Origin of the sequence: Staphylococcus sp. HMSC072E01 (assembly GCF_001814125.1) — a bacterium.
In the GTDB taxonomy this organism is placed as follows: Bacteria; Bacillota; Bacilli; order Staphylococcales; family Staphylococcaceae; genus Staphylococcus; species Staphylococcus hominis.
The window spans coordinates 374,194-488,977 of record NZ_KV814962.1 but is presented as its reverse complement, the minus strand read 5'-3'; the positions used below and the strand labels follow the sequence as shown (position 1 = coordinate 488,977).

The following is a 114,784-nucleotide window of genomic DNA, read 5'->3' as shown; positions in this document are numbered from 1 at the left end:
CAATGCTTGTACCTAATTTTGTCCAATCTTGGTTTTGTGCTGCGTCTACTGTATTTTTAATTGCTTCTACTAATTTAGTCATTTGAATTTCTCCATTCTTTTTTTATTTTTAAATATTATTACATTAGAATCCTAAGTATTTACCTAGAATGCTTACGCCACTTGATACGATGTCAACAATGCTTGTACCTAATTTTGTCCAATCTTGGTTAATTCCTGCGTCTACTGTATTTTTGATTGCGTCGAATAATTTATCCATGTTTGTTATCTCCTTTGTACTATTTATAATTATCTTTAAATTAGAAGCCTAAATATTTACTCACTAAACCTACACCGTTTTCTACGATACTAACAATACTTGTACCTAATTTTGTCCAATCACCATTAATACCTGCAGTTACTGTATCTTTAATTGCGTTAAATAAACCTTCCATTTCATACACTCCTTAGAAATTAATTGGTAAAATTCTAAAACGATAGGTTACTGTATTGCTTGCTTCGTTTTGTTTAACTATCGTTTTGTTATCTTTACTATAAAGGGTTTATTTAGATACTTGTGACATTTTCCGTAACTTATACTTAAATCATCAAAACTGTATAATTTAAAAATTCATATTTACAGTTAGGAATTCAAATATGTCTATTTCGTCAAAGTTTTTTAGATTATCAAAATTAAATATTTAAAAATATTTAATATATAAATATATGATATAATCCAAAAGTATATATTTTTATTATATTTATTCTAATAATTTAATTAAATGGTGATAAGATGGTGCTGTTAAAAGTAATTATTACGTAAAATATGAATATGAGGATGCATCAATTGAATTAAGAAAAAGCAAACAATAAAAGTTAAAACGTATATTTATATATTCTTTTTTAAATGTTAAATATAATTAATTTAACTTATATATTTTATTTACCATTTTAACATGATCATTTATTTACTTATTCAACAAATAAATATCTACCTTCTGATATTCAAAATCTATAATTAATAAACTTTTATTCCTAATAATAGTGTTTAATGAATACTAAAACACATAACTTAATAGTAATGTCATTTTAATAATTTAACTAATTGAGGAGTACTCATAATGGAAGTAAATCAAAATAAAAAAGAAACTAATGGCTGTTTAAGCTGCCTAGGCTGTTTTGGTATCATCTTTTTAATTTTATTATTGATTGGTGGCTGTTCTGCTATATTTTCAGATGATAATAACAACGATAATACAGATAAAATAAGTGAAGAAAAAAATAAGTCTAAAAAAACTGAAGATACAAATAAAAATAATACTTCAAAAGAAAGTAAGAAAAAATATAATGAGAATGAACAATCTGTATCACAAAATAATAGTATTGAAAAATCTGAAGAAAAAGATAAAGATAATGATGAATCCGACATAGGTACAACGAATAAGATACCTGTAAAATTAAGTTCTACTGTTGATGGTGATACTGCAAAGTTTATCTATAAAGGAAAAACCGAAACATTTAGATTTTTACTTATAGATACACCTGAAACTAAACATCCAAGAATTGGTAAGCAACCATTTGGTCAAGAAGCATCTGATAGAACAGCTGAATTATTAAATAATGCTAAAAATATAGAAATAGAGTTTGACATTGGTCAAAAAGAAGATAAATATAATCGAAAATTAGCATATATATATGTTGATGGGGAAATGTTAAATAATATTTTAGTCAAAGAAGGTTTAGCAAAAATCGCTTATGTTTATCCACCTAATACAAGATATTTAGAAACTCTAGAATCATCTCAAGAACAAGCAAAAGCTGAAAAAATTGGTATATGGAGTCTAGATTCAGCATTTAAAGAGGATAATAAAGAAATGAATACATCTAACAACAATGAAAACAACGCTATTGAAAATCAAGTCGATAACTCTTTACCAAATGATAGTCAATCTAACGATACTGAACAATCAACTAGCAACGTTGAAACTTTCCCTAATTGCACTACATTAAGAAAAGTTCACCCTAATGGTGTTCCTGCCAATCACCCTGCCTATACATCAAAATTTGATAGAGATGGGGATAATTACGCATGTGAAGTTAATTAATCTTTCTATATTTTTTAGTAAGATAATTCTCAATATAAAATAATCATTATAGGAAATTGTAGTGTATATAAATTTGGTTATTGAAACTAGTTACGCTAATTATGTTATTCAATTTGAGTCATTCCGAGTATTTGAATATAAAGATATATGAATATTACATATTAAAGGTGGCGGTGCTATAAATAAGTGGACGATTCACTTTAGAATATGAATGAATATAAAGGGTTAATCTACATATAGGAGAAAAATCATGGAAGAAAAATTTAATAACGAACAAGAAGAAAGACAGTTTAGACAATTTCAGAAATATCAAAAACAGTAAGAAGAAAAGAAAAAGAAAAAACGTAAAAAGGTTGGCTTTGGGGCTGTGGTGGTTGTTTAGTTTTATTAATATTATTAATTATAGGTCTTACATCATGTACTGGAGTCTTTGTCAACGAAGTAGATAAACAAATGAATGAAGATAGTTCAGAAATCAAAGAAGATAAAAATGCTTTTAAAGAACAAACTGCAGCATTAAATTCAGCTAAAAACTACGCAGATGGAATGCATATGTCTAAAGATGTAATTTATAATCAATTAATTTCTAGTTCTGGCGATAAGTTTATAGAAGAAGAAGCACAATATGCAGTGGATCATTTAGACGATTAATTTATGGGGTAGCTTGTCTACCCTTAATTTATAAATAAGGAGAAACATACATGAAAAAGTTTTTAGTTTTAATTTTTAGTAGTGCTTTAATCTTAGGTGCGTGTGGTAACGATGACACATCTAACAAAAATTCTGATACTAAGTCGGAAAGTAAAACCGAAAAGAAATCAGAAGATAATAAATCCAAAGAGGGTAAAAAGTCTAAAGAAGAAAAGAAATTTCAAGAAAATGAAGATAACCAATCTACACAAGAAGATAATTCTACTGAAGAACAAAACACACAAGAAACTGCTACAAGTGAACAAGTTCAATCTCAACAACAAACACAAGAAACTGCAACTCAAAAGCAACAGCAAACACAACAAGCTAATAACGGTCAGCAACAATCTGATAATCATGAACCTACAAAAGAAGAAATATATGAATGGGATAAAGAAAATATTCCTGGAGGAACAGATTATGGTTTGATTGATCCAGAAGATGTAAACGAACAATCTGATAACTCTCAATCTAATGATTCAAATACTAATTAAGATCCAAATAATCCTTACATGAATATGCCAGACCAAGAGTGGAGAAATAACACTGGTGATGGATTATCCTCAGGTGAGAAACAACTTCAATATCAAATCGAACAAGGAGAATATGATGGTAATGATGGTCAACAAATACTTGACGCTTTAGACTATTATCAAGATAAATATGGAAATTAATAACTAGGGTAGTCCACCTACCCTTATTATTTTTTACTTTTTTGAGGTGATTATATGAAAACACGTTGTTATGACGGTAAAAAATGGCAATATGAATTTAAATATGAGGGTAAAAGGTATCGTAAAAAAGGGTTTAGAACAAAAAGAGAAGCTGATGCTGCTGGACTAGAAAGAATGAGTGAATTAAAAAATGGTATCGACTACCAACCTAACTTAACATTGAGCGAATATTTTAAAACGTGGTGTGAAACGTTCAAACTATCCACTGTAAGTCCTAGAACATACAAATCATATGCTTCAGCTATAAAACATATAAGTGAACATAGCATCGGTAAAAAGCCTTTAAAAGATATTTCTAGGTATCACTATCAAAATTTTATAAATGATTTCTCTAAATCTCATTCTAAAGAATCAATCAGAAAATTAAACGGTTATATTAGAACGTCATTAGATGATGCAGTTTATGAAGGTTTAATAACTAAAAACCCTACATTCAAAGTGAATTATAAAGCAAGCAACCCTAACAAAAGTGAAGATAGTAAATTTATTAACCTTGAAGATTACGAGAAATTAAAACAATATCTAAAAACTAAAGATAATGCATCTTCGTTAGTTTTATATATTATGATTTGCACGGGTTGTCGTGTTAGTGGTGCGTTAAATTTAAAGAGAGAGTACCTTAATCAAGTTAAAAATGAAATATATATAGATGAACACAAAACTGACTCATCTCCTAGATATGTAGAAGTAAGCAAAGATGATATGAAATTCATCATACAATCTGTTTCAAAGTTACCAGCAACGATTGACGGTAGTGTTTTTGGTAATTTAACTATTAATGCAGTTAATAAAAGATTAAAAGCATATTGTAATGATCTAGGAATAAAAGAAATAACTTCTCATGCGTTAAGACATACACATTGTTCTTATCTTTTAGCAAAAGGTATTTCTATTTATTACATTTCAAAAAGATTAGGCCATAAAAATATTTCAGTTACAACGGATGTATATTCACATTTATTGGAAGAACAATATAAAGAAGAAAATCAAAAAGCAGTAGAAATAATCAATGCAATGTAGTTGGGGACTCGGGTCCCTAAAAAGTCCCTAAAAATTAATAGACTATGATGTTTAATTAATAGGCAAAATAAAAAGAACGCCGTCATTACAGCGTTCTTAAAATAAAAATGTGCTTAATTAAAAGCTATTAGCGTCCTGGGAGGGATTCGAACCCCCGACCGATGGCTTAGAAGGCCATTGCTCTATCCAGCTGAGCTACCAGGACATTATTTTTTAACACAAGTATTATTATATCTAAAGAAGTTTTATTTAGCAATAGCTTTAATATAAAAAAAGTTTATATTTTCCACTAATTACGTATAATTGCAACTAATCACATACTTTTTTCGTTGCTATTTAGTTAAACTAAATAGCTAAATGTTTGGTACCAAACTTGAAATTAGATAGGACTAGACTATCTTGCATTGTAGTCCTAGCCCTTTAATAGTTAATTAATTTCAAATTCTATTGATTGAATGACTTGATGATCTCTATTTCTAAAATTCAGCGTAGCTTTTTTGCTTTCATCCTCTATAAGTAGTTCTGCGTACGTTTCTTCTATATTACTACGCGATTGTGAAATACTACCGGGATTTATAATATGGACGTCTCCTAATTTTTCATATTTAGCTATATGTGTATGCCCATAAAACGCAAATTGACAACCAAGAGATTGTGCTTTTTCAGCCAAACGCATACGCGTTTGATTTACACCATAAAGATGACCGTGGGTGTATAATGCTTTAACACTGTTCTTTTCAATAATGTCTTCATTTGGAAATTCAGGATAAAAGTCACAATTACCTTTTACACGTTGATACAAGCTCAATTCAGTATCGTTATATTTAAATTCAGAATCTCCTAAATGTAAGCATATATCTGCGTCTTTATGATAGTCGTATAATTCATACAGAATTCCAGATTCTGTATGATTATCACTTACAATTAACCATTTAGACATTTTAGACATTATTTTTCACGCTCCAAATATTCATTTAAAGCTTTAATTGCATTTCCACGATGACTCACATCGCTTTTTTCTTCTGTAGTTAATTCAGCCATTGTTTTGTTTTTTTCTGGAAGATAAAAAATAGGATCATACCCGAATCCATAATCACCTTTACGTTCTGTTGTAATTTCTCCAGATACAGTTCCTTTGAATATATGTGTTGGTTCATTTGGCGCACTCATACTAATCACACATACAAATTGTGCCTTTCTATTTGTCTTACCTTCTAACTTTTTAAGTACTTTATCAATATTTGACTCATCATTTTTCTCAAGACCAGCATAACGTGCAGAATATACACCAGGCTCACCATTTAGAGCATATACTTCTAAACCACTATCATCGGCAATCACTCTTTTATTGAGTGCTTTAGCTGCCGCTTCAGATTTTAATCGTGCATTTTCTTCAAAGGTAGTACCTGTTTCTTCAACATCAAAGTCTTTTATAATTTCTGAAATGCCAATAACATTATCATTTGGAAAAATAGTTTTAAAATCATTTATTTTACCTTTGTTGTTAGAAGCTATAACAATGTCTGCCACTTAAATCTTCCTTTCAATTCTGTTTTAAATTTAATCTACTTTTATACGTTCAACTTCTACATCTAATTTTAACCATTGAGAAATGATATGTTTAATATGAACCGTATCACCTGTTGCAAAAAATCGATGTTTTGGATGTTGCGTATAGCTTGCATGTTCATTACTAAACGTAAGTAATGCACTTACTTCACGTGCAGTTTCAAGCCCAGAAGAAATAACTTTTTTATTTCCACCAAAATAATCATTAATAGGTTTATATAATAATGGATAATGCGTACAGCCTAAAATAACAGTATCGGCATCTGTGTTACGCCAATGTTTTAAAGTCTGATGTATTACAATACTAGTTATTGTAGGGTCATCATAACGCATTTGTTCAACGAGGGGTACGAAACCTGGACATGCTACCCCATATACTTCGACATTTGGGTTTATTCTTTTAATATGATGGCGGTAAGCTTCTGATTTAATCGTGCCCTCAGTACCTAAAATTAAAACTTTTTGATTTTTTGTAGTCATAATAGCGGTTCTAGCACCAGGTTCAATGACTCCAATAACTGGAATTGGTAATAACTGCTGTAAATGTTCTAACGCCACTGCAGTTGCAGTATTACAAGCAATGACTAACATTTTTATATCAAATTCCATCAGTTTATTAGCAAGTTGCGTCGTAAAAGTTTTTACTTCTTCTCCAGGTCTTGGACCGTATGGACACCTTGCGATATCGCCTAAATAATATATTGTCTCATTAGGAAGTTGTCGCATAATTTCTTTAGCTACAGTTAGTCCTCCCACTCCAGAGTCTATGACACCAATGGGTTTATTCATTTACATTCATCCTTATAATACATAATACGTTTATTTTACCATAGACAAACCTAATCATTCATTAATTGATATTTTTGCTCATTTTCATTTTACTAAATAAACATTTATATACGTATTGAATTCCCTATTAATAAAAACCAGCAAAGTTTTTACTTTGCTGGCAAATATGTCATATTTAATTTACTTGATGATCAGAACCAAAGAATGATTTAAACATATGGAACGATGTTTCACGGTTCATTGCTGCAATTGACGTTGTTAATGGGATACCTTTTGGACATGCATTAACACAGTTTTGAGAGTTACCACATTCTTGTAAACCACCTTCACCCATTAAAGCATTCAGTCGTTCATCTTTAGTCATTGAACCAGTTGGATGTAGATCAAATAAACGTACTTGTGAAATAGCTTGCGCACCAATAAATTTATTATTACGTGTTACATTAGGACACACTTCTAAACATACACCACATGTCATACATTTTGATAATTCATATGCTGTTTGACGTTTCTTTTCTGGAATACGTGGACCTGGGCCTAAATCATAAGTACCATCAATTGGAATCCAAGCCTTCATACGTTTTAAGTTATCAAACATTCTTGTACGATCAACCTGTAAATCACGAATGACTGGGAATGTACTCATAGGTTCCAAACGAATCGGCTGTTCTAATTGATCAACAATGGCTGAGCAGGCTTGACGTGCACGACCATTAATAACCATTGAACAAGCACCACATACTTCTTCTAAGCAGTTCATATCCCATACTACTGGCGTTGTTTTTTCTCCTTTACTATTAACAGGGTTGCGTCTTATTTCCATTAAACAAGCAATCACGTTTAAATTCTCTTTATAAGGAATTTCAAATGTTTCTTCATACGCTTTTGCTTCTTGATTATCTTGACGTTTAATAATCAATTTAACTGTTTTTTGCGTGTGTTTTTCTTTTTTATGTGTTGTTTCTTGATTATGTTGTTCATCTGTATGACGTAATTCTTCTGGAGTGTCTTTTACTGATTGATTGTTAGCCATCATTTTTTACCTCCTTTAGATTTACTAGTATAGTCACGTTTACGTGGTGGGATTAAACTGATATCGACAGGTTCATATGTGAATTTAGGTGCTTCATATTCACTTTGATATTCAGCTAAAGTTGTTTTTAACCATTCATCGTCATTACGATCTGGGAATTCTGGTTTATAATGTGCTCCCCGAGATTCATTTCGGTTATACGCACCAATTGTTATGACACGTGCTAGTTGCAACATGTTCCATAATTGACGTGTAAAGAATACAGCTTGGTTACTCCAAGTTTGTGTATCTTCCATATCAATATTTTGATAACGTTCCATTAACTCAACAATTTTTTTATCCGTTTCTAATAATTTGTCATTTTCACGTACTACTGTAACGTTTGCTGTCATAATTTCGCCTAATTCACGGTGAAGTTTATAAGCATTTTCAGTACCACGCATATTAAGTAATTCGTCGAAACGTTTTTGTTCTTCATCTACACGATTTTGGTAAATACTGTCATCTAACTCAGTATATGATGTTTCGATATTTTCAACGTATTTAATTGCATTTGGACCTGCTACTGTACCGCCGTAAATCGCTGATAATAACGAGTTAGCACCTAAACGGTTACCGCCATGTTGAGAGAAATCACATTCTCCTGCAGCAAATAACCCTTTAATAGTTGTCATTTGATCATAATCTACATATAATCCACCCATTGAATAATGTACTGCTGGGAATATTTTCATAGGTACTTTACGTGGATCATCACCAGTGAATTTTTCATAAATCTCAATAATACCACCTAATTTAACATCTAATTCATGTGGATCTTTATGAGATAAATCAAGATACACCATATTTTCACCATTAATACCTAATTTTTGATTGATACATACATCAAAGATTTCACGTGTTGCAATATCACGTGGTACTAAGTTACCATAATCAGGATACTTTTCTTCTAAGAAGTACCATGGTTTTCCATCTTTATAAGTCCAAATTCGACCACCTTCACCACGTGCTGATTCACTCATTAAACGTAATTTATCATCACCAGGAATTGCCGTAGGATGTATTTGAATAAATTCTCCATTTGCATATTTAGCGCCTTGTTGATACACGATAGATGCAGCTGATCCAGTATTAATCATTGAATTCGTTGTTTTACCAAAAATAATACCCGGACCACCTGAAGCCATAATAACAGCATCAGAACCGAAAGATTTAATTTCAGAAGTAGTTAAATTTTGAGCAACAATACCCCTTGCTGCATTTTCATTATCTTTAACTAATCCTAAAAATTCCCATCCTTCATACTTAGTAACTAAACCATCAACTTCAAAAGAACGAACTTGTTCATCTAAAGCGTAAAGTAATTGTTGTCCTGTAGTTGCACCAGCATATGCTGTTCTATGATGAAGTGTACCTCCGAAACGTCTAAAGTCTAACAATCCTTCATTTGTTCTATTAAACATAACGCCCATACGATCTAATAAATGGATAATTTTTGGTGCAGCTTCAGTCATTGCTTTGACTGGTGGTTGGTTCGCTAAAAAATCTCCCCCGTATACTGTATCGTCAAAATGAATCCATGGTGAATCTCCTTCACCTTTAGTATTTACCGCACCATTAATACCACCTTGGGCACATACAGAGTGCGAACGTTTAACAGGTACAATTGAGAATAAGTCCACATGTGCACCTTGTTCTGCAGCTTTAATTGTTGACATCAGCCCCGCGAGGCCACCTCCGACAACAATAATTTTTTTCTCTGCCATAGAATTGTCACTCCCCTAAAATATATCTGAAACTAACCTATTAATTCTTTTTATAACTATGCTTTTATTACTTTCATTTTTTATGCAAAAGCTAAAATTGCAGTCACACCTATGTATGACAGAATTAAGAAAATAATTAATGAAACCCATGTGAAAATACGTTGTGATTTTTTAGATTGTAAAAATCCCCATGTTACTAAGAATGACCAAATACCATTAGAAAAATGGAAAATGACAGCAATAACACAAATAATGTACACGATAACCCAAATTGGATTTTGTAACGTTTGATGCATCATGTCATAACTGATTTCTTTACCAAAGAAAAGTTTTTGTAAACGTGTTTGCCATAGGTGTACAAAGATGAATACGAAAGCAATAATTCCTGTTAACCTTTGTAACGCAAACATCCAGTTTCTAAATAATGAATAATGGCCGATATTTTCTTTAGCAGTAAAAGCAATATGAATACCATATAATCCATGATATAAAATTGGAATGTAAATCAAAATAAGTTCAGCTACTAATAAAAATGGTAAAGATTCCATAAAGCCTGCAGCCTTATTAAAAGCCTCAGCTCCTTGAGTCGCTTGGTGGTTAATCATTAAATGAACAATTAAAAACGCACCAATCGGAATAATCCCTAGTAGTGAATGAAGACGTCTAAGATAAAATTCATTTTTAGACTTAGCCAAAAGAAGTCCCCCCTGTTATAAAACATAATAAATTTAAATAGCTTCTTTTTAAGATAGTACTATAAACGCATTTACTATTTTATTTAGTACTTGTATGTATAAAAATATAATAGTTATAATGATTGTAAATTTTCTGAAAATTAAACAAATCAAACATCTACTTTTTATTAGATTGAGTATTATTATTTTTCATAACTACAAGTATGACTTAAAAAAGTAAATATAATTAAAAACAAGATGAATAAATGAGATATACAAGTATTACATGATAATCGTGTAACTACTATAAAATGATAATATTTCTCACTTAGAAAACGCTTCCATACTTTCTTAAAAAAATAAGCTTTTTGTTAACTATATTGTAACATTCTTTCTATATGTATGGGGTATGAAATTCAAAGTCATACCCCTTTTTTTAAATTAATCTTCTTTTAAAGCGTATTGTAGATTTTCAGCTACCCTTTTAGGTAATCCTGCAGCTTTTAAATCTTCTATACTAGCTTCTTTCATTTTTTTAATGGAACCAAATGTTCTTAATAATTTTGTTTTTCGTTTACTTCCTATACCCTCTACTGTATCAAGAACAGATTGTAATCCAGTTTTTTGTCGGGTTTGACGATGGAATGTTATCGCAAAACGATGTACTTCATCTTGGATTCTATGGAGCAAATAAAAGGCTTGACTATTTTTCTTTAGAGGTACAACCTCAGCATTTGCACCGTACAATAATTCAGATGTTTGGTGTTTATCATTTTTTCTTAATCCAGCAACAGGAATGTCTAAACCTAGTTCATTTTCTAGTACATCTATGACACCAGACATATGTCCTTTACCACCATCAACGATAATAAGATCTGGTAATGGAAGACCTTCATTAAGTACACGCGTATAACGACGGCGTACAACTTCTCTCATCGACTTATAATCATCAGGACCTTTCACAGTCTTAATTTTGTATTTACGATATCCTTTTTTATCCGGTTTACCATCCACAAATGTTACCATTGCCGAAACAGGATCAACACCTTGGATATTTGAGTTATCAAATGCTTCAATTCTTATCGGTGTTTGAATGCCCATTCTTTCACCAAGTTCTTCAATAGCTTTTATCGTTCTAGATTCGTCTTTAGCGATTAATTGAAATTTATTTTCTAGTGCAACTTCAGCATTATGATTAGCTAAATCAACCATTTCTTTCTTTGTTCCACGCGCAGGTTGAACAATTCTTGTATCAACTACAGAGTGAATGATATCTTTATCTAAATTTTTCGGTACATGTACTTCTTTAGGTAAAATATGTTGATTTAAGCTATAGAATTGTCCAATGAATGTATAAAATTCTTCTTCTTCTGTTTGTTGTAGAGGAATCATTGTTGCATCACGTTGAATCATATTTCCTTGTCTAATAAAGAATACTTGAATACACATCCAACCTTTAGAAACGCTATATCCAAAAACATCTCTAATTGTATTATCTGAAGACATAATTTTTTGTTTTTTAGTTAAATTATGAATATGTTGAATTAAATCTCTATATTCTTTAGCACGTTCAAAATCTAACTTCTCACTAGCATCTAGCATGCGTGTTTCAAGATTATGAAGAATTGTTTTATCTTCTCCATTTAAAAAGTCAGTAATTTCACGCGTCATTTGTGCATATTTTTGTTGATCTACATCATACACACATGGTCCCATACACTGACCGATATGATAATATAGACACAATTTATCAGGCATATTATCACATTTTCTAAAAGGATAAATACGATCTAATAATTTTTTAGTTTCCTGTGCTGAATATGCATTAGGATAAGGTCCGAAATATTTTCCTGTACCTTTTTTTACAGTACGAGTCACAAGTAAACGTGGATGTTTTTCTTTAGTAATCTTTATAAAAGGATAACTTTTATCATCTTTTAATAAAATATTGTAGCGAGGTTGATATTGTTTAATCAAATTCAACTCAAGTAATAATGATTCTGTCTCACTTGAAGTTACAATAAATTCGAAGTTGCGAATTTCACTAACAAGACGTGTAGTTTTTGCATCATGTGCACCAGTAAAATAAGAACGTAGTCGATTTCGTAATCGTTTTGCTTTACCTACATAAATAATTTGGTCATTTCGATCTTTCATTAAATAACAGCCTGGTTCAAATGGGACGACACTTAATTTATCTCTAATTTTTTCTTCGTAGTCGGTCATCCGTCTCCTCCTTTCCATTAACTTGACGTTCACATAAAAAAGACGGAGCGATTACATAACATGTAATGCCCCATTCTTTTATAATTGTACTAAATATTATAGATGTTTATCTAAAACTTCTGCTAAGTTTTCTTTAGGTTGGAAACCTACTACTTTATCTACTGCTTCTCCATCTTTAAATACGATTAAAGTTGGGATGCTCATTACTTCATATTTAGCAGCAGTAGATGGATTTTCATCTACATCTAATTTTAAGATGTCTGCTTTACCATCATAGTCTCCAGCTAATTCTTCTAACACAGGGGCGATCATTTTACAAGGTCCACACCAAGTTGCCCAAAAATCTACTAATTTAACACCTGATTGAATGTTTTCATCAAAATTTGAATCTGTAACTTTTACGATTGCCATAATTGCCAATCCTCCTTAAATATTAAATGATGAGCAAATTATAACAGACTTTCCATATATCTGCATTGCTCTTGCTCATCTTTATCACTATTTATTAATCTTGTCATAAACTTGTGTTAAGATTAAACCCTTGCTTTATTGTACGTCAAATTTAAAAAAATCAACATTCTAGTTTTATATTATTTAAGTTCTGCTACTGTAACACCAAATCCGCCTTCACTTGGCATTCCACCACGAAAAGATTGAACACTTTTATGTTTTTTTAAATGATTTTGAACTGCTTTTTGAAGTGCACCTGTACCTTTACCATGAATAATATAAACCTGTTCATAGTTACTTAATACAGCTTGGTCAATATATTGATCTAAAGCTCCAACCGCTTCTTCATAACGATAGCCTCTTAAGTCTAATTCTGTTTTAATAGTTTGACGATTTTGGCGTGTCACCATTTTAGTTGGTTTTTCTTTTTTCTTTTTCGTTTTTTCTAAATCTTCAATAGGTAATTTCATTTTGATAATACCCATTTGAACTACAGCTTCATTTTCTCCGCTTAATTCTAATACTTCGCCTTTTTGTCCATAAGATAATACTTTAACTTCATCGCCAACATGAATATCATCCCATTTTTGTTTTTTTACATTTTGTTTTAAGGATTTAGCTTCATATTGATCTTCTAAATGTTTTTTCTTATCAATTAGTTCGTGTTCTTTAACGTCGGCTCCTTTTTTATCTCGCATTTCTCTTAAATCTTTTAGAATGTCATCTGCTTCTTTTGTAGCTGATTTAATGCGTTGATTTGCTTTATCTTTAGCTTCATCCATTAATTTTTGTTCATAATTTTTATATTGTTGATACTGACGTTCCAAATCATCATGCGTTGTTCGTGCTTCTCTTAATAATTTTTCAAGCTCAATACGTTGTTCATCCACACGTTTAGAATTTTTCTCTAATGACTCTATCATTGAATTAATTTCTTGTTCGTCTGTACCAATCATTGTTTTAGCTTTATTAATGATGTTTAATCCTAACCCTAATTTTTTGGAAATATCAAAGGCATTGGAACGTCCAGGAACACCCATTAATAATTTGTAAGTCGGGCTTAACGTATTCACATCAAACTCAACACTCGCATTCATAACGCCTTCCCGATTATAACTATAAGCTTTAAGCTCTGGATAATGTGTCGTTGCCATAACTAGCGAACCAATACCTCTCACATGATCGAGAATACTCATAGCTAAGGCAGCACCTTCACTTGGATCGGTTCCAGCACCTAATTCATCAAATAAAACAAGACTATTTTTATCTGTTTCTTTTAAAATTTCTACAATATTTTTCATATGTGATGAAAACGTAGATAGTGATTGTTCAATCGATTGTTCATCACCTATATCACAGTATACGTTTTCAAATACACTCAATTGACTGCCATCTAATGTAGGAATGAGTAACCCGGATTGAGCCATCACAATGATAAGTCCCAACGTTTTTAAAGTGACAGTTTTACCACCTGTGTTAGGTCCCGTAATAATAACCGTTTCAATATCATCAATAAATTCAATTGTATTTGCTACGACTGTATCTTTATTCAATAAAGGATGATAAGCATTAGGTAAATAAACCGTTCTTTCCTTATAAAAAGTAGGTTTTGTCCCTTTAATTGATCGTGCATAACGCGCTTTAGCTGTTAAGAAATCAATTTGACCCATAACTGACTCTGCCACTAAACAATTATTATCATCAGCAGCTACTAAACCTGTTAATTCTGTTAATATACGTTCACGTTCTACTGCTTCATCATTTCTTAATCGACTAATTTGATTATTCATTTCAACAATGGAAGAGGGCTCAATATAAAGGGTTTGTCCAGAAGCTGATTGATCATGCACAATCCCTTTAAAATCTTGTCGATATTCTGCTTTTACTGGTATCACATTGCGATCATTTCGCACTGTAATAATGGCATCTGAAAGTTTCTTTTGATTAGCTTGACTTTTAACAATACGATCTAAATTTTGTCTAATACGTTGAGTCGTACTTGATATTTTGCTTCGAATACCTTGCAATTCATAACTTGCATTATCATATAAATCATAAGCATCACATTTTTCATTTATTTCTTGATATAAATCAGTAAGTACAGGTAGTTGATTCATTCTTTCATTTAAAATTGGATACTTTACGACGCCTTCATCTTCTTCAAGCAGTTGATTATAAAATGTTTTAAATTGATTTTGTACTTGTATCAACCGCTTAATTACATTTAATTCGGTAACATTAAGCACACCACCAATTTTAGCACGGTGAATTAATGGTGATACTTTTGATAAACCACTTAAACTAGGTAAACGATGTTTATTATAAATTTGTGATATTTCATCTGTCTCATTCATTTGAAATTCTACAGTTTCAAAATCAGTTGCTGGAGACATTTTAGACACTTTTTCACGTCCTAAATCACTTATCGTTTCAGAAGCTACAAATGATTTGATTTTATCAAACTCTAAGACGTCTAATGTTTTTTGTCTCATACAATCCCTCTATTTCTGTAATTTAATATTATTATTAATAAAGTTTTTAAAAGCGTCACGCGTCATTGTATTAATTACTCTATCTTTATTTACAAATCCTTTTTGCGCAGTAGCTACGCCATATTTCATAAAATCAAGATGATCCACATGATGGGCATCTGTATTAATTGTTAATTTAATATTTGGATATTTTTTAACAGTGGCAGCATTTAAATCTAATCGTTTTGGGTTAGCATTAATTTCCATTACCGTTTGTGTTTCTTCGGCAAGTTGCATCAACTGTTCTATATTAGGTTGATACCCTTCACGTCGCTCAATAATACGACCAGTTGGATGGGCAATATGTCTAACATAAGGATTACGACATGCATGTTCTAGGCGCTTCATAATCTCTTCTTCAGATTGATTGAAACCTTGATGAATAGCTGCAATAACATAGTCAAGTTGCGATAGTATATCATCCTCATAATCTAATGATCCATCAGGTAAAATATCCATTTCTGTACCTGAGTAAATATCTATTTCTGTGTATTCTTCATTCAAATTTTTTATTTCTTCATTTTGACGTAATAGTCGTTCAACTTGTAATCCATGAGCAACTTTTAAACTCTTTGAATGATCCGTAATGACCATGTATTCATAGCCTTTTTTAATGTTTGCTTCAATCATTTCTCGTATAGAGAAAGCGCCGTCACTATACGTTGTATGCATATGAAGATCACCTTTAATATCATCTAATGTAATGATTGAGTTTAAATCACGATCAAACTCGCTGCCATCTTCACGTATTGCCGGAGCAATCCAATGTCTACCGAAGTGTTGGTAAATTTCAGCTTCACTTTGGAATTGGAGTAACGTTCCATCTTGTTGTTCGATACCATACTCACTTACTTTTTCATTTTGTGCTTTAGCAAGTTGTCTAATGCGAATGTTATGATCTTTGGAACCTGTAAAGTGCTGTAAGGTATGATAAAAGGCTTCTGGTTCAACAAGTCTAAAATCTACACCAATTGTTTCATCATCATATTCCAATTCAAGCGACACTTTCGTTTCTCCAACTGCGACTTCTTTCACTTTATTTGGAATATTTAAAAGTTGTTGTTGTACATGAAGAGGGTGTCGTGTACTAATAATATAGTCTAAATCTTTACTTACTTCTTTATAACGACGGAAACTACCTGCTTCAGAATAATGTTCAACTTCTTCTAATTGTTCTAGATAAGTCATAATATCTTTATTTAAATGTCGCATCAAATCAATAGGATAATGATCTTTTTTAGCTCCTAGTGCTTTTACTGCTTCAAGTATGTTTTGTTCTGTTTTTTTAGCAAATCCACTTAATTCACTAACTTTTCCCGCTTCACAAGCTTCTTGAAGACTTTCTTTATCTGTAATATTTAACTCTTTATATAACTTTGCAATTTTTTTACTACCTAAACCTTGAATTTTCATTAAAGAAATTAATCCTTCAGGAACTAAACGTTGCAATTCTTTTAAAGTTGATGAGGTCCCAGTTTCTCGATATTCGCTAATGACCTCTCCTACCCCTTTTCCAATTCCTTTTAATTCAGTAACATCTTTTATTTCATCTAAAGAGCGTTCATCTATTTCAAGACTTTGTGCTGCTTTGCGATAAGCAGACACTTTAAACGTATTTTCTCCATTCAATTCCATATATATAGCAATTTTTTCTAGTAGTTGAATTACATCTTTCTTTGTCATTACATTCACTCCATAAAAAGAGACCAGGAGGTTTATATCCATCACCTAGTCCTGACCTTTTATCTTTTTTATTTATAAATTTAGTATATAAGATGATAAAAACGGCATCTTAAATAGAATAATATGGCTTAAATAACCGTGTTTTAAACTTTCTTGAATCCATTCATTAGGATATAAAGATACTAAATATAAAACAAGTTGCAGTACAATCACACTTGCAATACTACCTAATACGCTTCCCAATATTCGACTTGTAACATGAATATTATGATATGACACTATATTATCAAAAGTTACAATAATAAGATATAAAAGCAACTTACTTATAAAAGCAATACATAAAAATGCCACAATAGTATCAAAACGTTTTTGTACATCATGGTATTGAAATGCGAAGTGCGTGTCAAAAGCAACTGTTTTAGGAAATGGAACAAAAACAATCATTTGTTTTGATATATATTGGTAAAAACGATGCGCAATGAATAGTGAGACAAGTGTAGACGACAAATGAAGACTATTCAGCCAAAGGCCTCTTCTAAAACCAATTATCATATACATCAAAATAATAAGTATCATTACTAAATCTATAGTCATTTAGCTATCCTGATGTTTTAATTCATAAATCATTTGTTTTAATATTTCGTTTTCTTCTTCCAATTTCACTTTTTCGTCCATGATATTCACTGCAGTTAAAATTGCTTTTCTTGTTGTATCTAATCCTGCTGATTTACGTCCTAATAATCTTAGCTGTTCATCTACTAAATGTGCTACATAACGTATGTGTTCAGGATCATCGTCACCGATAATCGTAAAATTTTGATCATTGATCGATACATTAATACGATTTTTAAATTCTACCATTGTATTAACTCCTGACTTTTGATAATATTTTAAATTTCTTTGACTAATGTTTTGTTGAGTGAATAAGTAGATTATTATTATTATACATGAGTGTCTCTTATTTGTAATTATAGATTTAAATACTATTGATTTATACCACTAAACCTACGTTCTTATCTTCATTATGTTAAAGTATATCTATTAGAATTTTAAAAGAGAGGTTTAAACAAGTTATGGGAAATGTAGTACATAAATTAACTAATCAAGATATTGAGCAACTGATGAACCAAATTAACTTTAGTACATCCAATTTACCTAATGGGATGAAAGCAAGAACCAAATATCATGACACTGTCATTAGTATTTACAATTCTGGTAAAGTTATGTTTCAAGGAAAACGTGCTGAACATATAGCTCGTCAATTTTGTACTACTGATTCTGGAACTAATTCAAAATCTTCAAAGGCAGATGGTTTCCATAATATAACATATGATGATTATAATTGTATTGGTAGTGATGAAGCAGGAAGTGGCGATTATTTTGGTCCATTAACGGTTTGTGCTGCTTATGTATCTAAAGAGCATATAGATATTTTAAGAACGCTAGGCGTAGATGATTCGAAAAAATTAACAGACACTAAAATTATAGAACTTGCAGAACAACTGATTACCTTTATTCCTCATTCATTACTTATATTAAACAATACTAAATATAATGAAAGACAAGCACTAGGTTGGTCTCAAGTAAAAATGAAAGCAGTCCTTCATAATGAAGCGATAAAAAATGTAACTAACAAGATAGATACTAAAGCATTAGACTACATTGTCATTGACCAATTTGCAGAACGTAACGTCTACAAGCGTTATGCTCTAAGCGACTTACCTTTTCCAAATCAAACAAAATTTGAAACAAAGGGAGAATCTAAATCACTTGCTATTGCAGCAGCAAGTATCATTTCTCGCTATGCTTTTATTAAGCACATGAATTCAATATCAAAAATGATGCATTTTGATATTCCGAAAGGCGCGAGTCATAAAGTAGATTTAATTGCTGCTCAAATTATTGAAAAATATAATATTAGTAAGTTAGATTCTATTTCAAAAAAACATTTTAAAAATCGTGATAAAGCATGGACATTGGTTAATAAAAAGTATCAATAAAGAACATTTTAGAATGCTATAAGATAGCACTACGACGATGTCTGAATTCATCAAATTCAGTATCGAGAATTGTTTCAACACTATTATTTACATATCGTGACACATCATTTGTGGGAACAAGTGCTGAAGTTTCTATCGATAAAGTAAGTTGAGTCATGCTAGAACTTTATATATAAGGTACCTCGTTAATTTAGTTTAGTGAAGTTTATTAAATTATACGAAAGGACCTTATTTTTTAAAAGTATTTCAATGTAAAACTGTATATAAAAAGGATTTTAGCGAGACTCGACTCTTGAGGGAATACGATACGTTAAAGACTACAGACTAGATCTGTCCCCTAATAAAGAGAGTCAACTATACAAAGCATTGTAAATAATGAAACCAGTAAATGACTTTATAATAAACTCATTTACTGGCTATTTTTTAGGATATATGTCCCAATCTCTTCGTTATTTTATTATCGAATTGTAGCGCCTTTAGCTTTTAATGCTTCTAAAATTTTATCATGCACTTTAGAAACACGTTCATCTGTAAGTGTATTTTCAGTATCTAAATAATTTAAACGAATGGCTACTGATTTTTTACCTTCTTCCAAGTGTTCACCTTCATACACATCAAATACAAGTGTATTTTTTAGAATGTCTTCACCATTCTCATGAATAATATCTAATAATTCTGATGAAGGCATGTCACGGCTTACTTCCATAGCGATATCTCTTGACACACCAGGGAATTTTGGAATTGGTTCATAATTAATGTAACCTACAGCTACTTGCATCATTGCATCATAATCTAATTCAAATACATATGTGCGTTTAAGATCATTTTCAGCTGCTAATTGAGGATGTAATTCTCCTACAAATCCTATCTCTTTACCTTCTAATGAAACAATCGCAGTTCTGCCTGGATGAAGGCCTTTAATTTCGCCAGCTTTATAAGTGAAATCTAAATTTAATTTTTCAGCAATTCGATTGACTACACCTTTAGCAATAAAGAAATCAATCTCTTCTTTTTTACCTTGCCAAGTATTAACTACATATTCTCCAGTTAGAATACCACTTAAATATTCTATTTCATCCGGTAATTCATCTTTGCCGTTACCAAAGAACACACGTCCAATTTCATATAATCTTACATTTTTATTTTTACGTGCTACGTTATAAGCTGTTGCTTCGATTAAATGTGGTAATAAGCTTTGACGTAATGTAGAATGCGCTTCACTCATTGGCATAAGTAGACTAATTGTAGAACGTTCTTGTAATGCAAAATCTTTGGCATGGTCTTTAGACACAAGTGAATATGTGATGGCTTGATTTAATCCTGCACCTTCGAGTGTTTCTTTTACTGTACGCGTTTTATATTGACGATCTGTCAATTTTCCACTAGTTACATCATCGAACACTGGTAAAGTTGAAGGAATATTATCATAACCGTATATTCTTGCTATTTCTTCAATTAAATCTTCCTTAATTGAAATATCTTTACGACGTGAAGGTACATATACTGTTAAAGTATCGGCATTTTGAATCGTTTTAAATCCTAATTGTTCGAAAATAGCTTTAATCTCATCATTTGATAAATTAAAACCAATTGTTTGATTTACTTTTTCGGCAGTAATATCAATTGGCGTAACAAGTGAACCTAAATCCCCTTGTGCCACTCTATCTTTTAATACTTCGCTAGAAGCATAATGTTCAAGTAAATAACAAGCTCTATCGACTGCTTCATTGACAAATTCTGTTGCAATACCTTTTTCAAAGCGACTTGAAGACTCACTACGTAAATTCAAACGACGTGATGTGTGACGAATAGATACAGGGTCAAAAATCGCACCTTCTACTACGACATTCATTGTTTGATCAGTCACTTCTGAAAAATCTCCACCCATAACACCAGCTAATGCAATAGGTTCTTTACCATTTGTAATAACGATATCTGTATCAATAAGAGTTCTTTCAGTATCGTCTAATGTTATCATTGTTTCATTTTCATTCGCTTGACGTACAACAATATCTTTAGAACCCATATGATCTTGATCAAACATATGAAGTGGTTGACCATATTCGAGTAATACATAGTTAGAAATATCAACTACATTATTAATTGGACGGATACCAGCTTTAATTAAACGTGCTTGCATCCAAATAGGTGATGGTGCAATTCTCACATTTTTAACAACTCTTGCACTGTAATAAGGGACTTTTTCAGGGTTATCAACTGTCACTGATAACTCATCTGTTGCGGAAGTTTCAGTTTCGTTAAGCGTTGTGTTTGGTTTAGTTATTTCAGCTTGATATAACGCTGCAACTTCATATGCAGTTCCCACCATACTTAAAGCGTCTGCACGGTTAGGTGTTAAATCAAATTCCATAATTTGATCATTAAGATATAATGCGTCTAGTGCATCAGTTCCTGGTGTCACTTCATTAGGAAATACGAAAATTCCATTTTCATAATCTTTTGGTACAACATTACTTGAGACACCAATTTCTTGTAAGGAACAAATCATACCTTCCGAACGTTCTCCGCGTAATTTGGCACGTTTTATTTTAATCCCTCCAGGTAAACGTCCACCTACTTTAGCTACAATCACATATTGATTTTCATCAACATTAGGTGCTCCACAAACAATTTGAACCAGTTCTTCTTCACCTATATCAACTTGACAGATATTCAATTTATCTGCATCTGGATGTTTTTCTTTAGATGTTACATATCCTACTACTAAATTTTTAATATCTTTTGAGTAATCTATAATATCTGCTACTTCAATACCTGTACGTGTAATACGCTCAGCTAAGTCTTTAGCAGGTACACCAGCATCTACGTAATCTTTTAACCATTCATTTGAAATCAACATTATGCTTCACCTCTATCTTCTACAGCTTTAAATTGATTAAGGAATCTCACATCATTTGTATAGAAATGACGAATGTCTTCGATTCCGTATTTTAACATTGCTATACGATCTGGCCCCATACCAAATGCAAAGCCAGAATATTCATTTGAATCAAAACCGGCCATTTCTAGAACATTAGGATGTACCATACCTGCACCTAAGATTTCAATCCATCCAGTATGTTTACATACATTACATCCTTTACCTTTACATTTGAAACAAGAGACATCTACTTCCACTGATGGCTCTGTGAATGGGAAATAACTTGGTCGTAATCGAATCTCACGATCAGCCCCAAATAATTTTTTAGCTACTAACTCTAACGTTCCTTTCAAATCACTCATTTTAATATGTTTATCTACTACTAAACCTTCAATTTGTGTAAATTGATGACTATGTGTAGCATCATCTGAATCTCGTCGATACACTTTCCCAGGACAAATAATTTTTACTGGTCCTTGACCGTGACGTTTTTCCATTGTACGTGCTTGCACTGGAGACGTGTGCGTACGCATCAAAATCTCATCTGTAATATAAAAACTATCTTGCATATCTCGGGCTGGATGTGATTTAGGAAGATTTAAAGCTTCAAAATTATAATAATCTTGTTCTACTTCGTATCCGTCAACAATTTCATATCCTAATCCTAGGAATAAATCTTCAATTTCTTCAACTGTTCTAGTTAATGGATGTTTTGAGCCAATATTAATTTGACGACTAGGTAATGTAACATCAATTGTTTCCTCAGCAAGTTGTTGGTTTAACTTTTCATTTTTTAATAATTCTTGTTTTTCTTCAAGTTCATTTTGAATTGCTTGTCTTAATTCATTTACTTTTTGTCCATAAGCTGGCTTTTCTTCATTTGGTAAATCTTTCATATTTTTCATTAAACCACTTACAGAGCCTTTTTTTCCTAGATACTTTACTTTGACATCTTGTAAAGCACGTTCATCTTGCGCTTCATTAATGTCTACTAAAGCTTGTTGTCTTAATTCTGTCATTGAATCATTTTGAGTCATGACTTACACCTCATACTTTCTATTTATCATAAAATTTGCTTTATTAAATTAAAAAAAGACTTTCATCCCTAAATAACTGGGACGAAAGCCTTCCGTGGTACCACCCAAATTTATGCTTAAGCATACACTTGTTAGCATTGTTAACGAAGATGCACTCCGACTTAAATTTCTTTAAGTAACCAAAAAGGTGAAAAAAACTAATGTAAATTGAAGTAAGTTTCAGTCACGCTTACTTTCCCTGTGCAATTAATCATTTAGTTTACGTCTTTTTATCGGTTTATATTTATCTTTAATAAACATATCATTTTAATTTTGTATACAATTAAGTATAGTCGATTTTAAATCAAAAGGTCAACCTTTCAAATGATAAAGCAAAATACTTCCAGCAATCGCCACGTTTAAACTTTCCGCTTTGCCGTATATAGGTATAATAAGATTTTGCGAGGTATGTGCTAATAATTCTTTATTAACACCTTCTCCTTCATTACCAAGTAATAAGGCAAATGTGTCTTGCGATTCGATGTTTTTATAAGACACAGCATTTTCTAAGGCTGTACCATATACTGGGCCATCAAATTGTTCAATAAATTTATTTAATTCTGTTGTGACAATAGGAATGTGAAATACACTTCCTTGACTTGCTCTCATTACTTTGTCTTGGTATGCATCTGCTGTACCTTTTTCCATTACAACCATATCTATACCCGCAGCATCTGCTGTACGAATTAACGTGCCTAAGTTACCAGGATCTTGTATACGATCAAGTAATAACACTTGTTTCGCTTTTGAGATATCATGTTTAGGTTTTTCAATAACTGCAAAAAAACCTTGTGGTGTAATAGTCCCTGATAATGATTCAGCCACTTTCATATTAATTTCGTAAGCTTCTTTTGCATACTCTAAAAGTCTAGAATCTGTTCTTTCAGGCTCAATTACAAATAATTGTTTAATCATTATATTACTTTTAAATGCTTCATCAATTAAATGTATCCCTTCGATGAGAGCTAATCCTGTTTTATCGCGTTCTTTTTTCTTTTTAAGTTTATTTGCTAATTTAATTTTATTATTTTGTGTTGAAGTAATTTGTTCCATAATAGTCTCTCCAAATTATTTTTGATAGCAATGGTATAAATTGAGATAATATAAAAAAAGAGTGGGATAGAATTCATAATGAATTCGTATTCCACCTTTTTCAAATAGATATAAATTATTTAGAAACGACTTCTTCACCATTGTAAGAACCACAGTTTTTACATACGCGGTGAGATAATTTGTACTCGCCACAGTTTGGGCATTCAGTCATACCAGGTACTGAAATTTTGAAATGAGTACGACGTTTATTTTTTCTAGTTTTAGACGTTCTTCTTTTTGGTACTGCCATGATATATCCTCCTTAATATTAAAACACATAATCTCAAGTATTCGGTCATTTAATTATTATACTATAAATTAAATTAACCTGCTATTACTCTTTATCATATAATTGTTGTAATTTTTGAAGCCTAGGATCAACTTGGCGTGTTTGGGAATCGTCGTTATCTTTAGAATGTTCAAGCTCAAGCGCTTGTTCTTCATCAATAACTTCCCAACCGTTACCTTCTGTAAGCATTTGATCACTATTCTCAGAAAATGCACGCATTGGCTTCTCAATAATAACCAATTCTTTAGCAATATCTCGGATATTAATCATACCATCTGTAGCAAGATGATAATGTTCATCTTCATCTACTTCTTCTTCGGTATAACTATTATAACCTTCTAAATCAAATATTTCGGAAGTTCTGACATCAAGTGGCACATCTACAGGCACTAATGTACGAGCACAAGGCATAGTATACGTACCAGTAACATGCATATCTGCTATCACTTCATTTGATTTTATGGTTAATTCACCTTCGATATTTACTTCTGATAAATCAATCAGACCTAAAGGTTCTATTAAATCGTCAAAGTTCGCCTTTTCATTAAATTCAAAAGGTTTACCTTGATATTTTCTCAATTGCGTTATTGACCATTTCATATGGCTTCACCTCTAACAAACACAAAATTTATTTTAACTTTACTATTATAAGTTGTCAAGATTTTTTCTTAACATCTTATTATCTGTTACAATACTAATAATGAATACTGAAAGGACGAATTGCAAATGAAAAGTGTTGGATTGATTACAGAGTATAATCCATTTCATAACGGTCATGCTTATCATGCGCAACAAGCTAAAACACGGTCCGATGCAGAGATCTCTATTGCAATCATGAGTGGTAACTTCGTTATGAGAGGTGAACCTGCTATTTATAACAAATTTCTACGTACACAAATGGCACTTTCCAATGTCGATTTAGTTGTTGAGTTACCTCTTATCGCTAGTCTTTCTTCAAGTGATTATTTTGCACAGATAGCTGTTCAAGTTGCTCGTTATCTAGATGTTGACACTATTGCTTTTGGAAGTGAAACACCTGATATAACTCGCCTTAAAAATGCTGCAAATGAAATAATCAATTTAGAACATAGTTCAACTTTTAATCAAAAAGTAAAAGAAGGTAGTAATTATGCAAAAATTATAAATGATTTAATTAGCGATAATACTTTACTAAAAATGCCTAATAATATTTTAGCAATCACTTACTTAAAAGCTATACAACAATTTGCACCTCACATGAAAGGACTTGCTATCCAACGTGTGCATGCTCATCATCATGATGCGACAATTGAAACATCATCCTTTGCAAGTGGTTCTGCAATTAGGCAGTCGTTAATCACTCAAGAAACTCAGTGGACTACAGTTGTTCCCTCTTCAATTCAATCACTGTATACAACACCTCATTTAACTAAAGAGGATACATTTAGCTTGATTAAATATCATATCTTAAGTCATTCAATTCATGAAATGGCTCATATATACACTATCTCTGAAGGACTAGAACATCGATTAAAAAAATATATTAATCAAGCCACTTCTTTTGAATCCTTTATGTCTTTACTGAAGACAAAACGCTTTACCTATACTCATTTACAACGCATACTTATGCAAATTCTTTTAAATGTAAAAAAAGAAGATTCTATTCAATCCATTTCAGCTGTAAGAATTTTAGGAATGAATCGTCACGGACAAAGTTATCTCAAACAATTAAAAACCAAATTTCCAGAACGTCAATTCATCACTAATATTAATAAAACATCTGCTCATTTTTTTAAAAATGAAATTAAAGCTACCGATATTTATAACTTATTATCAGGTCAACAGAAAAATGATTTTAATACACCTGTAATTAGATTAAATAATTGAATTAAAGCGTATGGAACATTTCATTTCTGTTCTATACGCTAATTTTTTAATCTTCAAATTTTTCTTTTAATGCTCTTTCAACATGACTAGGTACGAAATCTGAAATATCTGCCTTATATTGAGCCACTTCTTTCACAACACTTGAACTAATAAATGAATAGTTTGTACTTGTCATCATATACATTGTTTCAACATTACTATTTAATTTTTTATTCATTGAAGTTAAGCGTAATTCATATTCAAAATCACTCACTGCTCTTAAGCCACGAATAATTGTTTTAGCGCCTATTTTATCGCAAAAATCGACAAGTAATCCATTAAAATTATGTACTTTCACATTTGGCAAATGTTTTACAGATTCACGTATTAATTCCATACGTTCTTCAATAGAAAATGTACCTGCTTTACTACTATTTTTTAATATACATACATGAAGTTCATCAAATCGATCAGAACTTCTTTCGATAATATCTAAATGTCCATAAGTAATAGGATCAAAGCTACCTGGAATGACTGCTTTTGTCTTAGTCATTGTGTTCTCCTTTTTTTAATAACAAAGTATCTGTTAAACCGTAATGATATTGCTTAATTACTTCAAAATCATATGTATTGATTTTTTCTTGATTACTAAACTCACAAATGATAATACCATGTTCTTTTAATAAATTAAACTTAGAAATTTGGTCTAGAGCCTTATCTATTAGCCCTTTATTATAAGGAGGGTCTAAAAAAATAAAATCAAATTGAATGTCTCTTTTATTGATAGCCTTTAACGCTCTATCTGCATTATTTTTATATACTTCAGATTGTTCCTCTAAATTTAATTGTTTCAAGTTAGCTTGGATCACTTTAACTGCTTTAAAGTTTTGGTCTACAAATATAACTTTATCCATACCTCTAGAAAGTGCTTCAATTCCTAAAGCACCACTACCAGCAAATAAGTCTAAACCTAAGCCGTATACTTCATGTAAACTGTTAAAAATACCTTCTTTAACTTTATCCATTGTTGGACGTGTATTGCGTCCTTCTAAACTCTCTAGTGGTTTACTTTTATGTTTTCCAGCAATGACTCTCATTTTGACTTACACTTCCATTTCATTCATTTATTTACTATAATTTGTTTTGAAAAAGGAGAATTAAATATTTATGAAACAATCATTTATTATTTTAGGAGAAGGACTTACAGATTTATTCGAATTTCTTACTCTTATTGAATATAATCATGCAAGAATAGACAAGGTTGTCTATTTCCATACACCACAGTCAGACAAACAATTATCGTCAGTCGCAATTATTATGAATCCTACGACCGGTAAACAATTTCAAGCCATGTATATGATGTTAAACGCTTTAAAATATCCCTACCCAAGTAGTAATAAAAAATTTGAGATGATTAATGAACAAGCTCAATCGTATGATATTCCTATTGTCGGCATTGATGTTCAACCGCCAAATGCATTTCATACGAATGATTTATATTTTAAATATTTAATTAGCGTACTTCGTTTACAAAATTGGATCCCACCGATGCAATAACAATTTTTAAATACATCTTAAAGCATTTCATGCTTTTCTTTATCATATGTTTTTTTCAAGTTTTTATAGGGGGATCCATCAATATGTAAGACATATTTTAATTTCATTAATTTCTGGAGAATATCGTCTACTTCATGTTCATTAACATACATTACTACATACTTTCGAGGTTTATTAGTATAAACAATATGTCCATATTTACGTATCTGTCTTTCATGTTTAATATGCTTTAAGTAAATAATTAAGCTAACTCTTGGAATCAATTCCATATTATTTCACTCACTCCATTTATTATGCATAATTACTATACCATGACTAATAATTTTATAAAATACATTCAATATCTCAATACTTAACTTTCAAAAAATATTGATTTAATTATTAATTTTAAATGAACTTTAGGAGGTTCTACCTTGAAACACATTAAGAAGAATTTTTTTAATTTGGGTATCACTAGTATGGGTATACTAAGCAGTTTATTACTTTTAAAAAGAAATCAAAAGCCTAACATGCTTAAAGACATACCTTACTTTTTTAATGGACCAGCACCTTATATTTTTGCACATAGAGGTGGAATGTCAGTTCGACCAGAACAAACACAATTAGCTTTCGATAATGCTGTTGATTATGGTTTAGATGGCTTTGAAACAGATGTGAGACTAACTAAAGATGAAGAATTGATTGTTTTTCACGACGCTACAGTCGACCGTACTACTAATGGTTCAGGAAAAGTATGTGATTACACACTAAAAGAATTAAAAAAATTAGATGCAGGATTTCATTTTACTGATATCAATGGTCGACATATTTACAGAGGTCATCAACAAGCTAGAATTTTAACTTTCGATGAACTTTTAGAAATGTACCCTAGCAAATATATCAATGTAGATTTAAAAGATGCTCCAAGTAGTTATGAAGGATCTATTGCGCCTAAAAAAATGTATGATATTATAAAGCATCATCATGCTGAGAAACGTGTACTTGTAACGAGTTTTCATAAAGAACAAAATGAACGTTTTAGAGCAATAAGCAATGGAGAAATCGCTACTGGCGCAAGTCAACATGAAGTGACTGAAGGCGTGATTAAGTTTATTTTAGGACTAGGCTATCATTATCATCCTCAAGCTGACACATTTCAAATGCCTATAAAATTCAAAGGTATCCCATTATCATCAACTCATTTTATTCAATGGCTTAACTTATTAAATATTGTGCCAGGTTATTATGGCATCAATAGTGTTGACTTAATGTATGATTTGTATCAAAAAGGTGTTCACACCATTGTTACTGACCGTCCTGATTTAGGTAAACAATTTAAATCACTACTAAAACAGCATACCTTAAGTTAAATACATTTATTCTATATATTATATAAAATTAAACTATATGCATAAAAGAATCTGAGACATACATCATCATTGTCTCAGATTCTTTTAATATATTAATCATCAATAACTAAAATAAAAATATACTTATATCTAATTTTGCAACTCAATCTCTGATTTACTAGATTTTTATTCTTAATTATAAACTACAATTACATGTGCCTCCTGAGGCGCAACCTTTAGAATCTGTTTTAAAAAATGGATTACCCACTTCAATCTTTACATTTTCTGACACAGATAATGCGATTTTAGTCAACACTTCATCTATTAAATTTTGTAATTGTACTTCTTTAGATTTGTAATCCATTACATTAGGCAACATTTCATAAGCTCGCTTACGTCGACGTGTATCTAACATGACATTTTGATAATCTGGGTGATATCTACCAAAGCGCATCACTTCACCATAACGTTCTTTTGATTTTAAAAAAGCTTGATACAATAAATGTGCTTCATCATCTTGTTTAAGTTTTTTTTGAGCTTCTCTATAATTAAAATACACTTTTGATTGTACAATCATGTCTGATAAATCTTCAATTTCATCTAAAATTGATAATGTTTCCTCTGTATACATTATCGGTCACCTCACAACCTATTTTTGTACAAAAATAAGTGAATAATAATTTCTCATTACTTCTCCACCCATTTCATTATACTTTTTATTTAACATTCTTGAACGATGTATATCCGAATTCATCCAACTATGAATTAATGTAGGCACATCATTGAAATCATAACCCACATTTTGACTTGTAGCTATAAAATCAATATTTTCGTTATCAAGTTGGCTCTTAAGTGCACCTTCTGTAAATTCAACATCTTCTGTACCAGTTGCTTCATATAAGTTTACTGAAGCAATGTGTGATATGTCTGAATTTACTTTCAATGGTGGAATATGTTTTAAATCTCTCATTTGATTAGTAATTTCATAGAGTGTTATCAATTGATTTGGGTTTTGTTCATATGGTAATGAATTTTTATTATTTCTGTCATTATTAAATTTATCATCTGATATATCTTCTTCATCTGTTAATTGATACGGTTTTATAAATGCTAATAGTTCTTTATCTAGATATCGAATACCCATAATTCGATTTGATTGTTGATCTACATAAACTTGAGCATAAATATTACCATATTTAATTAGAGTTTGAGTTTTAATATCTTCATCTGATAACTCAAAATTATATTGTTTTCCATTCACTTTAAAAGAGGGATCAGGATTAATACTAGTTTTTTCAAATATATGTGAAGCATTTTCATTGATTTTTAATGATTCGGTTTGAGCTTTTTCTCCAGTAGCATAAACAGATTTAATTTCATCATGTTTTGTAGTGACAATATAATATTGTTGCTTTCTCTTAAATATATAATCAGTATATCCGCCTTTAACAGGGTATGTACGATTTGCTTGTCCATATTTATTTGTAAGATAATTAATATCTTTACCTATCCAAGTACCTATCCCATTTTTGGGAGCAGGATTTTCAGTCTGTTTTTTCACGGAATGTGATTCTTGATTTGAATGACTTATTTTATTGTTGTTATTAGGATTTTCAAGGACATCAAATTTTAATCTTGGTGAGTAAAATAAATAAATTAGAAATGTAATTAAAAATACGATTCCTAAAACTTTAATTACTAACTTAGTCATTACTCCCCCACCTCTTTAGAATTACATATATTGTACAAAATAACTATTTTAACAATCAAGCCATTCATTTTTTCTAAACTCCAAATTTATTAATTAAACTACATTATATCTATTTACAAATAAAATAAACAATTAATATTAAGACATAGCTTATACTAAACAATTTTATCATATCAATATAGAATCCACTGTTGTTATTTCATGATAAAAATGGAAGTGAATCAGAATTCATTTTGAATTCGTCGTCCTCCTTAACAATTTGATCATCGACTACCCAAATATTAAAAATACCTGAGACAACACATTATGTCCCAGGCTATTCTTTAAAATTATTCAATATTGTTATAAACCTAGTGTGGCTTTAATCAACGATGTAGTTTCTCCACCTGGATAAATTACATATAATAATAAGTATACTGCCACACCTGTAATGCCAGTAAAGAACCATATAATTGAAGCGATAGGTCCGATTCTTCTATGCCATTTAAATTTATCTTTAAATGCAGTAATAATTTGAACTAATCCTAATACGCCACCAATCGTAGCAAGATTAACGTGGAAGATTAAGAATATCTTATAATATGTTCTAACAGAATCTGGACCACCAAAATCTGTATTACCTATAAATATCGTTCGAATTGAGTAAATAATAAAAAACGTTAATGCGAAAAATGCTGCTCCTAACATAACTTTTTTGTGAGTATTAACATGACGATGAGCAATTTGCCACCATCCTATCGCTACTAAAATAGCACTAATTACGTTACAGCTTGTACTAATAGTTGGTAGAATTGGTAAACTCATATATTCCATCCTTATTTAACTTAGATATTTTAAATCATTTTTATTAAAGAGATGACAACAACTAATGCAAAGAATACTACTAGATAATTTAGTGAATAGATAAACATTTTTGTTGCCCACTTAGTTTGATCGGTATTTTTCTTAAATGTTGTTAAACCTATAAAAATCCATCCAAAATTTAATAAAGTTGCTAATACAACAAACGTAGTGCCTAAACTAGATAATAGGAAAGGTAATGGTAATAATAATACTAACCAAATAAACATACTTATTCTTGTACGTTTAAAACCTTTTACTGAAGGTAACATAGGAATATTTGCTAATGAGTATTCATCACTACGTTTAATAGCTAGGGCATAGAAATGAATAGGTTGCCAACAAAAGACAACTAAAAATAAAGCAAAAGCTACAAGACTGATTTGTCCATCAATAGCTGTCCATCCAATTAAAGGTGGTACAGCGCCTGGAAAACTTCCTACTACTGTATTCCAAGTCGTATGTCTTTTAGACCAGATTGAATAATATGATACATATCCTACTATACCAAAAAGTCCTAAAACACCTGATGGCACATTTAATAAGAATAGACATGCTTCTCCTACTAACATCATACCAAAACTTAACATCAATAAATGTTTATCAGAAATTCTATCGTTTACTGTTGGTCTACTTTGTTTACTTGGCATAATTTTATCAATATCTTGATCATAATAATTATTTAATGCACAAGCACCACCCATAATTAATGTCGAACCTATCAACATTAATAGGATTTGAGGTATTGACGATAGGAAGGAATGATTTGTCATTACAATAGCTAACCAAGCGCCTGCAAAAGCAGGAATTAAGTTACCCTGTACCAAGCCCATTTTAATAATTTGTTGTAGTTCTTTAAAAGACACTCTACTTGACGGCTGTGATAAAGTGTGTTCTTTACTCATGGTTCCCCTCCTTAAAATTTTCATATAGTATTATGATATAATAATTACTTATAAAAGGCTAGGTTATATTTATTTAAATTGTGACACTTTAACGACTTTCTGTTTCACTAATTTTTTGTCTTTAATTATTGTAGTATAATAGTTGTAATATTTATAATTATATCTTTTATATTAAAATCAGAGCATAAATGGATATCATATTACAAAATATTTTAAATTAATGGCGGGGTGTTTAAACTTGTTTAACAAACGAAACCTTAAATGGTTATCAATCGTAGCAACAATTATTATGGCAATGGTACAACTTGGGGGCGCCTTAGTAACTAAGACGGGCTCTGAAGATGGCTGTGGTGCTTCATGGCCTTTATGTCACGGCGCTTTATTACCTCAGAATTTGCCAATTGCTACAATCATTGAATTGAGTCACCGAGCTGTATCAGGTTTATCATTAATTGTTGTGTTATGGTTGGCCATCACAGCTTGGAAAAATATAGGATACATTAAAGAGGTTAAACCTTTAGCAATTATTAGTGTTGCTTTTCTATTAATTCAAGCCTTGATTGGTGCAGCAGCTGTTATTTGGCAACAAAATTCTTATGTCTTAGCTTTACATTTTGGGATTTCATTAATTAGTTTTTCTTCTGTATTCGTATTAATGCTTATTATTTTTGAAGTGGATAAAAAATATGAGGCTGATGAATTATTTATAAAAAAACCATTGCGCGATCTTACTTGGATTATGACGGGCGTGGTTTATGTCACTATTTATACTGGTGCTTTGGTTCGCCATGCTAAAGCAAGTTTAGCATATGGAAGCTGGCCATTACCGTTTAATGATTTAGTACCCCATACTGAGCAAGATTGGGTACAATTTGCACATCGCGGTATGGCATTTATCACTTTTTGTTGGATTATGATCACATTTATTCATGCCATCAAAAATTATTCTGAGAACCGTACAATTAGATATGGTTATACTGCCGCATTTATTTTAATTATTTTACAAGTGATTACGGGCGCATTGTCTGTAATGACACATGTTAATTTAATTGTTGCATTGCTACACGCACTTTGTATTACTATACTTTTTGGCTTAATCGCTTACTTTATTTTACTCATGCTTCGTTCAATTAGAAGTGAAAATTCAAAAATTAAATAAAGTAAAGTTTTAAAAGACACGTTAGAGTTATTGTAGAACATATAATCTCTAACGTGTTTTTTATGCAAAAAAAGCATAAGATAGAATGTCATTTAACTTTCTATCTTATGCTTTTAAACTTTTTAATATCTACTCAGATTTTTCAATTTCGATTAATAAATCTCCCGTTGCAATAGCATCACCATTTCCAACAGTAACTTTTTTAATCACTCCATTAAACGGAGCTTGAATTGTTGTTTCCATTTTCATTGCTTCGGTAATTAATAGTGGTTGATTTACTTTAACCTCATCACCTACTGAAACTTTAACTTCAGTCACACTTCCTGGCATTTGAGCACCTATATGATTTGGATTTGTTTTATCTGCTTTAGGTTTTACATTCGCATTTGTTTTTATGTTTTCATCTTTAATCGTAATACGACGTGCTTGACCATTCATCACGTAATAAATTGTTCGGTTACCATTTTCATCTGCTTCGCTAATTGTTTCAAGTTTAATAATTAAACGTTTTCCGTTTTCAATTTCAATCTCTACAGTCTCCCCGTTACGCATACCAAAGAAGAATGTCGGTGTATCAAGTAATGATAAGTTACCATATTGTTGTCTAGTTTGAATAAATTGATCAAATACTTTTGGATAAAGTACATAACTTATAATATCTTGCTCAGTCACTTCACCATAATTTTTATCTTGTAATTGTTCTCGTATCTCATCAAAATCTACTGGTTTTAAATATTCTCCTGGACGTTCAGTTAGCGGTTGTTGACCCTTTAAAATAATATCTTGTAATTGTTTATTAAAGCCATTTACTGGTTGACCAATCTCACCTTTAAAGTATGACACTACTGATTCAGGAAAATCTAATTTATAACCTTGTTCAATGATCGATTGTTCATCTAAATCATTTTGTACCATATATAACGCCATATCTCCTACCACTTTTGAAGATGGTGTCACTTTAACGATATCTCCAAACAAGAAATTAACACGACGATACATATCTTTGACCTCATTAAAACGTTCACCAAGACCTAAACTTTTAGCTTGTTGACTTAAATTAGAGTATTGACCACCTGGCATTTCATGTTGATAAATTTCTGTATTAGGTGACTTAATATCACTTTCAAAGTCAACGTAGTATGGACGAACAGTACTCCAATAGTGACTTAATTCTTCTAAACCTTGAATATCTGTACGCATATTTCGTTTAAATCCATCTAATGCATAATATAAAGAGTTCACACTTGGTTGACTTGTTAAGCCACTCATCGATGCAATAGCTGTATCGATAATATCTACACCAGCATCGATGGCTTGTTTGTAGATTAATAAACCATTTCCACTTGTATCATGTGTATGTAGATGTATTGGTAAATTAACTGCAGCTTTTAATTCTCCAACCAGTTCATATGCTGCTCTAGGTTTTAATAAGCCAGCCATATCTTTAATTGCTAAAATATGGAAACCTTCACGTTCTAATTCTTTAGCTAATTTAACATAGTAATCTAAAGTGAACACATTTGAACGTTCTGGGTTTAAAATATCACCTGTGTAACAAATAGTACCCTCCGAAATTTTACCTGCTTTTTGTACCGCTTCATTTGCCACTTTCATTTGATCTACCCAGTTTAATGAGTCGAAAATACGGAAAACATCTACACCTGCTTCAGCACTTTCATCTACAAATTTTTGAATTACATTATCAGGATAATTCTTATAACCCACAGCATTTGAAGCTCTTAATAACATTTGGAATAATACATTTGGAATCGCTTTTCTAAGTTTTTCTAAACGCTCCCAAGGATTTTCTTTTAAGAAGTTGTATGCTACATCAAAAGTAGCGCCCCCCCACATTTCTAAAGAAAAACTATCTTTAAATACTTCAGCAGTTTTAGAAGCTATATTTAACATATCTTTTGTACGTACACGCGTAGCAAGTAAAGATTGGTGCGCATCACGGAATGTCGTATCAGTAATTAAAACATCATCTTGTGCTTTAACCCAATCTGCAACTCCACTAGGCCCTTTTTCATCTAGTAATTGTTTTGTACCATATAGATTTTGAATTTTCTTTTTTGAAACTTGCGGAATCGAAGTTGACTCATAGTCTGGCTTCGTACGTTTTTCGACATTCGGAAAACCATTAATGGTTACATTCCCAATGTATTCTAATGTTTTAGTACCACGGTCTAATGTAGGTGCAATATCGAATAATTCCGGTGTTTCTTCAATAAATTTTGTTGTATAATCTCCACTTCGGAATTTTTCATTACGCATGACGTTAACTAAAAATGGGATATTTGTTTTCACACCACGAATACGCATTTCTCGTAAAGAGCGTTCCATTTTTTCTTCAGCTTGTTTAAAAGTAATGGCATGAGTAGATAATTTCACTAATAGTGAGTCATAGTAAGGTGAAATTTCAGCGCCTTGGAAGCCATCTCCTGCGTCTAAACGTACACCAAAACCACCACTTGAACGATAAGCAATAATCGTACCAGAATCTGGCATAAAATCATTTGTAGGATCTTCAGTAGTGATACGACATTGAATAGCATAACCAAGTGTTTGGATTTCTTCTTGAGGAGGTAAAGCGATACGTTCGTCAAATAGACTTGCTCCATCTGCCACTAAAATTTGAGTTTTAACTATATCAATTCCTGTAATCATTTCTGTAATCGTATGCTCTACCTGAACACGCGGATTAACTTCAATGAAAAAGAATTCATCCCCAGATACTAAAAATTCCACTGTTCCAGCATTAACATATTTGATATTTTTCATTAATTGTAATGCAGATTGACAAATACGTTCTCTTAATTCATCAGGTAAACCTACAGATGGTGCTACCTCAACTACTTTTTGATGACGACGTTGTACAGAACAATCACGCTCATATAGATGAACAATATTACCATATTCATCGCCAATAACTTGAACTTCAATATGTTTTGGATTATCGATGTATCTTTCGATATATACTTCACTATTACCAAATGATTTTTGTGCTTCAGATTTCGCACGATGAAACGCATCTTCTAATTCACTTTCTTCGCGAACAATACGCATACCTTTCCCACCACCACCACTTGTGGCTTTAATCATCAGAGGGAACCCTGCTTCTTTAGCAAATGCCTTTGCTGCATCAAAATTTTCAATTGGTCCATCTGTTCCTGGTATAACTGGTAAATTTGCTTTAACTGCAGTTGTTCTTGCTTTTACTTTATCACCAAACATATCTAAATGGTCTAGGTGCGGGCCAATAAATGTTATGCCTTCTTCATTACAACGTCTTGCAAATTCTTCATTTTCACTTAAAAAGCCATAACCTGGATGTATTGCATCTACATTCGCACGTTTTGCTACTTCAATAATGCGTTCAATATTTAAATAACTTTCGGCGGGTCCTAAATCTTTTCCCACTAAATATGATTCATCGGCTTTATATCTATGTAATGAATTTTTGTCTTCATTTGAATAAATTGCTACTGTTTGAATATTTAATTCCGTTGCTGCTCTAAAGATTCTAATTGCAATTTCACCACGATTGGCTACTAATAATTTTTTTATATAATTCAAAGAAGAAACACCCCTTTATATTTTGAAAATTCTAACTAATTAGATAATAAAATTTTATCTTAAAATAAATGAGAAAGCTATTACTTTTTTACATACAATTTATAAAATGAAAATATAGTAAATAGGTTAGCTTACTCACTATTTTAAAATGTAATCATTAATATTTATTATACTTAATAACTTTATATTATCATTTATAGTTTGAAGACGCTACTCTAGACTAGTAATCCTTTAACTTGTCACATAAATGTAAAAAGAGTGGAAGCAAATTTTTTAATTCTCGCTTCCACTCTCACTAATATTAGCTACATATTTACATCTATAATTAAGTGATTTTAATATTGTCTAGGAATATCCACTTTTGATTTTTGATTTTTTATTGCTCTTTTTTCTTCAACTTTAATTTGTCTTGCTACTAACAATAATAATCCCATAGCAATACTTAAACTGATCATTGACGAACCGCCAAAACTTATAAATGGAAGAGGAACCCCTGTAAGAGGAATTGTAGCTGATATACCTCCTAAATTTACGAACGTTTGACTACCAATATAACTCGCTACACCAACACATATTAATTTATAAAAATATGAAGATGTTTTAGTGGCCAATATAAATGCACGGAATACAATAAAAAATAATAATCCTATTACTAATAAGGCACCGACCAGTCCTAATTCCTCACAAATTACTGCGAAAATAAAATCTGTATGCGCTTCTGGAAGATAGCCAAGTTTCATGATTCCATTACCTAATCCTCGACCAAATAATCCTCCATTTCCAATTGCCATTAATGAATTGGATAAATGATATCCAGTCCCTGAAGAAGAACTAAAAGGATCGTAAATTGTACTAAAACGTGCCTTTAAATATTCTGGCATCATTCCGGTAAAAATAAAGAACCCAGCAATAAGAATAAATGCAAGAATAATATATAATATAGGCCCTTTTACTATTTTCTTAACACCTATACCTACGAATAAAAACATGGATAATATAATAATTAATATTAATAATGTTTGTCCAATATCTCCTTGTAAAAGTACTAAACCTAAACACAGGATAATTAAAATAATTGGCCCTTTGATAATTCTTAAATTACCTCTTATCTGCGATAATTTTTTACTTAATACATAAGAAATATAAAGAATTAAAGCAATTTTTAGCAACTCTGAAGCTTGTAGATTCATAAATCCTAAGTTTATCCAACTTTTTGAACCATTGATATTTTTACCTACCAATAATGTTAAAATTAAAAGGCCAAAGATGATAATCATAATCCACTGTTGAATTTTTGATTGTTTAAAAACTTTTATATTCATCATAAATGAAATAAAAAAGACAATAATGAAACTCATGATAACATAAATTAATTGTCTGTTATAAAAATATGTACCTGAAACCTCAACGCCACCTGTTAATGTCCCTTTAGTAGCTGCCACCATACTGGCACTGTAAACCATCACTAAACCTATAAAACACAAAATAACATATGAAATTAATAATGGATAATCGATAAACTTAGAGGTTCTACCTATGTATCGAAATATATTTTTTAAATTATTCATAAAAAAGATCATCCAATTCTAAAAATTTAAACTATATATGCTCATTAAAACGATTTATCAAATTAAATTCTGTCTAAACTATTATATACTTTGTAATTATTAATTAACAAACATAAACGTAAAAAATAAAATAAAAGGACTGAAAATATTATTTACATAACATTTCAGTCACTATCATAAATTTATTACATATATTAATTCTTGCTCATTATAACACTTTCATATTAAAAGCATTAGACTTAGAGTTATACGTTTGTGAATGCTTCATGCAATTTAGATAATTCTTTTTCTAAACGAAGCATTAAACTTTTACCTTCTTCTTTATCAACTAAACCAAGTTTCACAGCAAAGTCTACTTCTTTTTGTAAACCAAACATTTGTGTGTCGAGAACCTCTTCATATAGTGGGCAAGATGGCATAGTTAAATTATCCATTTGAACCTTAATTAAATGCAAGATTCGGTCAGCATCTTGATTTAATTGCTCATAAGCTTCACTATTTATGTTCATTTGCTTCGGCATCACATTCTCCCCCTATCATTAAATATCTTCATATCAGAAGTTTATCCTACTACCTTTTAAAAAGCAAGTTTATTCAATAAACCCTTCAATCTAACTATGATAAAATAATAGTTAGATTGAAACTAGGGAGTGGGCAAGATGATTCAAATTAAAGGAGATGTCAAATTTCCTATTACTTTAGATAGTACAACATGGATTTTTGATGATAGAAAAGTAAAAATAGAGGATATTGAAAACGGTATTTTTGAAGGAACTAAACCTATTAAATTTGAAGATAACCGCGAATGGAATAGAGCGATTTTAGAAGGACAAACCAATCCTCCTACTTTAAACTCTGAAATTAAGTATCGTAAACGTGCTGTATTAGAAGATTCATTTGCAATAAATATGACACCATTTTTTAAAAATGCAGAGCCTTTAGAAAGTGCAACTACAATTAAACTTTCAAATGATACATCTTCAATTGAAATCCCATTAGAATTATTACCTTATCTTTTTTTCCAATTTGCTAAAGATGGTAAGAGATTGTACGATGATAATTCAGTAGATAGCTTTGTTTATAACCCCGAGGAGAACGCCTATTCATATAACTTTAAATATGTAACTCGTATTGAGGTGATTTAAGTTGCGAGAAGTACAATGTATTATTTGTGATACTAAGGTCTTAATTGATGAACGTACAGTTGAAGCTAAACGTCTACGTAATAATCCAATTAAAACATTCATGTGTAGTGACTGTAAAAGTCGATTAGACACACCTAGACAACGACCAAATGAAAATCGTAAATTTAATCTCCATTTTCCAAATGAAAACTTATAGTATACTTTTCAATAATAAAAAGACGCAACATCAAATTTGATGTTGCGTCTTTTTATTAGTTTTATTGATCTTGCATCATTTGTTTTACACGTTTCGCTTCTTTTTCACGTGCAGCTTTATTTAATATTTTTTTTCTTAAACGGATGCTTTGAGGCGTTACTTCAACCAATTCATCATCATTAATATATTCTAATGCTTCTTCTAACGTTAAAATTCTTGGACGATTCATTGTTTGAGTTTGATCTTTTGTTGCTGAACGTACGTTAGTTTGATGTTTAGCTTTAGTAATATTAACTGTTAAGTCATTTTCACGATTATGTTCTCCTACAATCATGCCTTCATAAACTTCAGTACCTGGTTCCATGAAGTTTACACCTCTGTCCTCTAGACCAATGATGGCATAAGCTGTTGCTTGTCCTTGATCCATTGAAATTAATGCACCATTACGACGACCACCAATTTGTGCTTTAACACGAGGTCTAAATTCTTCAAATGTATGATTAATAATGCCATAACCACGTGTCATAGACATAAATTCAGTTGTGTATCCAATCATACCACGTGCAGGTACCATAAAGATTAAACGTGTTAATCCATTATCAGTTGTTAACATGTCTAACATTTCACCTTTACGCGCACCAAGTGATTCAATCACTGCTCCAGCATTTTCAGATGGAACTTCACATTGAACACGTTCAAATGGTTCACTTAATACACCATCAATTTCGCGTAAAATAACTTGAGGTTTAGAAACTTGAAGTTCAAATCCTTCACGTCTCATATTCTCAATTAAAATAGATAAGTGCAACTCTCCACGGCCAGCTACAACCCACGTATCTGGAGAATCTGTTGGTGTAACTTTTAAAGATACATCTGTTTCAAGCTGTTGATCTAAACGTTCTTGGATTTGACGAGCAGTTACAAAATCACCTTCACGACCAGCAAATGGTGAATTATTTACTTTAAATGTCATTTCAAGTGTAGGTTCATCAATACGCAATACTGGTAACGCTTCTTGATGATCATGTGGTGTAACTGTTTCACCTACGTTGATATCTTCCATCCCTGATACAGCAATTAAATCTCCCGCTTGTGCTTCTTCAATTTCTTCACGTTTTAAACCAAAGAAACCAAAGATTTTTGTTACACGGAAGTTTTTCACTGTGCCATCTAATTTAATAAGCGATACGTTATCTCCAACACGCATTTTACCTCTAAATACACGGCCAATACCAATACGACCAACGTAATCATTATAGTCTAATAATGCTACTTGGAATTGTAGTGGTTCATCACTGTTATCAATTGGAGCAGGCACATAATCAAGAATTGTTTCATATAAAGACTGCATGTTTTCATCTTGTTTTTCAGAGTCAACACTCGCTGTTCCATTTACAGCTGATGCATAAACAACTGGGAAATCAAGTTGTTCATCATTTGCTTCAAGTTCAATAAATAAATCTAATACTTCATCTACTACTGCTTCTGGTCTAGCAGAAGGTTTATCAATTTTATTAACTACTACAACAGGTTTTAAATTTTGTTCTAATGCTTTTTTTAGTACGAAACGTGTTTGTGGCATAGTACCTTCATAGGCATCTACAACAAGTACAACACCATCTACCATTTTCATAATACGTTCAACTTCACCACCAAAGTCAGCATGTCCTGGTGTATCTAAGATATTAATTCTTGTACCTTTATAATTTATCGCAGTATTTTTAGCAAGAATTGTAATACCACGTTCTCTTTCTAAGTCATTAGAGTCCATTGCTCTTTCATCAACATGCTCATTTTCTCTGAAGATTCCAGATTGTTTAAGTAATTCGTCAACTAGTGTTGTTTTACCATGGTCGACGTGAGCAATAATTGCAATATTACGAACATCTTCTCTTCTATTAGTCATTTTATAATATCCTTTCTTGAGTAAATTCCCACTTTTAATTGCAACTTTTTTATTATATCATAATATTAACAAAAGATAACTAAAAGGTGGGGATGGGGATGGAAAAACCAAAATCTAAAGGTATATTCTGGATACTTTCTATTGTAGCAGTTATATTTTTAGTGCTCTTTAGTTTTAGCGTGGGTGCTGGAAGTATTCCAATGATGATTTTAACATTTATACTTTTCATTGCAACGTTTGGCGCCGGATTTACGCTTAAGAAAAAGTATCGTGAAAACAATTGGCTATAATCAACCATTAAATTATATAAAGCTTGAGATATTTTTGTCTCAAGCTTTTTTTATTGAAATCAGATTTTTTATTTTTTAAAGCGTTGATGTAATTCTATTAAAGTAGCTGTATTAGGTGCTAAATAATTTTCTAATATTTCTTTATGAATATTTGAATTTCCTACTAGTACTGAATTCGCACCTGAAATATTTAATGGTTCACCTAATAAGTTGCTAGCTACGCCTCCAACTTCATTTAATACAATAAGACCACCAGCAAAGTCCCAAGGCTGTAATCTAGGTGTGATATAAGCAGCCAATTGTCCTTTAGCTACACTTATAATTTCTAAAGCTGCACTACCATATGCTCTACAACTTCTTGCATCATTTACTATATCTTGAAATATAGGGCCCATTTTAGGTTTGGTTACCCAATTTGGATTGATACCAATTAAGCTTTTCTTTAGGGTAGTAGATTCAATCGTAGATAATGGATGTTTATTTTCAAATGCACCCTCACCTACCTTGGCATGATATAAAACATCTTTCATTACATCATATACAAAGCCAGCGTATGGTTTACCATTTCGGTAGATACCAATTGAGATAGCAAAATTTTCTTTTTGATGTACAAAGTTTAATGTGCCATCAATTGGATCCACTACCCATACGACACCTTCAACATGAGTTAAATCATGACCATGTCCTTCTTCTCCAATAACACGATGTTCTGGATAACTATGGGTAATTGCATCATATATATAATTTTCAGTAGCTTTATCAACATTGGTAACTAAGTCATTCGGATTTGATTTTGTTTCAATATTTAATTCTTCCTTCATCATTATTCTAACTTTATTTCCTGCTTCTAAAACTAAACCTTTAGCAAAATCATATAGCGACATACTATCATCTCCTGTTGCTTACTATTATACATCAAATCAATTTTATAATTGTTATACATCATTTTATACCTTCATCACTATATATGAAACTCTTATGAAGAGTTTATAAGCATAAAAATAGGTCGCCAATAAAGGAAACCTATCAAATCCATGATATAAAAGACTAAAAACATTTAACATATACGAATAAACATGTACATTCATCTTATGATTATGGAATACAAATAAGTAAAAGGTCATTAAGTTAATTTTAAATGTAAAATCGGGTAATCTCTACTTTGGTTGTCTTTTTGAGATGCACTCTATGCTTTAAAACCATTTTTAATATAAAATTTCAATGCATGTTGGTTATCTTTATTAACATCTACATATTGGATTTTATCTTCTTGAATCAGTGACTGAAGTATAATTGTACCGTAACTTTTATTAAAATCTTCAGGATCTATAAACAACATTTCCAAATTTTTAGTATTGTATTATAGTCTTTTTCTTTTACTTTTATTAATCTCATGACACTCTCCTAACCACGAGGGGTAAAATCCTAAAAATTAAATGACTAACATCTAGGTACTGACTCTACCTTATTAGTTTAAATTAACTATCTATATTGTATATTACTATTCTATCATTATCACTTTGAAATATATGCTACAATAAACTCAACATACTATTAAAATAGGAGGAAGATCAATGACACAATACACATTTACACCTAAAGATTTTAAAGCATTTGACGTTGAGGGTTTAGATGAACGAATGGAAGCTTTAAATAAATATATTAGACCTCAATTACATCAGTTAGGCGATTATTTTAGTGAGTATTTCACTTCTCAAACTGGAGAAACATTTTATGCACATGTTGCTAAACATGCGCGTAGAAGTGTTAATCCTCCTATAGATACCTGGGTCGCTTTTGCACCTAATAAACGTGGTTATAAAATGTTACCCCACTTCCAAATTGGCCTTTTTAGGGATCAATTATTTATCATGTATGGAATAATGCATGAAGGAAAAAATAAAGAAGAACGTGTTAAAGTTTTTGACAAACATTTTAATGCATTAAAACAACTTCCAAATGATTATCAAATTAGTTTAAATCACATGAAAAAAGATAAACAATATATCAAAGATTTAAGTGATACTGATTTACATCAAGCTATTGATCGTGTTAAAAATGTGAAAAAAGGAGAATTTTTTATAGCACGTACTTTAGCCCCTAGTGATGAACGATTAAAATCAGATGAAACATTTTTAGCTTTTATTAAAGAAACATTTGATGAATTCTTAAAATTATATGAATAAATACTATTCTTCGGCCTGGGACTTTACTAGAAGTCTCAGGTGTTTTTTATTTTATTGGTAATCACTCACTGTCTTGAAGATCCATCTAAATTCAGTAATATTCTTTTTTACAACATTTTTAGGTTGACCTAAAAATATATTTAGGTTAATATAATTAAAAAGATTTTAGGAGTTTATGAATGAATCATATGAGTAATAAAAAACAACGTAGCTTAGACGAAATTAATAATACAGTAGACTTTAATAGTAATAAAAGTGCAAGCCAAAAATTTTTAGCTTTTTTAGGTCCAGGATTATTAGTAGCGGTGGGATATATGGATCCAGGTAACTGGATTACATCTATGCAAGGCGGAGCACAATTTGGCTATATTCTTCTTTTTATTATTTTAGTTTCTAGTTTAGCTGCAATGCTTTTGCAAAGCATGACAGTTAGATTAGGTATTGCTACAGAGATGGATTTAGCACAAATGACACGTCATTATTTAAATCGCCCGTTAGCAATTATATTTTGGATAATAGCAGAACTAGCTATTATCGCTACAGATATTGCTGAAATTATCGGAAGTGCAATAGCTCTAGACTTATTGTTTAATATTCCTTTAATTATAGGTGCACTTATAACTGTTTTAGATGTTTTTCTTTTACTTTTTATTATGAAATTTGGCTTCAGAAAAATCGAAGCGATTGTCGGAACATTAATTTTTACTGTTCTAATTATTTTCTTATTCGAAGTATTTATTTCATCACCTAAAGTGATTAATATTCTTAACGGGTTTATTCCTCATAAGGATATCGTTACAAATCATAGTGTACTGTATATTGCTTTAGGGATTATTGGTGCTACAATTATGCCTCACAATCTCTATTTACATTCTTCGATTGTACAATCACGTAAATATGATAGAACTAATGAGAACGATAAGGCACAAGCAATTAAATATGCAACAATTGATTCTAATATACAATTAAGCATCGCTTTTATAGTAAATTGCTTGTTACTTATATTAGGTGCTGCACTATTTTATGGTGTTAATGCTGATAAATTAGGAGGATTTTATGATTTATATCATGCCCTTAAAACTCAGCCGCTTCTAGGGTCAGTACTTGGCAGTATAATGAGTACATTATTCGCTATTGCACTACTTGCATCTGGACAAAATTCTACAATCACTGGAACACTCTCAGGTCAAATTGTTATGGAAGGATTTTTAAGATTATCAATTCCAAATTGGTTAAGACGATTAATAACTAGAGGTTTAGCTGTCATTCCTGTTATAATTTGTTTAATTGTATTTAAAGGTAATGAAAATAAAATGGAACAACTTTTAGTACTTTCTCAAGTATTTTTAAGTATCGCTTTACCGTTTTCACTCATTCCTTTACAACTTGCAACAAGCAATAAAAAATTAATGGGCCCTTTTTATAATAAAAACTGGATTAACTTTTGTTCTTGGAGTTTAATTATTATTCTAAGCCTACTTAATGTTTATTTAATTATCGAAACATTTAAAGAATTTTTTGCATAAAATAAAACTATTGTTAAGGTATTGAACATGATATCTTAACAATAGTTTTTCTCTGTATTCTTTTAATTCATTATAACTTCCATAATATCATTGCAAACCACACTATATTAAACTTTCATATCAATGTCATAATATGAATAGTATAGATTTAATTTTTAATAATTAATGACCTAACTATGTTATATAATGTAGATTTTACAAATACTCCAATAGAACTGATTATTGCGACTATATCATTTTAATTATGTATGCATTTATTTTAATTGATATCCTTCTATTATTAAATACTTATCCAATTTTATTTTTATTGACGATAAATAAACTCCCAAGCAATTTAATTCAAATTGCTTGGGAGTTACACGTAAAACTAATAACCTTCAATTATTCCTGATCAACCGAGTGTTTCTCTTTGTTTTCTTCTTTATTTAAAATTTGTTTGCGTTCTTCATAATTCATTCGACGTTGATTAACAGCACTTGGCTGATTCTTTCTTTTTTCTTTCATACGTTGATTATAAGCTTTACGTTTTTCTTTTTTCTTAGCACGTAATTCCGCTTTTTCTCTTTTACGTTGTGCTTTTTGTTCTTTCTTATCAATATATAAGTCTTTTTCTACATTATTTTCATCATCATTAACTTCATTCGGCATACTATTTTTTGATTTATATTTATACTTTCTTTGTCTTGAAAGCACGCCAGAAGTATCATCATTTGAAGATTGTTGATATTCACTTGTTACAGCACGTTTAGGATATTGATTATATTTATCTTCCTCAATATCATCATTAAAATCTTGCTCATCATTATTTTGAGTAATATGATTATAATCTTCATAATCATGTTCTCTTTCATTATAATCACTTGAAGGTTTACGACGAATACGACGTTCTGATTTTTTAGTCTTACGAGGTGATTCTATGTACTCTTTTTCATCATTATATTGAGTAGGTTCTTCTTCATAATAATATCTATCATCATAATCATCTCTTTGATTATAATAAGGGGGATAATCGTAAGTAGAACCATATGCTGGAACTGTTTCTATTTTACTTCTTCTTGCAAACATCATAATCGCTGTAATGAAGAAGAAGATTGGAATAATTAATGTAATAAATAATAACACTAAAGGTAAAGTAATAATGGAAGCAATTAAAAATAATATTCCAGATAAAATTCTAATATTCATAGAAATTAAAGCTAAAAATGAAATTAATAAACAAATGATAAAGTACACGATAATTGCCCAAATTCCATTTTGTAACCATATAACAAATTGAGTCGTATTTAGACTATTGTTAACTAGTATTTGTTGTATTAATTGATTATTATTCATGGAATTTTCAAGATTTTGAATTGATGTATCATTACTGAATGATACGAGTGCAATAAACATTGTAATAACCGTTAATATTAATAAGAAAATCCAACTAATCCAACCTAAAAGTTTCTCAGTTAAACGGCTCACAGGTCGTTTGATTTGTGTGTATCGTTCTCCTGACATTTATTACAACTCCTTAATTGACTTGTCAAATTATTATATCTAATTTATAGGAAAATAACTACTAATTATCACTTATTTTAACGACATTTTAAAATTCAAGAAACTTTCGTTATATTCTCCTAATGTTTTCTCTCCTAAATCTTTATAAACTTCTAATCGTTTTTGTTCTTTTTGAGTTGGATAAAAACGGTGATCATTTTTTATGTTATTAGGTAATAAATTTCTAGCCGCCTTATTCGGAGTAGCATACCCAACCCATTCTGTATTTTGTTTATTATTTTTAGCATCTAATAAAAAGTTAATAAATTGATATGCGCCTTCTTTATTTTGAGCAGTTTTAGGAATAACCATGTTATCAAACCATACATTCGAACCTTCTTTAGGAACCACATAATCATAAGTATCTCCCTCTTGAACAAGTGGTGCTGCTACACCACTCCATACTACAGCAATATGGCCTTCATTTTGTTGAAGCATCATAGTAATTTCATCGCCTACTACCCCTCTAACTTGAGGGGTAAGAGATTGTAAGTCTTGTTCTGCTTGCTTAATATGAACAGGATTGGAATCATTTAAACTATAACCCAATTTATTTAAAGCTAATCCTATAATTTCTCTAGCCCCGTCAACAAGTAATATGTCATTTTTGTATTTAGACTGATATAAATTGTTCCAACTATCAAATTGTTCATTAGGATACGCTTTTTTATTGTATAGAATACCTACCGTTCCAAAAAAATATGGTATTGAATAGTTATTTTGTGGATCATAAGCCATATTCATATAATCAGAATCCAAATTTTTAATATTGGGTATTTTCTGATGATCTAAAGGTTCTAATAAATGTTCTCTTTTTAATTTTTGAACAGTATATTCACTTGGAAATGCAACATCATAATGTGTACCACCATTTTTAATTTTTGCTTCCATGGCTTCATTTGAATCAAACGTTTCATAAACAACTTGTATACCTGTCTCTTTTTCAAATTTCTTTATTAAATCGGGATCAATGTATTCCCCCCAGTTATATACATAAACTTTTTTACCAGTTTTTGTATGATCTTGAGAATTAAACCAATGACTTATTCCTAAACATATCAATCCTACTACAATGGCACCGATAATTAACTGAAAAAATTGTTTCATTCTATTGCACCTCTTTTAGCACTTCTACGTTTTAATATATTTTGAAGTGCATAGTATCCAATAATACCTAGCACAATAGCTAAAAATAAGATTGTTGAAATAGCATTTATTTCCATACTGATACCTTTTCGAGCCATGGCATACACCTCTACTGATAAGACACTAAATCCATTACCTGTCACAAAAAAACTTACAGTAAAATCATCTAGGGAATAGGTAAGTGCCATAAAAAAGCCACCAATAATAGCAGGCATTAAGTTTGGTAAAAGTATACGTCTGAGTACTTGAGATTCTGTAGCGCCTAAATCACGAGCTGCATTTAACATATTATGATTCATTTCATATAGCTGTGGTAGCACAAGAATGACTACTATAGGTATACAGAATGCAATATGCGATGCTAATACTGTTCCAAATCCTAATCCTAATCCAAATATATGTCCTAAAGCTGTGAACATAATTAAAAATGAGGCACCTATGACAACATCAGATGAAATCATTAGTACATTATTTAATGTAAGTAATGTCAATTTAAACTTCTTATTTCGCAAATAATAAATTGATATTGCTCCAAATGTTCCTATAATAGTAGATACTGCTGCGGATAGCAATGCAACTGCTATTGTATTGAATATTACAGACATTAAATGATCATCTTGAAATAAAGCTTGATAATGTTCTAATGTAAAATGTTCAAAATGTACCATATTTCCAGCTGAATTAAACGAATAAAACATTAAGAAAAAAATAGGAAGGTATAATACAACAAGTAATATTCCTATATAAAGTTTTCCGTACCATTTCATTTAATTCACCCTCTTCCATTTGTTTCTTTAGATTTAGTAATAATTAAGATAAAGGCCATAAATACAATTAAAAAGATAGCTATTGACGAACCCATTCCGTAGTTTTGAATAACTAAAAATTGTTCCTCAATAGACGTACCAATATTAATCACTTTATTTCCAGCTATCAATCTAGTAATCATAAATAATGATAGTGCTGGTATAAATGTAACTTGAACACCTGTCATCACACCTTCTTTAGTCAAAGGAAGTATGACTTTACGAAAAGTAGTAAATGTATTTGCACCTAAATCACTTGAAGCTTGTAATAAATTATTAGGAATTGATTTCATGCTATTAAAAATAGGCAAAATCATAAATGGTATATAAATATAACTTGCAACAAGTAAAAACGCACCTGATGTAAACAACAAATTTAGTGGACCAATATGCATTATACCTAACATTTTATTAATCATACCTTCGTGACTTAAAATTCCAATAAAAGTATACGTTTTTAACAATAAATTAATCCATGTGGGTATGATTAATATAAGTAACCAAATATTTTGGAATTTTGAAGATCTAATAAAATAGGCTGCAGGATAACTTATAATTAGTGTAATGATTGTTATAAGTGTCGCATAAAAAATAGAATCCCACATCATTTTTAAATATTTCATTGAAAAAACTTGTCGATAATTTGTAAAACTAAAGTGACCATTTATATCGATAAATGAAAAATATACAAGTAATAGCACAGGAATAATAATAAAAATAATCATCCATAATAAATATGGAATGATGAGAAATTTATTTAAATTACGCATGTTCAATATCCTCATAACTTTCAATACGTTTATCAAATTCTTCTTCAGTTTCTCCAGGAACCATAATATGAATAGCTTCAGGTTCAAAAAACAAACCTACCTGACTTCCTATTGTTGTCTTTTTAGTAGATTGGATAACCCATTCATACCCTTTCTCATCAATACAACAAATTTCGTAATGTACACCTCTAAAAAGCATTGAATCGACAGTTGCAGTGAATAAACCTTGTGTCGATTCAACTAAAGAAATATCCTCTGGACGAATCACTACTTCAATTTTTTTCCCAGATGGAATCCGAGCATCAACACATTCAAAATCCTGACCATATATATTCACTACAAAATCTTTAACCATTGTGCCATCAACAATATTAGATTCTCCAATAAAATCAGCCACGAATCGATTCACTGGTTCATCATAAATATCTGTTGGTGTACCAAATTGTTGTATTTCACCATCTTTCATCACAAAAATATAATCACTAAGTGCCAATGCTTCTTCTTGATCATGAGTAACAAAAATAAAAGTGATGCCTAATCTTTTTTGTAACTCACGAAGTTCATATTGCATTTCAGTACGTAATTTTAAATCTAGTGCCGAAAGAGATTCATCTAATAATAAAATTTCAGGTTTATTTACAATAGCTCTGGCAATAGCGACTCTTTGTTTTTGTCCCCCACTCATTTCATCAATATGACGTTGTTCATAACCTGTTAACTTAACAAGTTTTAATGCTTCTTTAACTTCTTTATCAATCTCTTGTTTAGAAAACTTTTTTAGTCTTAAACCAAAAGCAATATTCTCATATACATTTAAATGAGGAAATAAAGCATAATCTTGAAATACTGTATTTACTCTACGTTTATTTGCAGGTAATTTTTCGATAGACTGATTTTTATAAATAATTTGACCTTCATTAGGTTGTTCAAATCCTGCAATAAGTTTTAAAATCGTAGTTTTACCACATCCTGAGGGACCGAGCAACGTATAAAAATATCCCGATTCAATATCTAAGTTCATATTATTTAATATTGTTGTATCATCAAATTTCTTAGTAACTTTTTTAAAAGATAATAGTGACTCCAATCCATTTCCTCCTTTATAAGTATGATGCTGTTGCTACAATTAGAATTTTAACTTCATTTTCTGAATGATTATGTAATTGATGTAATTCATTTGCTCTAAAATAAAATACATCTCCCTCATAAGCTTGATAGCGCTCTTTACCTAACGTAAGTGTTACACATCCTTCTAAACAATAAATAAAGGTATCAGATTCAGAAGGTTCAAAAGATTTGTACGATGATCTAGGCTTAATTGTTATTATAAGAGGTTCCATTTCATTTTCATTTGAACTAGGTACAACCCAATTTAAAATATATCCTCTGTCATATTCATCATAAATAGTCCGTTCACTTTTTTTATACAATACTTTTTCTTTCGCTTTTTCCTTAAAAAAATCACTTGGTGTAGTACCTAATACTTCTAATATACTTAAAAATGTTTCCATACTTGGAGACGCATATTCACTTTCAATTTGTGATATATATCCTTTTGATAAATCAGTTCGTTCCGCTAACTCTTCTTGAGTAAGATTTTTTTGACGTCTTAAATTTTTTAATTTATATCCAATTTGCATAACTAACCACCTAAAAAAAGCTGTATCTTGTTTACTATTATCAAACATTTTGTTTAATGCTTAATAAAAATAACAAAATACAGCTTTAAATTCAATAGGTATATTAAAAAATTAAGATTAAATTAGAGATCTTAATTTTTACTAAAATTTTCTTGATCAGGATGTTTTTTAACTTCTTGGATTACTTTATAGCTATTATAGCCACTTTTTTCTTCAAATTCTTTAAAAATTTGTTTTTCTTCAGCTTTACCTGGCACAATTTGTTTAAATTTTTTATATTGTTTCATTAGTTCAGTACCTATTATAGATTTTTCATAATAGTTTTCAATTTGATTAAAAAATTTAATAACATCAACCATTTCCTCATTAGACCAATCTAAATCGAGTGGATATTGATATTCCATAATTACCCTCCAAAATATAAATTTATTTCTATAAAAAAAGGTGGAACTAGATTCCTTATAAAATCATAGTCCCACCGTAAATGGTTATTTCAATTATTTCAATTAAATATGTCGATTTAATTCTCAATTATTTCAAAAGGAAATTACATAGTATGGATTGGTAATCCAATAGCTTTTTCAGCAACTTCCATAGTCATTTCACCTAATGTTGGGTGAGCATGAACAGTTAATGCGATATCTTCAGCATTCATGCCTGCTTCGATAGCTAAACCTAATTCAGAAATAATATCAGAAGCACCATTACCTGCTACTTGAGCACCAATAACTGTGTCATCTTCTTTTAATGTAATTAATTTAACGAAACCAGTTGTATCGTCTAATGATAAAGCACGTCCGTTAGCAGCATAAGGGAATTTAGATGCTTTGAAATCTAAACCTTCTTCTTTAGCTTGAGCTTCAGTATAGCCAACTTGAGCTAATTCTGGTTCAGTGAAGCATACAGCAGGCATACCAATGTAATCAACTTCTGATGCTTGACCTGAGATTACTTCTGCAGCTACTTTACCTTCATAACTTGCTTTGTGTGCAAGTGGTAAACCAGGTACGATATCACCAATGGCGTAGATGTTTTTAATAGAAGTACGACTTTGTTTGTCTACTTCTAATAATCCACGATCAGCAAATTTAAGACCTAATTCTTCTAAGCCTAATTCGTCTGTATTTGGACGACGACCTACAGTTACTAATACATAATCAGCTTCAATTGTTTTTTCTTCACCTTTAGCTTCGTAAGTAACTTTAACACCGTTTTCAGTTTCTTCAGCGTTTTTAGCCATAGCTTCAGTGATAATTTCAACGCCTTTTTCTTTCATACCTTTTTTAACAGGTTGAACCATTTGTTTTTCGAAACCGCCAAGAATTTCTTTAGCACCTTCTAAAATTGTAACTTCAGAACCGAAGTTAGCAAAGGCAGTACCAAGTTCTGAACCAATATAACCGCCACCGACAACTACTAATTTACCAGGAACTTCTTGTAAGTTTAAAGCGCCTGTTGAATCGATAACGCGTTTACCAAATTCAAAATTAGGAATTTCAATTGGTCTTGAACCAGTTGCAATAATAGCATTTTTGAAGTTATACGTTTGAGCACTTTTCTCATCCATAACACGTAAACTATTTTCATCTACGAAATAAGCTTCACCACGAACGATGTCAACTTTATTACCTTTTAATAAACCTTCAACACCGCCAGTTAATTTATTAACAACTGATTGTTTAAATTCTTGAACTTTATCAAATTTAAGTGATACGCTTTCAGCAATAATCCCTAAATTTTCAGAGTGTTGAGCTTCTACGAAACGATGAGAAGCATGTAATAACGCTTTCGATGGAATACATCCAACGTTTAAGCACACACCACCTAAGTCACCTTTTTCAACAATAGTAACTTTTTGTCCTAATTGAGCTGCACGAATTGCAGCAACATATCCACCAGGACCTGCTCCGATTACAATAGTATCTGTTTCAATTGGGAAATCTCCAACTACCATGTTTTACCCCTCCATTAATAATAATTCTGGATTATTTAATAAGCGTTTGATATGATTCATAGCATTTTGACCAGTTGCACCATCAATTTGTCTGTGGTCAAAGCTTAATGATAATGCTAATACTGGAGCTGCTACAATTTCACCATCTTTAACAATAGGTTTTTGAGCAATACGTCCAATACCTAAAATAGCTACTTCTGGGTGATTGATAACTGGAGTGAACCATTGTCCACCAGCTGAACCGATGTTACTAATTGTACATGTAGCACCGCTCATTTCTTGAGATGTTAATTTACCATCACGAGCTTTAACAGCTAATTCATTGATTTCATCTGAGATTTGGAAAATAGATTTACGATCTGCATTTTTAACTACAGGTACTAATAAACCTCTTTCAGTATCTGCAGCGATACCGATATTCCAGTAATGTTTGTGTACAATTTCACCAGCTTCTTCATTAAATGACGTATTCAGTGCTGGGTATTTTTTAAGTGCAGAAACAAGCGCTTTAACAACATATGGTAAGAATGTTAATTTAATACCTTGTTCAGCTGCAACTTCTTTGAATTTTTTACGGTGATCCCATAAGTCTTGAACATCAATTTCATCCATTAATGTTACGTGTGGAGCAGTGTGTTTTGAGTTAACCATTGCTTTAGCAATTGCTTTACGCATAGCAGGGATTTTTTCTGTAGTTTCAGGGAAGTCTCCTTCAGGTACTGATTGAGTTTGAACTGCAGAAGTATCTTCTGATGTTGAAGCAGCTGCACTTTCATTTGAAGCTGTTGCTGCTTGAGCACCGCCACCATTTAAGTGGTTATCGATGTCTTCTCTAGTAATACGTCCATTTTTACCTGAACCAGAAACTGCTTTAATGTTCACGCCTTTTTCACGTGCATATTTACGTACAGATGGCATTGCTTTAATTCGTCTGTTTTCGTCTACTTTTTCATCTTGTGATGTTGAAGCTGCTGGAGTTTCTTCAGTTTTAGCTTCTTCTTTTGCAGGTTCTTCTTCTTTAGATGAAGCATCGTCATCATCATGACCTTTAAATTGCATTTCTTCTGCATCTGGTGCGTCAATTTTAACAATGACATCACCTACAACTGCTACAGTGCCTTCTTCAACTACTACTTCTTCAATTGTACCGCTTACAGGAGATGGGATTTCTACTACAGATTTATCATTTTGAACCTCTGCTAATACGTCATCCTCTTCAATTGTATCTCCGGCTGAAACAAACCACTTAACGATTTCACCTTCGTGGATACCTTCACCAATGTCGGGTAGTCTAAATTCAAATGCCACGTTCTTATCCTCCTAAGATTTAAATATTTATTATTTAAATAAATTTATAACATAGAGGAAGGACAGAATAATATGTCGTGTCTGTTAACACTTTATCATTTTGTCCTACGTCTCTAGTTTACAATTAATTATATATACATAAAATAAATAGAAAATACTTATTTTAAATATATAGATTCATATATAGCTTACTGTTTTGTATATACTATTAGAATTCTAAAGTAGCTTTAGCTTGTTCAATAATATCATTTTTATTTGGTAACCAAACGTTTTCAGCTTGAGTAAATGGATATACAGTATCAGCAGCAGCAACACGTGCAATTGGAGCTTCTAATGAAAGAATAGCACGTTCAGCTAATTCAGCTGCTACAGTAGCACCAACACCAGCTTGACGTTGAGCTTCTTGAACAACTACTGCACGACCAGTTTTTTCAACTGATGCAACTAATGTATCAATATCGATTGGTTGAACTGTACGTAAATCGATAACTTCTACAGAGTAACCTTCTTTTTCAAGTTCTTCTGCAGCTTTTTCAGATTCTTGTACCATTGCACCGTATGCAATTAATGTAATGTCATTACCTTCTTTTTTGACATTTGCTTTACCAATTTCAATTGTATATTCTTCTTCAGGAACTTCTTCACGGAATGAACGATATAATTTCATGTGCTCTAAATATACAACTGGATCGTTTGATCTGATTGATGAAAGTAATAAACCTTTAGCATCATAAGGACCAGATGGAATAACTACTTTAATACCTGGTGATTGAGCTAAAATACCTTCTAAGTTATCTGCGTGTAATTCTGGAGTGTGTACCCCACCACCAAATGGTGTACGAATTGTTACAGGAGCAGTTTTAGAACCACCTGAACGGAAACGCGTACGAGCAATTTGACCAGCAACTTCATCAAACACTTCAAATACGAATCCTAAGAATTGAATTTCCATTACAGGACGGAAACCTTCTACAGTTAAACCAAGAGCTAAACCACCAATACCAGATTCAGCTAATGGTGTGTCGAATACACGGTCTTCACCGAATTCTTTTTGTAAACCTTCAGTAACACGGAATACACCGCCGTTAACACCAACGTCTTCACCGAAAATTAAAACGTTTTCGTCATTTTGCAATTCAGTTTTAAGCGCATTGTTAATCGCTTGAACCATTGTCATTTGTGCCATGGCTTATTTCGACTCCTTCTCTTTGTAAATTTCATATTGTTCAGCTAAATTTTGAGGCATATCTTCATACATGATATCCATTAAATCAAGAACAGTTTGTTTTGGAGTATTGTCAGCCTCTTTAATTGCTTTCTTGATGTCGTCTTTAGCACGTTCAATAACTTCGTTTTCTTTCTCTTCGCTCCATAATCCTTTATTTTCTAAGAATTTTCTGAAACGAACTAACGGGTCTTTTTTCTCCCACTCTGCATCTTCATCTGAAGTTCTGTAACGAGTTGGATCATCTCCAGCCATTGTATGTGGACCATAACGATAAGTCATAGTTTCGATTAATGTTGGACCTTCACCATTAATTGCGCGATCACGAGCTTCTTTAGTAGCTTGATATACAGCTAATGCATCCATACCATCAACTTGGATACCAGGGATACCTACTGCAATTGCTTTTTGAGCTAATGTAGTAGCAGCTGTTTGTTTACTACGTGGAGTAGAAATAGCATAGTTATTGTTTTGGATAACAAAGATTGCTGGTGCTTTATAAGCAGAAGCAAAGTTAATACCTTCGTAGAAATCACCTTGTGAAGAACCACCATCACCAGTGTAAGTGATAGCAACTGCTTTTTTACCACGTTTTTTAATACCGAATGCCACACCAGCTGTTTGGATATATTGTGCACCGATAATGATTTGTGGACTGAATGCGTTTACGCCTTCAGGGAATTGGTTACCTTTAAAGTGACCTCTTGAGAATAAGAAAGCATCAGTTAACGGTAAACCGTGCCAAATAAGTTGTGGTACATCACGGTAACCAGGTAAAATGAAGTCTTCTTTTTCTAAAGCATATTGAGAAGCTAATTGAGATGCTTCTTGTCCTGCTGTTGGAGCATAGAAACCTAAACGACCTTGTCTATTTAAAGAAATAGAACGTTGGTCAAGAATACGTGTCCACACCATTCTTTCCATTAATTCTACTAATTGTTCATCAGTTAAATCAGGTACTAAGTCTTCATTTACGACATTACCATCTACGTCCAAAATTTGAACCATTTCAAATTTCGACTGAGTATCATTTAATACTTTTACTGCATCGAATTGGGCTTGTAACTTAGGAGCCATTCAATTCACCATACCTTTCCCATATAATAGAAATTCATTTTATCCACTCATAGTGTACCACAATTATTTTAGACTGTTAAACATTTTCATAAAGTTCTGTATTACTAAAAAAAGATACAGTCTGAGAAACTGTATCAATGTAACAATTAACACTGTATTAGTGATGTTAAGAGATTAAATGATCGACGTCTTGTTTTTCTTTATTAACTGTATTCATTGCCTTAGCATAAGCCTGGAATTTTTTCTTAAAGTTTTCTTGAGCTTTATTAAGCGCATTGTTTTTTTCGTCTACTTGAGATTGCGTTACTCCATCTTGTTTGACTAATTCAAATAAATCTTTTTCTTTACTTAATACATTTCTATAAGCCTTAGCATAGTCGTCATGTGTTTTATATTTGTTTTTTATAGCATCATCAAGTTGTTTAACTTCTTTTCTTTTATTATCATTTTTAATATCGTTAATATGAGAATCGCCTTTTTTAAATTGTTTTTCGGAATTTTTTAAAATTGAAACTTCCTTATCAAAGGTTTTTTCTCGTTTATCAATATTATCAAGTACATCGTCAGCTGCTTTACTACGTGTATTACTGTCATTACTATTTGCTTTTTTATACAAACCTTGTTTCTTTTCTTCAAGTGAATTTAGTTTTTTACTAACCTCATTTATAGATTGTTCTTTATCAAATGCTTTTTGAACATTATCGTCATAAGCTTTTACCTCTTTTTTATCAGTTGTACAACCAGCTAATAAAAGTGTAGAGGCAGCTGCAACAACTATGGTTTTACGTAATTTCATTAATGTCATTCCTCCTCATAGTGTTTCGATTGTAATATTATATAAAGATAGTTTATAAATCAAATGAAACTATATAATGTACGTAAATGTATATTATCTGTTATATTTTATATTATATAAGGAAGGTGTATAACATGTTAACAATGAAAGATATTATTAGAGATGGACATCCTACGTTACGCGAAAAAGCAAAAGACGTGAATTTACCTCTTTCTGAAGAAGACAAAAATACTTTGCGTGATATGCGTGAATTTTTAATTAATAGTCAAGATGATGAAATTGCTAAAAAATATGGTCTACGCTCTGGAGTAGGTTTAGCTGCACCACAAATTAATATTTCAAAAAAAATGATAGCTGTGTATTTACCTGACGATGGGGAAGGTAAATCTTACGACTATATGTTGGTCAATCCTAAAGTAATTAGTCATAGTGTTCAACACGCTTATTTACCTACTGGTGAGGGTTGTTTAAGTGTAGATGAAAATATACCTGGTTTAGTTCATCGTCATTATAGAACAACAATTAAAGCTTATGATATTGATGGTAATGAAGTTAAATTACGTTTAAAAGGTTATCCAGCAATTGTATTTCAACATGAAATTGATCATTTAAATGGTATTATGTTCTACGATTATATCGATAAAGATCATCCTCTTACTCCATTACCAGACTCAGTTGAAGTCTAATATTCAAGCCTAATGCATTTTTACATTATTGTAATAAATGTGTTAGGTTTTTCTTTTTTTATTCAATTTCCTCCTACTTTTACTACATATAAACTGCTTTATTTATTCTGATACATAAGGTAAAATAAAAATTAACTGAAATCATAGTAAATTACTATCTTTCAAAAAATGAACGACATGTATGATTTGCCTTTAAGCACAGTAAAATAAATATTATTTTATATTAAAAATTTAAAATGCCTGTTATGTAGCATTCACGTTAGATGTGAAAATAAATAAACATGTATATTTTATTTATTTTCTACTTGTGCTCATAAGACAATAAATAAACATTTATTTAGGAGGAAATATATATCATGGCAGTATTTAAAGTATTTTTTCAACATAATAAAGACGAAGTAATTGTTCGTGAGAACACAAATACAATTTATGTTGAAGGTGAAACTGAAGAACAAGTAAGACGTTATTTAAAAGATCGCAATTATAATATCGAATTTATTACTAAATTAGAGGGCGCACATTTAGAATATGAAAAAGAACATTCTGATCACTTTAATGTGGAGAACGCTCAATAATGAAACAATTACATTCTAATGAAGTAGGTGTATATGCTCTAGGCGGCTTAGGTGAGGTTGGTAAAAACACTTATGCTGTGGAGTATAAAGATGAAATTGTTATCATCGATGCTGGAATTAAGTTCCCTGATGATAATTTATTAGGTATAGACTACGTTATTCCTGATTATACCTACTTAGAACAAAATCAAGATAAAATTGTTGGTTTATTTATTACTCATGGACATGAAGACCATATAGGTGGTGTGCCCTACCTATTAAAGCAAATTAATGTGCCTATTTATGGTGGCCCTTTAGCTTTAGGTTTAATACGCAATAAATTAGAAGAACACAATTTACTGCGTAATGCTAGTTTAAATGAAATTACAGAAGATAGTGTTATAAAATCTAAACATTTTGAAATTTCTTTTTACTTAACTACGCATAGTATCCCAGAAGCATATGGTGTTGTTGTTGACACACCTGAAGGTAAAATTGTCCATACTGGTGACTTCAAATTTGATTTTACACCTGTTGGTGCGCCTGCTAATATCGCCAAAATGGCAGAGCTTGGTAAAGAAGGCGTATTATGCTTGTTATCTGACTCTACGAATGCGCTAGTTCCTGATTTCACATTAAGTGAACGTGAAGTTGGACAAAATGTAGATAAAATTTTCCGTAACTGTAAAGGTCGTATTATTTTCGCAACCTTTGCATCAAACATCTATCGTGTCCAACAAGCGGTGGAAGCAGCAATTAAATATAATCGTAAAATTGTAACTTTTGGCCGTTCAATGGAAAATAATATTAAGATTGGTATGGAGCTGGGTTATATCAAAGCACCCCCAGAAACATTTGTTGAGCCTAACAAAATTAATAATATTCCTAAACACGAGTTACTTATTTTATGCACTGGCTCTCAAGGTGAACCAATGGCTGCACTTTCACGTATCGCTAATGGTACACACAAACAAATTAAAATTATACCTGATGATACTGTAGTATTCAGTTCTTCTCCTATTCCAGGGAATACTAAAAGTATCAATCGTACAATTAACGCATTATATAAAGCTGGTGCTGATGTTATTCACAGTAAGATTTCTAACATTCATACATCAGGACATGGTTCCCAAGGCGACCAGCAGTTAATGCTTCGTTTAATTCAACCTAAATACTTCTTACCTATTCATGGTGAATATCGTATGCTAAAAGCTCATGGTCAAACAGGTATTGATTGTGGTGTTAAAGAAGAAAATATCTTTATTTTTGATATTGGTGATGTTTTAGCTTTAACACACGATTCTGCGCGTAAAGCTGGTCGAATTCCATCTGGTAATGTATTAGTTGATGGAAGTGGCATCGGTGATATTGGTAATGTTGTCATTCGGGATCGTAAATTATTATCTGAAGAAGGATTGGTTATTGTTGTAGTAAGTATTGATTTTAATACAAATAAACTTCTTTCAGGTCCAGATATTATTTCACGTGGTTTTGTTTACATGCGTGAATCTGGCCAATTAATTTATGATGCACAACGAAAAATTAAAACGGATGTTATTTCAAAACTAAATTCAAATGATGATAGTCAATGGCATCAAATTAAATCTTCAATCATTGAAACGTTACAGCCGTATTTATATGAAAAAACAGCTCGTCGTCCAATGATTTTACCAGTAATTATGAAAGTAAATGAAGAATAAAAACACACGGTATTTCTTAAGAAATACCGTGTGTTTTACTATCTTACTATTTTTTTCTCAAAACGATTTAAATCATTATCGTGGCCGATCATTATCATAATATCTCCAATTTCAATATTCATGTTTGGATCTGGTGATACAATGATTTCTCGTCCTCTTTTTATTGCAATAATATTAATACCGAATTGTGCTCGAATATCTAAATCTCTGATTGTTTGACCAGTCAATTTTTCACTTACTTTTAACTCTACTAATGAATGCTCATCTGCGAGTTCAAGGTAGTCTAGTACACTTGCACTTGCTACATTATGTGCAATACGACGACCCATATCTCTTTCCGGATGTACTACAGTATCAGCACCAATTTTATTCAAAATCTTTGCATGATAATCGTTTTGTGCTTTGGCCGTAACTTTTTTAACACCTAATTCTTTCAATATTAAAGTTGTTAATGTACTAGATTGAATATTCTCACCTATTGCCACAATGACATGGTCAAAATTTCGTATACCTAAACTTTTCATTACCGCTTCATCTGTAGTGTCAGCTACAACAGCATGTGTTGCAATTTCACTATATTCATTTACTCGAGCTTCATCTCTATCAATAGCCATAACATCCATATCTAAAGCATTTAGCTCTCTTACAATACTTCCTCCAAAACGACCTAATCCTATCACTACATACTCTTTCTCCATGACTTCTGGAACTCCTATCTAAAAAATAAGAGCTAAAATGATAAGTTCATTTATATACTAGAAACTTATTCAAAGTTCTATAAATATAAATTACTCTCATTTTAGCTCCTCTCTTAATTTAAATTACTTTTTACCTTCCACATATTGTTTATCGAAAACGAATAATCTCAATAACAATATTAACGATGGAAGTAATAAAAGTAAACCTAAAATAAAGACGATTGTTAATGCTAAGCCCATTGATGAGTTTACACCTGAATCTGAAATTTTAATATATGGATAAAGAATATAAGGTAACTTACTCATACCGTATCCGTAAAAAGCGAAAGCCATTTGTAAAATTACCATAATAAATGCTAAACCATGATACTTTTTAATCATATTTAAAATTCCTGCAATTAAGAAGAAAATAAAACTAATTGCAAACATCCACCAATAATGCGTAATTGCATTATAAAAGTGATTAGAGTTTTGTATTCTTAATGATAAGAATACAAATAATGAAATAATAATCATCGGTGGACCCCAGAACATAAACCATTGACGCATAAATTTATAAGCTACTTTATCTTTTGCTTTAGAAGCATAATATGTTAAAAATCCTGATGATATATATAATACACTTACAATTGCTAAAAATACAACTGACCATGCGAAAGGACTTAATAGTAACTGTACCCAATCCAAATCAAAATGATTGCCTTGTTCATTAATGTATCCACCTTCTGAGATAGTCAATACAGTTGCGAGTGCTGCGGGTATTAAAAGTCCAGTAATACCATATAAAAATATCCAGGGCAGTTTATTATCTTGTCCATAATGTTCAAAAGCATAAAAACTACTTCTAATAGAAATAAGAATTAAAGCGATTGAACCAGGAACTAATAACACTGTCCCTAAATAAAGAGCTGAATCTGGGAAAAATCCTACAAAACCTACAAAGAAAAATACAAAAAATACATTTGTTACTTCCCATACAGGATTTAAATATCTTTCTATAAGATGATTAATCTTTTTTTCTTCTCCCGTTAATTTTGTATGCAAAGTTAAAAATCCAGCACCAAAATCAATAGACGCTACGATAATATAAAAAAATAGGAAAGTCCATAATACTGTAATACCTATGCCAGTATAATCCATTATTCTTGACCTCCAATCACTTTATCAATATCCTCGCGAGCTGGTTTATTTCTAAACATTCTCAATAATACATAGGCAGATGTAAAGAGAAGTACAAAATAAAGTAAACCGAATAGAATTGTTACTAACGTAATTCCTCCTGCCTGTGTAGCAGCTTGGCTAACACGCATGTAACCTCTAACAATCCATGGTTGACGTCCCATTTCAGTTAAGAACCAACCAAACTCTATAGCAAGCATTGAAGCAGGTCCTGTTAAAAGTACTGCATAAAGCATTACTTTTTTAGTTATAATAGGACGTAGTTTTTTTATCATTAATGCTAATATGAAAATGCCTGATACGATAAAACAAAAGATTCCCATCGATACCATTAAATCAAAGAAATAATGAACGATTAATGGAGGTAAATCATTTTTAGGAAATTCATTTAAACCTTTTACTTTAGTATTAATATTATTATCAGCTAAAAAGCTCAGTAATCCAGGAATTTTTATGGCTCCTGAAACTTCTTGTGTTTTTTCATTTAAGACACCAAAAAATACTAAATCTGCTTTAGAATGTGTATCAAAATGCCACTCGTAGGCGGCTAATTTTTCTGGTTGTACTTTATGAAGAAACTTAGCAGACAAATCTCCAGCTAACATTGATAATAATGTTTGAATAAATCCAAGAATCATAGTCATTTTTAACGCTTTTTTATGATATGGCGCATCTTCACTATATTTATTTTTCAATAATTTAAATGCAGCGATTGCTGCCAAAATAAACGCCATCGTCATACCAGCTGTTGCAACAACATGAAATGCTCTAACTAAAAATGAAGAATTGAACATTGCTTCAAATGGTTGAACATTAACCATTTTGCCTTTTTTCATTTCAAAACCTGCTGGAGTATTCATAAATGAGTTCACTGAAGTAATAAAGAACGCTGAGAATGAACCACCAATAATAACAGGTAAACTAATTAAAAAATGTATCCATTGATTTTTAAAACGATTCCATGTATATAGATAAATACTTAAAAAGATTGCTTCAAAGAAGAAAGCAAATGTTTCCATAAAAAGAGGAAGCGCGATAACATGGCCACCCATTTTCATAAACGTAGGCCAAACAAGTGAAAGTTGTAATCCAATAATTGTTCCAGTTACAACTCCAACTGCAACTGTAATCGTATACCCTTTTGACCAACGTTTTGCTAATGCTATATATTTAGGATCTTTCTTTTTGATCCCTAAAAACTCTGCGATTGCAAACATTAATGGCATTCCTACTCCAATAGTAGCAAAAATAATATGAACGCCTAATGTCATCCCTGTCAAAAAACGACTAATTTCGACAGAATTCATACTTAACCACCTTTTCTATAATTTAAAATTAAAGCCTATAGATTTAAATTATATACCTAAACATTAGTAACTAAAATTTTTTTGTTTACTTTTTAATAGAGAATTTAAATGGAATTCACATAAAATTCACAATTTGCATTTTTTAATTACCTTATATATAGTAAGAAAAGTATAATTAAAAGGAGAATATGATTTATGTCTAAAATAATTATCTATACACAAGATGATTGTCCACCTTGTAATTTTTTAAAAAATTATTTAACGGAACATCATATTAATTTTATTGAAAAAAATATTAAGTATCCTTCTTATCGTAAGGAAATGTTAGAATATGATGCATTCTCTACACCATTTATCTTATTAAATGAGGAGCCTATGTATCAGGTAGATTTAGAAAAAATTAACAAAATATTTGATATCCAACTGTAGTATATAAAAAAAGAACCTGAGACATCATAAGTTGTCTCAGGTATTTTTAATATTATTTAGAAATGTGATGAACAAGTTCTTTAACTTCATCTTGTGTTGCACAATTAATGGCACGATTTGCTAATTCCGTCATTTCGTTTTTACTTAAACCATTAATTTGTCTTCTAGCTTTAAGAATAGAAGTTGCACTCATAGAGAATTCATCTAATCCTAAACCTAATAATAATGGAATTGCTGTTTCATCGCCAGCCATTTCACCACACATACCAGTCCATTTACCTTCTTTATGAGAAGCTTCAATAACCTGTTTAACTAAACGTAAAATTGCTGGATTATATGGTTGATATAAATATGAAACACGTTCAGACATACGATCAGCTGCCATAGTATATTGAATTAAGTCATTAGTTCCTATACTAAAGAAATCTACTTCTTTAGCAAAGATATCAGCTAACGCAGCAGTAGAAGGAATCTCTACCATGATACCTACTTCGATATCCTCAGCAACTTCTTGTCCTTCGCTAGTTAATTTATCTTTTTCTTCTAAAAGAATAGCTTTAGCATCTCTAAACTCTTTAATAGTAGCTACCATTGGGAACATAATATTTAATTTACCATAAGCAGATGCGCGTAATAACGCACGTAATTGTGTTCTGAAGATATCTTGTTGATCTAAGCACAAACGAATTGCACGATAACCTAAGAATGGATTCATTTCTTTAGGTAAATTTAAATATGGTAATTCTTTATCTCCACCAATATCTAAAGTACGTACAACAACGCGTTTATCTTTCATAGTTTCTAAAACTTTTTTATACGCTTCAAATTGTTCGTCTTCAGTTGGCATTTCATCTCTACCCATATATAAAAATTCTGTTCTATAAAGACCAATTCCTTCAGCGCCATTTTCCATAACACCATATAAATCATCAGGTGTACCAATATTAGCAGCTAATTCTGCATGTTCACCGTCAACAGTTACAGTTTCAGCATCACGAAGTTTTTGTAATTCTTTTTTATCTTCAAAGAAACGCTCACGTTTATTTTGATAAGCAATGAGTTCATCTTCAGTTGGATCTATGATAACGTCACCAGTAATACCGTCAACAATAACCATATCTCCTTGTTTTACTTCATGAGTAATCGATTTAGTACCCACCACGGCTGCAATTTCTAATGAACGACTCATAATTGCAGAATGACTTGTACGTCCACCAATATTTGTAACAAAACCTTGAACAAACTCTTTGTTTAATTGTGCAGTATCAGATGGTGTTAAATCATTTCCTATAATAACTACACTTTCGTCAATCATACTAGGATTTGGTAAGTCCACGCCTAAAAGATGAGCAAGTACACGCTTAGAAACGTCACGAATATCTGCTGCACGTTCTTTCATATACTCATTATCCATAGATTCAAAAATAGTAATGAATTGAGTCGTAACTTCATTTAATGCTTCTGGAGCATTTACTTTCTCATTCGCAATTTTATCTTCAATTGGCTGAATTAATTCTGGATCATCAAGTACAAGTAAATGTGCATCAAAAATAGCAGCTTTATCTGCACCTAATGATTTTTCAGCATTATTTCTAATTTTTGTTAATTCAATTTTGGAAGCTTCTAAAGCGTTTCTGAACTTTTTAATTTCAGCATCAGTATCAGTAATTTTCTCATTCGTAAATGATAAATCAGGTTCTACTAGTAAATATGCTTTGGCAATTGCAACTCCATCAGAAGCTGCAATACCTTTAATTAATTTAGACATAATTACTCTGTTAAACCTTCTTTTGATAAAACTTCACTGATAGCTTGAATTGCATCTTGTTCATCGCTTCCATCAGCATAGATAGTGATTTCAGCATCTTTACCTACACCTAAACTCATAACGCCCATAATTGATTTTAAATTTACTTTTTTACCGTTATATTCTAATTGAATATCTGAATCAAATTTAGATGCAGTTTGCACTAACATTGTAGCTGGGCGTGCATGAATTCCAGTTTCGTCAACAATTACATATGATTTTTGTTCCATAATCTATTTCTCCTCCGTAAGTTAGAAAATTAATTTTCTTATTATCTAACATAAAAATTTATACCCTAACACTACCAAAATATATAACTGAATTCAATTCTTATATAATTGAATTATTATAGAAAAATACACTTATATTAATAAAGTAGCAATCATTATATAAGTATAGCGTTATGTTAGTCAATTTTCTAATGTTATATATAAATTTCTTCCCTTTTATTATACTACATTTTTAAAAAATTAAATAATATCACGTAAAACTTTTTCACATTTTTCTATATGATCTTGACCTAATTTATTCATAAAGTAGTAACTAATTGAAGCTGAAACAGCTTGTCCCACTATTGGGAACCATTTTGTTTGTTTTGCTGCTGTACGCTTAGCAACATCTCTAATAATTAATTTCAAAGCACCACTAGTTACTTTTTCACCAATCATTGAACTACCTTGAATTGCTGCTGCTGATAAAATACGTTCTTTAACATCTTCACCAAGAGAATTGACTTGTTTTTGATCAAGGCCGTAAATTTTATTAATATCTTCAATAATATCTTTCATCAATTTGATATCTACACCAAAGTCTAATCCTGGAATTGGCACAACACTCATTCCTGAAGATAATAAAGATTTTTTCTTAACGACTGCTTTAGCTTTTTCTCTACGTTGTGCAATTTCTTCTTCGTTTTTAGGTAAGATATCTTTTTCGTTAATTTCTTCTATATCTAAGACTTTTTTACCAACTTTATCAGTAACTCCATTTGTAATTTTATGAATAATCCCCATTTACTAACTCACCTTTCGTTTTTCATAATATTTTCAACATACATTTAATACCCTATTTCAGTACTTTAATGCTTAATATTTATGAATACAGCTTTTAAATATTTAGAAGGTTTATAATGTGGATGTGTTTTAAAGTCTTTTGGTAATCCCATGACTTCTTCTATTTCATATTCTACGTTAGCTTGTTCCAATGTTTTCTTAATTACATTTTTAAATGCTTTTAAAGAAAAAGCACTTGAATTTGTACATAGCAGCAATGTACCATCTGGTGCTAAAACATCTAAAGCACCATTAATTAAATCATCATAATTTTTTTGTACTGAAAAAGTTTTCTTTTTATTACGTGCAAAACTAGGCGGATCAATAACTATTGTGTCATATTGTTTTCCATGACGTGCTGCATAATTATAAAAATCAAATGTATCCATAACATAGATATATTGACTTTTAGGATCTACACCATTTAACCCAAAATTTTCTTCGGTTAATGTACGAGAACGATTAGCTAAATCTACACTTGTTGTAACTTTAGCATTTTTAGATGCTACTACTGAAAACGCGCCCGTATAACTAAATAGATTTAAAACACTTCTATTTTCAGCAAAATAATCACGTAATTTTTTACGAACTTCTTTTTGATCTAAAAATATTCCTGTCATCAATCCATCGTTTAAATCAACATTGTAAAATGTAAAATTTTCTTCAATAACTATTGGAAATTCTGGAGTTTTTCCAAGTACATGTCCCCCTGTATACTCCGTATCTTTAAAGCGCATTTTTTCAAAAACAGATTCAAATTTAAATACTTTTTTTATTGCTTCAATAATTATATAACGAAACTTGTAAATTCCTTTTGAATACCATTGAATAAGTAAATGTCCATTATAATTATCAATAGTTAAGCCTCCAACGCCATCTCCCTCAGCATTAAATAGTCTAAAAGCATTAGTTCCTTCTATATTGTAGTAATACTCTCTTTCTTCTAGCGCTTTTTTAAATAAATTTTCAAAGAAAGTAATATTGATATCTTCTTCTTGGCTATATGTGATTACCCATCCTAAGCCTTTATGTTGACGTCCTACATAAGCTGTTGCTATGTATTGGTTATTTTCAGTAACTATATTAAACAAGTCACCTTCTTTTAAATGATCATGTTGAAAAATATCTTCTTCTTCAACTAAAGGATATTGATTTAAATATTTAGTTTCTTTGCCTTTATTTAAAGTTGCTATTTTCATTTTAATTTCTCCTATTTTAATTTTTTTAACGAATCTGTTGTGATTTACTCTACTATTTTAACAAATTTAAAATTCTTCACCTAAATATTAAATTAAAAAAAGAAGTGGAACAATGAATTCAAAAATGAATTCTATTCCACTCCCTTACTCAGATTATGGTTTTTCTTTTAATTGCAACGAAAATGCTATAATTACAGGTATTAACATAATAATTAATGTAGGTGTTATAAATATTGAAAGTAATAGACCATGAATCATTATATTAATAAATTCAGTAAGCAATTTGAAAAATAGAATACTAATCATAAACAACTGTAAATAGTAAAATTTGCCTCTTAAAAAATGAGTAAATGTCGTAGCAATGTAAATGATAATAATAAAGAGTAATATTAACAATGTAATCCATTCAATCACGTATTGAGTTTGTGATAATTCCCATTCTCCAGATACAAATAGAGCATTTCTGTTATTAAATTCTATAAATGTAAATAAGAATAAGATAAACCCACAGAAAATTTCCACATATGCTGGTTTAATCCATTTAGGACGTCTCATCCACTTAGGAATATCATCTTCTTCTATATCTACAATATTTTTAAATTTACTTTTAAATTTATCGCGTTTAGATCTAATTTTATCTAAATCTACACTTCTTCTTGTCTTATGTGCATATTCTGATGTTTTATCTTGAAGTTGTTTAAAATGAACTTTTGATTGAGTCGAAACGTTTCCTTTTTGAGTTCTTGATAATTTAGGCTCTTCTTCCCCTAATTCTTCTTTTGTTAAAGGTAACGCACGGCGTAAGAATAAGAAATTCCAAATTGCCGCTTGAGCTAATAACCACATAATGATGAAGAATGTATTTACACTTAAAATATCAATAGGCTCAATCTCATTTGCATCGATTTTGCCATACAATGACATTTGAGTAATCAAGTAACTTATTCCATATGAAATAATAATCCATAGATAATGAACTTTTCTATTTTCTTGATACAATTCATCTTTATAGACGATATATCCTGTATGAATCACAAATGGAATAATGAATATGATTGCCCAAAAACCATATACTTGAGTCATCAATGTAATTGTAATGAGGAAGTATAAAATACCAATGACTAAAAAGAAAATTGAGATGTCGTAATCGTATTTGGTTGTTCTAAATAACGTATATCCAATCAATATGACTAGAATACCAAATAGAATAATTATGACTGCACTTACAACTGGAAAGTTGCCTATGAATCTACTCATCACTCTAATTATTTCACTAAAAAATGCATTAAGAAAGTCCCATATATTATGTATTTTTAAATCAATTTTATCTTTATCTTTTAGTTTATGAATTAAAGGCAAATTGATTAAGATAATGAGACCTGTGAAGAGTGAAACGATACCGATCAAGTAACTATAGATAATCTCGGCGTGTTTCTTAAGAAAAGACATACAGTTCACCTCAAAATTAATTATATATGAACTTTCTATTCTTGTCTTTAATAAAAAATAAAATACTTCTCTAGACTGAGATTAAGTTTATCCTTTTATTAATTGGGTATATTAATTTTGTAAAGTAATTTATGAAAAAGGAGAGTTGTCCTATGACACATGAAGATGCAAAAAAAGCAAAAGAATATGAAGAAAAATTAAAAGAACAAAAAGAAGAAAAAACTGATGATATTGAACAAACTAAACAAGACGTTCAAAATACATTAGACTAATTTTCTTATTTATGTCATCATTAATAGTAATTAATGAATAAGCCTGAGACATACAAGTTGTCTCAGGTATTTTTAATATACTGGCTATCGATGGCTGAGTTGGAAATAAATCTATCCTACTTACATTCATTATTTTTAGAACTAATTACATTTTAATTATTAAGTATGTAAACTGTTTAATTATAATTTATTTTTAATTAAATATAGATTAAAAGCATCTTGACATCTACTATTAAAAGTCATACATTTAAAATAAATAAAATATAAATGCACTAGGGGTGTATAGCACTGAGATGAGGCTTAACCTCAAACCCTTTGAACCTGATCTAGTTAAATACTAGCGTAGGAAAGTGTTAACTTAAATAAATCATGTTTTTAATAATCAATAACATTTTTATTTAAATTTACGCACAACTTTTCTACGAAGGGTTGTGCGTTTTTTTAGGAGGAACTATTTTATGTCTAAAGGTTTAAAGCTTTCAGAAATTCTAGTTACTGTGCTAATTGCTGTTATTTTTGCAATCATTTATAACTTATGGTGGTTGCCATATAATTTAGCTCAAGTAGCTGGTATACATCTAGAACAACTTACATACGGTATTTGGTTTATGGCTGCTATTGTAGCTTACTTAATTATTCCTAAACCAGGTATTGCATTAATTGCTGAATTTGCTGCTGGTGCAGGTGAAACTATTGTTATGGGGAAATTTGATATTCCTACTATAGTATATGCAATTTTACAAGGTCTAGCATGTGAAGTTGTGTTTGCTATCTTTAAATACAAATCACGTTCTTTAATGGTAGCAATGTTAGCTGGTTTAGTAACAGCATTAGTATCTTTCCCTGTAGATTATTTTTATGGCTATCTAAACGAAGTTGCGGGTTGGAACTTACTACTTTTCATCATTTTCCGTGCTATTAGTGGTATTGTACTGTCTGGTATACTCTCTTATTTAATTGTAAAAGCCTTAGATCAAACTGGAGTAACTAAATTATTCCGTCCTGCCTCTCAAAAAGATTACGACAACTTATAAGGGGAAATGATTGTGTTAAAAGTCAAAAATTTACGTCTAAAATATCCAAATGGCGATCGAAAAATTTTCGATAATCTAAATATAGAAATTAAAGATAAAGAAAAAGTGCTTTTACTAGGTCCTTCAGGATCTGGTAAAAGCACATTGCTTAATGTACTTAGTGGTATTGTTCCTAATCTTATAGAATTACCGATGAAATATGATGAACTAGACATTGATCCTAATTCGGGGGTTATTTTTCAAGACCCAGATACACAATTTTGTATGCCAAAAGTTTACGAAGAATTAGCTTTCGTCTTAGAAAATCAACAAGTGCCAAGAGAAGACATGGATGAACAAATTAAAAAAGCACTTGCGTCTGTAGATTTAGATGTGGATAATTCAACTTTCGTAAATAATTTAAGTGGTGGCATGAAACAAAAGCTTGCTATCGTCGAAACGATTTTACAGAAAGCTGATACACTCTTTTTAGATGAACCTACAGCTATGTTAGATGTACAAGCAACTGCTGACTTATGGCAACGACTCATTCAATTATGGACTGATCAAACGGTATTAATTGTAGAACATAAAGTGGAACATATTTGGCATCATGTAGATCGAGTCATATTAATGAACTATGATGGAGAAATTATAGCTGATAATACACCTGAATACATACTCAAACATTGTGAATCGTTACTTACTGAATTTGGCGTATGGCACCCTCATGCATGGGATTATGCACCTATACGAACAGATTTAACGCCACAGACTTCTAAAACACTTTTTAAATTTCAAAACGGACAAATAATTCGCAGTAAAAATACACTATTTGAAGTTTCAGAACTAAATATTCATCCTGGAGAATGGATTACAATTACTGGAAAAAATGGAGCTGGCAAAACTACTTTACTTGAATCTATGATGCAATTAGTGAAATACAACGGTACAATGTTTTATGAGAACCGATTACTGAAGAAAATTAAAGATGCTGCTCAAAATATGTACCTTGTATACCAAAATCCTGAACTTCAGTTTATTACTAATTCAGTTTATGACGAAATTAATATTCATTATAATCATCTTGATAAAGCAAAATCGAAAGAAGAAACTGAACATCTTTTGAAACTTTTACATTTAGAAAAAGTTAAACATCATCATCCTTTTGAAATATCTACAGGTCAGAAACGCCGATTGAGCGTAGCAACTGCTTTAAGTTCAAAAGCTGAAATTGTTTTATTAGATGAACCAACATTTGGACTTGATAGTCATAATACATTTCAATTGATTAAGCTGTTTGAAGAACGTGTAAAACAAGGACAAACTATCGTAATGGTGACGCATGACCCTGAAATTATTCATCGTTATCCAACACGTCGACTTGTCGTAGAAAATCATAAGCTTTTAGAAATGGCAGGTGAATCAAATGTTTGAACGTTGGAAAAAGCGTCATACACTTGTAGATGATGTAAATATTATTACGAAATTAATTCTTGGAGTTTTATTATTTATTTTTATCATTTTTGTGCATAATTTTGATTATATGATTTATATTACTTTATTGATGTTTATATTTTTATTATCTTTTAATGGTACAGCTTTTAAAGTCATTGCTGCATTTTTATCAGCAACCATTCTCTTTGCCTTGCTATCATCATTATTCATGATTTTATATGGTGATGGTACACATATGTTATTTGAATGGGGAATTATTCATATTAGTACTGAGAGCATTGTAAGAGGTCTTCACTTATCTTTAAGAACAATTACAGTTTCAATGTTCGGTGTGTTAATTGCATTAACATCACAAATTGTAATGATTTTCTATAGTTTAATGCAACATTTAAAAGTAAAACCTAAAATCGCCTATGCATTTATGGCTGCTATTCGTATGGTACCACTTATTTTCACATCATTTATCCAATTAAGACGTTCTTTAAAAATGCGTTACCAAATGATTGATGCTTCCAATTATCGTGGATTTAAACGTATAAAACACTTACTTATTCCAGTCTTAAGCCAAAACATACGTCGTGCACATCAATTATCAGTAGCTATGGAATCAAAAGGATTTAAAGATGGTCCTCGGACTTATTATTATAAAGCACCTTTCTCATACAAAGATATTCTTTTTGTTGGTATGACAATTGCTTTACTTATTATTGCTTTTTATTTATCTCAATATTTTCCAATCACTGGTATTAAAGATGCTCGTGTTTCAGAAATGTTAGAATAATATATATAACATAAAACAAACTAAAGTAAAGATTGAGTTCAAAGATAAAAACAGTTTCAAAAACACAGTAAATTAATTTTGCTAGTATATTAAGTACTAACATTATAAAATACCCATAGATGAATATCATCTATGGGTTATTATTTTTAGTTTATTTGAGCGCTTTGTTTCCAATATCTTTACGATAAAATAGTTGATCACTCTTAATTTTTTCTACATTTCCATAAGCATCTTTCTGTGCCTGTTGAATAGTTTTTCCTTTTCCAATGGATAATACAACTCGTCCGCCAGATGTAAGAAATGTATCATTTTCTTTTTTCAAACCACTAACGAAATAATGGTTATTTAATTCAAAGCCTGAAACCTCTGCACCTTTCTTATATGACCCAGGATAGCCTTTCGAAGCAAGCATTACCCCTACCACATAATCGTCAATCCATTGGAAACGAATAGGTTCTTTACGGTCTAAAGCAACGATTTGTGCCATCAAGTCACTTTCTAGACGACTTAATAATACTTGCGCTTCTGGATCACCAAATCGTGCATTAAATTCAATAACTTTAGGACCTTCCTTAGTTAAAATTGCGCCTATATAAAGTAAACCAAAATAGTCATAACCCTCTTCTTTTAACGCTCTAGCAATTGGTTGAGCAATATCTTTGTTTGTACGCTCTAAAACGTCATTTGAAATATGAGGAACAGGACAATAAGCGCCCATCCCACCAGTATTAGGACCTTCGTCATTATCATAGGCACGTTTATGATCTTGAGCAATACAGTCAAAAGGAACTGCATAATCACCATTAATGAATGTCATTAATGAGAATTCTTCTCCTTCAAGAAATTGTTCAAAGACAACTTTTCCATCTTCTTGTGGATATAGCACTTCTACCGCTTCAATTGCTTCATCTCGTGTATTAGCAATAATGACGCCTTTACCAGCAGCTAACCCATCCTTTTTGACTACAATAGGTAATTCGCATTCATTTACATAATTAAGTGCCTCAGTTTTATTGTCTATTTCTTTATAATCAGCAGTTGGAATATCATATTTTTCCATTAACCTTTTAGCAAAAGATTTAGAACCTTCAATTTGGGCTGCTTCTTTGTTAGGACCAAAAACTTTAACATGATTGTCTCTCAATTTATTAGATAAACCATCTATCAATGGTTGTTCTGGACCAATAATCACCCATTCTATGTGATGTTGGTGGACAAATTGTAAAATAGCCTCATGATCAGTTTCAGCAATTTCAGTGTGTACTTCGGCTAAATGAGTCATTGCATCATTTCCAGGAATAGCATAAAGTTTTTCAATAAGTGGCGACTGATGTAATTTTGATACTAATGCATGTTCACGACCGCCTGCACCTATAACTAAAACATTCATTTCTTTTCTCCCTCTATTCTCTCAATTATTTTAAATTAGTGTTTAAAATGACGCATACCAGTAGTAACCATAGCAATACCATGTTTGTTAGCCATATCAATCGAATCTTGGTCTTTAATTGAACCGCCTGGTTGAATAATAGCTTTAATACCATGTTTTGCAGCAAGTTCAACAGTATCATCCATTGGGAAGAATCCATCAGAAATCATTACTACATTGTCATTTATTTCAATTGCGCGCTCTAAAGCAATCTTAGCTGCACCTACTCTATTCATTTGTCCTGCACCAATTCCAACTGTCTGTTTATTATTACTTAAAATGATCGCATTACTTTTCACTGATGGAATAACTTTCCACCCTAAAAGCATTGCCTCCCACTGAGCATCGGTAGGTTCAACGTCTGTAACAACTTTCATTTCCTCTTTAGACACTTCATAATTATCTTTATCTTGAACCAAATATCCACCTGAGACTGAAACAAATTCTTCTTCACGATTATCAATTGTCATATCAATTTCTAATAAACGAATATTTTTCTTTTGAGTTAAAATATCTAAAGCTTCTTTATCAAATTTTGGTGCAATAACAACTTCTAAGAAAATAGAATGTAACGTTTCGGCTAAATCTTTGGTAACTGTTCTATTTAGTGCAATAATCCCCCCAAAGATAGACTGATTATCTGCATCATACGCATTTTTAAATGCGGTTTCAATATCAGTGCCAATACCTACACCACATGGATTCATGTGTTTAACTGCAACGGCAGCTGGTTCTTTAAATTTTTTCACTAATGCTAATGCTGAATCTGCATCTTTAATATTATTAAAACTCAATGCCTTACCATGCAATTGTTTAGCACCAGCAATAGTATGTTTACTATTAGAAGTACGAACAAAACGTGCTGATTGTTGAGGATTCTCACCATATCTTAATTCTTCACTATCTCCTTTGAAGAAACTTACAATTGCATGATCATATTCATTTGTATGTTCAAATACTTTAATCATTAATGACTTACGGTATGATTCATCGAGTCGATGTTCCTTAATTCGTTGAATGACTTCATTATAATCAGATGGATGGACAATAGTTGTTACATGTTTAAAATTTTTGGCTGCAGCACGTAACATGGTCGGACCACCAATATCGATATGTTCAATTGCATCATCTTCAGTTACATCTGGATTAGCTACAGTTTGTTGGAAAGGATATAAGTTGACCACAACCATATCAATTAAATCAATGTGTTGTTCTGATAATTGTTCTAAATGTTCAGGTTTATTACGATCTGCTAAAATACCACCGTGTACTGCTGGATGTAACGTTTTTACGCGACCATCCATAATTTCAGGGAATTGCGTCAACTCTGAGACAGATTTAACAGTTACATTTGCTTCTTCTAAAGCACGTTTTGTACCGCCCGTTGAATATAATTCATAATCTAATTGCGTTAATGATTTAGCAAATTCCACGACTCCACTTTTATTTGAAACACTAATAATTGCTTTTTTCATGATTAACTATGCTCCTTATTTAATAACTTTAGCTATTACACTTGGATAAAGTTCATATTCTAATTGTTTCACACGTTCTTCTAACGCTTCTTTTGTATCGTCCGGGTTTATATCACATTTTCGTTGTTCAATTATTTCTCCCGTATCCATTCCACTATCTACATAGTGAACTGTTGAACCTGTTTCCTTATCGCCACTATTAAATGCTTGACCAATTGCATCTTTCCCCTTGTACTTTGGTAATAATGAAGGGTGAATATTCAATATTTTACCTTCATAAGCATTTAATAAGTCCGGTCCCACTAATCTCATATAACCGGCTAAGATAATCCACTCCACCTCTTCGCTATGAAGAAGTTGAATTAATTTTTGTTCATATTCTCCTTTGTTTTCAAAGTTTTTAGGTTCATTAATATGAACCATCACTTTCAACTGTTTTGCACGCTCAATGCAATAAGCATCGTGATGATCTGTATACAAAGAAGTAATTTCTATATTATTAAGCTGCCCCTTATCAACTTTAGATACAATATTTTCGAAGTTACTTCCTGATCCAGAGGCAAATATAGCCACCTTAGTCATATCTATACCCCCTCAAGATAAATCGGTGCATCATTACTTTTAACAATTTCCCCTATTTGATATGCAGCAATATCTTGTTCTTTTAAGACATCAAGTGTTTTAGATACATCTTCTTTATTTACAATGACAGTATAGCCTATGCCCATATTAAAAACGTTATACATTTCACTCGTTTCAATGTCAGCTTGTTGTTGTAACCATTCAAATACTTTTGGTGTTGGGAAGGATTGTGTATCAATTTTAGCTGCTAACCCTTTAGGTAAGCCTCTAGGTATATTTTCATAAAATCCTCCACCAGTAATATGATTCATGCCTTTGATTTTAACTTTTTCTTTTAAAGTTAAAATAGGTTTCACATACAATTGAGTCGGAGCTAAAAATGTATCAAGATAAGTACTTCCATCAAATGAATCATTCAAATTAATTCCAGCTTCTTCAATTAACTTTCTCACTAAACTATATCCATTAGAATGAATACCATTAGAAGCTAAACCAATGATAATTTGTCCCTCTTCTACTTCAGATCCATCAATATATTCATCTTTTTCGACTGCTCCTACAGCAAAACCTGCTAAGTCATATTCTCCTTCGTGATACATCTCACCCATTTCGGCTGTTTCCCCACCAATAAGAGCAGTATGAGTAGCTTCACAACCATCACTCACACCTTTTACAATTTGCTCTATCACTTCCGGAACAACTTTATTTGTTGCTATATAATCTAAAAAATATAGTGGTTCTGCGCCCGTTGTAAGAATATCATTTACACACATGGCAACTGCATCAATACCAATCGTGTCATGCTTATTATGGTCAATGGCAAGCTTTAATTTTGTTCCTACGCCATCTGTACCAGAGACTAATACTGGCGTTTTCATATTAAGTTGGGATAAATCAAAAGTCGCACCAAACCCACCTAATCCACCAAGTACTTCTTTACGCATTGTACGTTGAACATGACTAGACATTCTTTCTACCGCTTCATAACCTGCATGAATATCAACACCTGATTGTTCATAAGCTTTAGACATGTATATTTCCCTCTCTATCAAAATAATGTTTATGATTATCAATATATTCTTTTTGACGTGTACTTAAATTATTTAAATAGTTTTCTTCATAGTCAAATAGACCTGCTGGATAATCTCCTGTAAAACTTTCTACACATAACCCACTATAAGGTGCATCAAAATCTAATCCAATTGATTCGATAAGACCCTCAACACTTAAATATGCAAGAGAATCTGCGCCAATATACTCACAAATTTCTTCTGGAGATTTATTAGCAGAAATCAATTCAGCAGTCGTAGATACATCAATTCCATAAAAGCTAGGGAACATAAATTCTGGAGAAGCTATACGTACATGTATTTTATTTGCTCCAGCATCTTTAAGCATTCTGACAATACGTTTACTTGTTGTTCCTCTTACAATAGAATCATCAACTAAAATAATGTCTTTACCTTCTACAATATCTTTCACTGCCGATAGCTTAACGCGCACCCCTTGTTCACGTAATTCTTGTGTAGGTTGAATAAAAGTTCGTGCGACATATTGGTTTTTTACAAGCCCCATTTCATAAGGTAATTGAATCTCTTCAGCATAGCCACTAGCTGCAGATAATGATGAGTTTGGAACACCGATAACCATATCTGCTTGAGCCGGACTTTCTTGAGCTAATTTTTTACCAGAAATTTTACGAACTGCATGCACATTTTTTCCAGCAATGGTTGAATCTGGACGCGCAAAGTAAATATATTCCATTGCTGAAATCGCTGTGTTAGTGTGACTTGTATATGATTTTACTTCAATACCATTATGATTAATGACAACATACTCTCCAGCATGAATATCTTGAACATATTCTGCTCCTAGCACATCTATGGCACATGTTTCACTAGCCAAAATGTATGTTCCATCTTGCATCTTACCAACTACTAGAGGACGAATCGCATTTGGATCAACAGCACCATACAAAGCGTCTTTAGTCAATATTGCGAAAGTAAATCCGCCTTTAATTTGTCGTAAGCTTTCTTTTAGTGCCTCTTCAAATGTAGGAGCTTTACTACGACGAATTAAATGCATAATCACTTCAGTATCAGAAGATGAATGAAAAATGGCGCCATGTGTTTCAAGGTATTGTCTTAAAGTTTGTGCATTAATTAAATTACCATTATGACAAATTGCGACACTCATATCGTAGAAATGATATAAAAATGGTTGAATGTTTTCGATACCTTTATTTCCTGATGTCGCATAACGAACATGTCCAATAGCATGGTTGCCATCTTTTAGTTTATTAAGTTGTGGTTCTTTAATGGCTTCAGTAAGTAAACCTAAACCACGTTCACCCTTTAGAGTATCTTCATCAGAAACTACAATCCCTGCACCTTCTTGCCCTCTATGTTGTAAACTATGCAATCCCATGTAAGTTAACTGAGCTGCTTCTGAATGATTCCAAATGCCAAAGACACCGCATTCTTCGTTTAATCCACTGTAGTTAAACATTCTGAAATAGCTCCTTCCCAAATTGCTTTAATATCTGAGACTTTTTCTGTAATTGTAGATGTAGTATTAGATACTTTAAATTCATCAACATCTGTTAATTCACCAATTTTAATAGCTCCATCGACATCAAGTGTTTGTCCTTCTTTGACTGCAACGACATAACGTCCTTGTGTTTCACTAAATAATTGTGCATCAGAGAGTTCTACTTTTGCTTCTAATCCTAAGTTATAATAAGCACTTATTTTAGCAAGCGTAATAAGTAAACCACCTTTACCTACAGTTTGTACATGAGAAGCAATTCCATTTCTAATAGATGTTTTTATTGCTTCGCCTTTTGCCACTTCATCACCTAAATCAATTTCTTCATACTCATGATTGACTTTACTATATAAAAGTTTTTCAATTTGACTTCCACCAAAGTCATTTCTTGTTTCCCCTACAAGATATAATGTATGTCCTGTTTCTGGATGAAAATCATTTAAATATTGAATATCTTCAATGAGTCCTACCATTCCTACTACTGGTGTAGGGAAAATAGAAGTTCCTCTAGTTTCGTTATATAAAGAAACGTTTCCTGATACTACTGGTGTTTTTAATACGTCACAAGCTTCTGCCATCCCTTTTGTAGAATCAATCAATTGTTGGTAAATGTCTTTCTTTTCTGGAGAACCATAATTTAAACAGTCTGTCATAGCTAATGGTGTTGCGCCTACAGCAATTAAATTTCTATAAGCTTCTGCCACAACCATTTTTCCACCTTCGTAAGGTTGATTAAATACATATCGAGCTTCACCATCAATGGTTGAAACAATAGCTTTATTTGTTCCTTCAACTCTTACTACAGATGATTGTAGTCCAGGTTTAATAATGGTATTAGCACCTACTTGTTGATCGTATTGCTCATATAAATAATGTTTTGAAGCAATTGTTGGATGCTTTAATAATTTCTTAAATACATCTTGTACATTGATCTCACTATAATCATTTTTTGAGGTATTATATTCTTTTTCTTCACCTTCTAAAATATAGACAGGTGCTTCATCAGCTAGTGCATCAACAGGAATATCTGCATATACCTCATCTTCGTATTTAAGAACGAAGCGGTCAGTATTCGTTACTTCACCAATTACTGCACTATCAAGTTCATGTTTATCAAATAAGTCCAAGAATTTTTGTTCTGTTCCCTTTTCAACAACAAGTAACATTCTTTCTTGGGTTTCAGATAACATCATTTCATATGGTGAGATTCCTGGTTCACGTGTTGGGACTTGATCTAAGTGCAGTACTAATCCACTACCGCCTTTAGCAGCCATTTCTGATGAAGAAGAGGTAAGACCTGCTGCTCCCATATCTTGGATACCTACAAGTTCATCAAAAGTGATTGCTTCAAGTGTGGCTTCCATTAATTTTTTACCTACAAAAGGGTCACCAATTTGTACTGAAGGTCGTTTACTTTCACTTTCTTCAGTTAATTCTTCAGATGCAAATGTGGCACCATGAATACCATCGCGTCCAGTTTTAAGGCCTACATAAATGACTGAATTTCCTTCACCTTTAGCAGTACCTTTTTGTACCATATCATGATCGATAACACCTACACACATTGCATTGACAAGTGGATTTCCATCGTAACGTTCATCGAATTCGATTTCTCCTGCTGTAGTTGGTATACCAATACAATTACCGTAACCACCAATACCACGGACAACACCTTTTAATAAACGTTGATTTTGTTTTACTGATAATTCACCGAATCGCAAACTATTTAGTAGGTTAATGGGTCTTGCTCCAATCGATACAATATCTCTGATGATACCTCCTACACCCGTAGCTGCACCTTGATAAGGTTCGATTGCTGAAGGATGATTGTGAGATTCTACTTTGAAAACCACCGCTTGATTATCACCAATATCTACAACTCCAGCACCTTCGCCTGGTCCCATAAGAACATGCTCACCAGTTGTCGGGAATTGCTTTAAGAAAGGTTTAGAATGTTTATAAGAGCAATGTTCACTCCACATGACTGAGAAAATACCTACTTCTGTAAAGTTAGGCTCTCTTCCTAAAATTTCACGTACCTTATTATATTCTTCATCACTTAAACCCATGTCTTGATATAGTTTTTCAAGTTTAATTTCTTCAATACTAGGTTCGATAAACTTAGACATTTTGTTCCCTCCAACTATTTACCATTGCTTCGAATAATTTGACACCACTGTCTGTACCAAGAAGTGTTTCAAGTGCTCTTTCAGGATGAGGCATCATTCCACATACATTGCCTGCTTTATTTACAATACCTGCAATATGTTCATGAGACCCATTCGGGTTATCTTCATATGTTAAAATAATTTGATTATTTTCAACTAATTTATTGTACATATCATCTGTACAATAATAATGTCCTTCTCCATGTGCTACAGGATAAACAACAATTTCATTTTCTCCATATAAATTAGTAAAAGGAGTTTGATTATTAACAATTTTCAGTTTTTCATTTCTGCTAATAAATAGATGTGAATCATTATGTAATAAGGCGCCGGGTAATAGTCCTATCTCAGTTAAAATCTGGAATCCATTACATACACCTAAAACGGGCTTACCTTCACTGGCAAAACGTTTCACTTCGCTAATAATTGGAGCGACACTTGCCATAGCCCCCGAACGTAAATAGTCACCAAATGAAAAACCACCTGGAATTAATACCCCGTCAAAACCTTTTAAAGATGTTTCACGATAATCTACATATTCAGCTTCTGCACCTATTTTAATAGCTGCATTATACATATCTCTATCACAGTTAGATCCTGGAAAAACGAGAACTGCAAATTTCATATTATGCATTCTCCTTTTCATCAACAATTTTATAACTATATTCTTCAATAACCGTATTAGCAAATAACTTTTCGCTTAATGTCGTAATAATATTATTTACTGCTTCCTCTGTAGCTTCATCAACAGTCATATATAATACTTTACCTACTCTAATGTCATTAACTTGTTTATAACCTAAGTCATGCACAGCGCGATTTAATGCTTGACCTTGTGTATCTAATACCTGTGGTTGTAATGTAATGTGAAGTTCAATTGTTTTCATTATTTTAGTTCCTCCAATTTATCCAAAAATGTTTGATACGTATCTATTAAAGAACCAGTATCGTTTCTATATACATCTTTATCGAAATTCGTATCTGAGTATTTATCCCAAATACGACAAGTATCTGGTGAAATTTCATCCGCTAATAAAATATCACCATTTTCTGTTTTTCCAAATTCAACTTTAAAATCTACTAATCTTAAATCCATTTCATTCATTAATTGAATTAATACTTTATTAATATTTTTAGCCATATCTTTTAATGTTTTAATTTCCTCATCATTAGCAATATGAAGTAATTTGACATGATCATCAGTAATCAAAGGATCATTTAAATCGTCATTTTTATAAAAGAACTCTACAAGTGGTTCATCAAATACTTGGCCTTTTTCAAAACCTAAACGTTTCGTAATAGAACCTGTTGCGATATTTCTTACAACTACTTCTAATGGTATAATCTTTACTTCTTTAACTAATTGCTCAGTTTCAGAAAGCTGTTTAATAAAATGACTTTCAATACCATGTTTATTTAAATATTCAAAAATAATTGAAGTAATTCGATTATTTAAACGTCCCTTCCCTTGCATCTTATCCTTTTTAGCGCCGTTACCTGCTGTGACTTCATCTTTGTATTCAACTCTCAACTGATGTACTGTTTCTGTTGAAAATACTCTTTTCGCTTTACCTTCATAACGTAATGACATTGATTATTCTCTCCCTTTAAATTGTTTCAACATTTCATTTTCAGTTTCATTAACATTATTTGTAAGAATGGTCATATGTCCCATTTTTCTATCTGGTTTTCGTTCTGTTTTTCCATAGATGTGGACATGCCATTCAGGATGATCTCCAAATTTATCTTCTAATAAGTCTAAATCGCGTCCTAATAAATTCATCATCACTGCTGGTTTTAAAATTTCTATCTCTTGAGGTAAATCTTGACCAGTTACTGCTAAAATGTGTGTATCAAATTGAGAATAATCACATGCTTCAATCGTATAATGTCCAGAGTTATGTGGTCTCGGTGCAATCTCATTTACATATAAGTGATTTGATTTATCAATAAAGAATTCCACGGTAAAAGTACCAACAAAGTGAACTTTTTCAATTATTTTATTTACTTCTTTTCTCGCTTCTTGTTCTTTATCGCATCTAGCTGGAATAATAGTTTTAAATAGTATTTGATTACGATGCTCATTTTCTTGTAGTGGGAAATAAGCAATTTGATTTTGATTACCAATCGTTACAGTTAAAGATACTTCTCGATCGAGATCTAAAAATTTTTCTGCCACACATTCATGTTTTGAAACAAGCACTTTAGCTTCTTCAATATTGGAATCATTTTTCACTAAAATTTGCCCTTTACCATCATATCCACCAAAACGTGTTTTTACGATAAATGGATAACTTAATGTTTCAATTGCTTGATTCAAATCTTTTTCATCTTTTAAAGATACATAAGGAACAATTTTTGTACCTGCAGATTCTAATGTTTGTTTTTCAGTTAAACGATCTTGTAATAATTCAATTGCTTGATAACTTTGGGGGATGTTAAATTGTTGAGTTAGTTGCTTAAGCTGTTGAGCAGATATATTTTCAAATTCATAAGTAATCACATCTGATTGTTGACCCAATTTATTTAAGGCTTCTTCATCATCATACTCTGCTGTGATAAAAACATCTGCTACTGATTTACATGGACTATCTGGATTAGGATCTAAACACGCTACATTAAAACCCATTTTTTGGGCAGATTGTGCCATCATCTTACCTAATTGTCCTCCACCAATAATACCAATCGTTGCTCCGAACTTTAATCTATTGAAGTTCATCTTGCATTTCGCCTACCTTATCTACTAAAGATTGTTCATATTGTTCAAGATGTTTACGAACTGAGTCATTTCCAATACTTAAAATTCTCGCTGCTAAAATACCAGCATTTTTAGCTCCAGATTTACCGATTGCCGTTGTAGCAACAGGAATTCCACCGGGCATTTGAACAATAGATAATAGTGAATCTATTCCTTTTAAACTTTTAGATTCAATAGGTACACCGATAACAGGTAACGTTGTCATTGAAGCAACCATTCCAGGTAAATGTGCTGCACCACCAGCGCCAGCAATAATAACATCATAACCATTTGTACGTGCTTCACTTGCAAAATCAAACATTAATTTTGGCGTACGATGTGCTGACACTACTTTCTTTTCATATGGTATTTCAAATTGTTCTAACATTGCACAACTTTCTTGCATAATCTTCCAGTCTGAGGAACTACCCATAATGACTGCTACTTTCACTTTGTACACCCTTTCAAAGTTTAAAATATAAATCTTATTAGTTGTATATTACACGTATAGCATACCAAGTATAAAATTTAATTTCAATCAAAAATCGAACTTTATTCGTGTTTTTTAACTTAATTTACGTTTTTCAGTTAAAATTTGACGTTTTTATACCTTTAAAGTTAATCTATAGACAGATATTTAATAAACAAGGAGGAATTTTTTGTGGTTGCAAAAATTTTAGATGGGAAACATATTGCAAAAGATTATAGACAAGGGTTGCAAGACCAAGTTCAAACTTTAAAAGGAAAGGGATATACACCAAAATTATCCGTTATTTTAGTTGGGAATGATGGCGCAAGTCAAAGCTATGTTAATTCTAAAAAGAAAGCTGCTGAAAAAATAGGGATGATATCTGAAATTATCCATTTAGCTGAAGATACTTCTGAAGAAGACGTATTAAAAGAACTAGATCGTTTAAATAATGATGATTCGGTAAGTGGCATTTTAGTCCAAGTACCCCTACCTAAACAGGTTAGCGAACAAAAAATTTTAGAGGCAATTAATCCAGAAAAAGACGTTGATGGTTTCCATCCATCAAACATTGGTAAATTATACATTGATGAACAGACGTTTGTCCCTTGTACGCCATTAGGAATTATGGAAATTTTAAAACATGCAGATATTGATTTAGAAGGTAAAAATGCTGTCGTAATTGGCCGAAGTCACATTGTAGGTCAACCTGTATCTAAGTTATTATTACAAGCAAATGCGACAGTAACGATCTTACATTCACGTACTAAAGATATGCATAGTCATTTAAAAAATGCAGATGTAATCGTCAGTGCAGTAGGTAAACCTGGATTAGTTACTAAAGACGATGTAAAAGAAGGCGCAGTGATTGTGGATGTAGGTAATACTCCTGATGAAAATGGTAAATTAAAAGGTGATGTGGAATTTGAAGAAGTAAAAGAAATTGCGGGTGCTATTACTCCAGTACCAGGCGGTGTAGGTCCTTTAACCATTACTATGGTTTTAAATAATACATTATTAGCTGAAAAAATGCGTAGAGGCATTGAATAATTTAAATTCAAGCGTTTATTATAAAAAAAGAGAGCGACATAATTTCACATTAATTATGCCGCTCTCTTTTTTCAATAATATATTACATTTATACTGACACACTTAATTTTGGAACAAATGTTTCATAATGAATATGTTCTTGGTTTACGCCTATTTCTTTTAATACTTCAATCACTGATTGAATAAATTTAGCACTTCCACAAACATATACTTCACTATCATTATTCACATAATTTTCAAGCGTTTCTTTAGTTAAATAACCTTTAGCTTGTCTATCATATAACTCATATTTCGCTTTGTCGTAGCGTTTTGAAATATCTCTTAAATGAGAAGTGAATGGTGTATCATTAACGTCTCCAGTTACTTGAATAAACTGTGCATGACTTCCATTTTCAGCTACTTCATCAAACATTGAAACAAGTGGTGTGACACCAATACCCGCACCAATAAACAATTGTGGTTGTTCTTGATTAACCACACCAAATGGACCTACTGGAGCTGATAAGTTAATATCATTTCCTTCTTTTAATTCATCATGTAAAATAGTTGAAACTTCACCTTCATGGTCTGTAGATACATCACGTTTGACAGCAAAAGTTAAATGATTGTTATCACCACTAACAATTGAATAGTGACGTTTTGCACGATAAGGCATTTTTTCACTGCTTACATCAACTGTAATATATTCTCCTGGTGTAAATTGACTTAAATCATATTGATCTGATACTACCGTAAAGGCTTTAATATCAGATGAAAGTTGGTCAATTTTTTCAATTTTAAATGGTTGGAAACCTTCCCATAACATTTTACTATAAATATCTTTTTCAACTTGAATAAATACATCAGCAATTTCTTGATATGCTTTTTTCCAAGTTTGAATAATAGGATGACTATCTTCTAATCCTAAAACAGCTTTAATTGCTTCAATTAAGTTTTCTCCTACGATATCGTATCCAGCTGGTGGTACTTGTAACGCACAATGTTTATATGCAATTTCTTTAACAACTGGCAAAATATTTTCTAAATGCTCAATATTAACTGCAGCTGCTAATACACTTTGAGCTAAAGCAGTAGATTGGAAACCTTTTTGTTGGTTAGTTTGGTTAAACATATTTTTTAACTCTGGATGTTGTTGGAACATTCTATTGTAAAAATAAGAAGTAATCTCTGTTCCTCTTTCTTGTAATACTGGAACAGTTTCTTTTACAATTCCTTTTTCTTGTTCTGTTAACATTCAAATCCACTCCTACTTAAAATAATATGTGTAAAATATATTTATTTACCACAAATATATTTTAGTACGATATTTATTATAATGTAATATAAATTCTTTTAAATTCACAGAACTTTCATTTTACATAAATTTAATATTTATTTATCTTAAGTTCATTTAAATTTAATCTTGAATAAGCTATATTAAGACTATAGTATGATGTTAAAAATCAGAAATTAAAGTATAGTTAAATTATTCAAATAACTTATTACATTCGGAGGTTAACGTAATGAATAAACTCATACAATCTCTTTCAGCTCTCGGTGTCTCCGCTACTCTTGTGACACCCAATTTAAGTGCAGAAGCTACTTCAAATCATACTCCACAGCTTAAAGGAGTAAATGATATTGTTATTGAAAAAGGTCAAGATTATAATGTATTAAATGGAATTAGCGCCTACGATAAAGAAGATGGCGATTTAACACATAAAATTACAGTTGATGGTCATGTAGATACGTCAAAAGTAGGTACATATGAAGTAAGATATAATGTCATCGACTCAGAGGGAGCCGAAGAATCATCAACACGTTACATAAAAGTTAAATAAATGTGTCAATTTTCTGAAAAAGACGAGATAAACATCTTGTCTTTTTTATTTAATTTCTATTGTAAACGCTAGAATTGATAATGTTTCTCAAATGTAATGAATAATTTTCTATTTTTGACATTTTTCACAGAATAGACACATAATTTTAACAAACCTTACATTCCCCGTCATTCCTATTGTTACTAGTTTTTTCCTATTTATTATTGTAATTTTTTTCTAATAAGGTCTTGTAAATATCGCGTAATGAACTAAAATTAATGGTAAGCCCTACATTTGTAGTATTAGGAGGTCAAAAAAGTGTCAAAATTTAAGTCGTTGCTTCTTATGTTTGGCACACTAATTTTACTTAGTGGTTGTTCAAACTTAGAAGTGTTTAATGCAAAAGGGCCAGTAGCAAGTAGTCAGAAGTTCTTGATTATTTACTCAATCATCTTCATGCTTGTTATTGTTGCTGTTGTACTTACTATGTTCGCTGTTTTTATTTTCAAGTATAGTTACAATAAAAATGACGAATCTGGTAAGATGCACCACAATTCTTTAATTGAAACAATTTGGTTTGTGGTACCAATCTTAATCGTAATTGCTTTAGCTATTCCAACAGTTAAAACATTATACGATTACGAGAAACCACCTGAAAGTAAAGAAGACCCAATAGTTGTCTATGCAGTTAGTGCCGGATATAAATGGTTCTTTGCTTATCCAGAACAAAAGGTTGAAACAGTGAATACATTAACTATTCCTAAAAACCGTCCAGTTGTATTTAAATTACAAGCTATGGATACAATGACTAGTTTCTGGATTCCTCAATTAGGTGGTCAAAAATATGCCATGACTGGCATGACAATGAATTGGACTTTAAAAGCCGATCAAACTGGTACATTCAGAGGACGTAACTCTAACTTTAATGGTGAAGGTTTCTCTCGCCAAACATTTAAAGTTCACTCTGTAGACCAAAAAGATTTCGATGCTTGGGTTAAAGATGCTAAAAGTAAAAAAACTATTAGCCAAGATGAGTTTGATAAACAACTCTTACCAAGTACTCCAAATAAAGAATTAACATTTAATGGTACTCACATGGCATTCGTCGATCCTGCAGCTGATCCAGAGTATATCTTCTATGCATATAAACGTTACAATTATACTCAAAAAGATCCTAACTTCGTTGCTGAAAAAGATCTTTATAAAGATGTAACAGATAAACCTCAAAAACCAGCTCGTAAGGTAACAGTTACTAATGTCAACTATCCTCGTCATGGTATGAAGCCAATGATTTTAGGCAACAATGACCCTTACGATAGTGAGTTTAAAGATGAAGAAACTCACAACGCTAAGGAAATGGAAAAAATCAATAAAGGAGCTAAAGACGAGAATGCGTCTAAAGCAGATAATGATCATGGAGGTGAACATTAATGAATTTTCCATGGGATCAATTACTCGTTAAAGGTAACTGGATGATTACAATGGCACAAATCGGCGCGCCATTCCTAATTATTGGTTTAATTGCGGTAATTACTTATTTCAAGTTATGGAAATATCTATACAAAGAATGGTTCACATCCGTAGACCATAAAAAAATCGGTTTAATGTACTTAATTAGTGCAGTATTAATGTTCGTTCGTGGTGGTATTGATGCGTTATTACTTCGTACTCAATTAGCTATTCCTGATAATACTTTCTTGGAATCAAATCACTATAATGAAATTTTTAGTACGCACGGCGTTATTATGATTATCTTTATGGCTATGCCATTCATTTTTGGATTATGGAATGTTGTTGTTCCATTACAAATTGGGGCTCGTGATGTGGCATTCCCTGTAATGAACAACATCAGTTTCTGGTTATTCTTTGTTGGTATGATTTTATTTAACCTATCATTTATCGTAGGTGGATCACCAGCAGCTGGTTGGACAAACTATGCTCCACTAGCAGGAGAATTTAGTCCTGGTCCAGGAGTTAACTACTACTTAGTAGCAATTCAAATTTCAGGTATCGGTACTTTAATGACAGGTATTAACTTCTTTGTAACAATACTTAGATGTAAAACGCCTACTATGAAATTTATGCAAATGCCTATGTTTACTGTAACTACTTTTATTACGACATTAATCATAATTTTAGCATTCCCAGTATTCACAGTTGTTCTTGCTTTAATGACAGCTGATAGAGTATTCGGAACTCATTTCTTTACAGTAGCAGATGGCGGTATGCCAATGTTATGGGCAAACTTCTTCTGGGTATGGGGGCACCCTGAAGTTTATATTGTTATCTTGCCTGCATTTGGTATTTTTTCAGAAATTATTCCAACATTTGCTCGTAAACGTTTATTCGGTCACCAAAGTATGGTGTGGGCAACTGCTGGTATCGCGTTCTTAAGTTTCTTAGTTTGGGTTCACCATTTCTTCACAATGGGTAATGGTGCTTTAATTAACTCATTCTTCTCAATCTCAACGATGTTAATCGGTGTACCTACCGGAGTTAAATTATTTAACTGGTTATTAACATTATATAAAGGACGTATTACTTTTGAATCACCAATGTTATTCTCATTAGCCTTTATCCCTAACTTCTTATTAGGTGGGGTTACTGGTGTAATGTTAGCAATGGCATCAGCTGACTATCAATATCACAACACTTATTTCTTAATAGCGCATTTCCACTATACATTGGTTACCGGTGTAGTATTTGCCTGCCTAGCTGGCTTAATCTTCTGGTATCCTAAGATGATGGGTTATAAATTAAATGAAAAATTAAATAAATGGGCATTCTGGTTATTCATGATTGGATTTAACGTATGTTTCTTACCACAATTCATTCTTGGATTAGACGGTATGCCACGTCGTTTATACACTTATATGCCATCTGATGGTTGGTGGTTATTAAACTTCATTTCAACTATCGGTGCATTAATGATGGCAGTCGGCTTCCTATTCTTAGTAGTAAGCATTATCTACAGCCACATTAAATCTCCACGTGAAGCAACTGGAGATAACTGGGATGGTTTAGGTCGTACTTTAGAGTGGTCAACAGCTTCAGCTATTCCACCTAAATACAACTTCGCAATCACTCCAGATTGGAATGACTATGATACATTTGTTGATATGAAAGAACATGGTCGTCATTTCTTAGACAACCATAACTACAAAGACATTCATATGCCTAATAACACGCATACTGGTGTATTTATGGGTATATTCATGTTAGTTGGTGGTTTCTTCTTAATCTTCCAATCTATCATTCCATTCCTAATTTGTGTAGCTGGTATCTTCGGAACTATGATTTATCAAAGTTTTGTACAAGATCACGGTTATCATATTCCAGCTTCTGAAGTTGCTGAAAACGAAGCACGTTTAAGAGAAGCACGTATTAAAGAAAGGGAGGCTGTAGGTCATGAGTCATGATACAAACACTATTGATTCACGTACGCATGAAGGTCAATTGAATAAGCTTGGCTTCTGGATTTTCCTTACAGCCGAATTTGCATTATTCGGTACCCTATTTGCAACGTTATTAACGTTGCAACATGGGGGCAGTTACGGTGGTAAAATGACAACTGAATTGTTTGAATTACCACTTGTCCTAATTATGACATTTGCCTTATTAATCAGTTCTTATACTTGTGGTATTGCAATTTACTACTTACGTAAAGAAGAAAAAGGCAAAATGATGTTTTGGATGATTTTAACAGTAATCCTTGGCTTAATATTTGTCGGATTCGAAATTTATGAATTTGCACATTATGCTTCTGAAGGTGTAACACCTAAAGTTGGCTCTTATTGGTCAAGTTTCTTCATCTTATTAGGTACACATGGTGCCCATGTTTCGTTAGGTATCGTTTGGATTATTTGTTTATTAATCCAAGTTGCAACACGTGGATTAAATAAATTTAATGCTCCAAAATTATTTATAGTAAGTTTATACTGGCACTTCTTAGATGTTGTATGGATCTTCATCTTTACTGCCGTATATATGATAGGGATGGTGTATAGCGGATGAATACAATCGTAAAACATACAGTTGGCTTTATTGCTTCAATCGTTTTAACGTTATTAGCAGTTTTTGTAACTCTATACACAAACATGACATTCCATGCTAAAACAACAATTATCTTTGGTTTTGCTTTCATTCAAGCTGCATTACAATTATTAATGTTCATGCACTTAACTGAAGGTAAAGATGGACGTGTACAATCTGCCAAAGTTATATTTGCGATTATTATTACTTTAATCACAGTTATTGGTACTTATTGGGTTATGCAAGGTGGCCATTCTAGTCACTTATAATTCAATTTCTACCTTACTTAAAAAGAAAGCCTGTACGAGTTTTTTAACTTGTACAGGCTTTTTGTTTTGTTTATATTAATGACTTCTTTGTGTATGATAGATATAAGAAAAAGTAAAAATCTTTGGAGGGGTATTCATGTCATTACCTATTATTATTGATACTGATCCAGGTATAGATGATGCAGCAGCAATCGCTCTTGCATTATCTCATACAAAATTTGATGTCAAAATGATTTCTACTGTAAATGGAAATGTAGGTGTTGAGAAAACCACAGCGAATGCTTTAAAATTAAAAGCCTTTTTCAATAGTGAGGTCCCTATACATAGAGGAGCTTCTCAACCATTAATAAGTGAAATACAAGATGCTAGTCATATTCATGGAGAAAGTGGTATGGATGGCTATCAATTCCCTACAATTTCTACTTCAGATTTAGCATCTTCTCATGCTATAGAAGCTATGAATGAGATATTAAGTCATTCTAATGAACCTATTACTCTTGTAACTTTAGGCCCTTTAACAAATATAGCACTACTTTTTAATACGTATCCTGAATGCAAAAACTATGTTAAAGAAATTATTATGATGGGGGGTAGTACTGGAAGAGGTAATGTTACTCCCCTTGCTGAATTTAATATTTATTGTGATCCTGAAGCAGCCCATATCGTTTTTAATGCTGGTTTGCCTTTAACGATGATTGGATTAGATTTAGCGCGTCAATCATTATTTACTCATTCTTATTTAGACACTCTTAAAGATGAAAACAAAACGACACAAATGTTGTATCATATTTTCCAACATTATCGTGGTGAAGATTTTAAAGAAGGAATAAAATTATATGATGCATTTACGATCCTTTATTTACTTGATCCTAAGAGTTACGAAATTAAAGAAGCAGATGTGCAAATTGAATTACAAGGAGCACTAACTCGTGGTGCTACTGTAGTTGATTTTGAATCTTCCTATCCTAATTGTTCCGTAGTCGTATCAAGCATAAATGAACATTATAAAACAATATTTTTAAATACTTTAAAAAATTAAAGGTCGAAACAATTAATGTTCCGACCTTTAATTTTACTCTTATTGATAATAAGAGTGTTGATTTAGTATTTTATGATAAATATATGAGATTCGCTTTTCATTTGTTACTTTAGAATTATCACCTATATTTGAAGCAAGTACGATGACATAATGTTGATTGAAATAGACAGTAAATATTTGTCCATAGAACACACCATTAATTCTGTTATATTGCGGTGTAACATAAAATCCATATCGATAAGATTCAGGATATGCTGTTGTTCCTAATTGCTGAGTCAGTGGTATTGACACTGATTCACTAAAAATATTATTATTTTTAAAATTATTTACTAAATGAGCCATATCATATGTTGTCATATATAAATTACCCGCTCCATAATATTGATCTAATATATTTGGTTTCATAGCAGTTAATTTACCGTCAATCATTTTATATCCAGTAGCCATATGTTTTTTATATGGTTTTTCATTAAAAAAAGCACTATGTTGTAAACTAAATGGTTGTGCTAAATCATCATAATAATTTGCAGCATAGGATTTATGTGTAACTACTTCTATTACTTGAGCAAGCACTAAGTAATTAGCATCATTATATAAGTGTTTATGATAAAATTTTTCATCAATTCCCCTTGCTTGTATTGCATGTACTGCACTATCAAGACTTTTAGTTTTAGGAGAAGCTTCAAATTTATATAGTCCACTTCTATGTAACATTAGATCTTTTAAAGTTATATTTTTTGTCGTTTTAAACCAAGGTAAATATTTAGTGACAGGATCATTTATATTCACTTTATTTTCATTTTCTAATTTTTTTAGAATTAATCCAGTTGTAAATTTCTGTGCGGAACCAATTAAATACATTGTATTTGGTGAGTTTTTAGTTTTATGCTGAAAATTTTGATAACCGTATCCTTTATTCAACTTTAATTTATCATTTTCAAGAACTGTAACTGCCCCATTAAAATGAATTGCTTTTAAATATTCATCAATATTTTTGATATGTGGTTCTTCGACTTCAATTGTCTTTAAATGTGGCACTTTCGATACATGATAATCTCTTTTTTGTAAATACGTTTTATTATCATTTACTTTGTTATATTCTGTATCTTTATGATTTGTTTTATATACTTTCATTAAGAATATGATGAATAATGTTACTAAGATGATTAAAACTATGGTTAATGTTATTATTTCTATTCTTTTTTTCATTTGCTGCCTCATTACAATTTAATAAAAATAATTAACTCTACACTATTTTATTAAATTATTATTCTTTCAATAAATTATATTATATATTATTTTCACTAAAATATCATCTTTAATATATCTTACTCCGACTATTTTTTCCATCATTCTTTAGCCCGATAAAGTAAGTTTTCAAGCCTGCTTCATTGTAAATAAAAGTTTTTAAACATTATCTTTTTATATTAAAATTAAGTTGTAATTTTAGCCAATTAGTAATACAATTTATGGCTATGGGAGTAATAATTATTATTCTTTTATATTAAAATGGTATGATTAAATTATTATCTTATTTTTTTAATAAATACGTATAGGAGCACATAATTATGAATCGTTTTTTAAAATATTTTATGATGCTATTAACATTATTACTTATTGTTGTTCCTGTCATTTTTATTGTCAATTTATATCATCATTCTGAGAATGCTTTGCAATCTTCATATAATAAATCTGATGCAAAACGTCATTCTACTTTAAGAAATAGCAAAATGAATCCTTCTAAAAACGCTATCTCAATATTGTTTCTTGGGATAGACGATAATGAAGGTAGACGTAAAAATGGTCAAACAACTGAACATTCAAGAACTGATTCAATGATTTTAGCAACACTTAATCCCAATAAACAGCAAATCCGTTTATTAAGTATTCCTCGTGATACAATCAGTTATATTCCTAAAGTAGGTTATTACGATAAAATCACACACGCACATGCCTATGGAGGTCCTATTGCTGCTATGGATACTGTTGAAGCCACACTTAATATCCCTGTCGACTATTATGTTCGAATTAATATGGATGCCTTTGTTCAAGCGGTAGATAAATTAGGTGGTATTTATTACGATGTACCTTATGATTTAGATGAACCTAACACAGATGATACTGGAAGAATCAAGGTTAAAAAAGGGTATCACAAATTAAATGGTGATGAAGCTTTGGCTGTAGCACGCACGCGTCATCACGATTCAGATTTAAAACGTGGCGAGAGACAAATGGATTTAATCAAAATTTTATTTCAGAAAGCAAAAAATTTAGATTCATATGACAGACTAGATGAACTCGTTCAAATAGTAGGTGAAAATGCTAAACATAACCTAACAACAGAAGAAATTAAATCTATAGCTTCAATTTATTTATCTGATAATATAGACTTTAAAAAGTCTCAACTTAAAGGTGACAATGATTATTTAAATGGTATCTACTATTATAATCCTAGCATTAAGAGTATATTAAAATATTCAAATTTATTGCGTTCTGATTTAGGACTATCTAAAATAACAGATAAGAATGATTTATTGGATGAAAGAGTCATTAATTATTATGGCAATCTAGTACCGTTAACACCTATTGATTCGTTTCTTTTAGAAAATAATCAAAAAGATACCACAACAGATGAAAACTCTATTCAGAGTAATGATACTAACCCTTCTACGCAATCACAATCAGAACAAAATCCATCTGATAGTACTATGGATCAACAAAATCAAATGAGTAATCAAGTCAATAGCAACAATTCAGACAACTCAAACGACTTCAACAATCAAAATGAAATAAATCAATTATATTAATTTGAGAGGAGTACGTAGAATGTCACGCAAAACATATGAAAAAATTGCTAATATTAACGGCATGTTTAACGTATTAGAACAACAAATTATTCATAATCAAGACATGGCTTTATTCAGAAGTGAATTCTTTTATGTTAATCATGAACATCGTGAAAACTATGAGGCATTATTAGTATACTATGGTGAGAATTCAGTGAATCCAATTGTAAATGGCGCTTGTTACATTGTTGCTTTACCTGAAATTTTTAATAAAGTAGATGTATTTGAATCTGATTTACCCTTTTCTTGGGTATATGATGAAAATGGAATTACGGAAACAATGCAAAGCATTAGTATTCCTTTGCAATATTTAATTGCAGCCGCTTTAGAGGTTACAGACGTCAATCTTTTTAGGCCTTCAGGTTTCACTATGGGGATGAATAACTGGAACATCGCACAATTAAGGATCTTTTGGCAATATTGCGCAATTGTTCGCCAAGAAGCATTATAATTTATTACTCCTTTTTACTTTTTAGTAAAAGGAGTTTTTCTTTTTCTATATCTAAATAATATAAAATGATTGAATTTATTTAATTTAAGAAAGTAGGTAAATGTCACATGTTTAAAGAAGTAATTAATCAATCTATGCTTTCTGATTGTTTTGAAATTAGAAAGTCAGTTTTTGTAGAAGAGCAAGGGATTCCATTAGAAAGCGAATTAGATATATTTGAAAATACTTCTACTCATATTATTGGATATTACAACGATCATCCATTTGCTTGTGCACGATTTCGTCCATATGAAGATGGTATAAAAGTAGAACGTGTAGCAATTTTAAAACCTTATCGCAATAAAGGGTTCGGTAAAACATTAATGAACACGATTGAAAGTATTGCAAAACGAAAACATCATCATAAACTTATTTTAAACGCACAACTACAAGTTAAACCATTCTATGAAAAACTAGGTTATATTAGTATTGGTCTTCCTTTTCAAGAAGAAAATATTGCTCATATTAAAATGTATAAAATAATTTAAATGATATTTTTCGATACTTAAATTTCAATGACAACAGCTAGATATTTATAAGAACAAAATTAAATTTAGTTTACAAATGAGTTAAAAATAATTACTCTTACTTTTCTTGACGTTATAATAAAAAAGTAAATTAAAAAAGGAGCAACTATTATGTCGAAAAAATTTAGCTTTAAATTCCCATCAATGATCGCCCTTACTTTATTTGGTGCAGCATTTACTACACATCATGCTGAAGCCTCTGAAAACAAACAAAACGCTGCTAATAATGTAATCGATGATCAACAAAATATTGAAAATGCCAATGTAGCTAAACATCAAGTCAGTAATGCAGCACAAAATATTTCTGGCGTGCAAACTTACCAAGACCCTACATTAGTAAAATCAAATACTACTGATAATACATATAATACATACACATATGATGCAAAATTAGATAACTTAAATCAATCAGCGTCATCTCAAAATAACTCAACGCGTTCTAATACTAATGATACAGTTAAAAACAGTGATACAATATCAAATTATCAATCTGATAATACAAAACATAATAATAATGAAGTAGCTACTACCTCTACTACTTCAACTGATTCAACTAAATTAGTTACATCAGAAGATTCTAATCATAATTTAAATTCAAATCATGTAACTACTGAAACACCATCAACTCATAATGAAAGTGCTCAGGTTTCAAATACACAAAAGTTAAATACAGATGAGCCTAAAACAACATTAAATAACGTAGAAAGTCAAAACAATAGCATATCAAAAGCGCAATTAAGCACTACTGTCGTTAATAATCAGCAACAAAAAGTAGAAGATAATGCTACAACGACAAATAATGACAATAATAAAGTATCATTATCTTCTACTACAGAAAGTGACAGTACGTCTAAAAATTTATCAAATACATCAAATAACACTACAGTTAACAATGAAGATACTACTCTTAAAAAGAATAATACTCAAACTTCACCAATGCATAATACTTTAAAAGTACGTGCATACAGTACAGCTTTAAATAACACTCATGTTAATAATAAAGCTACAACTTCAACTCAATCAAATGATGCATCTGTCTCTGACTCTACATCATCAGTTCATAAAGGTATTGGTGGAAAAGGTGGTCCAGCTACAGTAAGTACATATTCAACTACGTCTTCACTACCAAAATATGTACCGCAAGTTAAATCTTCAATTAATAATTATATTCGCACAAATAATTTGAAAGCGCCTTCGATTGAAGAACATTATACATCTTACTTCCCTAAATATGGATATCGAAATGGAGTTGGAAAACCTGAAGGCATCGTCGTGCATGATACTGCAAATGACAATTCAACGATTGAAGGCGAAATTAATTATATGAGAAATAATTATACAAATGCGTTTGTACATGCATTTGTAGATGGAAACCGTATTATTGAAACTGCTCCTACTGATTATTTATCTTGGGGAGCTGGACCATATGGAAATAATCGTTTTATTAATGTTGAAATAGTTCATACACATGATTATGCTTCATTCGCACGTTCAATGAATAACTATGCAGATTACGCTGCTACACAATTACAATATTATGGATTAAAACCAGATAGTGCTGAATATGATGCTAAAGGAACAGTATGGACTCATTATGCTATTAGTCGTTATCTTGGAGGTACAGATCACGCTGATCCACATGCCTACTTGAGTAATCATAATTATAGTTATGATGAATTATATGATTTAATTAACGAAAAATATTTAATTAAAATGGGCAAAGTTGCACCATGGGGTACAACATCTACAAATAATTCAACTCCTACTACTAAACCAAGTATAAATAATAAAAAATTAACAGTAACATCTAATAATGGCTTAGCTCAAATTAAATCAGATAATAGTGGTCTTTATACTACTGTATATGATTCTAAGGGAAAAACGACGAATCAGGTTCATAATACTTTAGCAGTTACAAAATCTGCACAGCTTGGTAAAGACAAATATTACCTAGTATCCGATTATAATAGTGGAAAATTATATGGATGGGTTAAACAAAATGAAACGATTTATAATACTATTACTCCTAAAGCGAAAGTAAATAAATCTTACACTATTAAACCTGGAACGACACTATACACTGTTCCATGGGGTAATTATAATCAAATTGCTGGAACAGTATCTAAATCAAATCAATCGCCATTTAAAGCGAGTGCATCACAACAAGTAGGTAAATCAACATATGTATATGGTTCAGTAAATGGTTTAACTGGTTGGGTAAGTAAATATTATTTAAATGATATTCAAAACAAAGCGGATACAACTAATGTACTTAATGTTTCTCAATTAAATAATACTTTAGGACAAGTAGCTAAAAAAAATAATGGTGCTTACACAACAGTATATGACTCATCTGGAAAAATAAATCCTTCTATTAACGGTAATACTTATCGTGTAACTAAAAAAGCGACATTAAATAACAAAAACTTTTATTTGATTTCTGACTTTAATGGTAATCAATCACACGGTTGGATTCCTTCATCAGAAATTAATATTCAAACTACAATACCTATAAATGATGGTATTAAAAATTACAATATCAAAGGAAATAGTAATATATATGAAACACCTTGGGGCAGTTCGTCTCAAATTAAAGCAACAGTTCCTTCAAAGGGAGATGTTCTAAAATCGATAGACGCTTTAAAAGTAGGCTCAAATACGTATCTTCACGGTGTTATCAATAATGTTTGGGGCTGGATTTTATCAGACGATGTTCAAACTGTAAAAACGAGTCAAAAAACAAGTAGTGTTCAAACTGTTTCAAAAATTGCTCAAGTAAATTCAACCAATGATGGTATACGTTCAAGTATTTACGATGCAAGTGGTAAGCATGCAAAACAATATGCTAACAAAACATATGTTGTAACTAAAGAAAAAAAATTAGATGATCATACATATGTTTTATTATCTAGTACTTCTGGAAATACCCCATTAGGTTGGTATAATGTTAAAGACTTAAATATTAAAAATTTAGATGAAGAACAAAAAGTGAAAGGTACTTATACTGTCAACCAAAATAATAATGGCTTATATACGATTGCTTGGGGCACTAATCAACAACGATTAGATAAAAACAACATTGCTAATCAAACTTTCAAAGCTTCTAAATCGACAATTGTTGATGGTAAAACGTATTTATACGGTACAGTTAATAATCAAACAGGTTGGATTGCATTAAAAGATTTAACAGACGCTTCATCTTTTGATACAACAGAAGACTATAACGATGATTTAGTTATAACTAATGGTAATAGTTTTTACTATGACGACCCTACTTCAGCTAAAGCGTACTCACTCAAGCCATTTAATGAACAAATTTTTCAAGTTACAAAACGAAAAGTAGTAAATGGTATCACTTGGTATTATGGTAAATTAAGTAATGGTAAATCAGTATGGATTAAGAAAAGCGATTTACAACAACAATTAGTTAAACTATCTAAAAACTATAGAACACTTGATGAGGTCACTAAAATTCAACAAAATGTTTACGGTGCACCACCCCAAGTTCAACGTAATAATAGCGGTTGGTCAAATGCAACGTATAGTGAAATTAAAAATGCGATGAACGCGAAAACACTTGCAAAACATCCAGCTTTAAAATATCAATTTTTACGTTTAGATCGTCCACAATTATTATCTGTAGATCGTTTAAATCGTTTACTTAAAGGTAAGGGAATGTTAGAAAACCAAGGTCAAGCATTTGCTAATGCTGCAAAATTGACAGGTGTTAATGAAATTTACTTAATTGCTCATGCCTTACTTGAAACGGGTAATGGCCAATCTAAACTTGCTAAAGGTGCAAATTTGGTTAATAATCAAGTCGTTTCTAATTCCCCTATTAAATATTATAATGTATATGGTATTGGAGCTTATGATTATGCACCACTTGTAAATGGAATTAAATACGCAAAACAATCTGGCTGGAATAGTATTTCTAAAGCTATTATTGATGGAGCTAAATTTATTGCTCAAGATTATATTAAATCTGGTCAAAATACACTTTATAAAATGCGTTGGAATCCTGATCAACCTGGTACACATCAATATGCTACTGATATTAATTGGGCAAATTTGAATGCTAAAAGTTTAAAATACTTATATGATCAAATTAATTCAGTTGGTAAATATTTTGAAATACCAGTATTTAATCAATAATAATACTTGGGAGTGAAACTGAATTCAGTTTCAATTCAGTTATCGCCTGCCCATACGTAAAAGAATCTGAGACACTTATTTCTGTCTCAGATTCTTTTTTGCTCTAAATTTTATATTTAATACAAACACCCATCTTATTGTGCTATGTTATAAAAAACAATAAGATGGGTGCTATGTTAGATATAAAGATGACGACTATTAAGTTTATTTAAAAGATGATTCAAATTATTAATTTCCTCTTCTGTTAAACATTGACATCTCGCTTCGATTAATTCACATCTTGCTATATTGATTTGTTTAATTAAATCTCTAGCTTCAGTTGTTAAACATAAATCCTTACAACGTAAATCTTCATGTGACTGTTGACTTGTAATATAACCTTTATGAACTAATTTCTTTATCCAACGAGATACAATGGATTGCTCTCTACTAATTTTCATTGTTAAATCATATTGTGATAATCGATCATAGTTATAAAGAATTCTTAATAATTCCAGTTGGTCATTTGTTATATCAGTCCGTTGGCCAAAGCGTCTATTTACTAAATTAAGATCATTATTTGTTAGGGTAATAAGTTTTTCTAGTTGATTATACATAGCTGTTCTACTCCACTCTAGTAATTGTTTATATTATAAAGTTAATTTTATAATTAGACAATACTATTCAATAAATTGACTAAATTCATTTTAATAATATGGTATTATCTATTCATTATACACGATTTCTAATTTTTCTATTTAAATTAAGAGAAAGTGAGATTTTATTAATTAAATATTATAAATAAAAATATGATATGATAATTATATTCTATTTCAAAGTAATGAGGTCATAATACTTTGAATGATTATATTTAGAGGTGTAAATATGAAATTAACTTTAAATTCAAATTCTAAGTTTTTAAGAGCGCCAAGTATCCGACAGTTTTCAAGTCGAATAAAAAATATTGACGACTGCGTTAATTTAACTATTGGCCAACCTGATTTTCCAATGCCTGATGTGGTTAAGCAAGCATATATTAATGCAATAAGCGAAGATAAAACAAGTTATTCACATAACAAAGGTCTTACTGAAACGCGTCAAGCGATTAGTCAATATTTTAAACGTAGATATGGATTTCTTTATAGCGAAGAAGAAATTATTGTTACAAATGGTGCAAGTGAAGCGTTAGATACATCGCTAAGAAGTATAATCGAACCTGGAGATGAAATTTTAATCCCTGGTCCTATTTATGCTGGATATATCCCATTAGTTGAAACTTTAGGTGGTAAACCTATTTATATTGATACCACACATTCTGACTTTAAGGTCACACCTGAGCTAATTGAAGCTTACTTTACTGATCAAACTAAAGCAATTTTATTAAATTATCCTACTAATCCAACTGGTGTTATATTAGAGCGCTCAGAAGTTGAAGCCCTTGTACATTATTTAAAAACTAAAGAAATATTTATTATCAGTGATGAAATCTACGCTGAAAATACGTTTACAGGAACACATACTTCTTTTGCAGAATATGAAGAGATACGTGATCAACTATTACTCATTGGTGGCTTAAGTAAATCGCATTCAGCTACAGGCATCCGTATCGGTTTTTTAATCGGTCCTGAATATTTAATTGAAAAATTAACTTTCATGCATGCATATAATTGTATTTGTGCTAATGTTCCTGCTCAAATTGCTTGTATCGCTGCATTAAATGAGGGTTTAGAAGCACCAAAATATATGAACGAAGCTTATATTGAACGACGTGATTATTTAAAAGCTAAATTGTTATCGCTAGGATTCGAACTTGAAGCTCAACCTGAAGGTGCATTTTATATTTTCCCAAGTATTAAACGATTTACTAATAATGATTTTGACTTTTGTGTCAATGTACTGGAAGAAGCACATGTTGCGATGGTTCCAGGATCTTCTTTCACAGACATAGGAAAAGGTTATATTCGTATTTCTTATGCTTATGAAATGAACGTCTTAAAAGAAGGTATGCTCCGTTTAGAATTATATTTAAAAGAACACTATCCTAATGTGTTAGATCATTAAAAAAACGCAAGATTGACTAAGTCAATGTTGCGTTTTTTTATTACTATTGTTTATGGGAATTTAGGGAATTGATCAAAATCAGGATCGCGTTTTTCTTTAAATGCGTCACGACCTTCTTTTGCTTCATCAGTAGTGTAATACAGTAATGTAGCATCTCCAGCCATTTGTTGTAAACCAGCTAAACCATCTGTATCTGCATTCATTGCAGCTTTTAAGAAACGTAATGCTGTTGGTGAATGTTTCATAATATCTTTACACCAAGCAACTGTTTCATCTTCTACTTTATCTAAAGGTACTACAGTATTAACTAAGCCCATTTCTAATGCCTCTTGAGCATTGTATTGACGACATAAGTACCAAATTTCACGTGCTTTTTTGTGGCCTACGATACGAGCTAAGTATCCTGAACCATAACCAGCATCAAATGACCCTACTTTAGGTCCAGTTTGACCAAAGATTGCATTATCTGCAGCAATTGTTAAGTCACATACTACATTTAATACGTTACCTCCACCAATTGCATAACCTCTAACCATTGCAATAACTGGTTTAGGAATGACACGAATTAAACGTTGTAAATCCAATACATTTAAACGAGGAATTTGGTCTTCACCAACATAACCACCATGTCCACGTTTCTTTTGATCTCCGCCTGAACAAAACGCTTTATCGCCTTCACCTGTTAAGATAATAACAGAAACATTTTGATCATCACGTGCTCTAGTAAATGCATCAATCATTTCAGCTACTGTTTTAGGTGTAAATGCATTACGTACTTCTGGACGGTTAATTGTTACTTTTGCAATTCCTTCGAAGAATTCATATTTAATTTCATCATATTCTTTTAGTGTTTCCCACTGTCTAGTCATTTTGCTCCTCCTTTAAAAAACCTAATACTATTGTATCAAATTCCGCTTCATCTTCCACATGAATTGTATGACCTACATTTTTAAAAATATGAATTTGATAGTTTTTAATTTCTTGTGCCATTTTTTTAGCAGTATTAACGAATTTTTCATCTAATTCTCCTGCTAGAATAAAACAATCACTTTTTATATACTTAATATCTCCCCATAAATTAGGCATATGTCCAGTCCCATAATCTCTTAAAGCTTTCGCTAACTTATTAGGATTCTGCGCAAGTCGCATACGACGCATTGACTGTTTTTTATTATCATCTAATAGATATTGTGTTTGAAATAAAGGGAGTTTTTCCCAATCATTTACAAATACTTCAATTCCAGCTATTTCTAATACACGTCCACGTGCTTGATCGATAGCCTGTCTTTCTTTACGTAAGGCTTCGTCAGCAATGCCTGGTGATGTACTTTCTAATATTAATTGTTTGATTTCATATTGACCATGTATTGCATAGTAGAGTGCTACGCGCCCACCCATTGAATAGCCTAATAAACTAAATTTATATTTCTCAAATTGAGATAAAACTCGATTTATTTGTTCTGTTATATACGGAAAGTCCCAAATTTGATCTGTAGGTGAGTCATCTTTGCCATGTCCAGGTAAATCAATAGTTAAAATATTACATTGAGTACGAAACGCCTCTATATGATTCATATAAGTTTGACTATCACTAATAAAACCATGAAGTAAAATTAATAATTGATTGCTTGGATGATCAGATTTATAAAAATTATAATGTAACATTTAAGATCTCACTCAATTTCTTATATAAAAGTTGATGTTGTTCTAAGTTATCTTCACGATTTGTAAGAATTTCGTATATATATGAATTCATAGTTGAAAAGGATACTTGAGAAAAATCGGTAATATTATCTAAACGTTTAAATGAAAAGTCATATAACATGGCAGTGTACTCAAAATTTAGTCCAGTTGGTGTACCAAATAGACGTTCAAAGTATTGCTCTGCTGCTGTTTTTTGAGGTAAATAAGAAAATATACCGCCACCATCGTTGTTAAGTATAACAACATTAATATGAATATCGTTTAATTTAGCCATTAATAATCCATTCATATCATGATAAAAAGCTAAATCTCCAATCAGTAATGTCACCCTTTTATGTACTGCCATACCTAAAGCAGTAGAAATAACGCCATCAATACCATTTGCACCTCGATTAGCATACACTTCTACTTCACTATCAAATAATAAATTATCTACATCACGAATAGGCATACTATTACTTACAAATAATGCATCATCTTTAGTGAGTTTTTGAATCAGTGTACTTACAAATGCTGATTCATCGGTCGCTTGAGATATATGTTGAGTGATTGCTTTACGAGATTGTGCTTCTATAGACTGCCAACGTTCAATCCAATCCTTACGGTTTACTGTTGGTTCATTCACTAAACTTCTGAAGAAATCATTTGCTGATATTTCATATGAGATGTGTGGCGGTGTTGGAAATACATCAATTTTATCATTATTTTGAACTAATATTTGAAATGCATTTGTGCGTGTAAGCCATTGATTTAATTTTTTAGAAATAACTGGTTTACCTACACGTATAATAAAATCAGCATCAATATTTAAATGAGAACGGTATAATAAATCATATGTTGTAATAACATTAGGATGGTTAAACTTACGTAATTGACTAAGTGGATCTGCAAGAATTGGTAAGTCATGAATTGTAGCGTAAGTTAAAATTTGATCGACTGCTTGGTGCTGCATGTCCCCTACAATAATCAGGCCTTTCTTATCTTTTAATACATTTTTTATATCTTGTATATCTATATTTTTTTGATAATGAGGCAATATTTTATGCTCAGATTTTAAATTCTCAGTCATTTCAAGATCTGGTGTTAACGGTTCTCTAAATGGCAAATTAAAATGTATTGGACCACGATGTGGGCCATATAAATATTGACTTGCAATTTGCATTTGATAATTAATAGTATTCAGCATTTCTTGACTGCCATCAGCTACAGGCATATCAAATTGGAAGTTAATATAATTTGCAAACATATTGACTTGGTTAATCGCTTGTGGTGCACCTACACTTCTAAGTTCATGTGGACGGTCGCTAGTCAATACTATAAGCGGTATACGGCTGATTTGACTTTCAGCTATAGCTGGCGTGTAATTAGCAGCCGCTGTTCCAGAAGTACATAAAATCGCAACTGGGCGTTCGCTCCCTTTAATTAATCCTAAGGCAAAAAAAGCTGCGCTACGTTCATCAGGATGTATCCAAGTTTTAATATTTGGATGCGCTTCAAATGCAATCGCTAAAGGAGTCGAACGTGAACCCGGACTAATAACGACTTCTCGCACACCATAGGCATATAACTCTGATGCAAATGTATAAACTTGTTTAGTTAAAGCTTCTTTATGATTCATTCTTATTCACTACTCCTAAAGCATTCATCATTGGTGAAAATTTCACCGACGTTTCTTCAACTTCACTTTCAGCATTAGAATCTTTTACAATACCACAACCTGCAAACAAAGTAGTTTGATTTTGTTTAATTAACATAGAACGAATAGCCACAATAAATTCACAATCATCATCTACGTCAATATATCCAACTGGAGACCCATATAATCCTCGTGTACCAAATTCATTTTTTTCAATATAGTCAACTGCTTCTTTCTTAGGATAACCCCCTAAGGCAGGTGTAGGATGCAACTCATCAATTAAACTAATATACGAATGATTCAATAATGTTCCTTTTATTTCAGTATACAAATGATACATATGATCGTTTTTTAAAATATTAGGTTTTTGATTGTACTCTACATTTTCTACATAAGGCTTAATATCATTTAAAATGCTTCTAACGACAAATTGATGTTCACCTAGATTTTTACTGTCTTGTAAAAATGCTTGAATATTTTTTTCATCTTTTTCAGCATCTTGTGTTCGAGGAATTGTTCCTGCTACAGCCTTCGTAGATAATACACCGTCCTCAACTTTTAATAATTGTTCTGGTGTTTGAGAAAAGAATACAGATTGGTTAGACTCTAGGATAAATAAGTAACTATTTTTCTCATTGTTTAACGCACGATTAAGTACATAAGGAATACTAATTGGCTTATCAAACTTAATTAAGCGACGTCTCGCAAGTACTACTTTTTTATCTTTATCAAGTTGTTCAATCGTATGACTTACAAGATCTTTCCATTCATCAACATAAATATCTTCCATGCGTGTTACATTGCCTAAAGCTGTCTCTCGTTCTGTCGTATCAACTTGAGCATTTTCGAAATAATTAATTATTTGATTTAATTTTTCCATTTCAAATTGGGCTTTTTCAACTGTATATGTCAAAATGGTTTGATTGTTAACTGAAGAAATAAGTACTTCAGGTACCACAAAATGATTAATCCCAAATTCACGCCACTCATCATCAGATTTATGATTTGAAAATTGGAATCCCCCTACTATTTTAAGGTGATGCTTTTGCGTATTAACATGAATTAGTTCTACATCATTTTTAAATTTTTCCCATTCCCGAAAGACAGATTGTTTATTTTCAAAGTTATTCTTAAACCTTTGAATTGCATGATAGCCGAAAAATGAAGACATATTATCGTTTAATCGCAAATAAAATCGATCTCCAGCTTGTTTTTCAGTTAAATTAAATAATTCACTTGGTGTTAAAGATTTATTTAACACGACTTCAACAGAAACCCAGTTTTTATTGCTTTCATATATAGATTCCAAAATTTTGTCTTCCATTAGGTTAGCAGCCATTCATTTCACTTCTTTCATTATCTTTTTTTTACTCATTAAAATATTGTAACATTTTTCGTTATTCATCGTATTATAATTGCTTAATCAATTTAGAGAAATATTTCACGTTGATTGACCTTTCTTACCTATTCCTTTAAAATACATATGTTAAAACTTTATATTATAAGAGGTAGATGACATTATGGTAGATCAATATCAACAATATTCAACTGTTAGAAAATATTGGCATTTAATGAGACCTCATACTTTAACCGCGTCTATTGTCCCTGTATTAGTAGGAACAGCGACAGCTAAACTTTTCTTACTGGGCAGTCAAGATCATATTAAATTCAGCCTATTTTTAGCAATGTTAATCGCATGTCTTTTAATTCAAGCAGCGACTAATATGTTTAATGAATATTATGATTTTAAAAAAGGATTAGACGATCATACATCTGTAGGTATCGGTGGCGCGATTGTTCGAAATGGTATGAGTCCAAAACTTGTCATGAATCTAGCAATTGCTTTTTATATTATTGCCGCTTTACTTGGTATATATCTAGCTGCTAATAGTTCATTTTGGATTATTCCAGTTGGTATTGTATGTATGGCAATTGGTTATTTATATACTGGTGGACCTATTCCTATTTCATGGACGCCATTTGGTGAATTATTCTCCGGATTATTTATGGGTATGATTATCATTTTACTTGCATTCTTTATTCAAACAGGCAATGTCAATGGTTTTGTTGTTTGGATTAGCTTACCTATTGTCATTACAATCGGGTTAATTAATATGGCTAATAACATTCGTGACCGTGTTAAAGATAAAGCAAGTGGTCGTAAAACCTTACCTAATTTATTAGGTAAAAAAGCTTCTATTACGTTTATGGCAGCAATGTATATCTTAGCTTACTTAATCGTAGTATTTACTGCTTTATTCAAATCAGGCGGCTCATTATTCTACTTGTTAGTATTATTCTCATTCCCAATGCCAATCAAAGCAATTCGTCGTTTTAATAAAAATGATACACCAGCAAGCATGATGCCAGCGATGGCAGCGACTGGCAAAACGAATACAGTCTTTGGTATTTTGTACGCTTTAGGTATTTATATCAGCGCACTTTTAGGTGGAATCTAATTTGTTTTAACTAGCATTGTGTTTTAACAATGCTAGTTTTTTTATTATTATATATATATCATATGTAGATAATCATGGCCATATAAATTAATATCTTCAACCCATTTGAAACCTAGTTGTTTATAAAGTTTAAGTGCTTTCTCATTATTATAATCACAATTTAAACTCCATTTTTTATTAGAACTTGTGGTGATCAAATGTTCCAACAATTGTGTCGCAATACCTTGTCCTCTATAATCAGGCGATGTGACCACTGCTTCAATATACCACTCATCATTTTTAGCTTCTTTTATAGGTAAAGGTGTTCCAACTAATCTGATATCTTCTTCAAGAGGCAGTTGGTTCCATTGTTCTTCGTACTCCATTTCTTTTGAACCCTCATAAGCGATAATACAACCGGCCACTTCATTATTCTTTTCATATACCCATATATTTTTATAATAGGTACGATAATGTACATTAACTATACTAAGTTCAAGCAAATTGATCATACGTTTTTTAGAAATTTCCTTTACAATGTCAAGTTCCATATCTTTCCATATTAAATAATAAAGTTTTGCAATTTGCTTATTATCACTCGGTGTCGCTTTTCTAATCATATTTATCCCTCCATCTACATCATACTCATTTTCTTACAAGAAATTAAATATTATAGTAAGTATAAACTGGTTCTTTTATAAGTGACGTTCTTGATTTTAGTCATAAATTACTTACAATATGAAAATAAGGAGGCATCTATAATATGAGAGTAAACAAAACATTGTATGTATTATGTGCATTGTTCTTAGGTGGTGTTGGGATTCACAAGTTCTATGCGGATAAAGTTGGATAAGGCGTATTACATTTGGTCTTTTTTTGGACACTTATTCCAACAATTATTTCGATTATTCATGGCATGATCATTATCTTCACTACTACAGCTGATAATAATGGATATATTTTTATACCCAGATAAAAAACAATCAAAAGTATTTAAACTTTCTTCTTTAAATTAAAGAAAATGGGGTATAAATTAATAATAGTTTTAAAAAGGAGAATGTGACTATGAAAAACTTTATTAAACGTATTGTGAGAACAATTATTACAGGATATGTATTAAAATGGATTAAAAATAAAATAGAAGGAAATTCAAAAAGAAAATAATTTAAAAAGGTCTATTCACTTTATTTTAGAGAATAGACCTTTTTATAATGACTCATTGGAACCGGATTTACTCATTGAGAAATGCCTCCAAATGTTTTAATTCAGTAGTATATTGATTAAAATCATCTTCATTTCTATTAACCAAGGCTTCATCAATTAATGTTACAAGTTGTTTCTTTCTTTCTAAACGTAAAGCTTCGTCAATCACAAGTTCTACACCTAAATCATTCACCGTCGTTACAAATTCTTCTAGTGTGGTATGTTTAACATTTGTATTATAATACATAAGATTCACTACCTTTCTATTAATTTAAAAATAGTATACAAGCTTTTTATTTTGAAATCAATGAATATTCAGACTTTTCTAAATAAAATAGTGTAATTTTATTTTTAAATAACAACTTGACAACATATACTTTTTTTATATAATAATTTTATATTATTAATCACTCTTCGTGTTTAATAATAAATAATTAAATAAGGAGCTGATCTTATGACTCAGTTCAATAAACCACCTAATACGATTTATGTCATACGTAAAGGTGATATGGTGATTAGACCTACATTTGACAATCATCAACAACCGAACGGCTCAGAAATCCTCAAATTCGATACCTCACGAGAAATAAGCCCTTTTAAAACTCAAAAAATTATTGAACGATCATGTAGATTTTATGGCAATAACTACTTAAGCAAGAAAGCTGAAACTCAACGCATCGCTGGAATAACTAGTAAACCTCCCATCCTTCTCACACCATTGTTTCCAACTTACTTTTTCCCAACACATTCAGACCGTTTAGAAGAAAATATATGGATTAATATGCATTATATTTCTGATATTAAGCCATTAAAGAACAGAAAGAGTAAAATTATCTTTGCAAACCAAGAAGCACTAACATTAAATGTATCTTTTCATAGTTTATGGCATCAATATTCTAATTCTATTTTCTATTACTATATGATTGATAAACAAGCAAGAATGAAGTCTAATAATCCAGATATGCCAATCGATTATGAAAAAACATCTTTAAATATTTTTGAGGCCCTTTCACACTATTCTTTATTAGAAGATAAATAGGTGTATGTTTATTTTTAAAATATACGGAACGATTATATTAATTTAGTGTAAATGTTCCGTATATTTTTTAAAGATTATCTCTTGCAAATTTTAATATTACTGATATAATTGTATTTGTGTTGATTAAAGAACATGTTATATTATTCCGCAGTAGCTCAGTGGTAGAGCTATCGGCTGTTAACCGATCGGTCGTAGGTTCGAATCCTACCTGCGGAGCCATATGGAAACGTACTCAAGTTGGCTGAAGAGGCGCCCCTGCTAAGGGTGTAGGTCGCGAGAGCGGCGCGAGGGTTCGAATCCCTCCGTTTCCGTCTGTTATACTTAAATAGGTTATAATACCTTTAAAAACCCCGTTATTACGGGGTTTTCTTTTTATACTTTTAAATAGTTTTTATATTAAGCCGACAACGTGGTCGACAACTTGTTCATTTATACTAAAAGTTGTCGGTTATGTTGTCGACTTTTTCTCTGTATACTTTACTGCTCTAAGGTTTACCTATAACGATCACCTATTAGTTTTTAAACAATATTTAAACCCTATCAATGAATAAATTGATAGGGTTATTATCTGAGTAAATGCATTTTGTACATTGTGATATGTATGAAAATGGCTTAATTATCGTATTTTTTAAAATAAACTTTGGAACTAAATAGTATGAATTAGAATATTTTTGTCACGCAATTGACACTTTTTTACAAATTAAAAAGATCTAATTAAATTAATAATTTATTATAGAAACAAGATTTTTATATTATATAATATTATCACTAATTTTTATTAGGCTTTATAAAATGAATCAATACTAATATTAAAGAAATAATAATTAAGATACAGAAAATTACGATAAAAACCCAAGTTGAAGGCATTGGCGCGATTTTCATAATATATAAGCATAAAGATCCACCCATAAATATATCTGTAAATAATTCAGTAATTAGTCTCATTTTTTTATGTTCTTTTTTCTTTTCAAATAAATCTTCATCAAAATCGTAAGGAACATATAAAAAGAATCTATATAGTGATTTACTAGCAGTTCCAAAAACTAAAGTAATTAAGGTTGCTACTCCACTTTTTAAAAAATTACCTTCGTTACCAATCACTTTATATCCTTCCTTAATTGGAATAACTTTCGTTATACTTTCAGGTGTTTTAGCAGAAAGAGAAATTACTAAGGAAATTAAAATTATTATTAAAACTACTAGATATAAAAAACTAATCCATTTTACTATTGAATCTGATTTTTCATCTTCTTTTGAATTATCCATATTTTCACCTCCTATTATAGTAGTTAACAATATAATAATACTGATATTTTATATTGTATATACAGAACATAATAGAGAACATACAAAAAGACCGCACCTGTTAAGGTACGGTTTGAACGATTTACTCATTTAAAACACAAATAATAAAACTAAAATTATCATAAACTTTGATATTAAAGAAGCCTTATAGGTTTATTATAACATAAAAAAAGAGGGACAAACACTAAACTTGTCCCTCCATAAAACATAATGAAATTTGTAAACGTATAGGATATTATCCCGAGTTGATTATATCACACTCTACTGAACTTACCATAAGAACTTATACGTTTACCATTTTTATCAATCTCTCCTGTGGCAATATAGCGACGTTTTAAATCATCGTTTAGATAAGTGATCCAACGATAGCCATTTACTGCAAATGCACCATCATAGATAATTTCCTCTCCATTAGGTAATGTACCTGTGATTTCTGCTTTATCTGAATATATTGTCCTTACATTATTTCCTTTAATCGTTGTTACTGTGTAGCGACCTTTTTCTTTCTTATAAGGTACACCTTTATTATTTAGTTTATATCCACTAGGGATAGTTTTAGGTACATTCAATTTCTTGTTAGATGATTTCTTCTTACTAGCAACGACACCACCAATAGGAGAGCCATGAATAGCGCCTGCAATCAACTTAGCATACTTGTCGCTATTTTTCTTTATCCAGTCCATATCTTCTTTATTAGTGATAAAACCTAACTCTGCTAAACGATAGTTCATGTTGATTTCTGCCGATACGTTAGCGTGGAGTAAATCACTTCGTTTAGTGATGCCTCTGATTTGTCCTAAATTCTCTTTAATGACTTCTTGTATATCTTTGTCGATACTATCTGCATTGAATGCACTTGAGATGATAACATGGCCACCACTCGCACTAGCTCCTGCTGCATCTAAATGAAATTCAACGATAAGGTCATAATTTTGTTTATTTACCCAATACATACCATAATCACGCTTATTACCTACACGGACACCGTAAGCTGTATCTTGATACATATCTTGTGATTGCTTACTACCACCATATAATGCAACTTCATGGCCTGTTTTGCGTAGGTAGTTAGCGATTTTAGGCGTTAGATGCTTACGAATAAAGTCACGCTCATTTGTGCCATTACCAACTGCACCCGGATCATTATAACCATGACCAGCTACAATCATAATTTTCTTACGTTTAATCTCTCCACTCACTTTTTTAGAAGTAAGTTTTCGTTTCGCTTTCTTAACGACACTAACATTTTTAGGGAAGTTAAAACGTATGAAGTACATAGGGTTATCGTAATAGTGCCAACGACGTGACACTGTTTCAGGACCCCATCCAGGTTTAACGACACCATCTGTCCAACCATTCCCAAACCAATTTTGCTCGAGTACCTCAAACTGTGTAAGTGTGGCTCTAGTTACAACTGCAGTATGTCCATATCCACCGCCATATTTATCAGGGAAACAAACGATATCACCTTTTTGAGGTAAGAAACTATCATAGTTTTTAATGATCGTAGCGTACTTTTCAATTTTAGCCTTGTTGTCAAAAGGAATGTTAGATGCTTTAAGTCCACCTATCCATTCTCCTGTCACAACATAGAAATACATTTTCGAGTAATCGTAACATTGGAAACCATAA

Annotated in this window: 113 protein-coding genes, 3 tRNA genes, 2 pseudogenes and 1 riboswitch (1 of these 119 cut by a window edge); of the genes and pseudogenes, 41 read left to right on the top strand and 77 right to left on the bottom strand. The window is 31.2% G+C overall.

The genetic code is table 11. The features are described from left to right. The 3 genes from HMPREF2953_RS04350 to HMPREF2953_RS04340 all read right to left on the bottom strand — a co-directional run. Positions 1 to 82 (bottom strand): beta-class phenol-soluble modulin (locus HMPREF2953_RS04350; protein WP_141752632.1); only part of this gene is annotated, 82 nt, incomplete at its 3' end. Between the two features lie 42 nt (positions 83 to 124). Further along, entirely contained in the window at positions 125 to 259 is a 135-nt protein-coding gene (locus HMPREF2953_RS04345; protein ID WP_002488705.1) for a beta-class phenol-soluble modulin, read from the bottom strand. Between the two features lie 40 nt (positions 260 to 299). Then, a complete protein-coding gene (locus tag HMPREF2953_RS04340; RefSeq protein ID WP_002449997.1) occupies positions 300 to 434 on the bottom strand; it encodes a beta-class phenol-soluble modulin in 135 nt (44 codons plus the stop codon). Positions 435 to 1,100: 666 nt separating this feature from the next. Here HMPREF2953_RS04340 and HMPREF2953_RS04335 point away from each other — a divergent pair. The 5 genes and pseudogenes from HMPREF2953_RS04335 (at position 1,101) to HMPREF2953_RS04320 (ending at position 4,528) form a co-directional block, all read left to right on the top strand. After that, positions 1,101 to 2,084 (top strand): thermonuclease family protein, encoded by a 984-nt coding sequence (locus HMPREF2953_RS04335; protein ID WP_070671982.1) that lies wholly within the window; start codon positions 1,101 to 1,103, stop codon positions 2,082 to 2,084. Positions 2,085 to 2,334: 250 nt separating this feature from the next. Beyond that, positions 2,335 to 2,726 (top strand): annotated as a pseudogene (locus tag HMPREF2953_RS04330) (Ltp family lipoprotein); the annotation flags it as partial. Between the two features lie 59 nt (positions 2,727 to 2,785). Next, entirely contained in the window at positions 2,786 to 3,268 is a 483-nt protein-coding gene (locus tag HMPREF2953_RS04325; RefSeq protein WP_256263313.1) for a hypothetical protein, read from the top strand. Positions 3,269 to 3,286: 18 nt separating this feature from the next. Further along, positions 3,287 to 3,448 carry a hypothetical protein gene (locus tag HMPREF2953_RS11465; protein WP_218086334.1) on the top strand — a complete coding sequence of 54 codons (162 nt, stop codon included), beginning with the start codon at positions 3,287 to 3,289 and terminating at the stop codon, positions 3,446 to 3,448. Positions 3,449 to 3,502: 54 nt separating this feature from the next. Then, positions 3,503 to 4,528: a tyrosine-type recombinase/integrase gene (locus HMPREF2953_RS04320; protein ID WP_070671980.1), complete on the top strand. Its 1,026-nt coding sequence runs from the start codon at positions 3,503 to 3,505 to the stop codon at positions 4,526 to 4,528. 131 nt (positions 4,529 to 4,659) lie between these two features. Here HMPREF2953_RS04320 and HMPREF2953_RS04315 read toward each other — a convergent pair. From HMPREF2953_RS04315 to zapA, 13 genes are all read right to left on the bottom strand, one after another. Next, positions 4,660 to 4,733 (bottom strand) — tRNA-Arg (locus tag HMPREF2953_RS04315). 222 nt (positions 4,734 to 4,955) lie between these two features. Beyond that, positions 4,956 to 5,468 (bottom strand): YfcE family phosphodiesterase, encoded by a 513-nt coding sequence (locus HMPREF2953_RS04310; RefSeq protein ID WP_037556103.1) that lies wholly within the window; start codon positions 5,466 to 5,468, stop codon positions 4,956 to 4,958. An 8-nt stretch (positions 5,469 to 5,476) separates the two neighbouring features. Then, entirely contained in the window at positions 5,477 to 6,058 is a 582-nt protein-coding gene (locus tag HMPREF2953_RS04305) for an XTP/dITP diphosphatase (RefSeq protein WP_002449992.1), read from the bottom strand. Positions 6,059 to 6,088: 30 nt separating this feature from the next. Further along, entirely contained in the window at positions 6,089 to 6,886 is a 798-nt protein-coding gene (gene racE / locus HMPREF2953_RS04300) for a glutamate racemase (RefSeq protein ID WP_002450014.1), read from the bottom strand. Between the two features lie 175 nt (positions 6,887 to 7,061). Beyond that, positions 7,062 to 7,919 carry a succinate dehydrogenase iron-sulfur subunit gene (gene sdhB, locus HMPREF2953_RS04295; RefSeq protein ID WP_037556106.1) on the bottom strand — a complete coding sequence of 286 codons (858 nt, stop codon included), beginning with the start codon at positions 7,917 to 7,919 and terminating at the stop codon, positions 7,062 to 7,064. Then, positions 7,919 to 9,685 carry a succinate dehydrogenase flavoprotein subunit gene (sdhA, locus tag HMPREF2953_RS04290; RefSeq protein ID WP_070671978.1) on the bottom strand — a complete coding sequence of 589 codons (1,767 nt, stop codon included), beginning with the start codon at positions 9,683 to 9,685 and terminating at the stop codon, positions 7,919 to 7,921. The genes sdhB and sdhA overlap by 1 nt, the downstream gene beginning before the upstream one ends. A gap of 80 nt (positions 9,686 to 9,765) precedes the next feature. Then, complete coding sequence (locus HMPREF2953_RS04285) at positions 9,766 to 10,380, bottom strand: succinate dehydrogenase cytochrome b558 subunit (protein ID WP_049335463.1); 615 nt, start codon at positions 10,378 to 10,380, stop codon at positions 9,766 to 9,768. A gap of 420 nt (positions 10,381 to 10,800) precedes the next feature. After that, a complete protein-coding gene (gene uvrC / locus HMPREF2953_RS04280) occupies positions 10,801 to 12,585 on the bottom strand; it encodes an excinuclease ABC subunit UvrC (protein ID WP_070671976.1) in 1,785 nt (594 codons plus the stop codon). A 96-nt stretch (positions 12,586 to 12,681) separates the two neighbouring features. Then, a complete protein-coding gene (gene trxA / locus HMPREF2953_RS04275) occupies positions 12,682 to 12,996 on the bottom strand; it encodes a thioredoxin (RefSeq protein ID WP_002449989.1) in 315 nt (104 codons plus the stop codon). Positions 12,997 to 13,175: 179 nt separating this feature from the next. After that, complete coding sequence (locus HMPREF2953_RS04270; protein WP_070671974.1) at positions 13,176 to 15,527, bottom strand: endonuclease MutS2; 2,352 nt, start codon at positions 15,525 to 15,527, stop codon at positions 13,176 to 13,178. A gap of 9 nt (positions 15,528 to 15,536) precedes the next feature. Then, on the bottom strand, positions 15,537 to 17,249 hold the full coding sequence (polX, locus tag HMPREF2953_RS04265; RefSeq protein WP_049335458.1) for a DNA polymerase/3'-5' exonuclease PolX: 1,713 nt from the start codon (positions 17,247 to 17,249) through the stop codon (positions 15,537 to 15,539). A gap of 72 nt (positions 17,250 to 17,321) precedes the next feature. Next, on the bottom strand, positions 17,322 to 17,843 hold the full coding sequence (locus HMPREF2953_RS04260) for a CvpA family protein (RefSeq protein WP_070671972.1): 522 nt from the start codon (positions 17,841 to 17,843) through the stop codon (positions 17,322 to 17,324). Next, positions 17,844 to 18,110: a cell division protein ZapA gene (gene zapA / locus HMPREF2953_RS04255; protein WP_002449984.1), complete on the bottom strand. Its 267-nt coding sequence runs from the start codon at positions 18,108 to 18,110 to the stop codon at positions 17,844 to 17,846. Between the two features lie 212 nt (positions 18,111 to 18,322). Between zapA and rnhC the strand changes: the two genes are divergently transcribed. Continuing rightward, positions 18,323 to 19,249, top strand: coding sequence for a ribonuclease HIII (gene rnhC, locus HMPREF2953_RS04250; RefSeq protein WP_070671971.1), 927 nt, complete (start codon positions 18,323 to 18,325; stop codon positions 19,247 to 19,249). A gap of 16 nt (positions 19,250 to 19,265) precedes the next feature. Here rnhC and HMPREF2953_RS11460 read toward each other — a convergent pair whose 3' ends face one another. The 6 genes from HMPREF2953_RS11460 to HMPREF2953_RS04225 form a co-directional block, all read right to left on the bottom strand. Then, positions 19,266 to 19,406, bottom strand: a complete 141-nt coding sequence (locus tag HMPREF2953_RS11460; protein WP_037554444.1) for a hypothetical protein — start codon at positions 19,404 to 19,406, stop codon at positions 19,266 to 19,268. A 300-nt stretch (positions 19,407 to 19,706) separates the two neighbouring features. Continuing rightward, positions 19,707 to 22,109 carry a phenylalanine--tRNA ligase subunit beta gene (pheT, locus tag HMPREF2953_RS04245; protein WP_070671970.1) on the bottom strand — a complete coding sequence of 801 codons (2,403 nt, stop codon included), beginning with the start codon at positions 22,107 to 22,109 and terminating at the stop codon, positions 19,707 to 19,709. Beyond that, entirely contained in the window at positions 22,109 to 23,167 is a 1,059-nt protein-coding gene (pheS, locus tag HMPREF2953_RS04240) for a phenylalanine--tRNA ligase subunit alpha (RefSeq protein WP_017175722.1), read from the bottom strand. The genes pheT and pheS overlap by 1 nt, the downstream gene beginning before the upstream one ends. Before the next feature lie 351 nt (positions 23,168 to 23,518). Further along, entirely contained in the window at positions 23,519 to 24,259 is a 741-nt protein-coding gene (locus tag HMPREF2953_RS04235; protein WP_002488712.1) for a TrmH family RNA methyltransferase, read from the bottom strand. A 115-nt stretch (positions 24,260 to 24,374) separates the two neighbouring features. Beyond that, entirely contained in the window at positions 24,375 to 24,548 is a 174-nt protein-coding gene (gene rpmF, locus HMPREF2953_RS04230) for a 50S ribosomal protein L32 (RefSeq protein WP_001830121.1), read from the bottom strand. A gap of 84 nt (positions 24,549 to 24,632) precedes the next feature. Beyond that, entirely contained in the window at positions 24,633 to 25,187 is a 555-nt protein-coding gene (locus tag HMPREF2953_RS04225; RefSeq protein WP_070671969.1) for a YceD family protein, read from the bottom strand. 126 nt (positions 25,188 to 25,313) lie between these two features. Here HMPREF2953_RS04225 and HMPREF2953_RS04220 point away from each other — a divergent pair, with 126 nt between their 5' ends. Continuing rightward, positions 25,314 to 26,453 carry a nucleotidyltransferase gene (locus HMPREF2953_RS04220; protein ID WP_070671967.1) on the top strand — a complete coding sequence of 380 codons (1,140 nt, stop codon included), beginning with the start codon at positions 25,314 to 25,316 and terminating at the stop codon, positions 26,451 to 26,453. 46 nt (positions 26,454 to 26,499) lie between these two features. Here the strand turns inward: HMPREF2953_RS04220 and coaD are convergent, their stop codons facing one another. Beyond that, complete coding sequence (gene coaD, locus HMPREF2953_RS04215) at positions 26,500 to 26,985, bottom strand: pantetheine-phosphate adenylyltransferase (protein ID WP_002450001.1); 486 nt, start codon at positions 26,983 to 26,985, stop codon at positions 26,500 to 26,502. Beyond that, entirely contained in the window at positions 26,978 to 27,529 is a 552-nt protein-coding gene (rsmD, locus tag HMPREF2953_RS04210) for a 16S rRNA (guanine(966)-N(2))-methyltransferase RsmD (RefSeq protein ID WP_002450015.1), read from the bottom strand. Before rsmD ends, coaD begins: the two co-directional genes overlap by 8 nt. A 70-nt stretch (positions 27,530 to 27,599) precedes the next feature. Here rsmD and HMPREF2953_RS04205 point away from each other — a divergent pair, with 70 nt between their 5' ends. Beyond that, entirely contained in the window at positions 27,600 to 27,989 is a 390-nt protein-coding gene (locus HMPREF2953_RS04205) for a DUF7147 family protein (RefSeq protein ID WP_049335444.1), read from the top strand. Positions 27,990 to 28,006: 17 nt separating this feature from the next. Here the strand turns inward: HMPREF2953_RS04205 and HMPREF2953_RS04200 are convergent, their stop codons facing one another. Further along, entirely contained in the window at positions 28,007 to 28,258 is a 252-nt protein-coding gene (locus HMPREF2953_RS04200; protein ID WP_049335442.1) for a DUF2129 domain-containing protein, read from the bottom strand. 144 nt (positions 28,259 to 28,402) lie between these two features. On the opposite strand from HMPREF2953_RS04200, the gene HMPREF2953_RS04195 reads away from it, so the two are divergent. After that, positions 28,403 to 29,338, top strand: a complete 936-nt coding sequence (locus tag HMPREF2953_RS04195) for a glycerophosphodiester phosphodiesterase family protein (RefSeq protein WP_049335440.1) — start codon at positions 28,403 to 28,405, stop codon at positions 29,336 to 29,338. A 175-nt stretch (positions 29,339 to 29,513) separates the two neighbouring features. Here the strand turns inward: HMPREF2953_RS04195 and HMPREF2953_RS04190 are convergent, their stop codons facing one another. From HMPREF2953_RS04190 to cyoE, 4 genes are all read right to left on the bottom strand, one after another. Then, positions 29,514 to 29,948, bottom strand: coding sequence for a YlbF/YmcA family competence regulator (locus HMPREF2953_RS04190; protein WP_070671966.1), 435 nt, complete (start codon positions 29,946 to 29,948; stop codon positions 29,514 to 29,516). Between the two features lie 18 nt (positions 29,949 to 29,966). After that, positions 29,967 to 31,028, bottom strand: a complete 1,062-nt coding sequence (locus HMPREF2953_RS04185) for a CAP-associated domain-containing protein (protein WP_070671964.1) — start codon at positions 31,026 to 31,028, stop codon at positions 29,967 to 29,969. Between the two features lie 342 nt (positions 31,029 to 31,370). Beyond that, complete coding sequence (locus tag HMPREF2953_RS04180) at positions 31,371 to 31,832, bottom strand: DUF420 domain-containing protein (RefSeq protein ID WP_049438001.1); 462 nt, start codon at positions 31,830 to 31,832, stop codon at positions 31,371 to 31,373. Positions 31,833 to 31,861: 29 nt separating this feature from the next. Next, positions 31,862 to 32,773: a heme o synthase gene (cyoE, locus tag HMPREF2953_RS04175; RefSeq protein WP_002449983.1), complete on the bottom strand. Its 912-nt coding sequence runs from the start codon at positions 32,771 to 32,773 to the stop codon at positions 31,862 to 31,864. Positions 32,774 to 33,011: 238 nt separating this feature from the next. Here cyoE and HMPREF2953_RS04170 point away from each other — a divergent pair, with 238 nt between their 5' ends. After that, on the top strand, positions 33,012 to 33,932 hold the full coding sequence (locus HMPREF2953_RS04170) for a COX15/CtaA family protein (protein WP_070671963.1): 921 nt from the start codon (positions 33,012 to 33,014) through the stop codon (positions 33,930 to 33,932). Between the two features lie 129 nt (positions 33,933 to 34,061). Here HMPREF2953_RS04170 and HMPREF2953_RS04165 read toward each other — a convergent pair whose 3' ends face one another. From HMPREF2953_RS04165 to HMPREF2953_RS04155, 3 genes are all read right to left on the bottom strand, one after another. Continuing rightward, positions 34,062 to 37,511: a pyruvate carboxylase gene (locus HMPREF2953_RS04165; protein ID WP_070671961.1), complete on the bottom strand. Its 3,450-nt coding sequence runs from the start codon at positions 37,509 to 37,511 to the stop codon at positions 34,062 to 34,064. A gap of 335 nt (positions 37,512 to 37,846) precedes the next feature. Continuing rightward, positions 37,847 to 39,079 (bottom strand): cell division peptidoglycan polymerase FtsW, encoded by a 1,233-nt coding sequence (gene ftsW / locus HMPREF2953_RS04160; RefSeq protein ID WP_070671960.1) that lies wholly within the window; start codon positions 39,077 to 39,079, stop codon positions 37,847 to 37,849. A gap of 245 nt (positions 39,080 to 39,324) precedes the next feature. Continuing rightward, a complete protein-coding gene (locus HMPREF2953_RS04155) occupies positions 39,325 to 39,600 on the bottom strand; it encodes an Fpa/YlaN family protein (protein ID WP_002488709.1) in 276 nt (91 codons plus the stop codon). 138 nt (positions 39,601 to 39,738) lie between these two features. Between HMPREF2953_RS04155 and HMPREF2953_RS04150 the strand changes: the two genes are divergently transcribed. Together HMPREF2953_RS04150 and HMPREF2953_RS04145 are read left to right on the top strand one after the other, a co-directional pair. Beyond that, the gene (locus HMPREF2953_RS04150; protein ID WP_002450004.1) at positions 39,739 to 40,224 is read left to right on the top strand and encodes a hypothetical protein; all 486 of its coding nucleotides are present in this window, start codon (positions 39,739 to 39,741) and stop codon (positions 40,222 to 40,224) included. A gap of 1 nt (position 40,225) precedes the next feature. Next, a complete protein-coding gene (locus HMPREF2953_RS04145) occupies positions 40,226 to 40,420 on the top strand; it encodes a DUF2197 domain-containing protein (protein WP_002449988.1) in 195 nt (64 codons plus the stop codon). 61 nt (positions 40,421 to 40,481) lie between these two features. Here the strand turns inward: HMPREF2953_RS04145 and typA are convergent, their stop codons facing one another. Continuing rightward, positions 40,482 to 42,326: a translational GTPase TypA gene (gene typA, locus HMPREF2953_RS04140; protein WP_002448035.1), complete on the bottom strand. Its 1,845-nt coding sequence runs from the start codon at positions 42,324 to 42,326 to the stop codon at positions 40,482 to 40,484. A gap of 98 nt (positions 42,327 to 42,424) precedes the next feature. Between typA and HMPREF2953_RS04135 the strand changes: the two genes are divergently transcribed. Further along, entirely contained in the window at positions 42,425 to 42,616 is a 192-nt protein-coding gene (locus tag HMPREF2953_RS04135; RefSeq protein ID WP_002448174.1) for a DUF5325 family protein, read from the top strand. 68 nt (positions 42,617 to 42,684) lie between these two features. On the opposite strand, the gene HMPREF2953_RS04130 is transcribed toward HMPREF2953_RS04135, so the two are convergent. Continuing rightward, complete coding sequence (locus tag HMPREF2953_RS04130) at positions 42,685 to 43,500, bottom strand: inositol monophosphatase family protein (RefSeq protein ID WP_070671958.1); 816 nt, start codon at positions 43,498 to 43,500, stop codon at positions 42,685 to 42,687. A gap of 302 nt (positions 43,501 to 43,802) precedes the next feature. Then, positions 43,803 to 43,955, bottom strand: a complete 153-nt coding sequence (locus HMPREF2953_RS04125) for a GNAT family N-acetyltransferase (RefSeq protein ID WP_232132889.1) — start codon at positions 43,953 to 43,955, stop codon at positions 43,803 to 43,805. A 235-nt stretch (positions 43,956 to 44,190) separates the two neighbouring features. Here HMPREF2953_RS04125 and HMPREF2953_RS04120 point away from each other — a divergent pair, with 235 nt between their 5' ends. Next, positions 44,191 to 44,802, top strand: coding sequence for a YktB family protein (locus HMPREF2953_RS04120; RefSeq protein WP_002448079.1), 612 nt, complete (start codon positions 44,191 to 44,193; stop codon positions 44,800 to 44,802). A gap of 179 nt (positions 44,803 to 44,981) precedes the next feature. Continuing rightward, on the top strand, positions 44,982 to 46,328 hold the full coding sequence (locus tag HMPREF2953_RS04115) for an Nramp family divalent metal transporter (protein WP_002455490.1): 1,347 nt from the start codon (positions 44,982 to 44,984) through the stop codon (positions 46,326 to 46,328). A gap of 381 nt (positions 46,329 to 46,709) precedes the next feature. On the opposite strand, the gene auxB is transcribed toward HMPREF2953_RS04115, so the two are convergent. The 12 genes from auxB to HMPREF2953_RS04055 all read right to left on the bottom strand — a co-directional run bounded on the left by auxB (position 46,710) and on the right by HMPREF2953_RS04055 (position 58,589). Beyond that, positions 46,710 to 47,828 (bottom strand): lipoteichoic acid stability factor AuxB, encoded by a 1,119-nt coding sequence (auxB, locus tag HMPREF2953_RS04110; protein WP_070671954.1) that lies wholly within the window; start codon positions 47,826 to 47,828, stop codon positions 46,710 to 46,712. Positions 47,829 to 47,900: 72 nt separating this feature from the next. Next, positions 47,901 to 48,974 carry an ABC transporter substrate-binding protein gene (locus HMPREF2953_RS04105; RefSeq protein WP_049335417.1) on the bottom strand — a complete coding sequence of 358 codons (1,074 nt, stop codon included), beginning with the start codon at positions 48,972 to 48,974 and terminating at the stop codon, positions 47,901 to 47,903. Then, positions 48,971 to 49,780, bottom strand: a complete 810-nt coding sequence (locus HMPREF2953_RS04100) for an ABC transporter permease (RefSeq protein ID WP_070671952.1) — start codon at positions 49,778 to 49,780, stop codon at positions 48,971 to 48,973. Before HMPREF2953_RS04100 ends, HMPREF2953_RS04105 begins: the two co-directional genes overlap by 4 nt. Before the next feature lie 5 nt (positions 49,781 to 49,785). Beyond that, entirely contained in the window at positions 49,786 to 50,589 is an 804-nt protein-coding gene (locus HMPREF2953_RS04095; RefSeq protein ID WP_070671950.1) for an ABC transporter permease, read from the bottom strand. Further along, a complete protein-coding gene (locus HMPREF2953_RS04090) occupies positions 50,582 to 51,676 on the bottom strand; it encodes an ABC transporter ATP-binding protein (RefSeq protein ID WP_002455494.1) in 1,095 nt (364 codons plus the stop codon). Before HMPREF2953_RS04090 ends, HMPREF2953_RS04095 begins: the two co-directional genes overlap by 8 nt. Positions 51,677 to 51,689: 13 nt before the next feature. Then, a complete protein-coding gene (locus tag HMPREF2953_RS04085; protein ID WP_049335411.1) occupies positions 51,690 to 52,229 on the bottom strand; it encodes a helix-turn-helix domain-containing protein in 540 nt (179 codons plus the stop codon). Between the two features lie 131 nt (positions 52,230 to 52,360). Then, a complete protein-coding gene (locus HMPREF2953_RS04080; RefSeq protein ID WP_070671948.1) occupies positions 52,361 to 52,633 on the bottom strand; it encodes a UPF0223 family protein in 273 nt (90 codons plus the stop codon). 143 nt (positions 52,634 to 52,776) lie between these two features. Further along, positions 52,777 to 54,183: a dihydrolipoyl dehydrogenase gene (lpdA, locus tag HMPREF2953_RS04075; protein WP_002455496.1), complete on the bottom strand. Its 1,407-nt coding sequence runs from the start codon at positions 54,181 to 54,183 to the stop codon at positions 52,777 to 52,779. Between the two features lie 3 nt (positions 54,184 to 54,186). Next, on the bottom strand, positions 54,187 to 55,491 hold the full coding sequence (locus tag HMPREF2953_RS04070; RefSeq protein ID WP_070671946.1) for a dihydrolipoamide acetyltransferase family protein: 1,305 nt from the start codon (positions 55,489 to 55,491) through the stop codon (positions 54,187 to 54,189). Between the two features lie 208 nt (positions 55,492 to 55,699). Continuing rightward, positions 55,700 to 56,677, bottom strand: a complete 978-nt coding sequence (locus HMPREF2953_RS04065) for an alpha-ketoacid dehydrogenase subunit beta (protein WP_002448131.1) — start codon at positions 56,675 to 56,677, stop codon at positions 55,700 to 55,702. Positions 56,678 to 56,680: 3 nt separating this feature from the next. Continuing rightward, positions 56,681 to 57,793 (bottom strand): pyruvate dehydrogenase (acetyl-transferring) E1 component subunit alpha, encoded by a 1,113-nt coding sequence (gene pdhA, locus HMPREF2953_RS04060; protein WP_002448048.1) that lies wholly within the window; start codon positions 57,791 to 57,793, stop codon positions 56,681 to 56,683. A gap of 166 nt (positions 57,794 to 57,959) precedes the next feature. After that, a complete protein-coding gene (locus tag HMPREF2953_RS04055) occupies positions 57,960 to 58,589 on the bottom strand; it encodes a YkyA family protein (protein WP_002448147.1) in 630 nt (209 codons plus the stop codon). A 134-nt stretch (positions 58,590 to 58,723) separates the two neighbouring features. Here HMPREF2953_RS04055 and def point away from each other — a divergent pair, with 134 nt between their 5' ends. The 3 genes from def to rnjA all read left to right on the top strand — a co-directional run bounded on the left by def (position 58,724) and on the right by rnjA (position 61,529). Beyond that, positions 58,724 to 59,275 (top strand): peptide deformylase, encoded by a 552-nt coding sequence (def, locus tag HMPREF2953_RS04050; RefSeq protein ID WP_002448106.1) that lies wholly within the window; start codon positions 58,724 to 58,726, stop codon positions 59,273 to 59,275. A 356-nt stretch (positions 59,276 to 59,631) separates the two neighbouring features. Continuing rightward, complete coding sequence (locus tag HMPREF2953_RS04045; protein WP_002448185.1) at positions 59,632 to 59,850, top strand: DNA-dependent RNA polymerase subunit epsilon; 219 nt, start codon at positions 59,632 to 59,634, stop codon at positions 59,848 to 59,850. Then, positions 59,850 to 61,529, top strand: coding sequence for a ribonuclease J1 (rnjA, locus tag HMPREF2953_RS04040; RefSeq protein WP_070671944.1), 1,680 nt, complete (start codon positions 59,850 to 59,852; stop codon positions 61,527 to 61,529). Before HMPREF2953_RS04045 ends, rnjA begins: the two co-directional genes overlap by 1 nt. Positions 61,530 to 61,567: 38 nt before the next feature. On the opposite strand, the gene HMPREF2953_RS04035 is transcribed toward rnjA, so the two are convergent. The 3 genes from HMPREF2953_RS04035 to HMPREF2953_RS04025 all read right to left on the bottom strand — a co-directional run bounded on the left by HMPREF2953_RS04035 (position 61,568) and on the right by HMPREF2953_RS04025 (position 64,713). Beyond that, positions 61,568 to 62,227 carry a potassium channel family protein gene (locus HMPREF2953_RS04035; RefSeq protein ID WP_002448135.1) on the bottom strand — a complete coding sequence of 220 codons (660 nt, stop codon included), beginning with the start codon at positions 62,225 to 62,227 and terminating at the stop codon, positions 61,568 to 61,570. A gap of 123 nt (positions 62,228 to 62,350) precedes the next feature. Continuing rightward, complete coding sequence (locus HMPREF2953_RS04030) at positions 62,351 to 63,367, bottom strand: cytochrome d ubiquinol oxidase subunit II (RefSeq protein WP_002448141.1); 1,017 nt, start codon at positions 63,365 to 63,367, stop codon at positions 62,351 to 62,353. Next, on the bottom strand, positions 63,367 to 64,713 hold the full coding sequence (locus tag HMPREF2953_RS04025; protein ID WP_002448254.1) for a cytochrome ubiquinol oxidase subunit I: 1,347 nt from the start codon (positions 64,711 to 64,713) through the stop codon (positions 63,367 to 63,369). The genes HMPREF2953_RS04030 and HMPREF2953_RS04025 overlap by 1 nt, the downstream gene beginning before the upstream one ends. Positions 64,714 to 64,908: 195 nt before the next feature. Between HMPREF2953_RS04025 and HMPREF2953_RS04020 the strand changes: the two genes are divergently transcribed. Further along, complete coding sequence (locus tag HMPREF2953_RS04020; RefSeq protein WP_002448107.1) at positions 64,909 to 65,142, top strand: glutaredoxin family protein; 234 nt, start codon at positions 64,909 to 64,911, stop codon at positions 65,140 to 65,142. 52 nt (positions 65,143 to 65,194) lie between these two features. On the opposite strand, the gene ptsP is transcribed toward HMPREF2953_RS04020, so the two are convergent. The 5 genes from ptsP to auxA form a co-directional block, all read right to left on the bottom strand. Then, positions 65,195 to 66,910, bottom strand: coding sequence for a phosphoenolpyruvate--protein phosphotransferase (gene ptsP, locus HMPREF2953_RS04015; protein WP_070671942.1), 1,716 nt, complete (start codon positions 66,908 to 66,910; stop codon positions 65,195 to 65,197). A 2-nt stretch (positions 66,911 to 66,912) separates the two neighbouring features. Continuing rightward, complete coding sequence (locus tag HMPREF2953_RS04010; protein WP_002448249.1) at positions 66,913 to 67,179, bottom strand: phosphocarrier protein HPr; 267 nt, start codon at positions 67,177 to 67,179, stop codon at positions 66,913 to 66,915. 240 nt (positions 67,180 to 67,419) lie between these two features. Further along, the gene (locus HMPREF2953_RS04005) at positions 67,420 to 67,962 is read right to left on the bottom strand and encodes a DUF697 domain-containing protein (protein ID WP_049335406.1); all 543 of its coding nucleotides are present in this window, start codon (positions 67,960 to 67,962) and stop codon (positions 67,420 to 67,422) included. 65 nt (positions 67,963 to 68,027) lie between these two features. Further along, positions 68,028 to 69,200 (bottom strand): class I SAM-dependent rRNA methyltransferase, encoded by a 1,173-nt coding sequence (locus HMPREF2953_RS04000; RefSeq protein WP_002448169.1) that lies wholly within the window; start codon positions 69,198 to 69,200, stop codon positions 68,028 to 68,030. Between the two features lie 153 nt (positions 69,201 to 69,353). After that, the gene (gene auxA, locus HMPREF2953_RS03995) at positions 69,354 to 70,649 is read right to left on the bottom strand and encodes a lipoteichoic acid stability factor AuxA (protein ID WP_049335403.1); all 1,296 of its coding nucleotides are present in this window, start codon (positions 70,647 to 70,649) and stop codon (positions 69,354 to 69,356) included. A 152-nt stretch (positions 70,650 to 70,801) separates the two neighbouring features. Between auxA and graF the strand changes: the two genes are divergently transcribed. The 4 genes from graF to HMPREF2953_RS03980 all read left to right on the top strand — a co-directional run bounded on the left by graF (position 70,802) and on the right by HMPREF2953_RS03980 (position 74,173). Further along, entirely contained in the window at positions 70,802 to 70,921 is a 120-nt protein-coding gene (gene graF, locus HMPREF2953_RS11565) for a glycopeptide resistance-associated protein GraF (RefSeq protein WP_002448238.1), read from the top strand. A 264-nt stretch (positions 70,922 to 71,185) separates the two neighbouring features. Then, a riboswitch (TPP riboswitch) is annotated at positions 71,186 to 71,287 on the top strand. A gap of 92 nt (positions 71,288 to 71,379) precedes the next feature. Beyond that, the gene (locus HMPREF2953_RS03990) at positions 71,380 to 71,955 is read left to right on the top strand and encodes an ECF transporter S component (RefSeq protein WP_002448226.1); all 576 of its coding nucleotides are present in this window, start codon (positions 71,380 to 71,382) and stop codon (positions 71,953 to 71,955) included. A gap of 12 nt (positions 71,956 to 71,967) precedes the next feature. Then, positions 71,968 to 73,371 (top strand): ABC transporter ATP-binding protein, encoded by a 1,404-nt coding sequence (locus tag HMPREF2953_RS03985; RefSeq protein WP_002455502.1) that lies wholly within the window; start codon positions 71,968 to 71,970, stop codon positions 73,369 to 73,371. Further along, on the top strand, positions 73,364 to 74,173 hold the full coding sequence (locus HMPREF2953_RS03980; RefSeq protein WP_049335398.1) for an energy-coupling factor transporter transmembrane component T family protein: 810 nt from the start codon (positions 73,364 to 73,366) through the stop codon (positions 74,171 to 74,173). Before HMPREF2953_RS03985 ends, HMPREF2953_RS03980 begins: the two co-directional genes overlap by 8 nt. A gap of 151 nt (positions 74,174 to 74,324) precedes the next feature. On the opposite strand, the gene purD is transcribed toward HMPREF2953_RS03980, so the two are convergent. From purD to purE, 11 genes are read right to left on the bottom strand one after another with little or no spacing between them, the layout of a single operon-like run. After that, positions 74,325 to 75,563, bottom strand: coding sequence for a phosphoribosylamine--glycine ligase (gene purD, locus HMPREF2953_RS03975; protein ID WP_070671940.1), 1,239 nt, complete (start codon positions 75,561 to 75,563; stop codon positions 74,325 to 74,327). Between the two features lie 35 nt (positions 75,564 to 75,598). Further along, a complete protein-coding gene (purH, locus tag HMPREF2953_RS03970) occupies positions 75,599 to 77,077 on the bottom strand; it encodes a bifunctional phosphoribosylaminoimidazolecarboxamide formyltransferase/IMP cyclohydrolase (protein WP_049335396.1) in 1,479 nt (492 codons plus the stop codon). A gap of 15 nt (positions 77,078 to 77,092) precedes the next feature. Then, the gene (gene purN / locus HMPREF2953_RS03965) at positions 77,093 to 77,659 is read right to left on the bottom strand and encodes a phosphoribosylglycinamide formyltransferase (RefSeq protein ID WP_070671938.1); all 567 of its coding nucleotides are present in this window, start codon (positions 77,657 to 77,659) and stop codon (positions 77,093 to 77,095) included. Positions 77,660 to 77,661: 2 nt separating this feature from the next. Then, a complete protein-coding gene (gene purM, locus HMPREF2953_RS03960) occupies positions 77,662 to 78,690 on the bottom strand; it encodes a phosphoribosylformylglycinamidine cyclo-ligase (protein WP_070671937.1) in 1,029 nt (342 codons plus the stop codon). Further along, on the bottom strand, positions 78,683 to 80,167 hold the full coding sequence (gene purF, locus HMPREF2953_RS03955) for an amidophosphoribosyltransferase (RefSeq protein WP_049335477.1): 1,485 nt from the start codon (positions 80,165 to 80,167) through the stop codon (positions 78,683 to 78,685). Before purF ends, purM begins: the two co-directional genes overlap by 8 nt. Continuing rightward, entirely contained in the window at positions 80,146 to 82,335 is a 2,190-nt protein-coding gene (gene purL, locus HMPREF2953_RS03950; RefSeq protein WP_070671934.1) for a phosphoribosylformylglycinamidine synthase subunit PurL, read from the bottom strand. The genes purF and purL overlap by 22 nt, the downstream gene beginning before the upstream one ends. After that, positions 82,328 to 82,999 (bottom strand): phosphoribosylformylglycinamidine synthase subunit PurQ, encoded by a 672-nt coding sequence (purQ, locus tag HMPREF2953_RS03945; RefSeq protein ID WP_070671933.1) that lies wholly within the window; start codon positions 82,997 to 82,999, stop codon positions 82,328 to 82,330. Before purQ ends, purL begins: the two co-directional genes overlap by 8 nt. 1 nt (position 83,000) lies before the next feature. Then, a complete protein-coding gene (purS, locus tag HMPREF2953_RS03940) occupies positions 83,001 to 83,261 on the bottom strand; it encodes a phosphoribosylformylglycinamidine synthase subunit PurS (RefSeq protein ID WP_048682723.1) in 261 nt (86 codons plus the stop codon). Beyond that, the gene (gene purC / locus HMPREF2953_RS03935) at positions 83,261 to 83,965 is read right to left on the bottom strand and encodes a phosphoribosylaminoimidazolesuccinocarboxamide synthase (RefSeq protein ID WP_070671931.1); all 705 of its coding nucleotides are present in this window, start codon (positions 83,963 to 83,965) and stop codon (positions 83,261 to 83,263) included. Before purC ends, purS begins: the two co-directional genes overlap by 1 nt. A 3-nt stretch (positions 83,966 to 83,968) precedes the next feature. Continuing rightward, on the bottom strand, positions 83,969 to 85,093 hold the full coding sequence (gene purK, locus HMPREF2953_RS03930; protein WP_070671929.1) for a 5-(carboxyamino)imidazole ribonucleotide synthase: 1,125 nt from the start codon (positions 85,091 to 85,093) through the stop codon (positions 83,969 to 83,971). Then, positions 85,080 to 85,562 carry a 5-(carboxyamino)imidazole ribonucleotide mutase gene (gene purE, locus HMPREF2953_RS03925; RefSeq protein WP_070671927.1) on the bottom strand — a complete coding sequence of 161 codons (483 nt, stop codon included), beginning with the start codon at positions 85,560 to 85,562 and terminating at the stop codon, positions 85,080 to 85,082. The genes purK and purE overlap by 14 nt, the downstream gene beginning before the upstream one ends. A 210-nt stretch (positions 85,563 to 85,772) precedes the next feature. Here purE and folD point away from each other — a divergent pair, with 210 nt between their 5' ends. Then, on the top strand, positions 85,773 to 86,630 hold the full coding sequence (folD, locus tag HMPREF2953_RS03920) for a bifunctional methylenetetrahydrofolate dehydrogenase/methenyltetrahydrofolate cyclohydrolase FolD (RefSeq protein WP_049335387.1): 858 nt from the start codon (positions 85,773 to 85,775) through the stop codon (positions 86,628 to 86,630). 88 nt (positions 86,631 to 86,718) lie between these two features. Here the strand turns inward: folD and HMPREF2953_RS03915 are convergent, their stop codons facing one another. Further along, positions 86,719 to 87,864 carry a globin domain-containing protein gene (locus HMPREF2953_RS03915; RefSeq protein ID WP_070671925.1) on the bottom strand — a complete coding sequence of 382 codons (1,146 nt, stop codon included), beginning with the start codon at positions 87,862 to 87,864 and terminating at the stop codon, positions 86,719 to 86,721. Between the two features lie 268 nt (positions 87,865 to 88,132). Between HMPREF2953_RS03915 and HMPREF2953_RS03910 the strand changes: the two genes are divergently transcribed. The 6 genes from HMPREF2953_RS03910 (at position 88,133) to rihC (ending at position 93,769) form a co-directional block, all read left to right on the top strand. Beyond that, a complete protein-coding gene (locus HMPREF2953_RS03910) occupies positions 88,133 to 88,450 on the top strand; it encodes a DUF5011 domain-containing protein (RefSeq protein ID WP_070671922.1) in 318 nt (105 codons plus the stop codon). 297 nt (positions 88,451 to 88,747) lie between these two features. Then, positions 88,748 to 89,860, top strand: coding sequence for a cytochrome aa3 quinol oxidase subunit II (gene qoxA / locus HMPREF2953_RS03905; protein ID WP_070671920.1), 1,113 nt, complete (start codon positions 88,748 to 88,750; stop codon positions 89,858 to 89,860). After that, positions 89,860 to 91,848, top strand: a complete 1,989-nt coding sequence (qoxB, locus tag HMPREF2953_RS03900; protein WP_070671918.1) for a cytochrome aa3 quinol oxidase subunit I — start codon at positions 89,860 to 89,862, stop codon at positions 91,846 to 91,848. The genes qoxA and qoxB overlap by 1 nt, the downstream gene beginning before the upstream one ends. After that, a complete protein-coding gene (gene qoxC / locus HMPREF2953_RS03895) occupies positions 91,838 to 92,443 on the top strand; it encodes a cytochrome aa3 quinol oxidase subunit III (protein ID WP_002448120.1) in 606 nt (201 codons plus the stop codon). Before qoxB ends, qoxC begins: the two co-directional genes overlap by 11 nt. Further along, complete coding sequence (gene qoxD / locus HMPREF2953_RS03890; RefSeq protein WP_049335379.1) at positions 92,440 to 92,730, top strand: cytochrome aa3 quinol oxidase subunit IV; 291 nt, start codon at positions 92,440 to 92,442, stop codon at positions 92,728 to 92,730. Before qoxC ends, qoxD begins: the two co-directional genes overlap by 4 nt. 136 nt (positions 92,731 to 92,866) lie before the next feature. After that, positions 92,867 to 93,769 (top strand): ribonucleoside hydrolase RihC, encoded by a 903-nt coding sequence (rihC, locus tag HMPREF2953_RS03885; RefSeq protein WP_070671916.1) that lies wholly within the window; start codon positions 92,867 to 92,869, stop codon positions 93,767 to 93,769. Between the two features lie 39 nt (positions 93,770 to 93,808). Here rihC and HMPREF2953_RS03880 read toward each other — a convergent pair whose 3' ends face one another. After that, positions 93,809 to 94,978: a serine hydrolase domain-containing protein gene (locus HMPREF2953_RS03880; protein ID WP_070671914.1), complete on the bottom strand. Its 1,170-nt coding sequence runs from the start codon at positions 94,976 to 94,978 to the stop codon at positions 93,809 to 93,811. 359 nt (positions 94,979 to 95,337) lie between these two features. On the opposite strand from HMPREF2953_RS03880, the gene HMPREF2953_RS03875 reads away from it, so the two are divergent. The 4 genes from HMPREF2953_RS03875 (at position 95,338) to HMPREF2953_RS03860 (ending at position 101,787) form a co-directional block, all read left to right on the top strand. Beyond that, entirely contained in the window at positions 95,338 to 96,576 is a 1,239-nt protein-coding gene (locus HMPREF2953_RS03875) for an LCP family protein (protein WP_070671912.1), read from the top strand. A gap of 19 nt (positions 96,577 to 96,595) precedes the next feature. Beyond that, on the top strand, positions 96,596 to 97,066 hold the full coding sequence (locus HMPREF2953_RS03870; RefSeq protein ID WP_070671910.1) for a DUF2538 family protein: 471 nt from the start codon (positions 96,596 to 96,598) through the stop codon (positions 97,064 to 97,066). A gap of 107 nt (positions 97,067 to 97,173) precedes the next feature. Further along, positions 97,174 to 97,593, top strand: coding sequence for a GNAT family N-acetyltransferase (locus tag HMPREF2953_RS03865; protein WP_049335372.1), 420 nt, complete (start codon positions 97,174 to 97,176; stop codon positions 97,591 to 97,593). A 150-nt stretch (positions 97,594 to 97,743) separates the two neighbouring features. Further along, positions 97,744 to 101,787, top strand: coding sequence for a glucosaminidase domain-containing protein (locus tag HMPREF2953_RS03860; RefSeq protein ID WP_070671907.1), 4,044 nt, complete (start codon positions 97,744 to 97,746; stop codon positions 101,785 to 101,787). Positions 101,788 to 101,963: 176 nt separating this feature from the next. Here the strand turns inward: HMPREF2953_RS03860 and HMPREF2953_RS03855 are convergent, their stop codons facing one another. Continuing rightward, on the bottom strand, positions 101,964 to 102,383 hold the full coding sequence (locus HMPREF2953_RS03855; RefSeq protein ID WP_002448073.1) for a MarR family transcriptional regulator: 420 nt from the start codon (positions 102,381 to 102,383) through the stop codon (positions 101,964 to 101,966). A 268-nt stretch (positions 102,384 to 102,651) separates the two neighbouring features. Here HMPREF2953_RS03855 and HMPREF2953_RS03850 point away from each other — a divergent pair, with 268 nt between their 5' ends. Beyond that, on the top strand, positions 102,652 to 103,827 hold the full coding sequence (locus HMPREF2953_RS03850; RefSeq protein WP_070671905.1) for an aminotransferase class I/II-fold pyridoxal phosphate-dependent enzyme: 1,176 nt from the start codon (positions 102,652 to 102,654) through the stop codon (positions 103,825 to 103,827). 50 nt (positions 103,828 to 103,877) lie between these two features. Here the strand turns inward: HMPREF2953_RS03850 and menB are convergent, their stop codons facing one another. Genes menB through HMPREF2953_RS03830 form a run of 4 tightly spaced genes read right to left on the bottom strand, consistent with a single transcriptional unit; the run spans position 103,878 to position 108,506 of the window. Then, positions 103,878 to 104,696, bottom strand: a complete 819-nt coding sequence (gene menB, locus HMPREF2953_RS03845; RefSeq protein WP_002448062.1) for a 1,4-dihydroxy-2-naphthoyl-CoA synthase — start codon at positions 104,694 to 104,696, stop codon at positions 103,878 to 103,880. Continuing rightward, the gene (menH, locus tag HMPREF2953_RS03840) at positions 104,689 to 105,492 is read right to left on the bottom strand and encodes a 2-succinyl-6-hydroxy-2,4-cyclohexadiene-1-carboxylate synthase (RefSeq protein ID WP_070671902.1); all 804 of its coding nucleotides are present in this window, start codon (positions 105,490 to 105,492) and stop codon (positions 104,689 to 104,691) included. The genes menB and menH overlap by 8 nt, the downstream gene beginning before the upstream one ends. Continuing rightward, positions 105,479 to 107,149: a 2-succinyl-5-enolpyruvyl-6-hydroxy-3-cyclohexene-1-carboxylic-acid synthase gene (gene menD, locus HMPREF2953_RS03835; RefSeq protein WP_049335363.1), complete on the bottom strand. Its 1,671-nt coding sequence runs from the start codon at positions 107,147 to 107,149 to the stop codon at positions 105,479 to 105,481. Before menD ends, menH begins: the two co-directional genes overlap by 14 nt. Next, the gene (locus HMPREF2953_RS03830; RefSeq protein ID WP_070671900.1) at positions 107,139 to 108,506 is read right to left on the bottom strand and encodes an isochorismate synthase; all 1,368 of its coding nucleotides are present in this window, start codon (positions 108,504 to 108,506) and stop codon (positions 107,139 to 107,141) included. The genes menD and HMPREF2953_RS03830 overlap by 11 nt, the downstream gene beginning before the upstream one ends. A gap of 181 nt (positions 108,507 to 108,687) precedes the next feature. Here HMPREF2953_RS03830 and HMPREF2953_RS03825 point away from each other — a divergent pair, with 181 nt between their 5' ends. After that, positions 108,688 to 109,626, top strand: a complete 939-nt coding sequence (locus HMPREF2953_RS03825; RefSeq protein WP_070671898.1) for a 1,4-dihydroxy-2-naphthoate polyprenyltransferase — start codon at positions 108,688 to 108,690, stop codon at positions 109,624 to 109,626. Between the two features lie 47 nt (positions 109,627 to 109,673). Here HMPREF2953_RS03825 and HMPREF2953_RS03820 read toward each other — a convergent pair whose 3' ends face one another. Then, the gene (locus HMPREF2953_RS03820) at positions 109,674 to 110,225 is read right to left on the bottom strand and encodes a GNAT family N-acetyltransferase (RefSeq protein ID WP_070671896.1); all 552 of its coding nucleotides are present in this window, start codon (positions 110,223 to 110,225) and stop codon (positions 109,674 to 109,676) included. A 143-nt stretch (positions 110,226 to 110,368) separates the two neighbouring features. On the opposite strand from HMPREF2953_RS03820, the pseudogene HMPREF2953_RS03815 reads away from it, so the two are divergent. Together HMPREF2953_RS03815 and HMPREF2953_RS11630 are read left to right on the top strand one after the other, a co-directional pair. After that, positions 110,369 to 110,581 (top strand): annotated as a pseudogene (locus HMPREF2953_RS03815) (TM2 domain-containing protein). Positions 110,582 to 110,670: 89 nt separating this feature from the next. Beyond that, a complete protein-coding gene (locus HMPREF2953_RS11630; RefSeq protein WP_017175792.1) occupies positions 110,671 to 110,769 on the top strand; it encodes an SAR1012 family small protein in 99 nt (32 codons plus the stop codon). A 67-nt stretch (positions 110,770 to 110,836) separates the two neighbouring features. Here HMPREF2953_RS11630 and HMPREF2953_RS03810 read toward each other — a convergent pair whose 3' ends face one another. Further along, a complete protein-coding gene (locus tag HMPREF2953_RS03810) occupies positions 110,837 to 111,055 on the bottom strand; it encodes an IDEAL domain-containing protein (protein ID WP_002488353.1) in 219 nt (72 codons plus the stop codon). A 207-nt stretch (positions 111,056 to 111,262) separates the two neighbouring features. Between HMPREF2953_RS03810 and HMPREF2953_RS03805 the strand changes: the two genes are divergently transcribed. The 3 genes from HMPREF2953_RS03805 (at position 111,263) to HMPREF2953_RS03795 (ending at position 112,158) form a co-directional block, all read left to right on the top strand. After that, positions 111,263 to 111,847 carry a competence protein ComK gene (locus HMPREF2953_RS03805; RefSeq protein WP_002448199.1) on the top strand — a complete coding sequence of 195 codons (585 nt, stop codon included), beginning with the start codon at positions 111,263 to 111,265 and terminating at the stop codon, positions 111,845 to 111,847. A 144-nt stretch (positions 111,848 to 111,991) separates the two neighbouring features. Next, positions 111,992 to 112,066, top strand: a tRNA-Asn gene (locus HMPREF2953_RS03800). A gap of 3 nt (positions 112,067 to 112,069) precedes the next feature. Then, positions 112,070 to 112,158, top strand: a tRNA-Ser gene (locus HMPREF2953_RS03795). A 457-nt stretch (positions 112,159 to 112,615) separates the two neighbouring features. Here the strand turns inward: HMPREF2953_RS03795 and HMPREF2953_RS03790 are convergent. Next, positions 112,616 to 113,113 carry a hypothetical protein gene (locus HMPREF2953_RS03790; protein ID WP_070671894.1) on the bottom strand — a complete coding sequence of 166 codons (498 nt, stop codon included), beginning with the start codon at positions 113,111 to 113,113 and terminating at the stop codon, positions 112,616 to 112,618. Positions 113,114 to 113,406: 293 nt separating this feature from the next. Then, positions 113,407 to 114,784, bottom strand: partial view of an N-acetylmuramoyl-L-alanine amidase gene (locus tag HMPREF2953_RS03785; protein ID WP_070671892.1) — the 3' portion only. It continues 74 nt past the right edge of the window; only the last 1,378 of its 1,452 coding nucleotides appear in the window; the start codon falls outside the window, past its right edge; its stop codon occupies positions 113,407 to 113,409.

Bases quoted from the DNA above. Each gene is read 5' to 3' on its own strand.
- HMPREF2953_RS04085 (WP_049335411.1), bottom strand. From the start codon at position 52,229: ATGCAAATTGGATATAAATTAAAAAATTTAAGACGTCAAAAAAATCTT.
- menH (WP_070671902.1), bottom strand. From the start codon at position 105,492: ATGTTACATTATAATTTTTATAAATCTGATCATCCAAGCAATCAATTA.
- purL (WP_070671934.1), bottom strand. From the start codon at position 82,335: ATGTCTAAGTTTATCGAACCTAGTATTGAAGAAATTAAACTTGAAAAA.
- HMPREF2953_RS03880 (WP_070671914.1), bottom strand. From the start codon at position 94,978: ATGAAAAAAAGAATAGAAATAATAACATTAACCATAGTTTTAATCATC.
- HMPREF2953_RS11630 (WP_017175792.1), top strand. From the start codon at position 110,671: ATGAAAAACTTTATTAAACGTATTGTGAGAACAATTATTACAGGATAT.
- HMPREF2953_RS04000 (WP_002448169.1), bottom strand. From the start codon at position 69,200: ATGAAAATAGCAACTTTAAATAAAGGCAAAGAAACTAAATATTTAAAT.
- HMPREF2953_RS03980 (WP_049335398.1), top strand. From the start codon at position 73,364: ATGTTTGAACGTTGGAAAAAGCGTCATACACTTGTAGATGATGTAAAT.
- purN (WP_070671938.1), bottom strand. From the start codon at position 77,659: ATGACTAAGGTGGCTATATTTGCCTCTGGATCAGGAAGTAACTTCGAA.
- HMPREF2953_RS04080 (WP_070671948.1), bottom strand. From the start codon at position 52,633: ATGGAATATCAATATCCACTCGATTTAGATTGGTCTAATGAGGAAATG.
- HMPREF2953_RS04025 (WP_002448254.1), bottom strand. From the start codon at position 64,713: ATGAATTCTGTCGAAATTAGTCGTTTTTTGACAGGGATGACATTAGGC.
- HMPREF2953_RS04260 (WP_070671972.1), bottom strand. From the start codon at position 17,843: ATGACTATAGATTTAGTAATGATACTTATTATTTTGATGTATATGATA.
- HMPREF2953_RS04120 (WP_002448079.1), top strand. From the start codon at position 44,191: ATGACACAATACACATTTACACCTAAAGATTTTAAAGCATTTGACGTT.
- HMPREF2953_RS03805 (WP_002448199.1), top strand. From the start codon at position 111,263: ATGACTCAGTTCAATAAACCACCTAATACGATTTATGTCATACGTAAA.
- HMPREF2953_RS04135 (WP_002448174.1), top strand. From the start codon at position 42,425: ATGGAAAAACCAAAATCTAAAGGTATATTCTGGATACTTTCTATTGTA.
- coaD (WP_002450001.1), bottom strand. From the start codon at position 26,985: ATGACTAAGACAAAAGCAGTCATTCCAGGTAGCTTTGATCCTATTACT.
- uvrC (WP_070671976.1), bottom strand. From the start codon at position 12,585: ATGACCGACTACGAAGAAAAAATTAGAGATAAATTAAGTGTCGTCCCA.
- purC (WP_070671931.1), bottom strand. From the start codon at position 83,965: ATGTCATTACGTTATGAAGGTAAAGCGAAAAGAGTATTTTCAACAGAA.
- HMPREF2953_RS04150 (WP_002450004.1), top strand. From the start codon at position 39,739: ATGATTCAAATTAAAGGAGATGTCAAATTTCCTATTACTTTAGATAGT.
- polX (WP_049335458.1), bottom strand. From the start codon at position 17,249: ATGACAAAGAAAGATGTAATTCAACTACTAGAAAAAATTGCTATATAT.
- HMPREF2953_RS04005 (WP_049335406.1), bottom strand. From the start codon at position 67,962: ATGGGGATTATTCATAAAATTACAAATGGAGTTACTGATAAAGTTGGT.
- purK (WP_070671929.1), bottom strand. From the start codon at position 85,093: ATGAACTTCAATAGATTAAAGTTCGGAGCAACGATTGGTATTATTGGT.
- HMPREF2953_RS04335 (WP_070671982.1), top strand. From the start codon at position 1,101: ATGGAAGTAAATCAAAATAAAAAAGAAACTAATGGCTGTTTAAGCTGC.
- HMPREF2953_RS03865 (WP_049335372.1), top strand. From the start codon at position 97,174: ATGTTTAAAGAAGTAATTAATCAATCTATGCTTTCTGATTGTTTTGAA.
- HMPREF2953_RS04310 (WP_037556103.1), bottom strand. From the start codon at position 5,468: ATGTCTAAATGGTTAATTGTAAGTGATAATCATACAGAATCTGGAATT.
- HMPREF2953_RS04155 (WP_002488709.1), bottom strand. From the start codon at position 39,600: ATGCCGAAGCAAATGAACATAAATAGTGAAGCTTATGAGCAATTAAAT.
- def (WP_002448106.1), top strand. From the start codon at position 58,724: ATGTTAACAATGAAAGATATTATTAGAGATGGACATCCTACGTTACGC.
- HMPREF2953_RS04115 (WP_002455490.1), top strand. From the start codon at position 44,982: ATGAATCATATGAGTAATAAAAAACAACGTAGCTTAGACGAAATTAAT.
- HMPREF2953_RS03810 (WP_002488353.1), bottom strand. From the start codon at position 111,055: ATGTATTATAATACAAATGTTAAACATACCACACTAGAAGAATTTGTA.
- purS (WP_048682723.1), bottom strand. From the start codon at position 83,261: ATGAAAACAATTGAACTTCACATTACATTACAACCACAGGTATTAGAT.
- HMPREF2953_RS04125 (WP_232132889.1), bottom strand. From the start codon at position 43,955: ATGTTGTTTATAGATCCTGAAGATTTTAATAAAAGTTACGGTACAATT.
- purD (WP_070671940.1), bottom strand. From the start codon at position 75,563: ATGAATGTTTTAGTTATAGGTGCAGGCGGTCGTGAACATGCATTAGTA.
- qoxD (WP_049335379.1), top strand. From the start codon at position 92,440: ATGAATACAATCGTAAAACATACAGTTGGCTTTATTGCTTCAATCGTT.
- typA (WP_002448035.1), bottom strand. From the start codon at position 42,326: ATGACTAATAGAAGAGAAGATGTTCGTAATATTGCAATTATTGCTCAC.
- HMPREF2953_RS11465 (WP_218086334.1), top strand. From the start codon at position 3,287: ATGAATATGCCAGACCAAGAGTGGAGAAATAACACTGGTGATGGATTA.
- rnjA (WP_070671944.1), top strand. From the start codon at position 59,850: ATGAAACAATTACATTCTAATGAAGTAGGTGTATATGCTCTAGGCGGC.
- HMPREF2953_RS04190 (WP_070671966.1), bottom strand. From the start codon at position 29,948: ATGTATACAGAGGAAACATTATCAATTTTAGATGAAATTGAAGATTTA.
- graF (WP_002448238.1), top strand. From the start codon at position 70,802: ATGACACATGAAGATGCAAAAAAAGCAAAAGAATATGAAGAAAAATTA.
- HMPREF2953_RS03910 (WP_070671922.1), top strand. From the start codon at position 88,133: ATGAATAAACTCATACAATCTCTTTCAGCTCTCGGTGTCTCCGCTACT.
- ptsP (WP_070671942.1), bottom strand. From the start codon at position 66,910: ATGTCTAAATTAATTAAAGGTATTGCAGCTTCTGATGGAGTTGCAATT.
- HMPREF2953_RS03915 (WP_070671925.1), bottom strand. From the start codon at position 87,864: ATGTTAACAGAACAAGAAAAAGGAATTGTAAAAGAAACTGTTCCAGTA.
- HMPREF2953_RS04270 (WP_070671974.1), bottom strand. From the start codon at position 15,527: ATGAGACAAAAAACATTAGACGTCTTAGAGTTTGATAAAATCAAATCA.
- HMPREF2953_RS04180 (WP_049438001.1), bottom strand. From the start codon at position 31,832: ATGAGTTTACCAATTCTACCAACTATTAGTACAAGCTGTAACGTAATT.
- HMPREF2953_RS04035 (WP_002448135.1), bottom strand. From the start codon at position 62,227: ATGGAGAAAGAGTATGTAGTGATAGGATTAGGTCGTTTTGGAGGAAGT.
- auxB (WP_070671954.1), bottom strand. From the start codon at position 47,828: ATGTCAGGAGAACGATACACACAAATCAAACGACCTGTGAGCCGTTTA.
- qoxC (WP_002448120.1), top strand. From the start codon at position 91,838: ATGAGTCATGATACAAACACTATTGATTCACGTACGCATGAAGGTCAA.
- menD (WP_049335363.1), bottom strand. From the start codon at position 107,149: ATGAATCATAAAGAAGCTTTAACTAAACAAGTTTATACATTTGCATCA.
- HMPREF2953_RS03820 (WP_070671896.1), bottom strand. From the start codon at position 110,225: ATGATTAGAAAAGCGACACCGAGTGATAATAAGCAAATTGCAAAACTT.
- rsmD (WP_002450015.1), bottom strand. From the start codon at position 27,529: ATGAGAGTCATTGCTGGAAAACATAAAAGTAAACCACTAGAGAGTTTA.
- HMPREF2953_RS03830 (WP_070671900.1), bottom strand. From the start codon at position 108,506: ATGGCTGCTAACCTAATGGAAGACAAAATTTTGGAATCTATATATGAA.
- HMPREF2953_RS04045 (WP_002448185.1), top strand. From the start codon at position 59,632: ATGGCAGTATTTAAAGTATTTTTTCAACATAATAAAGACGAAGTAATT.
- zapA (WP_002449984.1), bottom strand. From the start codon at position 18,110: ATGGTAGAATTTAAAAATCGTATTAATGTATCGATCAATGATCAAAAT.
- purH (WP_049335396.1), bottom strand. From the start codon at position 77,077: ATGAAAAAAGCAATTATTAGTGTTTCAAATAAAAGTGGAGTCGTGGAA.
- auxA (WP_049335403.1), bottom strand. From the start codon at position 70,649: ATGTCTTTTCTTAAGAAACACGCCGAGATTATCTATAGTTACTTGATC.
- racE (WP_002450014.1), bottom strand. From the start codon at position 6,886: ATGAATAAACCCATTGGTGTCATAGACTCTGGAGTGGGAGGACTAACT.
- purF (WP_049335477.1), bottom strand. From the start codon at position 80,167: ATGTTTAACTACAGTGGATTAAACGAAGAATGCGGTGTCTTTGGCATT.
- HMPREF2953_RS03860 (WP_070671907.1), top strand. From the start codon at position 97,744: ATGTCGAAAAAATTTAGCTTTAAATTCCCATCAATGATCGCCCTTACT.
- HMPREF2953_RS03870 (WP_070671910.1), top strand. From the start codon at position 96,596: ATGTCACGCAAAACATATGAAAAAATTGCTAATATTAACGGCATGTTT.
- pheS (WP_017175722.1), bottom strand. From the start codon at position 23,167: ATGACTCAAAATGATTCAATGACAGAATTAAGACAACAAGCTTTAGTA.
- HMPREF2953_RS04345 (WP_002488705.1), bottom strand. From the start codon at position 259: ATGGATAAATTATTCGACGCAATCAAAAATACAGTAGACGCAGGAATT.
- HMPREF2953_RS04100 (WP_070671952.1), bottom strand. From the start codon at position 49,780: ATGAAATGGTACGGAAAACTTTATATAGGAATATTACTTGTTGTATTA.
- trxA (WP_002449989.1), bottom strand. From the start codon at position 12,996: ATGGCAATCGTAAAAGTTACAGATTCAAATTTTGATGAAAACATTCAA.
- HMPREF2953_RS04320 (WP_070671980.1), top strand. From the start codon at position 3,503: ATGAAAACACGTTGTTATGACGGTAAAAAATGGCAATATGAATTTAAA.
- HMPREF2953_RS03850 (WP_070671905.1), top strand. From the start codon at position 102,652: ATGAAATTAACTTTAAATTCAAATTCTAAGTTTTTAAGAGCGCCAAGT.
- HMPREF2953_RS04205 (WP_049335444.1), top strand. From the start codon at position 27,600: ATGAAACAATCATTTATTATTTTAGGAGAAGGACTTACAGATTTATTC.
- HMPREF2953_RS04030 (WP_002448141.1), bottom strand. From the start codon at position 63,367: ATGGATTATACTGGCATAGGTATTACAGTATTATGGACTTTCCTATTT.
- HMPREF2953_RS04325 (WP_256263313.1), top strand. From the start codon at position 2,786: ATGAAAAAGTTTTTAGTTTTAATTTTTAGTAGTGCTTTAATCTTAGGT.
- HMPREF2953_RS04095 (WP_070671950.1), bottom strand. From the start codon at position 50,589: ATGCGTAATTTAAATAAATTTCTCATCATTCCATATTTATTATGGATG.
- HMPREF2953_RS04010 (WP_002448249.1), bottom strand. From the start codon at position 67,179: ATGGAACAAAAATCATATGTAATTGTTGACGAAACTGGAATTCATGCA.
- HMPREF2953_RS11460 (WP_037554444.1), bottom strand. From the start codon at position 19,406: ATGACTCAACTTACTTTATCGATAGAAACTTCAGCACTTGTTCCCACA.
- purQ (WP_070671933.1), bottom strand. From the start codon at position 82,999: ATGAAATTTGCAGTTCTCGTTTTTCCAGGATCTAACTGTGATAGAGAT.
- qoxB (WP_070671918.1), top strand. From the start codon at position 89,860: ATGAATTTTCCATGGGATCAATTACTCGTTAAAGGTAACTGGATGATT.
- HMPREF2953_RS03875 (WP_070671912.1), top strand. From the start codon at position 95,338: ATGAATCGTTTTTTAAAATATTTTATGATGCTATTAACATTATTACTT.
- HMPREF2953_RS04220 (WP_070671967.1), top strand. From the start codon at position 25,314: ATGAAAAGTGTTGGATTGATTACAGAGTATAATCCATTTCATAACGGT.
- menB (WP_002448062.1), bottom strand. From the start codon at position 104,696: ATGACTAGACAGTGGGAAACACTAAAAGAATATGATGAAATTAAATAT.
- pdhA (WP_002448048.1), bottom strand. From the start codon at position 57,793: ATGGCTCCTAAGTTACAAGCCCAATTCGATGCAGTAAAAGTATTAAAT.
- rihC (WP_070671916.1), top strand. From the start codon at position 92,867: ATGTCATTACCTATTATTATTGATACTGATCCAGGTATAGATGATGCA.
- HMPREF2953_RS04020 (WP_002448107.1), top strand. From the start codon at position 64,909: ATGTCTAAAATAATTATCTATACACAAGATGATTGTCCACCTTGTAAT.
- rpmF (WP_001830121.1), bottom strand. From the start codon at position 24,548: ATGGCAGTACCAAAAAGAAGAACGTCTAAAACTAGAAAAAATAAACGT.
- HMPREF2953_RS04200 (WP_049335442.1), bottom strand. From the start codon at position 28,258: ATGGAATTGATTCCAAGAGTTAGCTTAATTATTTACTTAAAGCATATT.
- HMPREF2953_RS04105 (WP_049335417.1), bottom strand. From the start codon at position 48,974: ATGAAACAATTTTTTCAGTTAATTATCGGTGCCATTGTAGTAGGATTG.
- pheT (WP_070671970.1), bottom strand. From the start codon at position 22,109: ATGTTGATTTCAAATGAATGGTTAAAAGATTACGTAGATGCTGGTGTA.
- cyoE (WP_002449983.1), bottom strand. From the start codon at position 32,773: ATGAGTAAAGAACACACTTTATCACAGCCGTCAAGTAGAGTGTCTTTT.
- lpdA (WP_002455496.1), bottom strand. From the start codon at position 54,183: ATGGTAGTTGGAGATTTCCCAATTGAAACAGATACTATTGTAATCGGA.
- purM (WP_070671937.1), bottom strand. From the start codon at position 78,690: ATGTCTAAAGCTTATGAACAATCAGGTGTTGATATTCATGCAGGTTAT.
- sdhB (WP_037556106.1), bottom strand. From the start codon at position 7,919: ATGGCTAACAATCAATCAGTAAAAGACACTCCAGAAGAATTACGTCAT.
- ftsW (WP_070671960.1), bottom strand. From the start codon at position 39,079: ATGAATAATTTAAAAAATATATTTCGATACATAGGTAGAACCTCTAAG.
- HMPREF2953_RS03790 (WP_070671894.1), bottom strand. From the start codon at position 113,113: ATGGATAATTCAAAAGAAGATGAAAAATCAGATTCAATAGTAAAATGG.
- sdhA (WP_070671978.1), bottom strand. From the start codon at position 9,685: ATGGCAGAGAAAAAAATTATTGTTGTCGGAGGTGGCCTCGCGGGGCTG.
- HMPREF2953_RS03825 (WP_070671898.1), top strand. From the start codon at position 108,688: ATGGTAGATCAATATCAACAATATTCAACTGTTAGAAAATATTGGCAT.
- HMPREF2953_RS04340 (WP_002449997.1), bottom strand. From the start codon at position 434: ATGGAAGGTTTATTTAACGCAATTAAAGATACAGTAACTGCAGGTATT.
- HMPREF2953_RS04235 (WP_002488712.1), bottom strand. From the start codon at position 24,259: ATGGAACAAATTACTTCAACACAAAATAATAAAATTAAATTAGCAAAT.
- HMPREF2953_RS04130 (WP_070671958.1), bottom strand. From the start codon at position 43,500: ATGTCGCTATATGATTTTGCTAAAGGTTTAGTTTTAGAAGCAGGAAAT.
- HMPREF2953_RS04185 (WP_070671964.1), bottom strand. From the start codon at position 31,028: ATGACTAAGTTAGTAATTAAAGTTTTAGGAATCGTATTTTTAATTACA.
- HMPREF2953_RS04065 (WP_002448131.1), bottom strand. From the start codon at position 56,677: ATGGCACAAATGACAATGGTTCAAGCGATTAACAATGCGCTTAAAACT.
- rnhC (WP_070671971.1), top strand. From the start codon at position 18,323: ATGGGAAATGTAGTACATAAATTAACTAATCAAGATATTGAGCAACTG.
- HMPREF2953_RS03855 (WP_002448073.1), bottom strand. From the start codon at position 102,383: ATGTATAATCAACTAGAAAAACTTATTACCCTAACAAATAATGATCTT.
- HMPREF2953_RS04055 (WP_002448147.1), bottom strand. From the start codon at position 58,589: ATGAAATTACGTAAAACCATAGTTGTTGCAGCTGCCTCTACACTTTTA.
- HMPREF2953_RS04225 (WP_070671969.1), bottom strand. From the start codon at position 25,187: ATGAAATGGTCAATAACGCAATTGAGAAAATATCAAGGTAAACCTTTT.
- HMPREF2953_RS03990 (WP_002448226.1), top strand. From the start codon at position 71,380: ATGTCTAAAGGTTTAAAGCTTTCAGAAATTCTAGTTACTGTGCTAATT.